General features: G+C 59.3%; 85 protein-coding genes, 3 pseudogenes and 1 riboswitch (1 of these 89 only partly in view). Of the genes and pseudogenes, 29 read left to right on the top strand and 59 right to left on the bottom strand.

The features are described 5' to 3' along the window. The coding region (gene groL, locus BN1800_RS07895) for a chaperonin GroEL (RefSeq protein ID WP_086996259.1) at window positions 1-1,063 on the bottom strand (1,063 nt) is incomplete at its 3' end. 55 nt (window positions 1,064-1,118) lie between these two features. Beyond that, entirely contained in the window at window positions 1,119-1,433 is a 315-nt protein-coding gene (groES, locus tag BN1800_RS07890; RefSeq protein WP_086996293.1) for a co-chaperone GroES, read from the bottom strand. 349 nt (window positions 1,434-1,782) lie between these two features. Between groES and BN1800_RS07885 the strand changes: the two genes are divergently transcribed. Continuing rightward, window positions 1,783-2,289 (top strand): Hsp20/alpha crystallin family protein, encoded by a 507-nt coding sequence (locus BN1800_RS07885; RefSeq protein ID WP_086996256.1) that lies wholly within the window; start codon window positions 1,783-1,785, stop codon window positions 2,287-2,289. A gap of 101 nt (window positions 2,290-2,390) precedes the next feature. Here the strand turns inward: BN1800_RS07885 and BN1800_RS07880 are convergent, their stop codons facing one another. After that, entirely contained in the window at window positions 2,391-2,597 is a 207-nt protein-coding gene (locus BN1800_RS07880; RefSeq protein WP_027511671.1) for a hypothetical protein, read from the bottom strand. A 215-nt stretch (window positions 2,598-2,812) separates the two neighbouring features. Here BN1800_RS07880 and BN1800_RS07875 point away from each other — a divergent pair, with 215 nt between their 5' ends. From BN1800_RS07875 to BN1800_RS07820, 12 genes and pseudogenes are all read left to right on the top strand, one after another. Beyond that, complete coding sequence (locus BN1800_RS07875) at window positions 2,813-3,004, top strand: hypothetical protein (RefSeq protein ID WP_037142778.1); 192 nt, start codon at window positions 2,813-2,815, stop codon at window positions 3,002-3,004. Between the two features lie 126 nt (window positions 3,005-3,130). Next, window positions 3,131-4,162: a hydroxyacid dehydrogenase gene (locus BN1800_RS07870; protein ID WP_086996253.1), complete on the top strand. Its 1,032-nt coding sequence runs from the start codon at window positions 3,131-3,133 to the stop codon at window positions 4,160-4,162. Between the two features lie 264 nt (window positions 4,163-4,426). Then, on the top strand, window positions 4,427-5,590 hold the full coding sequence (locus BN1800_RS07865; protein WP_086996250.1) for an isovaleryl-CoA dehydrogenase: 1,164 nt from the start codon (window positions 4,427-4,429) through the stop codon (window positions 5,588-5,590). Next, window positions 5,587-7,194, top strand: coding sequence for a carboxyl transferase domain-containing protein (locus BN1800_RS07860; protein ID WP_086996248.1), 1,608 nt, complete (start codon window positions 5,587-5,589; stop codon window positions 7,192-7,194). Before BN1800_RS07865 ends, BN1800_RS07860 begins: the two co-directional genes overlap by 4 nt. A gap of 7 nt (window positions 7,195-7,201) precedes the next feature. Further along, a complete protein-coding gene (locus BN1800_RS07855; RefSeq protein WP_086996245.1) occupies window positions 7,202-9,181 on the top strand; it encodes an acetyl/propionyl/methylcrotonyl-CoA carboxylase subunit alpha in 1,980 nt (659 codons plus the stop codon). Then, window positions 9,181-10,050, top strand: a complete 870-nt coding sequence (locus BN1800_RS07850) for a hydroxymethylglutaryl-CoA lyase (protein ID WP_086996242.1) — start codon at window positions 9,181-9,183, stop codon at window positions 10,048-10,050. Before BN1800_RS07855 ends, BN1800_RS07850 begins: the two co-directional genes overlap by 1 nt. Beyond that, a complete protein-coding gene (locus BN1800_RS07845) occupies window positions 10,050-10,838 on the top strand; it encodes a crotonase/enoyl-CoA hydratase family protein (RefSeq protein WP_027511664.1) in 789 nt (262 codons plus the stop codon). The genes BN1800_RS07850 and BN1800_RS07845 overlap by 1 nt, the downstream gene beginning before the upstream one ends. A gap of 62 nt (window positions 10,839-10,900) precedes the next feature. Beyond that, complete coding sequence (locus BN1800_RS07840) at window positions 10,901-11,272, top strand: DUF2384 domain-containing protein (RefSeq protein ID WP_027511663.1); 372 nt, start codon at window positions 10,901-10,903, stop codon at window positions 11,270-11,272. Beyond that, window positions 11,265-11,783, top strand: a complete 519-nt coding sequence (locus BN1800_RS07835) for an RES family NAD+ phosphorylase (RefSeq protein ID WP_086996236.1) — start codon at window positions 11,265-11,267, stop codon at window positions 11,781-11,783. The genes BN1800_RS07840 and BN1800_RS07835 overlap by 8 nt, the downstream gene beginning before the upstream one ends. A 37-nt stretch (window positions 11,784-11,820) precedes the next feature. Then, a complete protein-coding gene (locus BN1800_RS41970; protein ID WP_210191274.1) occupies window positions 11,821-11,979 on the top strand; it encodes a hypothetical protein in 159 nt (52 codons plus the stop codon). A 249-nt stretch (window positions 11,980-12,228) separates the two neighbouring features. Further along, window positions 12,229-12,505: pseudogene (locus BN1800_RS07825) on the top strand (CopG family ribbon-helix-helix protein). Continuing rightward, window positions 12,506-12,778: pseudogene (locus BN1800_RS07820) on the top strand (type II toxin-antitoxin system RelE/ParE family toxin). Window positions 12,779-12,852: 74 nt separating this feature from the next. Here BN1800_RS07820 and BN1800_RS07815 read toward each other — a convergent pair. The 6 genes from BN1800_RS07815 to BN1800_RS07790 all read right to left on the bottom strand — a co-directional run bounded on the left by BN1800_RS07815 (window position 12,853) and on the right by BN1800_RS07790 (window position 20,921). Continuing rightward, window positions 12,853-14,349 (bottom strand): DegQ family serine endoprotease, encoded by a 1,497-nt coding sequence (locus tag BN1800_RS07815; protein ID WP_086996290.1) that lies wholly within the window; start codon window positions 14,347-14,349, stop codon window positions 12,853-12,855. Window positions 14,350-14,650: 301 nt separating this feature from the next. After that, the gene (locus BN1800_RS40200) at window positions 14,651-14,836 is read right to left on the bottom strand and encodes a hypothetical protein (RefSeq protein ID WP_143533911.1); all 186 of its coding nucleotides are present in this window, start codon (window positions 14,834-14,836) and stop codon (window positions 14,651-14,653) included. A 690-nt stretch (window positions 14,837-15,526) separates the two neighbouring features. Beyond that, window positions 15,527-16,942, bottom strand: coding sequence for an FAD/NAD(P)-binding protein (locus BN1800_RS07805; RefSeq protein WP_244564465.1), 1,416 nt, complete (start codon window positions 16,940-16,942; stop codon window positions 15,527-15,529). 250 nt (window positions 16,943-17,192) lie between these two features. Further along, window positions 17,193-18,791, bottom strand: a complete 1,599-nt coding sequence (locus BN1800_RS07800; protein ID WP_179213764.1) for an FAD-dependent oxidoreductase — start codon at window positions 18,789-18,791, stop codon at window positions 17,193-17,195. Between the two features lie 532 nt (window positions 18,792-19,323). Continuing rightward, entirely contained in the window at window positions 19,324-20,472 is a 1,149-nt protein-coding gene (locus BN1800_RS07795; RefSeq protein ID WP_086996227.1) for an NAD(P)/FAD-dependent oxidoreductase, read from the bottom strand. 215 nt (window positions 20,473-20,687) lie between these two features. Continuing rightward, window positions 20,688-20,921, bottom strand: coding sequence for an exopolysaccharide production repressor protein (locus BN1800_RS07790; protein WP_086996285.1), 234 nt, complete (start codon window positions 20,919-20,921; stop codon window positions 20,688-20,690). Window positions 20,922-21,356: 435 nt separating this feature from the next. On the opposite strand from BN1800_RS07790, the gene BN1800_RS07785 reads away from it, so the two are divergent. After that, a complete protein-coding gene (locus BN1800_RS07785) occupies window positions 21,357-22,058 on the top strand; it encodes a sugar transferase (protein WP_086996223.1) in 702 nt (233 codons plus the stop codon). 72 nt (window positions 22,059-22,130) lie between these two features. On the opposite strand, the gene BN1800_RS07780 is transcribed toward BN1800_RS07785, so the two are convergent. The 19 genes from BN1800_RS07780 to BN1800_RS07695 form a co-directional block, all read right to left on the bottom strand. Beyond that, window positions 22,131-23,060, bottom strand: coding sequence for a hypothetical protein (locus BN1800_RS07780; RefSeq protein ID WP_143533909.1), 930 nt, complete (start codon window positions 23,058-23,060; stop codon window positions 22,131-22,133). A 271-nt stretch (window positions 23,061-23,331) separates the two neighbouring features. Further along, window positions 23,332-24,783: an oligosaccharide flippase family protein gene (locus BN1800_RS07775; protein ID WP_179213763.1), complete on the bottom strand. Its 1,452-nt coding sequence runs from the start codon at window positions 24,781-24,783 to the stop codon at window positions 23,332-23,334. 90 nt (window positions 24,784-24,873) lie between these two features. After that, a complete protein-coding gene (locus tag BN1800_RS07770) occupies window positions 24,874-25,941 on the bottom strand; it encodes a glycosyltransferase family 8 protein (protein WP_179213762.1) in 1,068 nt (355 codons plus the stop codon). 57 nt (window positions 25,942-25,998) lie between these two features. Then, entirely contained in the window at window positions 25,999-26,961 is a 963-nt protein-coding gene (locus BN1800_RS07765) for a glycosyltransferase family A protein (protein ID WP_086996212.1), read from the bottom strand. 247 nt (window positions 26,962-27,208) lie between these two features. After that, window positions 27,209-28,507 (bottom strand): O-antigen ligase family protein, encoded by a 1,299-nt coding sequence (locus tag BN1800_RS07760; protein WP_086996209.1) that lies wholly within the window; start codon window positions 28,505-28,507, stop codon window positions 27,209-27,211. Window positions 28,508-28,529: 22 nt separating this feature from the next. Then, the gene (locus BN1800_RS07755) at window positions 28,530-29,819 is read right to left on the bottom strand and encodes a polysaccharide biosynthesis/export family protein (protein WP_027511655.1); all 1,290 of its coding nucleotides are present in this window, start codon (window positions 29,817-29,819) and stop codon (window positions 28,530-28,532) included. Window positions 29,820-29,859: 40 nt separating this feature from the next. Further along, complete coding sequence (locus BN1800_RS07750) at window positions 29,860-30,546, bottom strand: sugar transferase (protein WP_425298971.1); 687 nt, start codon at window positions 30,544-30,546, stop codon at window positions 29,860-29,862. 245 nt (window positions 30,547-30,791) lie between these two features. Then, on the bottom strand, window positions 30,792-31,568 hold the full coding sequence (gene rfbF / locus BN1800_RS07745) for a glucose-1-phosphate cytidylyltransferase (RefSeq protein WP_086996205.1): 777 nt from the start codon (window positions 31,566-31,568) through the stop codon (window positions 30,792-30,794). A gap of 71 nt (window positions 31,569-31,639) precedes the next feature. Beyond that, entirely contained in the window at window positions 31,640-32,752 is a 1,113-nt protein-coding gene (locus tag BN1800_RS07740; protein WP_086996201.1) for an NAD-dependent epimerase/dehydratase family protein, read from the bottom strand. 110 nt (window positions 32,753-32,862) lie between these two features. After that, entirely contained in the window at window positions 32,863-35,253 is a 2,391-nt protein-coding gene (locus BN1800_RS07735; protein WP_244564464.1) for a GNVR domain-containing protein, read from the bottom strand. After that, a complete protein-coding gene (locus BN1800_RS07730; RefSeq protein WP_037142769.1) occupies window positions 35,250-36,221 on the bottom strand; it encodes a glycosyltransferase family 2 protein in 972 nt (323 codons plus the stop codon). Before BN1800_RS07730 ends, BN1800_RS07735 begins: the two co-directional genes overlap by 4 nt. Next, the gene (locus BN1800_RS07725; RefSeq protein ID WP_086996198.1) at window positions 36,211-37,155 is read right to left on the bottom strand and encodes a glycosyltransferase family 2 protein; all 945 of its coding nucleotides are present in this window, start codon (window positions 37,153-37,155) and stop codon (window positions 36,211-36,213) included. The genes BN1800_RS07730 and BN1800_RS07725 overlap by 11 nt, the downstream gene beginning before the upstream one ends. Next, window positions 37,152-38,150 carry a glycosyltransferase family 2 protein gene (locus BN1800_RS41315; RefSeq protein ID WP_179213761.1) on the bottom strand — a complete coding sequence of 333 codons (999 nt, stop codon included), beginning with the start codon at window positions 38,148-38,150 and terminating at the stop codon, window positions 37,152-37,154. Before BN1800_RS41315 ends, BN1800_RS07725 begins: the two co-directional genes overlap by 4 nt. 11 nt (window positions 38,151-38,161) lie before the next feature. Continuing rightward, complete coding sequence (locus tag BN1800_RS41310) at window positions 38,162-39,346, bottom strand: glycosyltransferase (RefSeq protein WP_051336694.1); 1,185 nt, start codon at window positions 39,344-39,346, stop codon at window positions 38,162-38,164. Then, window positions 39,346-40,215 (bottom strand): endo-1,3-1,4-beta-glycanase ExoK, encoded by an 870-nt coding sequence (gene exoK, locus BN1800_RS07715; RefSeq protein ID WP_084606553.1) that lies wholly within the window; start codon window positions 40,213-40,215, stop codon window positions 39,346-39,348. The genes BN1800_RS41310 and exoK overlap by 1 nt, the downstream gene beginning before the upstream one ends. Window positions 40,216-40,667: 452 nt before the next feature. After that, on the bottom strand, window positions 40,668-41,399 hold the full coding sequence (locus tag BN1800_RS07710; RefSeq protein ID WP_037142763.1) for an SDR family NAD(P)-dependent oxidoreductase: 732 nt from the start codon (window positions 41,397-41,399) through the stop codon (window positions 40,668-40,670). A gap of 4 nt (window positions 41,400-41,403) precedes the next feature. Then, window positions 41,404-42,669 (bottom strand): DUF4910 domain-containing protein, encoded by a 1,266-nt coding sequence (locus tag BN1800_RS07705; RefSeq protein WP_086996276.1) that lies wholly within the window; start codon window positions 42,667-42,669, stop codon window positions 41,404-41,406. A gap of 41 nt (window positions 42,670-42,710) precedes the next feature. Beyond that, complete coding sequence (locus tag BN1800_RS07700) at window positions 42,711-43,949, bottom strand: class I SAM-dependent methyltransferase (RefSeq protein ID WP_086996196.1); 1,239 nt, start codon at window positions 43,947-43,949, stop codon at window positions 42,711-42,713. A 156-nt stretch (window positions 43,950-44,105) separates the two neighbouring features. Beyond that, window positions 44,106-45,527, bottom strand: coding sequence for a glutamate-1-semialdehyde 2,1-aminomutase (locus tag BN1800_RS07695; RefSeq protein WP_086996193.1), 1,422 nt, complete (start codon window positions 45,525-45,527; stop codon window positions 44,106-44,108). 564 nt (window positions 45,528-46,091) lie between these two features. On the opposite strand from BN1800_RS07695, the gene BN1800_RS07690 reads away from it, so the two are divergent. Both BN1800_RS07690 and BN1800_RS07685 read left to right on the top strand, forming a co-directional pair. Then, on the top strand, window positions 46,092-46,829 hold the full coding sequence (locus BN1800_RS07690; RefSeq protein ID WP_244564463.1) for a metallophosphoesterase: 738 nt from the start codon (window positions 46,092-46,094) through the stop codon (window positions 46,827-46,829). Between the two features lie 419 nt (window positions 46,830-47,248). Then, window positions 47,249-49,153: an acyltransferase family protein gene (locus BN1800_RS07685; protein ID WP_086996188.1), complete on the top strand. Its 1,905-nt coding sequence runs from the start codon at window positions 47,249-47,251 to the stop codon at window positions 49,151-49,153. On the opposite strand, the gene BN1800_RS43850 is transcribed toward BN1800_RS07685, so the two are convergent. The 7 genes and pseudogenes from BN1800_RS43850 to BN1800_RS07650 form a co-directional block, all read right to left on the bottom strand. After that, complete coding sequence (locus BN1800_RS43850) at window positions 49,123-49,671, bottom strand: acyltransferase family protein (RefSeq protein ID WP_086996185.1); 549 nt, start codon at window positions 49,669-49,671, stop codon at window positions 49,123-49,125. The two genes, BN1800_RS07685 and BN1800_RS43850, sit on opposite strands and share 31 nt — an antisense overlap. Then, a complete protein-coding gene (locus BN1800_RS07675; RefSeq protein WP_086996182.1) occupies window positions 49,659-49,967 on the bottom strand; it encodes a hypothetical protein in 309 nt (102 codons plus the stop codon). The genes BN1800_RS43850 and BN1800_RS07675 overlap by 13 nt, the downstream gene beginning before the upstream one ends. Window positions 49,968-50,172: 205 nt before the next feature. Further along, window positions 50,173-50,451: a DUF982 domain-containing protein gene (locus BN1800_RS07670; RefSeq protein WP_027511646.1), complete on the bottom strand. Its 279-nt coding sequence runs from the start codon at window positions 50,449-50,451 to the stop codon at window positions 50,173-50,175. Between the two features lie 156 nt (window positions 50,452-50,607). After that, window positions 50,608-50,745: pseudogene (locus BN1800_RS43845) on the bottom strand (IS630 family transposase); the annotation flags it as partial. A 242-nt stretch (window positions 50,746-50,987) separates the two neighbouring features. Then, the gene (locus BN1800_RS07660; protein WP_027511644.1) at window positions 50,988-52,271 is read right to left on the bottom strand and encodes an NAD(P)H-dependent oxidoreductase; all 1,284 of its coding nucleotides are present in this window, start codon (window positions 52,269-52,271) and stop codon (window positions 50,988-50,990) included. 12 nt (window positions 52,272-52,283) lie between these two features. Then, window positions 52,284-52,847: a dTDP-4-dehydrorhamnose 3,5-epimerase gene (gene rfbC / locus BN1800_RS07655; protein WP_027511643.1), complete on the bottom strand. Its 564-nt coding sequence runs from the start codon at window positions 52,845-52,847 to the stop codon at window positions 52,284-52,286. Between the two features lie 410 nt (window positions 52,848-53,257). Next, window positions 53,258-53,497: a hypothetical protein gene (locus BN1800_RS07650; RefSeq protein ID WP_086996177.1), complete on the bottom strand. Its 240-nt coding sequence runs from the start codon at window positions 53,495-53,497 to the stop codon at window positions 53,258-53,260. Window positions 53,498-53,679: 182 nt separating this feature from the next. Between BN1800_RS07650 and BN1800_RS07645 the strand changes: the two genes are divergently transcribed. Then, window positions 53,680-53,925, top strand: a complete 246-nt coding sequence (locus tag BN1800_RS07645) for a DUF982 domain-containing protein (protein ID WP_086996174.1) — start codon at window positions 53,680-53,682, stop codon at window positions 53,923-53,925. A gap of 10 nt (window positions 53,926-53,935) precedes the next feature. Here the strand turns inward: BN1800_RS07645 and BN1800_RS07640 are convergent, their stop codons facing one another. The 11 genes from BN1800_RS07640 to BN1800_RS07590 form a co-directional block, all read right to left on the bottom strand. Then, window positions 53,936-55,762, bottom strand: coding sequence for an ABC transporter ATP-binding protein (locus tag BN1800_RS07640; RefSeq protein WP_086996171.1), 1,827 nt, complete (start codon window positions 55,760-55,762; stop codon window positions 53,936-53,938). Window positions 55,763-55,783: 21 nt separating this feature from the next. Next, window positions 55,784-57,568: a gamma-glutamyltransferase family protein gene (locus BN1800_RS07635; RefSeq protein WP_086996167.1), complete on the bottom strand. Its 1,785-nt coding sequence runs from the start codon at window positions 57,566-57,568 to the stop codon at window positions 55,784-55,786. 21 nt (window positions 57,569-57,589) lie between these two features. Continuing rightward, window positions 57,590-58,462: an ABC transporter permease gene (locus tag BN1800_RS07630; RefSeq protein WP_086996164.1), complete on the bottom strand. Its 873-nt coding sequence runs from the start codon at window positions 58,460-58,462 to the stop codon at window positions 57,590-57,592. Further along, a complete protein-coding gene (locus BN1800_RS07625) occupies window positions 58,459-59,406 on the bottom strand; it encodes an ABC transporter permease (protein ID WP_086996162.1) in 948 nt (315 codons plus the stop codon). The genes BN1800_RS07630 and BN1800_RS07625 overlap by 4 nt, the downstream gene beginning before the upstream one ends. 63 nt (window positions 59,407-59,469) lie before the next feature. Beyond that, window positions 59,470-60,978, bottom strand: a complete 1,509-nt coding sequence (locus BN1800_RS07620; protein WP_086996159.1) for an ABC transporter substrate-binding protein — start codon at window positions 60,976-60,978, stop codon at window positions 59,470-59,472. A 65-nt stretch (window positions 60,979-61,043) separates the two neighbouring features. Continuing rightward, window positions 61,044-61,772 carry a FadR/GntR family transcriptional regulator gene (locus tag BN1800_RS07615; RefSeq protein ID WP_086996156.1) on the bottom strand — a complete coding sequence of 243 codons (729 nt, stop codon included), beginning with the start codon at window positions 61,770-61,772 and terminating at the stop codon, window positions 61,044-61,046. A gap of 231 nt (window positions 61,773-62,003) precedes the next feature. Then, window positions 62,004-63,404, bottom strand: coding sequence for a CehA/McbA family metallohydrolase (locus BN1800_RS07610; protein WP_086996153.1), 1,401 nt, complete (start codon window positions 63,402-63,404; stop codon window positions 62,004-62,006). 14 nt (window positions 63,405-63,418) lie between these two features. Then, window positions 63,419-64,519 (bottom strand): ABC transporter ATP-binding protein, encoded by a 1,101-nt coding sequence (locus BN1800_RS07605; RefSeq protein WP_086996150.1) that lies wholly within the window; start codon window positions 64,517-64,519, stop codon window positions 63,419-63,421. A gap of 16 nt (window positions 64,520-64,535) precedes the next feature. Continuing rightward, entirely contained in the window at window positions 64,536-65,366 is an 831-nt protein-coding gene (locus BN1800_RS07600) for a carbohydrate ABC transporter permease (RefSeq protein WP_027511634.1), read from the bottom strand. Next, window positions 65,366-66,274 carry a carbohydrate ABC transporter permease gene (locus BN1800_RS07595; RefSeq protein WP_027511633.1) on the bottom strand — a complete coding sequence of 303 codons (909 nt, stop codon included), beginning with the start codon at window positions 66,272-66,274 and terminating at the stop codon, window positions 65,366-65,368. Before BN1800_RS07595 ends, BN1800_RS07600 begins: the two co-directional genes overlap by 1 nt. An 82-nt stretch (window positions 66,275-66,356) precedes the next feature. Then, window positions 66,357-67,718 (bottom strand): extracellular solute-binding protein, encoded by a 1,362-nt coding sequence (locus BN1800_RS07590; protein ID WP_027511632.1) that lies wholly within the window; start codon window positions 67,716-67,718, stop codon window positions 66,357-66,359. Between the two features lie 297 nt (window positions 67,719-68,015). Between BN1800_RS07590 and BN1800_RS07585 the strand changes: the two genes are divergently transcribed. After that, window positions 68,016-69,056, top strand: a complete 1,041-nt coding sequence (locus BN1800_RS07585; protein WP_027511631.1) for a LacI family DNA-binding transcriptional regulator — start codon at window positions 68,016-68,018, stop codon at window positions 69,054-69,056. Window positions 69,057-69,067: 11 nt separating this feature from the next. Then, window positions 69,068-71,002 carry a DUF5054 domain-containing protein gene (locus BN1800_RS07580; protein WP_086996148.1) on the top strand — a complete coding sequence of 645 codons (1,935 nt, stop codon included), beginning with the start codon at window positions 69,068-69,070 and terminating at the stop codon, window positions 71,000-71,002. 94 nt (window positions 71,003-71,096) lie between these two features. On the opposite strand, the gene BN1800_RS07575 is transcribed toward BN1800_RS07580, so the two are convergent. After that, window positions 71,097-71,696, bottom strand: coding sequence for a TetR/AcrR family transcriptional regulator (locus BN1800_RS07575; RefSeq protein ID WP_027511629.1), 600 nt, complete (start codon window positions 71,694-71,696; stop codon window positions 71,097-71,099). A 119-nt stretch (window positions 71,697-71,815) separates the two neighbouring features. Here BN1800_RS07575 and BN1800_RS43610 point away from each other — a divergent pair, with 119 nt between their 5' ends. The 5 genes from BN1800_RS43610 (at window position 71,816) to kduD (ending at window position 74,777) form a co-directional block, all read left to right on the top strand. Beyond that, window positions 71,816-71,977 (top strand): anthrone oxygenase family protein, encoded by a 162-nt coding sequence (locus BN1800_RS43610; RefSeq protein ID WP_342210298.1) that lies wholly within the window; start codon window positions 71,816-71,818, stop codon window positions 71,975-71,977. A 53-nt stretch (window positions 71,978-72,030) separates the two neighbouring features. Further along, complete coding sequence (locus tag BN1800_RS43605; protein WP_342210297.1) at window positions 72,031-72,273, top strand: anthrone oxygenase family protein; 243 nt, start codon at window positions 72,031-72,033, stop codon at window positions 72,271-72,273. A gap of 139 nt (window positions 72,274-72,412) precedes the next feature. Then, window positions 72,413-73,183: a GntR family transcriptional regulator gene (locus BN1800_RS07565; RefSeq protein ID WP_027511627.1), complete on the top strand. Its 771-nt coding sequence runs from the start codon at window positions 72,413-72,415 to the stop codon at window positions 73,181-73,183. Beyond that, entirely contained in the window at window positions 73,180-74,016 is an 837-nt protein-coding gene (gene kduI / locus BN1800_RS07560) for a 5-dehydro-4-deoxy-D-glucuronate isomerase (protein WP_086996145.1), read from the top strand. Before BN1800_RS07565 ends, kduI begins: the two co-directional genes overlap by 4 nt. Window positions 74,017-74,021: 5 nt before the next feature. Then, window positions 74,022-74,777, top strand: coding sequence for a 2-dehydro-3-deoxy-D-gluconate 5-dehydrogenase KduD (kduD, locus tag BN1800_RS07555; RefSeq protein WP_086996143.1), 756 nt, complete (start codon window positions 74,022-74,024; stop codon window positions 74,775-74,777). Between the two features lie 55 nt (window positions 74,778-74,832). Here the strand turns inward: kduD and BN1800_RS07550 are convergent, their stop codons facing one another. The 7 genes from BN1800_RS07550 to BN1800_RS07520 all read right to left on the bottom strand — a co-directional run bounded on the left by BN1800_RS07550 (window position 74,833) and on the right by BN1800_RS07520 (window position 82,650). After that, window positions 74,833-76,521, bottom strand: coding sequence for an ABC transporter ATP-binding protein (locus tag BN1800_RS07550; RefSeq protein WP_086996140.1), 1,689 nt, complete (start codon window positions 76,519-76,521; stop codon window positions 74,833-74,835). Then, window positions 76,518-77,462 carry an acetamidase/formamidase family protein gene (locus BN1800_RS07545; protein ID WP_027511623.1) on the bottom strand — a complete coding sequence of 315 codons (945 nt, stop codon included), beginning with the start codon at window positions 77,460-77,462 and terminating at the stop codon, window positions 76,518-76,520. Before BN1800_RS07545 ends, BN1800_RS07550 begins: the two co-directional genes overlap by 4 nt. 66 nt (window positions 77,463-77,528) lie before the next feature. After that, a complete protein-coding gene (locus BN1800_RS07540; protein ID WP_086996138.1) occupies window positions 77,529-79,148 on the bottom strand; it encodes an ABC transporter substrate-binding protein in 1,620 nt (539 codons plus the stop codon). Window positions 79,149-79,173: 25 nt separating this feature from the next. Then, window positions 79,174-80,094: an ABC transporter permease gene (locus tag BN1800_RS07535; protein WP_086996135.1), complete on the bottom strand. Its 921-nt coding sequence runs from the start codon at window positions 80,092-80,094 to the stop codon at window positions 79,174-79,176. Continuing rightward, window positions 80,094-80,942 (bottom strand): ABC transporter permease, encoded by an 849-nt coding sequence (locus tag BN1800_RS07530; protein ID WP_027511620.1) that lies wholly within the window; start codon window positions 80,940-80,942, stop codon window positions 80,094-80,096. Before BN1800_RS07530 ends, BN1800_RS07535 begins: the two co-directional genes overlap by 1 nt. Beyond that, complete coding sequence (locus tag BN1800_RS07525; protein ID WP_027511619.1) at window positions 80,942-81,520, bottom strand: ANTAR domain-containing response regulator; 579 nt, start codon at window positions 81,518-81,520, stop codon at window positions 80,942-80,944. Before BN1800_RS07525 ends, BN1800_RS07530 begins: the two co-directional genes overlap by 1 nt. Continuing rightward, window positions 81,517-82,650, bottom strand: coding sequence for a transporter substrate-binding protein (locus BN1800_RS07520; RefSeq protein WP_086996132.1), 1,134 nt, complete (start codon window positions 82,648-82,650; stop codon window positions 81,517-81,519). Before BN1800_RS07520 ends, BN1800_RS07525 begins: the two co-directional genes overlap by 4 nt. A 334-nt stretch (window positions 82,651-82,984) precedes the next feature. Continuing rightward, window positions 82,985-83,096, top strand: a riboswitch (TPP riboswitch). Between the two features lie 92 nt (window positions 83,097-83,188). On the opposite strand from BN1800_RS07520, the gene thiC reads away from it, so the two are divergent. Genes thiC through BN1800_RS07495 form a run of 5 tightly spaced genes read left to right on the top strand, consistent with a single transcriptional unit; the run spans window position 83,189 to window position 87,564 of the window. Further along, window positions 83,189-85,015, top strand: coding sequence for a phosphomethylpyrimidine synthase ThiC (thiC, locus tag BN1800_RS07515; protein WP_086996129.1), 1,827 nt, complete (start codon window positions 83,189-83,191; stop codon window positions 85,013-85,015). 1 nt (window position 85,016) lies between these two features. Further along, the gene (gene thiO, locus BN1800_RS07510; protein WP_086996126.1) at window positions 85,017-85,988 is read left to right on the top strand and encodes a glycine oxidase ThiO; all 972 of its coding nucleotides are present in this window, start codon (window positions 85,017-85,019) and stop codon (window positions 85,986-85,988) included. Further along, on the top strand, window positions 85,985-86,182 hold the full coding sequence (gene thiS / locus BN1800_RS07505; protein ID WP_027511615.1) for a sulfur carrier protein ThiS: 198 nt from the start codon (window positions 85,985-85,987) through the stop codon (window positions 86,180-86,182). Before thiO ends, thiS begins: the two co-directional genes overlap by 4 nt. A 3-nt stretch (window positions 86,183-86,185) precedes the next feature. Beyond that, window positions 86,186-86,959 carry a thiazole synthase gene (locus BN1800_RS07500; RefSeq protein WP_086996123.1) on the top strand — a complete coding sequence of 258 codons (774 nt, stop codon included), beginning with the start codon at window positions 86,186-86,188 and terminating at the stop codon, window positions 86,957-86,959. Then, window positions 86,956-87,564, top strand: a complete 609-nt coding sequence (locus BN1800_RS07495) for a thiamine phosphate synthase (RefSeq protein ID WP_086996120.1) — start codon at window positions 86,956-86,958, stop codon at window positions 87,562-87,564. The genes BN1800_RS07500 and BN1800_RS07495 overlap by 4 nt, the downstream gene beginning before the upstream one ends. Window positions 87,565-88,821: 1,257 nt before the next feature. Here BN1800_RS07495 and lpdA read toward each other — a convergent pair. From lpdA to BN1800_RS07465, 5 genes are all read right to left on the bottom strand, one after another. Next, window positions 88,822-90,219 (bottom strand): dihydrolipoyl dehydrogenase, encoded by a 1,398-nt coding sequence (gene lpdA / locus BN1800_RS07485; RefSeq protein WP_086996117.1) that lies wholly within the window; start codon window positions 90,217-90,219, stop codon window positions 88,822-88,824. A gap of 5 nt (window positions 90,220-90,224) precedes the next feature. After that, entirely contained in the window at window positions 90,225-91,481 is a 1,257-nt protein-coding gene (locus BN1800_RS07480; protein ID WP_086996115.1) for a dihydrolipoamide acetyltransferase family protein, read from the bottom strand. Between the two features lie 3 nt (window positions 91,482-91,484). Then, window positions 91,485-92,498, bottom strand: coding sequence for an alpha-ketoacid dehydrogenase subunit beta (locus tag BN1800_RS07475; protein ID WP_086996112.1), 1,014 nt, complete (start codon window positions 92,496-92,498; stop codon window positions 91,485-91,487). 1 nt (window position 92,499) lies between these two features. Further along, entirely contained in the window at window positions 92,500-93,732 is a 1,233-nt protein-coding gene (locus tag BN1800_RS07470) for a 3-methyl-2-oxobutanoate dehydrogenase (2-methylpropanoyl-transferring) subunit alpha (RefSeq protein ID WP_086996110.1), read from the bottom strand. Window positions 93,733-93,797: 65 nt separating this feature from the next. Next, on the bottom strand, window positions 93,798-94,692 hold the 3' portion of the coding sequence (locus BN1800_RS07465; RefSeq protein WP_086996107.1) for an acyl-CoA dehydrogenase family protein. The gene runs 233 nt beyond the window's last position; only the last 895 of its 1,128 coding nucleotides appear in the window; the start codon falls outside the window, past its right edge; the stop codon is at window positions 93,798-93,800.

Here is a 94,692-nt window from a genome sequence, read left to right as displayed (position 1 = left end):
CTTCGATCTGCGCCTTGATCTGGGCAACGCGGCCTTCGATGTCCGACTTGGCGCCGGCGCCGTCGATGATCGTGGTGTTTTCTTTCTCGACGACGATCTTCTTCGCGCGGCCAAGCATGTCGAGGGTAACGGATTCGAGCTTGATGCCGAGGTCTTCGGAGATTACCGTGCCGCCCGTCAGGATGGCGATGTCCTCGAGCATGGCTTTGCGGCGGTCGCCGAAGCCTGGAGCCTTGACGGCAGCGATCTTCAGGCCGCCGCGCAGCTTGTTGACGACGAGTGTTGCAAGCGCTTCGCCTTCGACGTCTTCAGCGATGATGAGCAGCGGCTTGCCGGACTGGACGACAGCTTCGAGAACCGGGAGCATCGACTGCAGGTTCGAGAGCTTCTTCTCATGGATCAGGATATAGGGATCCTCAAGCTCGACCCGCATCTTGTCCTGATTGGTGATGAAGTAGGGGGACAGGTATCCGCGGTCGAACTGCATGCCTTCGACGACTTCGAGTTCGGTTTCGGCAGTCTTGGCTTCCTCGACCGTGATCACGCCTTCGTTGCCGACTTTCTGCATGGCCTCGGCAAGGAAGTTGCCGATTTCGGGATCGCCATTGGCCGAGATGGAGCCGACCTGGGCGATTTCGGCATTATTGGAGATTTTGCGGGCGTTGTTTTTCAGTTCCTTGACGACGGCATCGACGGCAAGGTCGATACCGCGCTTCAGGTCCATCGGGTTCATGCCGGCGGCAACGGCCTTTGCGCCTTCGCGAACGATCGCCTGGGCAAGAACGGTTGCCGTCGTCGTGCCGTCGCCGGCGACGTCGCTGGTCTTCGACGCGACCTCGCGCAGCATCTGGGCGCCCATGTTTTCGAACTTGTCCTCAAGCTCGATTTCCTTGGCGACCGAAACACCGTCCTTGGTGATGCGCGGAGCGCCGAAGGATTTGTCGATCACGACGTTGCGGCCCTTCGGACCGAGCGTCACCTTGACGGCATTGGCGAGAATGTCGACGCCGCGCAGCATGCGATCACGGGCATCGGCGTGGAATTTGACTTCTTTAGCAGCCATGTTCTTCACTCCTCCATAGGCAGCCAGCGTTGAAATGGGGTTAGCCCAAGGCCGACTAGGCGGCCTTCTTGTCGACCGCCGGGGCCTCTATGATGCCCATGACGTCGCTTTCCTTCATGATCAGCAGGTCTTCGCCGTCGATCTTGATCTCGGTGCCAGACCACTTGCCGAACAGGATGCGATCGCCGGCCTTGACGTCGAGCGGCTGGACCTGGCCGGCATCATTGCGCGCGCCCGGACCGACGGCGATGACTTCTCCCTCCTGCGGCTTTTCCTTGGCAGTGTCGGGAATGATGATGCCGCCCTTGGTCTTCTCTTCGGACTCCACACGGCGGACGAGAATGCGATCATGAAGCGGTCGGAACGTCATGTTTTCCTCCATGAACAAACGATGATCCATGTTTCATTGCCGGAGCGAGTGATCGATCCGGCGGCTGCCAGGCTCTTTGCCCGCCCGGCTGAAAAAATCTGCTACCGATTTTTTCGAATTTCAAGAGGGCTGCAGCAAAAAATTAGCACTCTTGCGGGGAGAGTGCTAACGCGCCGTTCCGGAACGGAAACGTCGACATTGGCGTTTACTCTATGCTGATGCGCGAGAAATTCTACGCAGCATCAAGCGTGTTCCAGACGAAGGTGACTCATATATGTCGCCCCATCGACAAAGGTAAAGGCGAGCGCATGAGGTCATCCTTCGACGCCTTGCAAGCATGGAGGTTGAGATGAGTGTTCGTGATCTTATTCCGTGGGGCCGCAGCAACAGTCCGGTCCCGACAGGTTATGCAGGCAGAGACCAGCATCCGTTCCTTGCGCTTCACCGCGAGATGAACAGGCTGTTCGACGACGTCTTCCGCGGCTTCGAGGGCCGCTTTCCCACAGTCGGCTCCGGTTTCATGTTCGAAACCGCCTGGCCGAAGATCGAAGTCGCGGAGACGGATAAGGACATCCGGATCCTCGCCGAAATCCCGGGAATGGAGGAGAAGGATATCGAACTTCTGATCGACAACGGCATCCTGACGATCCGCGGCGAAAAGCGCGCCGACAACGAGGATAAGGACCGGCAGTTCTCCGAGCGGTTCTATGGCCGCTTCGAGCGGCGCCTTTCACTCAACAGCGAGGTGCAGGAAGACAAGATCGACGCGTCCTTCAAGAACGGCGTCCTGACGATCACCCTGCCACGCTCCGAAACGGCGCAATCGAGCGCCAAGCGCATCACGATCAACGGCTAGCGGCCGCCGAACGGCACTCCATCCGTGGCCGAGAAATCGAATGGGATCGCGAGAAGCGATCCTGTTCGTTCGCAACGGCCTTGGATTGCAGCGATCGACGGCTAGTGCGCGGTGTCGAGCTTTGCGGCGAGTTCAAGGATCATGTCGTCGGCAGCATCGGCGATCGCCATGGCAACTTCCGCCGGCTTGAAGCCCCTCTTCTGGCCTTCCTTGATGATTTCCAGAAACATAGGCTCGAAGGATGCCCGGCAATCACGAAGTCGCTCGGCATACTGCGCAGGTTTGGCATTTACGCTGTAAGTATCCATGCTTTAACCCCTCAACCTTAAGGGTCATACCATGGCGACAAACTCTGACGTAAGCAAGAGCATGCTTAAATAAGGGTTAATCCCTCGGCTTATTTTTGGCCATTATTGGACAAGGCCCGATATCGAGAGATCGCTGCACACCGCGCTGCGCCGGTGCATGATTGACTTTACCGCGAAATGAGAACATAAAGGGAACAAACGCAACGGAGATTCTCATGACGCACGCAGAGCTCGTTATACAGAATGCCTTGGCTTTTGTTGCAGCATCCCGCTCGGCTCGCGAGCGCGACCGGAAACGGCGCGAGAAGCTGCTCGAACGGATTCAGCTGATGAGGCCACCGAACCCCTATCTCGTTAAGACGCGGGGCGGCGAGCAGCTCAAGCTCAAGCTTGATCTCGATCACTGACGGGCGTCTGCGATCGGCAGAAGACAGTATTGCCCGCGCCCGATATGCGATATGACCATCATCATCGAAACCGCGTCGCTCTGAAACTGCGTGCCAGCCGAGCGGCAAGCTGCGGGAGGAGGAGAGATGATACATGACGAGCGGCCGCTGGCGATCAGCGCGCCGGAGCCGCGCACGCTCGACCTGATCTTTACGGCCGAGGCGAGAAAGCAGTTGCACGCCAGATATCAGATCGTCGAGGCCGATCCGGAAAATATCGCAGGGCTCGGCGATGACGTTCTGGGCAAGGCGCGCTACATCATCGGTCAGCCGCCGCTGTCGGCCGAAACGCTGGCCCGGATGCCCGCGCTGCGCTGCGTGCTGAACGTCGAAAGCAACCTTATCAACAACATGCCCTATGAAATCCTCTTTCAGCGCGGCATCCATGTCGTGACGACGGGGCAGGTCTTTGCCGAACCGGTGGCGGAAATCGGTCTGGGTTTTGCGCTTTCGCTGGCGCGAGGCATCGTCGACGCGGATGTCGCCTTTCGTGAGGGCAGGGAGCTGTGGGGTGGAGAGGGCAATGCAAGCGCCCGGCTGATCGGAGGCTCCGAAATCGGCATCATCGGCTTCGGCGACCTCGGCAAAGCGCTGCGGCGCGTGCTTTCCGGGTTCCGGGCGAAGGTCCGGGTCTTCGATCCCTGGCTGCCGCGCTCCATCCTGGAGGAGAACGGCGTTGAAGCGGCGAGCCTGGACGAGGTAGTGACGAGAAGCGATTTCGTTTTTGTCGTTGCGGCGGTCACCAGCGAGAACAAGGGGTTCCTCGGTGCCGAGGCGTTTGCCAGCATGCGGCCGGGCGCGGCTTTCATCCTGCTCAGCCGGGCAGATGTCGTCGATTTCGATGCATTGATATCGGCTGTCGCATCCGGCCATATCGTCGCGGCAAGCGATGTCTATCCGCAAGAGCCGCTACCGCTTGATCATCCGGTGCGGAACCTGAAGGGCTTTATCCGTTCCGCGCATCGCGCCGGCGCAATGGACAGCGCCTTCAAGAAGATGGGCGGCATGGTGCTGGAGGACATGGATTTGATGGACCGCGGCTTGCCGCCGATGCGGTGCAAACGGGCCGAGCGCGAGACCGTATCGCGCATGCGTTCGAAGGGCGTGAAGATCAACTGATCAAAATATGTGTCGTGGCCGCGTGCTGCGAGCGCCGTCACGCGTTACGAAAATGTCGCGATCATAGGCTGTTGCTTTAAGATTGATGCGCCGCGGCAGCATTTTTGGTGGGGAAATTCTGCGGATCGGGTGCTATCGTCCTGACATGGACCGATGAAGCGGAAGAGCAATGCTTCCGGTGTCACGGATCAACACTGCGATCTCGGGAGGAGAGCAGATGCTGGCGGCGATACGGCGGGATCGACGGCTAAGGGGAGAGGCCGGATGTATTCAGGTGGTTTGAATTTCGCGCTCGGCGACGAGATCGACGCTCTGCGCGAAAGTGTGAGGCGGTTTGCAAGCGAGCGCATCGGGCCGTTGGCAGCGGAAACCGATCGCAGCAACAATTTTCCAGCGCCGCTCTGGCGCGCGATGGGAGATATGGGCCTGCTCGGCATTACCGCGGATGACGCCTATGGCGGAGCAGGTCTCGGTTATCTCGCCCATTGCGTCGCCATGGAGGAGATCAGCCGCGCCTCGGCCTCGGTCGGCTTGAGCTACGGGGCGCATTCCAATCTCTGCGTCAACCAGATCAACCGCAACGGCAACGACGCGCAAAAGAGCCGCTATTTGCCCAAGCTGATTTCCGGCGAACATGTTGGCGCGCTCGCCATGTCCGAACCGGGTGCCGGTTCCGACGTCGTTTCGATGAAGCTCAAGGCTGAAAAGCGTGGCGACCGATACGTGTTGAACGGCAACAAGATGTGGATCACCAACGGTCCGGACGCCGAGGTACTAGTGGTCTATGCCAAGACCGACCCTGAGGCCGGACCGCGCGGTATCACCGCGTTCCTCGTCGAGAAGACCTTCAAGGGTTTTTCCACCGGCCAGAAACTCGACAAGCTCGGCATGCGCGGTTCAAATACCTGCGAGCTGATCTTTGCAGATTGCGAAGTGCCTGGGGAGAACGTGCTGGGCGCCGTCGGCGGCGGCGTGAAGATACTGATGTCGGGGCTCGACTATGAACGCGTGGTGCTTTCCGCCGGTCCCCTCGGCATCATGGCGGCTTGCGTGGATATCGTTCTGCCCTATCTGCATGAACGCAAGCAGTTCGGCCGCGCGATCGGCGAATTCCAGTTGATGCAGGGCAAGCTTGCCGACATGTATGTGACGCTGAATACGGCGCGCGCCTATGTCTATGCCGTGGCGGCTGCCTGCGACCGCGGCGAGACGACCCGTAAGGATGCTGCCGGCTGCATTCTTTATGCCGCGGAAAAGGCGACAGCCATGGCGCTCGAAGCGATCCAGGCGCTCGGCGGCAACGGCTACACCAATGATTATGCCGCAGGGCGGCTCTTGAGGGACGCCAAGCTCTATGAGATCGGCGCCGGAACCTCCGAAATCCGGCGCATGCTGATCGGACGTGAGCTGTTCGCGGAGACGGCATGACCGTACTCAAATCCCAGATATCGACCAATTCAGAAACCTTCAGGGCCAATCAGGCGGCGATGCAGGAAGCTATCAAGCTTATCGAGGAGGCGGTACGAACGGCTGCGAGTGGCGGCGGGACGGCGGCGCGCGAGCGGCATGTCGGCCGAGGCAAGATGCTGCCGCGCGATCGGGTCATGGGACTGATCGATCCGGCGACGCCGTTTCTGGAAATCGCCGCGACTGCCGCTTATGGCATGTACGGCGGCGAGGCGCCGGCAGCAGGGCTGATCACGGGAATCGGCCGTGTCGCCGGGCGCGAATGCATGATCGTCTGCAACGACGCGACGGTCAAAGGCGGCACCTACTATCCGATGACGGTGAAGAAGCATCTAAGAGCGCAGGAGATCGCAGCGGCCAACAACCTTCCTTGCATCTATCTCGTCGATTCCGGCGGCGCCAATCTGCCGAACCAGGACGAGGTCTTTCCGGATCGCGATCATTTCGGCCGTATCTTCTACAATCAGGCCAACATGTCGGCGGCGGGGATCCCGCAGATTGCCGTGGTGATGGGATCCTGCACGGCGGGCGGTGCCTATGTCCCTGCCATGTCGGACGAAGCCATCATCGTCGAAGGGCAGGGTACGATCTTCCTCGCCGGACCGCCGCTCGTCAAAGCAGCAACCGGCGAGGTCGTTTCAACAGAAGAACTCGGCGGCGGCGACGTGCACACGCGTCTTTCCGGCGTTGCCGACTATCTGGCGCGCGATGATGCCCATGCCCTGGCGCTGACGCGCCGCGCCGTCGCCTCGCTGAACCGGACGAAAGCCCAAACGATCGAGCTTCGCGAAGCCGAGCCGCCACTCTACGATCCGGCAGAGATCGCCGGTATCGTGCCGACCGACCTTCGCACGCCCTATGAGGTCCGCGAGGTGATCGCTCGCATCGTCGACGGTTCGCGCTTCGACGAATTCAAGGCGCGCTACGGCACCACGCTCGTCTGCGGCTTTGCACATGTCCACGGCATCCCTGTCGGGATCATTGCCAATAACGGCGTCCTCTTTTCCGAATCCGCGCTCAAGGGCACGCATTTTGTCGAGCTTTGCTCGCAACGGAAAATCCCGCTGGTCTTCCTGCAGAACATCACCGGCTTCATGGTCGGGCGGAAATATGAGACGGAAGGCATTGCCAAGCACGGCGCCAAACTGGTCACGGCTGTGGCAACCACCAGGGTGCCGAAGATCACCATGCTGATCGGCGGCTCCTTCGGCGCCGGAAATTACGGCATGGCGGGGCGCGCCTTCTCGCCGCGGTTTCTCTGGACCTGGCCGAACAGCAGGATATCCGTGATGGGCGGCGAGCAGGCTGCAGGCGTTCTTGCGACCGTTCGTAGCGAAGCGCTGATCCGCGCCGGGACGCCATGGAATGCAGACGACGAGGCGGCTTTCAAGAAGCCCGTTCTCGATCTCTTCGAAGGCCAGAGCCATCCGCTCTATGCCTCCGCCCGCCTTTGGGACGACGGCGTCATCGATCCGGCAAAGAGCCGCGATGTGCTCGGCCTGTCGCTGTCAGCTGCGCTGAATGCGCCGATCGAAGACACGCGCTTCGGCCTGTTCAGGATGTGAGGCGGCAATGTTTGAAAAGATCCTGATCGCGAACCGTGGTGAAATCGCCTGCCGGATCATCCGCACCGCCCGCCGAATGGGAATCCGCACCGTCGCCGTTTATTCTGATGCCGATAGCGGGGCGCAGCACGCTGGGCTCGCCGACGAAGCGATCCGCATCGGTGGTGCGGCGGCCCATGAAAGCTATCTCTCGATCGAGCGCGTTGTCGCGGCGGCGAAAAGGGCAGGAGCCCAGGCGATCCATCCGGGCTATGGCTTCCTTTCGGAAAATGCCGAGTTCGCCGAGGCTGTCGAGGCGGCAGGAATAGTCTTCATCGGCCCGCAGCCATTGGCGATCCGGGCAATGGGCCGCAAGGATGCCGCCAAGGCCCTGATGGAAAGCGCCGGCGTTCCGATCGTGCCCGGCTATCACGGCGAGAGTCAGGAGCCCGACCTTTTGGCGGGCGAGGCAGCCGGGATCGGCTTCCCCGTCCTCATCAAGGCGCGGGCCGGCGGCGGCGGCAAGGGCATGCGCCGCGTCGACCGGGCGGAAGACTTTTCAGCAGCACTTGATGCAGCCAAGCGCGAGGCGAAGGGGGCTTTCGGCGATGATGCCGTTCTTATCGAGAAGTACCTGCTTCAGCCGCGCCATATCGAGGTCCAGGTTTTCGGCGACCGGCACGGCAATGTCGTCCATCTTTTCGAGCGCGATTGTTCACTGCAGCGGCGCCACCAGAAGGTCATCGAGGAAGCGCCAGCCCCGGGTATGACGGCCGAGATGCGCCGCGCCATGGGCGAGGCGGCTGTCCGCGCGGCCCGGGCGATCGATTATCGCGGCGCCGGTACAGTGGAGTTCATCGCCGATGTCTCGAACGGGCTGTGGCCGGACCGCTTCTTCTTCATGGAGATGAACACGCGCCTGCAGGTCGAGCACCCTGTAACGGAGGCGATTACGGGCGTTGATCTCGTCGAATGGCAATTGCGCGTGGCAGCGGGTGAGCCGCTTCCGAAGAAGCAATCCGAGCTGAAGATCGACGGCTGGGCGTTCGAGGCGCGCATTTACGCAGAGGATGCAGAAAGGGGCTTTTTGCCTGCGACAGGCGTGATCGATGAGATGTGTTTTCCGGAGGACGGCGTGCGGATCGATGCGGGCGTCAGGGCAGGTGACCGGATTTCTGCCCATTACGATCCGCTGATCGCAAAGATGATCGTGCATGGTCCGAACCGCCGCGCGGCACTGGCGGCGTTGACCCGGGCACTGCAGGCCTCGCACATCGGCGGGACGGTGAGCAATATCGGCTTTCTCGCCAATCTGAGCCGTCAGGAGGACTTCGTCTCCGGCCATCCAGACACTGATTTGATCGAGCGCAATCTTGAAACGCTGACGGCAATTCCGACTGCTCAAGACACCGTGATTGCGCTTGCGGCGGTGCTGTCGTTGGAAGGAAAAAGGCCAGGCTCTGATCCTTGGGATACGCTCGGCCATTGGCAGCTTTGGAGCGAGATGCAGCGCGTTGTGACGTTGGACCATGCAGGCGGTCTTGCAAATCTGCGGGTCGTTGCGCGGGGCTTTGACATGTTCGCCGTTCATGACGGCCATCGCGTGATCCCCATCAGGATCATCAGCCGCCATGCCGACCGGTTGCAGGTGGAAGCCGATGGCAGGCAGGTGTCGGTCGGGATCGAGCGCGGTCCGCATCGGCTGTGTTTGAGGCTTGATGGCAACTTGCATCTCTTTGCGCTTGCCGATCCGCTGGACGGTACTGCCTTGGAAGCGGAGGCTGGCGATCGTCTCATTGCTCCGATGCCGGGCTTCATCAAGATCGTGCGGACAAGCGAAGGTGCCGTCGTCTCGAAGGGCGAACCGCTGATCGTCATGGAGGCCATGAAAATGGAGCTGACGCTGACGGCCGTGCGGGACGGCATCGTGGAAAGCGTTCAGGCGGGCGAGGGCCAGCAGGTTTCCGAGGGCGCCGTCCTTGTGACACTGAAGGCCGGGGAGGCATGATGACTACTTCCCATCAGGAACATGTCTCGATCGTCGAGATGGCGCCGCGTGATGGTCTGCAAAACGAGAAGCAGTTCATTGCGACAGCGGACAAGATTGCGCTTGTCGATATGCTGTCCGATTGCGGTTACGAGCGCATCGAGGTGACGAGTTTCGTGAGCGAAAAATGGGTACCGCAGCTTGCAGACGCTGCTGACGTGATGGCCGGTATTCGCCGCAAACCCGGCGTGCGCTATGCCGTGCTCACCCCCAACATGAAGGGTTTTGAGGCGGCGCTTACGGCGAAGGCGGATGAGATCGCGATCTTTGCCGCAGCTTCCGAAAGCTTTTCCCAGCATAATATCAATTGCTCGATCGCCGAAAGCATCGACCGTTTCCGCCCAGTCGCGCAGGCAAGCCGCGAGCACGGCATTCCGATGCGCGGCTATGTCAGCTGCGTCGTCGAATGCCCTTATGAAGGCACCGTACCGCCCGCCAATGCCGCGAAGGCCACGGCATGGCTGAGGGAACTGGGGTGCTATGAGATCAGCCTTGGCGATACGATCGGCCGCGGAACACCGGAAGCCGTAGCGGGGATGCTCGCGGCCGTGCTTGATGAGGCGCCGGCTGCGATGCTCGCCGGCCATTTTCACGATACCTCAGGCCGCGCGCTCGAAAATATCGACGTTGCGCTCGACCTTGGGCTTCGCGTCGTCGATGCCTCGATCGGCGGGCTCGGGGGCTGTCCTTATGCGCCGGGCGCAAAGGGCAATGTCGACACGATGGCCGTTGCACGGCATCTGGCGGCAAGGGGTTTTTCGACAGGGCTGGCGGAAGATAAGCTGCGGCAGGCAGCGGCCTTTGCCCGCGCGTTAAGGAGTGAGCGGTGATGCCAAAAGCGCTTCGCATCGACATCGACGCCCGCGGCGTCGCACGGCTGACGCTTGCGCGGCCCGAAAAGCATAACGCGATCTCGGCCGAGATGATGGATGAACTGATCGCGGCAGCAACGGCGCTGGGTACCGACCGCGGCGTTCGGGTTATCGTGCTTGCCGGCGAGGGCGCAAGTTTTTGCGCGGGCGGTGATCTTGGCTGGATGCGCGCGCAATTTAATGCCGGACGCGCCGAGCGGATTTCCGAAGCAAGGCGGCTTGCCACGATGTTCCGAGCGCTGAACGATCTTCCGAAGCCGATGATCGCCCGTGCCCAGGGCAACGCCTTTGGCGGCGGTGTCGGCCTTCTCAGCATCTGCGATCTGGTGATCGCCGCCGAAAGCGCGCGTTTCGGCCTGACCGAGGTTCGTTTGGGTATCATCCCGGCGACGATCAGCCCCTTCGTCATCGCCCGGATCGGCGAAGGTGCCGCCCGGCCGCTCTTCATGTCCGGTAAACTGATCAGCGCATCGGAGGCAAAGGCTGCCGGGTTGGTTGAGCATGTTGTACACGCCGAGGATCTCGATGCGGCAGTCGAAGCCGAAGTCGCGCATTTCCTGAAAGCATCGCCCGAGGCAGCGGCAAGAGCCAAAATGCTTGGACGTTCGCTTGGAATGCCGATCACGGACACGGTCGTCGAAAGCGTTATTAAGCAATTGGCGGACACCTGGGAAACGGAAGAGGCGCGCGAAGGCATCGCCGCCTTCTTCGAACGCCGGAGTCCATCCTGGCGTCGCGATGCTTGAATTGAGCGTATTTTGCGCCTATTTTGATTTAGGTGAGGTCAAACTATGTGAGGATGCTTATCATGGCAGCCACGGGTTTCAGTAATGTCGCTGCCCGGTTCGGTGATGAACATTCGTCGTTTCTGTCCGCCCGACGGGTCGCCGAGCAACTTGGCGTGACGCTTTCCGAGCTCGCTCGGCTGATCGGGGTGGCGCGCAATACGCTGACGGCGAAGTCGAGCGCCCGCAAGGTGGATGGCGCGCTGAGCAACGTCGTTCGCATTCTTGCGATGGCAAGCGAAATGACCGGCGATGAAAGCCGCGCGGTCATCTGGTTCAAGCATCAACCAATTCCCGGCTGGGGCGGCAAGACGGCGTTTGATCTTGTCGGTGAAGGCAAGCCTGACCGCGTTCTCGCCTATCTCGAAGCAGTCCGCTCCGGCGTCTATGCCTGAGGTGCAATCGGGCGCCATCGTGCATCTCTGGCGCGCCTTTGTTCCCAGATGGGCCTACGCGCCGCTTTCCGGCGAGGGCGGCAGCCGTTTCGGTGGCCGGTGGAATCCGGTCGGCGCCCCGACGATCTATGCGGCCTGCGAGTTGTCGACGGCCTGGGCCGAGTACAACCAGGGCTTCGTCCAGCATCCGGCGATGATCGTGCAGTTGGAGCTTAGAGGCGCTTGCCTTGCGGACACGACAGATCCAGGGCTTCTTCGCGAATTTGAGGTTCCGGCGGACATCCATCGTTGTGAATGGCGGATGCTGATGGATCAGGGCAAGGTGCCGGAGACCCACCGGTTGCGCGAACGCCTGCTTGAATCGGGATATCACGGCGTGATCTATCCGTCCTTCATGTCGCATGGCGGCACATGCGTCGCGCTGTGGGGATGGAATATGCCCGGAGCACCAGAACTTCGCGCAATCGATCCAGAGGGCAGACTGCCAAAATCATCGGCCTCCTGGCTGTAGCCTGCGGACGCGTTGGAGGATCGAGACGTAATTACGCATGGAACTCAATGCATTAGCCGCTCGGCAGGAATTCCATGAGATTAACGCGCGTAGTTCGCGTTGGGTCATGCGCGAAGCCATCGCGCAGTGCGTCGAGCGCGAGGAAAAGCGAGATGCATTCAAGGAAGACGCCATGCGTACTTGGGAGGACCATTAGCGAGCACATCTGCTTCAGTCGTTCGAGGACGCAGATGCCTGGCTGGCGAAGCTAGAGTCGGGTGAGGATGCGGAGATTCCTAAGTGCCGCGGCTGATCTGGGCGCAAAATCTTGAGAAAACCATTGAAGTTCATCGTTTCTGATCGTGTATGTCGATAAGTGCTGCGCCTCGACATTGGCCTATGTGCGACAACAGCAGCCTGCAAACGGATGGACATAATCAGAATTAATCGCTGTGATTAACGGCGCTTGACGAGGAGTTTTCGATGGAAAACTAAAGTGCTGACCGCGCATGTGCCGCTTCCGCTTGCGCAAAAGGTTGATCAACTCGCGGCGCGGCTTGAACGTTCGCGTGGCTGGATCGTCTAGCAAGCCCTGACCGCATGGATTGACCAGGATGAGGAGCGTCGGCGTTTGACGCTGGAGGCGCTGACCGACGTCGACAACGGCAACGCCATCGACCATCAGTCCGTCCAGGCCTGGGCTGATAGCCTCGACAGCGACGCCGATTTCGTTGCCTCGGTGAATGGAGCTCAAGTGGACGAGCAAAGCGGTCTCAGATCTCGCCCGCCTCTAGGACTTTCTCGCCCCGGTCAATCGACAAGCGGCGGCCCGGACCGTGCAATCACCAACCGCTACACCGACACGCCTGCTCGAACAGCCGCGCCTTGGTGAGCGGCTCGAGGCGTTCGATCCGCGGGGCCGCCGCATTCTCGTTGGCCACTACGAGCTCCGCTATGAAATCCAACTGCCGGTCATCTATGTCTTGCGGTTTTGGCATCCGCGTGAGAATCGATAGAAGCGCACACCACCAAGCGGCAACGCCCCCGCATCCGGTGGAAGCGGGGGCGATAGTGGCCCGGGCGTCCCGCGTCAGGCAGCCGCGAATGGCACGGCAACGAAGATCTTGTTGCCGCCGCGTTCGACAAGCAGAAGCACCGACTTGCGGCCGGATCTTGCAGCGTTGGTAACGGCGTTCTTCACATCGCCTGCATTTTGCACGGTCTTGTCGTTGACCGAAACGATGACATCGCCCGTTTGAATGCCTGCTTCGGCTGCCGGTTTGCCTGGGTTGACGCTGGCGACAACCGCGCCCGTGACGCTTCTCGGCAGGTTCAATTCCTCGCGGGTATGTGGCGTCAGATCGGCAAGAGCAATCCCGATGCCCGGACCGGCTTGTGTTCTGCCGCTGCTTTCCCCAGTGGTTGCCTCCTTCTCGCCTGTGTCGTTGCCGCCGATCGTGACGGTGAGCTCGGTGCTCTGGCCGTCGCGCCAGACGGTGAGCGTCTCTCTGGCGCCTGGCGACATGTCGGCGACAAGACGCGAGAGATCCTTCGGCGTTTTCACGGTTTCGCGTCCGACAGCGGTGATGATATCGCCCGTCTTGACAGCGGCGCGTGCGGCCGGAGTTGCGCCGCTTACGGCTGTGACGAGGGCACCCTGCGCGGCGCTGAGCCCAACGGCATCGGCAACATCCTTGGTGACTGCCTGGATCTGCACGCCGAGATAGCCATGCGCGATCGAACCGTCCTTCTGAAGCTTTGCGACGATCGCCCTGGCTTCGTCGGACGGGATGGCAAAACCGACGCCCACGCTGCCGCCATTCGGCGAATAGATGGCCGTATTCATGCCGACGACGTTGCCATCGCGATCAACCAACGGACCGCCGGAATTGCCGCGGTTGATCGGCGCGTCGATCTGGATGAAATCGTCATAAGGACCGCTGTGCAGATCGCGGCCGCGCGCCGATACGATACCGGCCGTCACCGTCGTGCCGATGCCGAAGGGATTGCCGATAGCCAGGATTTGGTCGCCGAGCTTCAACTGGTCGGAATCGCCCCAGGCGATCGTTGCAAGCGGTTTCGGAGCCTCGATCTTCAAAACGGCGACATCGGACTTCGCATCGGTACCGACCAGCTTGGCCGGAAGCTCCGTGCCGTCATCCAGTGTCACCTTTATGTCCAAAGCATTGTCGATCACGTGATTGTTGGTAACGATGACGCCATCTGGACTGATGATGAAGCCGGAGCCAAGCGCCATGGCGCGCTCGCCCTGCTGGTGCTGTGGCACCTGCTTCGGAAACGGTATGCCTTGCTGCTCGAAGAACTGCCGGAATTGCTCGTCCATCGGAGATTGGTCGTCGCCGGCGCTGGCGTCGGCTTTCACCGTCGTGGTGATGGTAACGACAGCAGGCTTGTCGGCATCGACGACTGAGGCGAAAGAGCCGCTGGAGGCAAGCGCCCCATTGATTCCGGCCGGACCGGCGACGGCGTTGGATGCGTTGATGGCAAACGGCAGGGCGACTGTGACTGCGATAAAAGCTGCGCCGATCAGCGCTGCGGTGCGATGCTTGGAGAGGATCGTTGACATGGCGAAAAGTCCCTTGCGGAAATGCTGCATGGCGGCGTCTTAGTTCCATGCGGGGAACGCGGGCGTCGGGCGAAACATGGCGCCAGTTCTTTCGTCTTCTTAGGAAAACCATCAAGACATCCGGTGCATATCGCCGGCCTCAAGAATTGGCGTCTTGGAGAGATATGCTCCGACCGGGCCGTGTTTACAAATTAAATGTCCTTACGGTTTCATTTCAAAAATGTAATAATTACAGAGATTTAATGTCGCAAGCGCAAGCGCAACATGAGTGTTCGAGGTGACTGCTACTTTGCAATCGAGCCTAACGTCCGAGAAACGTACGTCGCTGCGGCAAAGACTTGCGCAATTCGGCAGCAATTGCCACCAGTTCGTCTTTGACGTCATGGGTTACGTCGTATCCCAATGGCTTGACCATGGTGAAGATGTCGATCCGGTACGACGTGCTTGACAAGGCCCAAATGATCTTTGAGCCGCCGAACTTCGGCATCGCCGGGTCGGCTGATGCCGCCCGTTCGCCTCTCCGAAAGCGCCGAACGCTGCTTTCTGACGAAAGTTGCAGAGCCGGCAGAGGCCAGTTCCAGCGGGCGGACGCCTTATCGACCGACTTGAAAGACAGAAAGCCCTTCTCTCGTCGTTTCCGCGGACGACCCAGGAAAGGCATTTTGGAAGGAACACGGAAGGTGAGCATGCCACCTTTGATTCTCACAATCCCCGAGCGGGATGGCGATCATCGAAATCGCGGCAATCGGACAGACGCGGCAGACGGATGCATTTGCGCCGTCCACATATGGGACATCGATCATGAAGACGTGATGAAGGGACATATGATGGCGAGGTGAAGCCACAGCTCTGATCGGAACGATCAGCCAATCTGGCGGCAGTTGCATAACCAGGCGCTCGCCGGTGTTGAAGACAACGCTTTGAAAGCTCTTCTATGATAAGCGTGATTCCGCTCCATGAACACGCCAGACGGCCCAGGCGGCGAGCATGGCATATAAAGGGGCCTCCCTAGTCGGCGGACTAGGAAAGCCCTTAACCTGTCGCGCGGCATACCGAACAGTGCGCTTCAGGTCACGCGGAACATGCATCATATTTTCCGGAGAGGAAATCGGACTGAAGCCTGAGGAGCGGCCAGACTTTGGTCCTAGTCAATCATCGAATTCCCAGCAAAAGTGAGCTACCTGAACATGTTAAGTTTTCTTACAAGTTCGGCAGCAACGAAGACTGCATGGTCCGTCACCTGCGGTAGACCCATCAGTTCACCGAACGTGCCGCGCGCAAGCGGACCCGAAATCAATAGGGACGCGTTCGATAGACCGTCCTTGCCGACTGCTTCCGAACTCTCATTGCAGGCGATGCCAAGGCCGGTCGGATCGAGCTGAACACAACCGCTCTGATTGAGCGTATGCAGCCATTGCTGGCTTTCGAGAATACCGCCATGACTGGGACCTGTGGTCACGACCACAGCGTCGAAGCGTTTTTCGACATGCTCGCCGGTTCGCCGGCGAAGCAACACATCGATCGCCTCGCCGTCGACTTTGACGCTTGCAACGGAAGCGGCAAGAACCTCGAGCCGCCCTTCGGCAATGGCGCTTTCAAGAACGGCCTCAACCTGCGGCGCAACGCGGAAGCGATGGACATCCCAGTAAGGCCGCAAGTGGCGGACGATGCGGCACCGTTCGGCGACCGGCAGATTGCGCCAGATCTCATGGCCGTCGCTGCGCACCTGATCGATGACCGCGTGCCAGCTTTCGCCGATTTCGGCTGCCTGATCGATCGCTTTACGAACGTTCCGGAGGAGTGCAGCAGCACTTGCGGCCGGAGCGGAAAGGAAATCGCCGAACGGTTCCTGCGGGCAGGGTGGGTGGCCGCGCGAACGAAGGCCGCGGCGGGAAATCGAGGTAATCGGTCCATGATGCCCGCTGCGCGTCAGCGATGCGGTGATATCGGCAGATGTCAGCCCGTTGCCGACGATGAGGACCCGGTCGTCCGGGCGAATGATATCGAGTGCGCCGGGTCGCGTCGAATCGGCAACAAAGCGCGGGTGACCGGCCAATGCGGCGGAAAGGCTGCGCGGTGCTGAGGGCGCGGGATGGCTTGTCGCGATCACAAGAAAATCGGCGCGCGTGTCCTCGTCATTGCTATCCGTTATCAACCAGCCGTCCGAACCGGACGAGACCTTTGTTACGATCGCTTTTTTGTGCTGCACCGCACCGCTTAAGACAATTGGGCGCAGCCGCGCGGCGACATATGCGCCGAAGAGGTGCCGCTGCGGGAAGAGATTGCCATTCAGCCACAACGCTTCCCGGTCGTCGGCAACGGCGTCATTTTCCACCACCCAATCGAGAAAATCTTCCGGCAGATCGGGCAGCAGGCTCATGCGCGCAGCAGGGACGTTGATGCGGTGGGCCGGATCTTGCGTATCATAGGCAAGTCCGCGGCCGATTTCCCAGCGTGGTTCGAAGACGATGATCCGCGGCAACGTGTCCGGCATGGCTTTTACCAGGTGATAGGCGACACCCGCACCGGAAAAGCCGCCGCCGACAATGGCAACGGCGGGTCTTTTGACGCTATCCGTTTCGTTTTTCGTCACTGCTGCTGATCCAACTGGGTTCGAGATTTGGGAGGAGCTTGACGCATCTTTGTGGCTCGGCCTAGCCGATATTTTGGCGCCGTCGCAGTAAAATAATCTATAAGATTTATGGAGATCAATCGGAACCTTAAGCTGCCCCACCTTAAGCTGCCCCACCGAGGCTAGTTGAAACTCCTCTCGGCAATCGACAAAGTCGAAGTTCGCAAATGAAACCCCTTTAGGCTTCGGAGGTATGCACCAGAAGGGAAACCTAGGGCGCCGGCTGGATGATGTGCTGCGCGAGGCGAATTGCAAGGGCGATTGCTGTCAATGTTGGGTTGGCCTGGCTCGACGTCGGAAAGACAGAAGAACTCGCAATATATGCGTTAGCAAGATCGAAGATCTTCAAGTTCGCGTCGACGACGGCGTCGTTGCGGTTCGTTCCCATGCGCGTCAGCCCAATCTGATGCGTGCCGTGGCGGATGCGCGTAGCGATGGCGCTTGCAAGCGTATCGTCACTACGATTCAGATCGAGTTGACCCAGGTCATTTTTTTCGAGCCAGTCATTCAGGACTCGATGGGTCCGAACGAGTGCACGGATATTCTCGTCAGGCACGCGCATGTCGATCGTCAGCCGCGGCACGAAGAAAGCATCGACACTGTCAGACAAACGCACGTGGCTTTGCCTGTCTGGGAAATGTTCGGCATGGAAAGCGAGCCTGTACGTCCGACGGCTGTTATTGATGAAGAAGCCAGGCTTCCTGGCGCTTCGCCCGTAGCGATTGCGCAGATAGCCTGGTAGCTGCCTGACAATCTCGGTCGGGTTAGCGGCGAGGTTCTTGAGATGGCCGGCGATTGCATCAAGACGGCTTGCATGATGCCGGCGGATGACTTCAGGCGTGAGGAACCGTCCGAGTGGACGAAAGCTCAAGGCAAGGTAAGCGGCGGACAAAAAGGCACTTTCATGCTGCGGATCTGAAAGGGTCGGCACGTCGGGCCAGAACGCCACATTTGGTAAATGATGCTGGTTGATGAGCATATCGCTCGGCACGATGCGTCTGCGCACATATGCGCCTGTTTCGTCCCGGTGGAAGTCGAAAAGTGCCTCGGCCGGTCTGTTCGAAAATCTGAGCGCAGCAATATGCCCGAAAAGATGGCCCATGTAGTAACGGCCGAGCGCTCCATGAGGCCCCCCAAACATCAGCGGGTGACGCCGCTGGATGTTGAGCAGAAGTCTCGCCGCTTCCAGCCCACCTGAGGCAAGAACCACGAGTTTGCATGAAATGCGATAGGCAAGACCGTTTTTGTGACGGGCCACGACATGGCTGACGCTGCTGTTTTCCGTCAGGACCAGATCCACGACAGTGGTGTTCAGGAGGATTGTCAGTCCCCTATCCTTGCTGAATTGCTGAAGGCTCGCGCGAAACAGTTTCGGATCACGACTGTAACGTTCAAGGTGCGTTAGTTCGAAACGGGCGTCTACCGACGCAAGTGGTGCTTTATCGACGAACCCCTGGCCGCAGTTGGCGTATTCAACAGCACGGTCGTAGAACGGTCGTATCTCGTCATAGGAAATGGGCCACCGCCCATCGGGAAATCGATCTTCAAAGTCGATCGGATCAAAGGGAAGGCATCGCCCGGTCCAAAGGTTGCTTGTTCCGCCGAATTGGCGCGAGACGCAGATGCGGACGTCGTCGTGGGTGGCGGGCTCCAGGATTAAAGCGCCCGCGAGTTCATTCGAAGCCGCAGATGGGTCTAACCCGCCCGACTCAACAACGAGCACGCGCTTGTCGGCCTGCCGAAGCTCTTTGGCAAGGGTGAGGCCGACGGGTCCGGATCCGACGATGAGGACATCGATGTCACCTGGCATGTCATCAATACGTCCTGAAATCATTGCGGCCCCGTCACAATGTTAGCTATGGTGCGATATGTTGCAATGCATTTAATGCAAAAGAGCATGCTGGTGTGGAGTCACGAAGATTTCGGATTAAAAATCCCAATGACTCTCACGAAAGATGCGGTAGCTTGGTTTTGAAGTTCTTGCGGTATTTATTTACTATCATAAGTTTGAAATAGTATTCAATCACGTTATGTATATCTAAAAATGCACCATTTTAGTATGATTGAAACGGGGAATTTAATCAATATTGGCTACGATCATTGCGTGTAAAGATAGTTACATTACTAGTATGAAGTTAATAATACTTGCGACGGTGTACTCGGAAATTTTCGATATGACGCGTCGGAAGGATCGGAATTCCGATAATGATCATTTCCGGCATTTATCGCCAAGGCACCTACAGTGGGTCTTCGGGTGGAAGAGATACCGCTCCCTCCGCGCGCTAAACACGGCCGCGTGTAAACTTCTTTCAGGCAAATAGAGCACGAGAACCGCTTAGCGATCAAAGTTGCGAAGGGGTCGGCGCTTCTTTGTTGCTTGCAACTCCAAGCGCGACCGCAACCATATCCGCGATCGCAAGCGATCCCGTCAGGCCGGGGCTTTCGATCCCGAACAGGTTGACCAAGCCTTTGACACCATGCAGGTGCGGCACGTCAATGCGGAAGTCCGGCATCGGCATGGTTGCGTTGTGAAGCTTCGGCCTTATCCCGGCATAATCCGGCTGCAGGGCGCCGTCGCGCAAACCTGGCCAATAGCGGCGGATCGCACCGTAAAACTGTTCCGCGCGGGAGGCAGAAACATCGAGCGAATGGTTCTCATCGACCCATTCGACATCGGGTCCGAAACGGCAGCGCCCGTTGAGGTCGACCGTTGCGTGGACCCCAAGGCCGGCATGGTCGGGCATTGGGTAGACGAGGTGCGCAAAGGGCTGACGCCCGGAAAGCGAAAAGTAGTTGCCCTTGGCGTACCATTGTGACGGCACCATCTTGCGGGAAAGCCCTGCCGTCCTCGCTGCAAGGCCGGGGGCGCCGTGGCCGGCGGCATTGACCACGAAGCTCGCCTCAATTTCGGCCGGCTCTGCTCCGCCCGTGGTCAGGCCGATCTTCGCGCCACCGCACGTGATTGCCGCAGCCGGCGTGTTGAAGGCGAGCATGCCGCCGGCGGTTTCGAAATCGTCGCGCAGCGCCTGCATGTAACCGTGACTGTCGATGATGCCCGTCGATGGCGAAAACAGCGCGCCAGCGCAATGCAGCTCCGGTTCAAGGTTGGCGACGTCGCTCGGTGAGAGTGGAACGAGATCCAAAACGCCATTGCGCTTGGCCGCAGCGGCGATCGCTTCAAGCTTGGGCAATTCCTCGGGGCTTGCTGCAAGTAGGATCTTGCCTACGCGTCGCGCTTCCACGCCGCGACGGGCACAGTAGTCGTAAAGCGCCGCCCGGCCCTCGACGCAGGCCGTCGCCTTAAGCGAACCCTGCGGGTAATAAAGACCAGCGTGGATAACTTCGGAGTTCCTGGACGAGGTTTCTGTGCCGATTGCGTTCGAGCGCTCGAGAATGATGGTTTCAAGGCCGCAAAGCGCGAGCTTGCGGGCAACCGCCAGGCCGATGACGCCTGCGCCTACGACAATGGCGTCGACAAAAAATCTGCTCATCCGGCTTTCATCTCACGCCAACCGTGTACGCTGGGCCTTGCCCGCCACCACGCATGAACCATTCTCCTTCATCTTACCGGTGAGCAACGGAGTCAATTGTGCAGCGTGCAAAGCGCAGCAGATTTTCGTCACGGTAAAGCGGATAACACATCACCCCTCGACCGATCTGGACAATCACACACCTTGAGCTGCTCGGAGACAATGAGGGTCCCGCATCAGGATCGGGGGCCGACCGCTTTGCCCGGAATATCAAGGGCGCGAGCAGGCCTGGACATGTCCTCGTGCCAGACCAGAAACAGGACACCGAGAAAATAGCCCATCTGGATCAGGACAGCGCATAAAAGGCTATCGGCAAACGCGCTGAGGACGGAGTCTTGCGTCCATAACATCGCGCAAAAGAAGGCGATGAGCACGGCGGCCATCGAAACAAACACCTTGGGTGCGTACATGAACTCCCCCATCCCGCCTCACGATGCGCATTTTGAACCCTGGCCGTTTTCTATCGTCGCGCAATACTGCGCACGGTCGGAGATAACTTGGTTCCTCGATGCAGTGTTGTCATGCTTAATGCGCCCCTTGGAACTTCAACAGACAAGATGTCAAAAAGATGTCGTCGTTAAAAAGTCGTTAAAAGCGATATTTCGTGGTGTCTTATGCCGAAAATGTCGAAAACTTGTCAGTAATCCGAAAGAATAAAGTTTACAAATGATAGGCTAATGAATCTTCGTGAAGAGTAGAAGTCTATGTGCGCGATAAAATGTGACCATGCAAATCGAGGTTGACGCAACGCTACGTACGGTAGCGTACGCATCCCCGGACGTAGTTCATCATTTCGGGGGTATACATCAGATTGTTCTTGAAAAATACTAATCAGTGCGATTTAAATGGCCAGTACTGTGGGGACATCAGAAATGAAGTACGATGCCGAATTTGCCGATGCTTCGCGTAATCACAGGGATCGACACGTCCCGCAGCCTGCGGGCGGTGCACAGAAACGGATTTTTGACGCCGTTCTGGCGTGTGTTGCTATCCTTTGCCTTTTGCCACTGATGATTGCAATCGCTTTGCTTGTTCGCTTGACCGATGGCGGTCCAATGCTTTCCGCGGAAAAACGGCGATCAGTCGGGGGAGAGGGTTTTGAATGCTACAGCTTCCGGAAATTGCCGGTCGACTGGCGCCTCCGGCTTGGCCAGCATCTGTCGCGCCATCCAGACGAGCTTGCAAGCTGGATCATGACGGCAACGTTGAAGGACGATGTTTTGGTGACGCCGGTTGGACGGATTCTTGATCGAACGGGGCTTGATGATCTGCCGCAACTTCTCAATGTGCTTCTCGGTGACATGAGCTTTGTTGGTCCGCCATCGCTGCCCGTTGATCGCAGCGACGTCAAAAGGGGCAACGTGTCGGCACAGTTTTGCAGACCGGGCATGATCAGCGATTGCCGCACCAGTGCGGACGGCGCCAGGAACTGGGAAGCGGCGGCTGCTTCCTATGCGGCCCAGTGGAGTTTTGTGGGTGATCTGAAGATTCTGGTTCGCGCGATTAGCGGTCTGTTCCAGGCCGAAAGATTTCAGCTCAATCATTGAGGAGATCGCTCATGGCGGCACGGTTCAGCACCGTGCTTGCGCGTAAGCGAGTGACCTGTTTGTGTTGAGCCCTCACTGGCGAATGACGAGCTGTACGCGCGTAGTATTGGTCTGGCTATCACGCTGAAGCGAAAGCCGCGCGCCAAGGCCATTGACGGCGAGCCTCAGGATGGCCGCGTCACGGCCGCTCATGAATGGCGACAGCAGTGCGGCGCTTTTCTGGATGAAAGTCACCGATGTGTCTGCTGCCCCGGCTGCGATTTCGACGCTGACGGCCTCGGACTCTTTTGCGCTCGCTGCCATGGTCGACAGCGCGATGATCAGGATCAGCAGTCGCTCTCGATGGCCTTCAATGCCGTCGAAACTACGCAATGAAGATACCCGCAGATCAAAAAGGATGGTCAGCGCGTCAAGGGCTCGATGTAAGACAAGCCCGGGCAGCGCGTCGTATTGCGGTACATTGCTTGCGATCTCGGTGAACGTTTTGAGCAACTGGCCGATCAGGAAGCTTGCGGCGGTCAGCCTTTCCACGATAAGCGCGTCGCTGCGTCGCGCAGAACGCCTTGCGATCCCGACCGCACCATTTGCCAAGCCCTCTGCCGGAGAAATTGCGGATGTCTGATAAAGCCCGAGTTCGCTGGATCTGACTTCGAGCACAGCCCCGGCAAAATCGCGGAAGTAATTGTCGGCGGTCGCCCCGGTTTTTTCCTCAAAGTCTTCAATGATTTCGCACCTTGCCGGTGCGCCCGGTGTGCAAATGATAAGGACGAAGCGCGTCTTATGGTGAAAGTACAAAAATGACAGCTCAGCGCTCTCGCAGACCAAAATCCTGTCGAGAATGCGAGACGATGCTGCCTGAACGGCGGGAAATATTGCATCATTGAGTAACATCACTATAACACCATTGGAGGCGCCAACAGTATCGAGATATATCCAACTAAAATCCAGATAAAAACTTCGATTGTAGGGTCGGGATGTTACGCTCTTTGGATAATGAGACATAAATGCCTCAAGATTAATCTCGCAGTTGATCTGCCGATCTCTATCCCGCGATTGAAAGCGAGTCGGGAGCAGCTTTTGGCCCCGATCCTGCCTGTTTGTACTAGCGAAGCAGACAGATGACCGCGAGCAGGATAAGAAGCCAGAGGAGCATCGACACCCCGGTGGCGTTCAGCAACGTTGCTTTCTTCATGCCGCTCTCCCGCTTTCGAATGAGAAGAAGGATAGGCGGTGAAGCTTGCGTCGGGTTATCGCCTGTCTGCGACGAGACGTGTCATCTGCCCCGCCCGAGCAGGAGCTGGATACGTTCGATCATCCATCTCCTGCTGAAGCAGGTGAGCCAGCCGAAATAGATGACCATGCCGAGACTCGCGGAGATTGCGAGGCGGAAGGGAGGGTGCATCCCAGCCAATGTTGTTGCTTGCACGTAGTATGTGACGACGCCCATGGCGAGGGCCGCCGCCGCGGCCGGCGCGAGCCCCATGTAATGCGCCTTTGCCTTCAGGTTCAGCCGACGCAGTAACAAGACATTACCGATCACGCCATAGACGAGCGCCGGCGACGACATCACCAAAATCGCAGCGCCTGCCGTGCTTGTCGGTATGACGACGAGCGCACCGATACAAGTCAAGGCAACGGCGATAGAATATTGCAGCGACATGCGGTTCAGGCCAAGTGCGTTCATTGCAATGGGGTTGAACCAGACAAGCGGGATCATCAGCGAGGTGATCGACACGGCGCGAAGAATGGGCGCAACCCCGGCATAGGACGAAGGCAACAGCAACGCCACCGCATCATCGGCGACGACGATCAGTCCGGTAAAGGCCGGCAGCGCCACGAAGGCAGCGGTTCGGATGATGGCCGTAAACACTTCGCCTTCCGCCGCAAGGTTGCCGCGCACCTTGCTCATCAACGGAAACCACAGCGCAAAGAGCGGGCTGACCAGGGGATTTTGCAGCGACTCGCTGATCCTGTCGGCAGCCCGGAACAAGCCCACGGTCGCGCCATCGAAGCGGATGCCGAACACCAACATGGCAGCGCGCTGCATGGAGATGTTAATGGCAGCGACCATCCACAGGGGCAGGAAGCGGCGAAGAACTTCACGGCACGCGCCTTTTTCGGTATGGCGCCCGGGAAACCAACCGGTATGACGAAACTCAAAGAGAACAACCGCCATTGTCGAAATAATGCGCTGAGCAGGCAGCGCCCAAATCGCCAGCGGTGAGAACGCCAATGTGATACCGGTGATTCCGCCCGCAAGGGTCGAAATCATATTGCGCTGAGCAAACGTCTTGAAGCCCAGCTCACGCATTATGAGGGCATCCATCACCGACAGCCAAGGCGTAAAGAACAAAAGAAGGCCAAAAATCGGCATGTAGTAAGCAACCAGCGGCGCGTTCTCAAAGTCAGCGAACAAAGGCCCAGCCATGAACAGAAGGAGTGCAAAGGGTGTGGCCACCAAAGACAAGGAAATGAACGCTGCGTTCAAGCTCTTCTTGTCGAAATTACCACGCTGCAGGATCGCGTCCATGCCGGCATAGCGGCCGTCATTGGCGATGAAGTCGGCCACAACAGCAGAGAGCGCGACTGCCCCGAAGACGGCAGGTTCCAGCATGCGCGCAAGGATCAGAAAGATGATAAACCCGGCGCTCTGCGAAAAGATCGCGTTGATGGTATTCCAGGCAATGCCATTTCGAAGTGCCGTTGCCAGCGACGTTTCAGACATGGACCATCCCATCTGTGCAAGGCGCAACCGACGCAGTCGCACCGCCACGGATCATAGTCAAGCATGGGCGGCTGGAAAAGCAGGCGCCCCTCACGCCTGCAACCGGTACCAGTTGAAGATGGTCTTGATGCGCCGACGCAGGTCCTTGATAAAATGGACCTCGCCAAGCTTGAGGACCTGCGCCCGATACGGGGTCTTTTTCAGATAGCGGTAATAGGTCCAGATCAACGGATGCCATCCGTCCGTCGACCACGGTTTGTTGTGCTCCGTGAAGTGGATGATCTTTGGCCTGCGCCCTTTTCTCATTTCGGCTGCGGTTGCATAGCAGGGCTTGCCTTCCTGCGGCATCAGCATTCGGCGTTGGACGTTCCACAAAATATCAAGCCGCTTCCATCGGCTCCAGAAGACAACGTTGAGCGCGCACTGATCGCCATACTCCATATCGCCGATGCGCGTTTCCAAGACAGTGATGACTTTGGAAAGATCGTCACTGGCGCGCAGCTTAGTGAGATCCATCAACAGCACGCCGGAATTGAAGTAGCCAAGGCGCCTGGGCTGCAGCTGAAAACGCCCGGCGAACGCCTCGCCGTCCATGCCGACGTCGCAGACCGCACCGATTGCATGCTCGCCCAGATCGGTGGCGTAGAGTTCCCTAATATCACCCATGACGACGAGGTCGGCATCGAGATAAAGGACTCGATCGATATCCGGCGGGGCAAGCTCGGAAAGCATCAGGCGATAGTAGCCGGCGCGGCTGATATGGCGTTGGCCGGGCATTGCAAGGACGCTCGAGCTTTTGATCTCGAGCCAATCGAACTTGTGTCCTTCAGCACAGCGTTCGAAGGTCGAACGGGCTTGGGGTGAAATTCCATCATGGACGACCAGAAAGCGGAATTTTGCGCCCGGCGCGTTAGCGAGAAGCGACGCCAGCACAACACCTGCATGCGGCAGGTAAGCGGTATCGAGTCCAAAGGCGATTACCACCTCCGGGGCGGGCGGGCGCGGGCGGCTGTATCGCTGCATCGCTGCCTCAAGCAGAGGCTCGGCAAGGGCACGGCCGTTCAAGCCTTCGGCGATTGACCGGAAATTGGCGGTCTTCATCGGCAAGGCGCCTATGGCACGAGATGCCAGATTGCCTTCAAATGCGGGATCACTCATTACCCCTCCAAGCCGGAGCCTCATGCTCCGGTCTCATTTCATCGAAACGTGTGCTGCCTATTGCCAGCCCGGATATCCGCTCCATGCGCGGCGCATGCCAAGCTTGACGTAAATCCAGTCCAGCACGGCATCGACGACAAGCATGCCGTTGACACCAAAGCCGGCCCTTGCCAGTGCATCAAAATGGGGTTGCAGATGGTCGCGGCCGCGATCTTCGCGCCACCAGGTCAGAATGCGGCGTACATAATAGCGGCGAAACGCAAGAAGCTGACGGCGGTAGTCGGTCCCGAAGGCGATCGGGCCGTGGCGCATGATGAGATCAAGGCCATCGCGCGTCCAGGCGCGGGTTTTGCCGGCATAATGTAAGGCGGTTACCGTATTCTCGTGTACACGGGTAAAGCCAAGCGCCTCGTGCACGAAACCGAAATCGCTGATCGCCAGCATCCGGAAGACCGTATCGAGGTCCCAACTGCCGTCCATGGCGCTGGCAAAAAGCGGTTCGAGCGCGTCAGTCACGCGCCGGCGCCACATCATCTGGACCGGCATCAAAATGCCCTGGCGCAGCAGCGCCATACGCATGGCGTCCTTCCCGGGAAAAACCGGCTTGCCGGGCGGCCAGAAGAAATCCTGAACGGCACCCGCACACTCATGCAGGCTGCCGATTACCCCGACATTCGGAAAGGTTTCGCCGAGCGCCGCCATCTTCGAGATCGACGTCGGGCTGATCGTGTCATCGTCGCACAGATAGCGCACATAGACAGCGTCCCGAGGCACCAGGCGATAAGCTTTCGTCCAGTTTTCACGCTGATCCAGCGTCTTGTCATTGCGGAAGCAAAGGACAGGGATGCGCTTGTTCAAATAGGCGGAGACGATTTCTTCGGTATTGTCGCTGCTATTGTTGTCGAGAACGATGTGAACAAGATTTGGCCAATCTTGCTGCTGGACGGATTCCATCGTTTCAGCCAAGAACCGGCCGCCATTATACGTCGGGGTCACAACAGCGACAAGTGGCAAGGACATTCTACATTCCCCCACGTGAAGGAAACCCAACTAAGCACTAAGGCTATGTTATAGTTCAGGCGATGCGAGTCAATAATGGTCTGGCAGAGAATCTGATTTATTATTGCGATACTGTCGATTCTCTGTATAGCTGACTATCAAAGACCTTGGAAACATTCCTTTGCAAAGGCTATTTGAGCTTATCTGACGAGGGTTCGGCATCAGCCGTGGTTGACCTTGGACAGGTCATCATCATCATCATCATGGGTCACCCGAGACCGCCGCGGCGAGGCACATGAAAACCTTCGCTGTCGGCGAATTGAGGATAATACTCCACCAAGGCATTGCCTGCCGTTCCCGCGACCGGTTTCGCGAGTGCACCGGCGCAGTAGTAGATGAGGAAGGATCCGATCGTGTATTGATTAAGAAAATCGACTTCGAAGAAGGAGCGACTGACGAACAGTATGATGAGACCGAAGAGCACGACATCCTCGTTTCGCGCGCCTGACGACAGGAGGCGTCTGATATAACCAGCGAGGAGGCCAAGGATGATGGTGCCGAGCAGGACAAGTCCGATATAGCCAAGTTCGACCATGGTCTCGATGTAGGTATTATGAAAGTGAAAGCCCGTACGCGAGGCAATATAGAACTGCTGCCACAAGACCTCCGGTTGAGAAAAACCCTGGACCCAGAAACCCTGGAAACCGATGCCGAAGACAGGTTGTTCATGGGCGATCTCGAGGCCGCGCTGCCAAAGATACGTCCGCCCTGTCAATGTCGCATCCTTGCCGAAGATGCCGAGGATCGCTCCGAACAGCCCGGCACTCAGTGCAATCAACAGGGCGACGGCTGCTGTCGGAACGATCGACAGGAAGAGGACCATCCGATGCCGCGGTGAGAACTGCTTCAAGAAGACCGCAGCGACTGTTGCGGCAATCGTTGCGGCGATCGTGATCGTGGAGGTCGCAGACTGGGCCGCGTGGAGCGAAAAGGCGCCGAAGGCGCCCGACATCAGGGCCAGGATGCGCCACATCGTCTGCACCTGCAGAATGAAGACCAGCGAGAAGGAGGCAAAGACGCCGAGCGCGGCAAACATGCCGAGTTGGTTCTTCGATGCGAACGCGCCGATGAAGCTGTAGACACCATCAAGAGGATCGTAGCTGAAGTGCCCAAACAACAGCGAGTAGAGCAGCACCAGCGACGCGCCGAGGCTCATGCCCAAAATCATCGCCTTGACGGGCACGACCCGTGCGGCAACCAACGCGCAGACAATCGTTGAAAAGTATTGTAGCCCGCCGCGCAGGCTGAGCCCCGGAACCGCAGACCAGAAAAAGGATAGGCAGGCAAAGATGGAAAAGGCAACAATCCAGTAGAGAGGCCGTGGATCGCCGATGACTGCGCGCGGATCCATGGCAAGAAGAGGCAGCCACACCACATAGAACAACAGAATGAAGACGGAGCCAAACACCTGCGCATAGGCGATAAAAAACATCGTCGCGACCATCGCAAAGATCGCAAAGGGCGTGTTCCGTTCAGGCGATAAGAAAGCGTTGATACTGATACGCATGCCAACCTGCCGAGCCCTAGTCCTATGATTTTTCGTTGATGACGCTGACCTTGACCAAGTCTCCCGGCTGCACTGGCGTCGTCTCAGTTGCTGGAATCTCCTGGATCTTGCTTGCGACTGTTCGAACGATCGAATAGCTGACGAGCTTGACAGCGTCACTTCCGGTCAGTTGCGAGGCCGTTGGCGCATTCACCAGCGACTCGGCCATCAGTTGCCGGTACATCTGAAGCTGCAGCGCATTTTCGTCCAGCTGCGACTTGGTTTCCTGCATATCGAGCGCAATCTTCGATTTGCGCTCGTTCTTCAAGTCGATCGTGTCGAGTGCGGCCTTGTTCATTTCCTGCTTGGCGCGCAGTGTGGCAGCGTCGAGGTCGAGCAGGTTGCTCTGGGTATCGGCAAGCGTTGTCTCGAGCCCCAGCGCCCGGGAGCTGACGGCCAGACCCTGATTAACGAGCTTGGCGGTCCTTTCGAGCTCCTTCTTGTAAAGGTCCACCTGCCGGGCCTGGTTGTCGACTTTCTTGCTGAGCGAGGTGATTTCGTTGCCATAAAGGGTTTGCAGCTCATCGAGCCCTTTGAGGCGAAGGTCGAACGCATTGCGGTTCGTTTCCATGATTGCCATTTCATCCTCGACCAGCGTTTGCGATTGCGGGATGGCGGCAAGGTCCTCTGGAATCGCAATCTTCTCCTCACCGGCCTCCTCGGAGGCAAGTCGCGCTTTCTTCGCCATCAGACGGGCGCGCTCGGCAACAAGTACCTCGTAGCTGCCCTTGGCATTGATGAAGTCGCGTTCGAAACGCTGACCTTCGTCCAGCCCGCGACGCATGCCGCCGGCAAGACTGATTGCCTTCAGGACCGTCATTTCCGGATCGTAGGGATATTTGCCGGGCGTGTGGACTTCTCCAGCTACGAAAATCGGCCGGAATTCGAGAATCTCAACCGAAGCTTCCGGCGGATCGGGAAGCCCGAAACGCTCCTGAAGGCTGCGGGCGATCTCGCGCGCCACCTCCGAGGTCGACCGGCCGGCTACTTTCAACTCGCCCGTAAAAGGCAGAGCCAGATCGCCGTTCGGACCCACGATGTATTCGCCGGTAATACTCGGCCACTCGCGAAACTGCCCCTCGGCAGTCTGCCACTCGACCACTCGGACGGACAGCTTGTCCATGATTCCAAGCTTATAGGGATCAGCGTGCGCAGGCGACAGAAACGCCAGATGAACAAGAAAGACGACTGCGGCAAGTGTTGCAAGGCACAGCCGTGGCAGCGCGCAAATGGCGTTACGCGCGGCAGGAGAGAGCTGACGAATTGACCTCATAGTTCTTTCCTTATCCTCGCCTGGCAAAGGCGTCGGCGTGCTAGCAGGCACCCCGCGCGAGCAGGACAACCGGCACGGTCTTCAGAATGATCCAGATATCGCCGACGAAGGACCAGTGCTCAACATACTGGCTGTCGAGTTGGATGCGTTCCTCGTAGGTCGTGTCGCTTCTCCCGCTCACCTGCCACTTGCCGGTGAGACCCGGACGCGAGCGGAGGTAGTGATTGCCGCGATCACCGTAAAGAGCCATTTCTTCGCCCATGATTGGACGAGGGCCAACCAGACTCATATCGCCGCGCAGGACATTGAGCAGTTGTGGTAACTCGTCGAGACTGAGTTTCCGCAGCACCTTTCCGGTGGTGGTTACCCTGATGTCGTGGCGCAGCTTGCGGGTCGTTGCCCATTCGGCAAGGGCGGCGGGATTTTCGGCCAGATAGGCAGCAAGCCGCGCATTGCTGTCGGTGACCATGGTTCGGAATTTCAGGCAACGGAATGACCTTCCGTTATGGCCAATGCGCTGATGACCGAAAAGAACGGGTCCGCGGTCATCAAGCTTTACGGCGATCGCGATCAGCAAGAAGAGTGGGGAAAACAGGACAAGCAGAACGAGGGAGCCGACAACGTCAAACACCCTTTTTCGCAGCCCGCCTATTGGCCTCACGGGTCGCCGCTGGGCGTAGTGCGGGAAAATAGAGGCATCGGTCAAGTCGACATCATGCTTCATCATGAAGCTCTCCGAAAGCATATCGTTAAGAAACTAGTAACAAAAACCTTTAAAAAATCAATAGAAAAGCGCAAGTGGTAGTCGAAATATACTTGATGTATCATTATGATACAGATTGTACCTGTCGCTCGCGCAGTTCCCAGGCGATATTCCACGAATCGCATAGAGGATATTATTCAAGTCTGGTTCGGGTGCGCCAAATCACATAGGCGCTATGCCGCTACTCAGCGGTTCGGTTTACCCCGGTGTCAGGTCCAGAGTTTCCACGGCGCCTTGCCGCTCTCCCAGGCCTTTTCGAGGACCATCTTGTCGCGCAGCGAATCCATGCTTTGCCAGAAGCCCTGGTGCCAGTGCGAGCCAACCTTGCCCATGTGAAGCGCTCTGTCCATCGGGCCCTCTTCCCAGACGGTGTCATCACCGTCGATGAGGTCGAAGACATCAGGCTCGCAGACAAAGAAGCCGCCGTTGATCAGACCGCCATCGCCAATGCGCTTTTCGCGGAAGGCATGGACACGCTGACCGTCGTCCGACAGGCCAAGCGCGCCATAGCGGCCCGGCTGGCTGACGGCGGTCAGCGTGATCCAGTTTCCGTTCGTCTCATGAAGCTCAATGGTCGCGGCGATATCGGTATCGGAGACACCGTCGCCGTAGGTCAGAAGGAAGCGCCTATCGCCAATGACGTCGCGCGCGCGCCTCAACCGTCCGCCCGTCATCGTGTTTAGTCCGGTATCGAGCACGGTGACCTTCCACGGCTCCAACGCGCGGCGCAGCCACTTGAATTCGCCTGTCGCTAGGTCGACCGTGAAGTCGCTGTTTATCATCGCATAGTTGATGAAGTAGTCCTTGATGTAATCCGCCTTGTAACCGGCAAGCACAACGAAGTCGTTGAAGCCGTAATGCGAATAGATTTTCATGATATGCCAGATGATCGGCCGTCCGCCGATCTCGACCATAGGCTTTGGCCGAAGCGTCGTTTCCTCCGAAAGGCGGCTCCCGTAGCCTCCTGCAAATATGACAACTTTCATTGCGTCCCTCGTCATTTTGAATGGTTGCCCGCGCTATGCGGCGCTAAAGTAGCTGTGTCACATGATCCGGTTCAGCCAGGCATGGCTTCGCGCGTCCGAAGCGCGAGGTCCTTGAAGCCGGGACTGAAAGTAGCGGCGGCCGGATTGGCCGTGTAACGCAGGTCGGCACCAAGACTACCGCCGTCGATCGCCCGCGTAAGCACGTTCAGCCGCACGAGTTGCGAAGAGCGGTAATCGGGATCCTTCAAACCCGCCGCATCAAGCCCGGTCTTCAGATCAGCAATAGCGCCTGCAAGTGTTACTTCCGGCTGATGAGCCGGTGCCAAGCTCCGGTAGAGATCGAAATTAACCCGATAGGAACGCCGGTCCGGTGGAGCGTCCTTGTTGATTTCGACCACAGTCCCCGGAATCGAGGCGGCGACGGCCTCCGCGAGTTCGCGGACCTGATAGTTCCAGTCCTCGGAACCGACATTGACGGCCAGAAAATTCCCCCCATCCTGCCTGAGCAGCGCCCATTCGATCGCCCTTGCCATGTCGTTGACATGAATGAGCGGCCGCCAGGGCGTGCCGTCAGAGAGGACCGAAACCCGCCCGGTCTTCAGCGCCGAGGCCACAAAATCGTTGAGCACGAGATCGAGCCGCGTGCGCCCGGAAAAGCCACAGGCGGTCGAAAAGCGCAGAGCGCTGACCGTCATCTGGCTGTGGCGGGCGATCTCGCCAAGCCCGGTCTCGGCGGCGACCTTCGAGCGCGAATAGGCGGTTAGAGGATTGAGCTCATCTGACTCGGTGCGCGCGCCGCCCTCGGCAAATCCGTACATGGAGCAGCTGGAGGCAAAGACAAAGCTCTTTACGCCCATCCCGGCGGCGAGTTCGGCCGTTCTCAGCGTGGCACGATGGTTAATCTCGTCCGTCACCGTCTCAAAGCGGCCGCCCATCGGGTCATTGGAAACGGCCGCCAGATGCACCACTGCATCGACGCCCTCGAATAGCTCGGCAGGCAGGTCGCGGACATCGGCAAAGACCTGACTGTTAAGCAAACGCTCGGGCAGGCTTGCTTGGGTCAGGCAATGCGCGAAAAGGCCAGTATCGACGCCAACAAGCATGCAATCAGGCATCTCACGGCGCAGGTGAGAGACGACAGCGGGCCCGACGTAGCCCATGTTTCCTGTGATTAAGATCTTCATTTCAAACGCTCCGGAACTGGTGACTGTCATTGAAAATGGACATGGTGCAAACTAGGGGGTGTTGCTTCACGACCAACGTTGCATCGGATCAGTGCTTCTTGCGTGTCTAGTTAGAGCTCCTTCGATAGCTGCGCGCGCGCCTTTCGCTGTCGGCGACCTCTCGCCTTCATGATCGGCTCGCCATGCTCGAGGTAGTAACTCGCATATCGGGAAAAGAGCTTTTCGGAACTGCCAAGCCCGCCGTAGGTTGAAAGTTTCTCCTGATCGGCCTTGTTGAGCACAACGCCCAGCACTTTCGCGGCGATCGCTGGTTCCTGTTCAAGTGTTGACTTCAAAAGGGCCCGCGGCGTGCCCCCCCATTCCGACACGAGCAGGAATCCATCGGCCAAGGGCTCAAAAGCCTTGGCATCAAAGACCGGCCCGATCGGTGGAAGATCGACGATTATATAGTCGAACATGGACCGGGCTTCTTCCAACACAGTTGCCATGGAGGGCCCCGAGATCAGCTCGCTCGTGTTGAAGACCTTCGCCTGGCGCGGTGTCGCGAGAAGGCTTGTACCCGTCTGCGGATCGACAACCAGAGTGTCTTGCCATCTGATTGTCCCAGCCAATGCCTCTGTCCAGCCGGTTTCAAACGGGATGCCAAGACCCTGCGTCAGCGAACCGCGTCTGAGATCGGCATCGATCATCAGCACCTTCGCTGGGCTGGATGCCACGAGTGTCGCGAAATTTGCCGCGACCGTCGTCTTGCCTTCGCCTGGCAACACCGAGACGACGCCGATCACTTTGCAGTTCTGGCTGCCAAGCATCGTGTCGGTCACGATCTTTGCATGCCGTATGGTCTCGGTAAATTTGGAGCCGCCCGATTTGACCGCAAACCGCATCGTTTCGACATCGGGATTGGCGATCAGCCTCCTTTCGTCATCGGGAGAGGGACGCGTGGCCCCTGGGATCGGCGGCAGGTAACCCAAGAACTTCAGGCCGAGCGTCGTCAATTGCTCGCCAAGGCGGAATGTACCCTCCCTAACCTCGCGCCACAGGCCAAGACCGATACCGAAGATCGCACCGAGTATCAGCGAGCCGCCAAGCGTCAACGTGCGCTTCGGACTGGATGCATCGACCGGCGGCGAGGCAGGCGAGATGACGCGCGCTTCTGATATCGGGAACGACTGGTTCTGGGCCGTTTCCTGATATTTCGTCAGATAGGTCTTGTAGAGGTCGCTGATGGCTTCGGCGTTGCGTTCCAGATCCTTCAATTGCACGAGCGATTCGTTCGCGGCCGAGGTTTGTCCAGTGATCTTCGACAGACCCTCCTTCAGCGATGCCTCCCGCGAGACCGCGACCTCATATTGATTGCGGTAGCTTTCCGTCATCTGCTTGAGCTCAAGGAATATCTGCCGCCCTACGTCGTCCTGCTCCTTACGCAGCAGGATTGCTTGCGGATGTTCGGGACCGAAACGGCGCTCGATATCCTGGGTCCGCTTGATGACGTTCAGATAGTGCGTTCTGAGTGTCGAAATGACCGTCGAGCCTTCCTGCTCGGAGACGGTTGCGGCATTGTCGACCGCAGTCTGCTGGCCGGCGGCGACGATTGCCTTATACTGGTTGTAGAGCGCAAGCGCCTTGGCGCTGTCCGCTTGGGCCAGGATGTATTGACCACTGATGTCGGAGAGCTGTTCTTCCGACAAGAGCGCACCTTTTGCTGAGGTAAGGCCGTTTTCGGCGCGGTAGCGCTCGACCTTCAGGGCCGCTTCCTGCGACTGCTCCTTCAGATCGGTCAGCCGAGCGCGCAACCAGACCGTTGCCCTTTGCGAAGCGTCGAAATTAGCATCGAGCTTGTCTGACAGGTAGGCCTCGGCATAGGCGTTAGCGATCTGCGCCGACAAGGCCGGGTCGGTCGATGTATAATAGAGGTCGATCACGAAGCTCTGCGGCTGCTGCTCGACCCTCAGATTTTCCATGAGAACTGCCACGGCAGTACCTCTGCGCGCGTCGAGGCTATCGGTATTTGCCATCTCCATGCCCTTGCCGGCAAACAGGTCCATCGTCATTTTGGCAAGGCCCTTGATCTCCTGGGTGACCGAGACCGGAGGATTGATGAATTCGTGCTTTTCGTAAAGCTGCTGTTTGTCGACCACCTTTGCCGCAAGCGAGCTTGACCTCAAGATCGCCACCTGGCTCATGATCTTCTTGTCAGATTCCATGTTTGCAGGCGCCGGCGAAACGTCGCCAGCAAACCGGCTCAGATTGTCATCGATCAGGACGCTGGTGCCTGCCGTATAATAATAGGTTGCAAACACCAGCCGGGTAACACCGAGCAGTAGTCCAATGGCCGCGAAAAGGGCCACGAGCTTTGCCTGGCGCCTGGCGATCTGCATCAGGTGTTCGACGTCGATGAACTTCTCCCCGCCGACCTCAGCGTGCTTGGCCGTGCCCGGCTGACCGAGATAGGGGCGTACTGCCTCCTGCATCATCTTTGCCTTGCCCATGAACTCGTTCATTGCGACACCCGTCTAAAGGCCGAACTCGGTGTCTGCAGCGCCACCATCGCTCGCTTGAGACGTGCCGTGATCGGCATCTTGAGATGACGGGCTGCTGCCGGATTGCGCAGGACGTCCTTCACAGCATCCGCAACAGAACGCTGTTTGATATGATCAACGAGGGTCAGAAAAGCAGCCGCCTCCTCAAGATTCTTAATTCTTCTGAGTTGTGCTGCGCGGGCTGCGGCATCCACCGGGAAGGTAGCCAGAAAATCACGATCCGCCCGAATCATGGCTTCGACGTCGTTCAGGTTCATGACGTGCGAGATCGAGCCCTTGGCGGAATGGTAGAGGTATCCTGCCTCCGGCTCAACGATGCAATATGCGCCGCGCGACAGCGTCCTTGCGAGGAACAGATAGTCCTCGCCGATGCGCAGCTGATCGTCATAAGCAATGCCGTTTGCCCGAATAAAGTCGCGGCGAATGAGTGGCTTCAGGTAGCCAAGATTGAAGCGCCCGGCAAAGAGCATGTTGTGGTCGATGAAATGAGCAAGGCTCAAGTTCCCGAGCCGTGCTAGATCGGCCGTGCGGTGCAGAAGCCGCTCCTTGCCCTCCGACTTGATGACGAGGTTATCGACGACGGCGTCGACGGCCGGGACATCGGCGCACGTGAGGAGCCGTTTCGTCCTTTGAGGCAGGATCTCGTCGTCGGCATCGACAATCCCGATCCATCTGCCTCTCGCATCTGCGATCGCCGCATTGCGGGCGCCGCCAGGTCCGCGATTATCCGGCAGGCTGACGAGCCGCACCTTTTCGCTGCCGTAGGAGCGCACGATGTGAGCCGTCTCATCGACCGAGCAGTCGTCGGCAACAATCACCTCGACATCGACACCCTCCTGGGCAAGCACGCTTTCAATGGCGCGTGCGACCGTGCCTGCGGCGTTGTAGGCAGCAACGATGTAGGAGATGTCCGGGACGTCAGGCAACATGGGGATTGCTCCTTGCGGCTGGAACCGGCCCGCCGTAATGCATCGCTTCACGGACGCCAAGCAGACCGGCAACGACTCCGAGATGCAGAATTCCTCTCAAGACATAGCGCCAACGGTCGACAGGCAGGAACCATAAGAAAAGGCTTACGGCAAAGCAGACCAGCGCCTTCAGTGCGGCAAGCACGATCTGCAGTGCCAAACCAGGTGCGGCTGCCGTCGTGCGCAGGACGCGTGCATGGCTCTGCCCGGAGCGGAACCGGCGCCCGGCGAGCCATCCGATTGAGGCGCGTTCCTCGGCAACCGGTTCGATGACCAGTGCCTTATCCGCAAATGCGATCTTGCCGCCGGTCGCGTGGAGGTCGGCAAGGAATGCCGTGTCCTCGCCGCCGCAGCGACCAAGCGCCAGGTCAAAGCTCCGGTCGCGGAAGGCTTCGGCGTTCCTGTCGAGCAGCAGATTGCAGGTGTATCCCGTCTTGATCTCGCCATTGACGAAAACCGGTTTCGTCGAGTGGAAATCGCCTTCGACCATGAACGCAGGAGCATCCTTGCCGTAGCGCGCCGACACAGGACCGAGCACGGCTGCTGCATTGGTCTGTTTGGCGGTGGCCAGCAGTGCCGTGAGCCAGCCTGGCGTGACTAGCTCGTCGTCGTCGACAAAGGCCAAATAGTCGCCTGTCGCCCGATCGAGGCAGGCATTGCGGGCAATCGATATGTTGCCGGCAGGGCAATGAAGGTAAATCACCTGATGCACAATCTTGGCCCTGATGGCCTCGACTGCATCTCTGGCGCTTTCTTCAACATCGTTGTCGGCGACGATGATGCGAAGGACGGCCTGCTCAGGCACGGCAATCGCCGCAATCGAGGCCAGCGTGTGGCTGAGCGAGCTCCGCCGGTATGTGCAGACGGCAATTTCGACGAGAAGCGGCTGGCTCATGAGACGCTCCTTTTTGGCCGAAGCGACAGCATCTCAAGCCAGAAGCCGGTTGACCACGCCATATGCATGACCATTGCAATCAATCCGGCCAATGGTCCGTGTGGCATCTGCTGACGTACGCGAAGATAAAAGCCATAGCCGACACAGGTGAACGCCCAGACGAAAGCTGGAACGATCGCAGCCCAGTAAAACAGCGCGAGCACGGTGCCAGCAACGGCGGGCGCGACTGTTAGCGGCAGCATTTGGCGTAAAGCCGGCATGGTCTTGTGTTTGCGGATATTGCGCGCCCGCCCGCGGCCGTAATTGAGATATTGACGAAACAGTGCAGCAACGCTTGCGCGCGGATGATAGACCATGCATGTCGTGCCGCTGATCCAGATCTTGTAGCCAGCCTTCCTCAAGCGGAAGTCGAGCTCGGCATCCTCATTGTGGGAAAAGGTCTCGTCATATCCGCCGACGGCGAGAAAGGTCCCGACGTGCATCAATGCGTGGTGGCCATGGTCGACGTAGCCGCCCGTCGACAGGTTGCGATGCGCAGAACCGCCGTTACCGATCTTGGAGTTCTGGGCAATCGCGGCTGCTTTCTGGATCGCGTTGAAACCGGTCGTTTCCAAGGCGACGACGACGGAGGCGGCGCCGGTCATCTCGGCATCGGCAATTAGTCGTTGGCAATAACCCTTCGGATATTCACCATGCGCGTCCATGCGCACAAAATATTCAAAATCACGGCCGTAGCGTGCCACTGCAAGATTGATCGCCGCACTTTGCAGGCGCTTCGGATTGTCAAGGAAGATGATGCGCGGATCGATGGCGGAGGCGGCATTGATGATATCCTGTGAACCGTCCTTGCTGCCGCCATCGGCCACCACGATGCGCCAGTCCGGAGCCTGGAGCTCCATGCTCAGGGCGCTCAGAAGCGCACCAATATAGTTTCGCTCGTCAAGGCATGGAATGACGATCAAGCAGCAATCTTCTGGACATACGTGCTTATTCATCGCGTTCAACCCTATATGGCAAATGACGAATTGATCGGAAGGCGATCTGAAGTTTTGCGAGGCCCGGCAGGCGCCAAGCCGGCGAGCCAGGCGACCAAGTCCTTGCAGTCTGCCTCATCGATCGCCCAGTTGCGCCGATCGCATGCGGCAATCGCGGATTTCAGGCGCTTAAAGCGCTGAACGTCCAGGCCCTCCATCGCCATGCTAAGCGCAAAGGGCGTGGCATCGGACAAGATCAGGCCGATATTGTTGCGCCGAAGTGCCTCAGCCGTCTCGGTGCCTTGAACGGCAATCGGTACTGCTCCGTACAGGCATCCTTCGTAAAGCCGGTTCGGTAACAGCCACTTGGAATTGAGACCCTCCTCGAAAAAATCGGCCGCCCAGGCAAAGTCGACCTCGCCGTAAATTGCACCGAGGTCCTCCGGGTTTCGGTAGGGACCACAAAAACGCATGAAGGGTTCGTTCTCCACGAAGGCGTCGAAGTCGCTAAATTCCCTGTAAGCCGGCCGGCCGCGCAGAACGATCTCGAACCTGCCGTTCGCCATCCTTGAGAAGCGCGCAAGCAGCTTCAACGATTTTCTGCAACGCAGCGCGCCAAACCAGCCTATGCGCCATGGCCGGCCTTCGAGCTTTTGCGGAACGGGAAGAAGGCCCTCCCTTGGAGGCGGGACGACCTTGTTCTCGACGATCACGACCGGGACCTTCAGAAAAGACTGCACATCGAAATAGTTGCTCTTGAAGGCTGGCGAACTGGTGACGATCGCGGTGACGCTTCGGCCAAACCAACGTTCGGCTAATCGCATCGAGCGCCCGACAGGACCCATTCCGATGAGAAGCCTGTGAATATCGAGGCACTCGTAAACGATTGGCACGGACCCGCCGAAATAACGGTTGGCGCGGTTTGCCAGTGCCAGCGTTTCGAGATTGCGGGCGACGATAACGTCCGGTTTGCTGGCGCCTGCAAGAACAGAACGCAGCCTTGCCATCGCTTTGAGAACAGCCCAGGAGCGCTGGACAAAGCGGCCGTCGGCCGTCTTGCCGAGATTGACCGGATTGATGCCTTCGATATCGCCTGGGATCTTCGTCCGCGCAAAGCCTGCAAGGTCAACCGTCGCGCCGCCGCGTGTCAGCATGATCAGGCGCCGGCGAACTGCCGGATCCGACAGGTCATGGACGAGGTAAAGCACGCGCGGCATCAAAGGTTCTCCTGCGTCTTGGCAGGGGCGCTGACGGTGATGGTCCGATCGCAGGTCAGGGAGCCTGCAAACAGGCATCTTTCGCCTGCAGCAGTAAAGCTCACCCAGTCGACCTGCATGATAGTCGGTCCTTTGTAGGCAAAGGGGCCCATCCAGCCTGTAAGCGTATCGGTTCCCCACAGGCTAAAGAAGATCTTCTGCCGTTCCGTCGGAATACGGAGCTTATCGGTGACCTCGTTGACGAGGACGCCGTTGACGAAGAACCGGAGTCTCGAGGGCTCCCAGATGAAGGCGAAGTGGTTGAACGCCTCGTCGGCCGGGCCAGCTAGCGAAACCAGCCTTTCGTTGCCGCCCTTCGCTTTCACATACTGGTTGACTTGGACAGTAGCACTGTCCTTACCCAGCACCTCGAAATCGATCTCGTCGTGCTCCTCATGGTCGGCAGGGCCGATATAGGAGAAAAATGCCGAGTTAAGGCCCGACCCGGTCGCCGACTTTATCCGTGCCTCATAGGTGCCAAAGCCGTAGCGCTGCTTCGTCTGGAGTTCTGCGCAAAGGAGGGTCTTCTGATCGGCCGCGTCCTTTGCGAGCATCAGCGACGCAAAGCCGTCGGCAATCTTGATCATTCGCGCCGACCAGATGCAGTTTTGATGATCACCGTTCGTCCAGCCGTCTGAAATATACCAGAAGTTGGAATCGAGCCGATCAAAGCTCTCGAAGAAGGATGCTCCAGGGCGCCCGTCCGCAGCCTGGACGTTAGGGGCAAGCCAGCACGTCAGCAAGATCAGCGAAAAGACCCGCCGGCAAATGCAACTGAAATCCTGACCGCTAACCGCACGGTTAACATGTGAAGGTTGATCGAAATTCATAATAGCAGCCCGAAGCGAGTACGAGAAACAAATGACACGGCGACGTTGGCACTAAAGATGTCAGGCTATACTTTTTGATTTTCCTTTACAGACAGAATAAACGCGCGGTGCCACCATCGCAGAGTTATCCGGCCAGAAGTCCAACGCCGATGTTGCGTATCTCGACCGCGTTTAATTGGTAGCGGTCGTATATACAGGCATCCCTAGAACGGCGTAGCAGTATTTGTATGGACGTTATTTCAGAATTGGCAAAGAGGCAACCAAAAATTAACGAATCTAGTAGCTAAAAGCTTGATTTAACGCCGCAGATTAACGCTCGGACAAATTTCAGCTTCTGTCGTTTCATAATGATACAGATAGGCATTCCGAACGCTGGAGAGGGCAGGCAGGGCTGTCCGTCAGGAGCACACGTGCTCTATCGCACTGGCTCCGCAGGTGGCGGCAACCAATATCTAGCCGTTGAAGGTCGGTGGTGCCGGTCGTGCCGGCCGCATGAAAATCTCCGTGACTTCGCAGGAGGATGGCATCGACAAGGCTGTGATCAGGTTCGCTGCCACCGATTCCGGCTGCAGTAGCTCGTCCGCTTGGTACGAAAGCGCTCTCGCATCATGGATGGTTTCCTGCATCGCCGTTGCTGTCTTCCCGGGAAAGATGCTGAGGACGCGCACATCCTGGCCATTGATCTCGGCTCTCAGCACGTCGGCAAAGGCCTTCAGGGCATATTTGCTCATCGTGTAAGCAGCGAGCTCCATTCTCGGATTCAGCCACACGCTCGAGTTGATGAATGCGATATAACCCTTCTGTCTGGTCAGCGCCGGGAGCAAAAGCTGCGTCAGAACATATGGCGCACGCAGATTGACGCGCCAGACGTCATCGAGTTCTTCCGCTGGGCTTTGCGCAACCGGGCCCGAACGAAAGACGCCAGCACTGTGCACCAGGTAATCAATGCCGCGATCAGTCACCCGCAAACGGGCGACGAATTCGGCGATCGCCCTGTCATCAGCAAGATCGACATGATGCCAACTGATTGATGCTCCATTGCTGAGCGACGACTGCGGGACGCCGCCGCGGGTTAGAGCATGAACTGTCACGCCGGCTGCACCAAAGGCTGAAACGATCGCTTGCCCGATACCGCTCGCTGCCCCGGTCACCACTGCCACGCGCCCCTGAAGAGGTTTTTCCATGATCTTAGTCCCTCTCCACCGGTGCAAGCAGATCATGGCCGAGCAGAAGATCCGCGGCATCGGCGATCAAATCAAATGCTAGACCCGATTTTCTGGCGATGTCGAGGAGATCATGTTTGCCGTCCGAGTAGTTTAGAACCCAGAGTAGGGCCATCTGACGCGTCTTCGTGTCCGACTTGCCGCCAACGGCATCGTAGAGCCCCCGCTTTCCAAGCTGCGGTTCGCACATCGGCGAAAGGTTCAGGAAAGCTCGGTTGCGGTCCAGTGTGCCGAGCACGCAGACGTAGGTCTCGAACGAGTGGGCAAGCGCTTCCGGCTTGATGAAATCAAGATTGTCGGCCGACGTATGGTATTCGGCAAACTGTCCGTAGGGTGTGCGCGACAGACAGCCGAAGGGAAGGTTGATGCCAGGCGAACTGAACTGCCGTTCGTCATAGCCATAGGGAGAAAAAGCCATAATCGAATGGGCTTGCCCCGCTGCCGTCAGCACATGCTCCACCACCCGATCGATCTCGGCCGTCTCGTGGCGACTTTTCTTATAATGCAGCATGCCAGGGTCACCGAGGTTGACGGCGACGAGACCATGTTTGATGCGCGACAGCCGCTCGCGGTTCATCGAAAGCCAGGCAATTGAACCGATCGTGCCCGGAATGAAGAGCAACCGCACGGAATAGCGCCGCTGTGACGCCATCAAAAGCTTAGCAAGCTCGACACACACGGCGATGCCGGACAGATTGTCGTTGGCAAGCGACGGATGGCAGATGTGCGTCGAGATAATGATTTCGTCGGTTGTGGAGCCGGGGATGAAGCACTCGCCCCACAGGAGTTCGCCGTCTGAAAGTGTTGAGTCTATCAGGACCTCGTAGGATCCTTCGCTCATCGCCTCGAGGGCGTTCTGGGACAGGCAGAAGCCCCAGTCCTCCTTGTAGTAGCTCGTCCGGTAAGGTATCCAAGCGGGATGGCCAGGGTCGGTATGCAGATGAGGCTTCAGCGCCTCAAGCGGCAATGTCGCGCGGATCGGTCGTGAATAGTTGACGACGTGCAGATTGCTTGCCTTGAAGTCGATGACGCGATTGCCCTTCTCGTCCTTCACATAGGCATCGCGGATGCTCCATTCCTGCGGGACCGTCCAGTCGAAGATCTCTGTGCCGCTTGCGATACGATGAATCTTAACCGGAATTTCCTGCCTGATAATCTCCAGTGTCTCGACGATGCCCGGACCGGTGATGCTGCGACAGATCGGATAAAGCCGCTCAATGAGGGCATACATCCGCGCGCCGGCAGGCTCCTTGTCGGGCGCGCTGACGGCGCTCAAGCAACGACCTCGACATTAGGAAGCGGAACGACAAACCGGCTGCGCAAGTCTTTGACCGCCGACATCTGGCTGATGATCTCATCCTTGATGTTCCAGGGAAGGATCAGGACGTAATCGGGCTTGGTTTCCTCAATCTTTTGTGGTGCGTGGATCGGGATGCGGGTCCCCGGAAGCAAGTGGTTTTGCTTATGAGGGCTGACATCGACAGTATATTCGATGAGATCCGTGCCAACGCCGCAGAAATTCAAAAGCGTGTTGCCCTTTGCCGGAGCGCCATAGGCGACAACGGTCTTTTTGCTCTCTTTCGCATCGATCAGAAAGCGCAACAGATCGCGCTTGGTGCGGTGAACCTGCTCGGAAAATTTGGCGTAGCGTTGGATAGAATTGACGCCGCCTTCAATTTCGCGCGCGCGCAGTTCACCGACACGCACCGACACTGGCTGGCTTTGATCTTCGGCGTGACGGGCATAAATGCGCAACGATCCCCCTTGTGGACGGATCTCATCGACGTCGAAGATCGTCAAGCCGTGATGGGCAAAGATTTTCTCGACACTGTAGAGCGACAGGTACGAATAGTGCTCATGATAGATCGTATCGTAGTAATTGAGCTCCAGCATCTTCATGAGATGCGGAAATTCGATTGTTACGATGCCGGTTGCCGATAACACGATTTTGATGCCGGCAACGAAATCGTTGATGTTGGGGACATGCGCCAGCACGTTGTTGCCAATCAGAAGGTCAGCCGTGAGGCCGTCGCCAACCAGCTGCCGTGCCGTCTCGACACCGAAAAACTGCACCCTGCTCGGGATGCCGGCCTCTAACGCGACGGCCGCGACATTGGCACAGGGCTCGATGCCGAGCACCGGAACGCCGCGTTCCTTGAAGTTCTTTAAAAGGTAGCCGTCGTTGCTGGCAATTTCGATCACCTGATGGCCGGTGTCGAAATGAAACCGCTCGACCATCTGGTCAACATATTCGCGGGCATGGCTCAGTACCGAGGCCGAGTAGGAGGAGAAATAGGCATATTCGCTGTCGAAAATGTCTTCCCGCGGCGCCATGGGAGGCACCTGGACCAAGAAGCATTCGTCGCAGACGAAAGCATGGAGTGAAAAGAACGGTTCGGGATCCTGCGTTTTGTCGATGGCGATATAGGAGTTTGCAAGCGGTGACGCGCCAAGGTCGACGACTGTCTGAGTGAGTGTGGTGTTGCAGAACCGGCAGTTGAAGGAAGTCATGATTTTCGCCCCCTAGACGAAACGATGTGGTGAAGAGTACGTGGTCTGAAACATATGGTTGACGTTTGCAGATCTGTTCGCAGCACAACAACGAGCACCAAACATGACCGCGACTTCGAGGCTCCTCGATAAGTGGTGAAGCACCGTTAAACCTCCCTACCGGCCGGCAGTGGCAAAGCTCGTCTCGCGCCGTTTGACGCGACGATTTAATTCAGGAACCAGCGCGGGAGCACCGTCAGGCAGGGTTGTCAGGCGGTTCGTGGCGCGGAACACCACGTCGGATGGCCGGCCGACCAGATAATTGGACACACCGTCCTCAAGGGCCTTGCGATAAATGCAAAGCGCACCGTCAACAGCATCGAGCGTCTTGGCAATCTCGGGGTCGCCGTGCGTGTAACTGACAACGAAGGATGGAGCGAGAACGCCGCGCTTGATCAATTCCTGCAGGAACAGCGTGCGGAAGGCTTGGGAGGGACGGCCGTCCTCATCAAGCGTTGCGTAAACGAGGTTACTTGCCAGTCCGAAGACACTGAAATGATTGCCAATCCCATGGCTGCCGGCGAGCTGCGTAATACCTTCTCGAAGCGCCTCGCCCTTTTCAAAAAGATGCTCGATCACCGGCTCTTCACGATAAATCTTCATCGTTGCAATTGCCGCCGCCATGGCGTGCGTTTCAGCTCCATGGGTGGTCGACAGCAGGAAAACGCGTGGCTTCTCGCGCTGATCGATACCTCCAAGCTCCATGAATTCGCGCTTTCCCGCAAGCGCGGAGATCGCAAAGCCATTGCCCATCGCTTTGCCGAAGCAGGATAGATCTGGTTGGATATCGTAAAGAGCCTGGGCTCCGTTCCGGTGCCACCGGAATCCGGTTATCATCTCGTCAAGGATGAAAAGTGCTCCATTGGCATGACAAAGATCACGAAGGCGGTGCAGGAAATTATCCCTTGGCGACTCGCCTTTCGATGGCTCAAGGATGAGAGCCGCGATCTTTCCGGGATGTTGCTCAAACAGTGCTTTGGCACTGTCAATTTCATTGTAGTTAAACGATAGCGTCATATCCCGTACAGCTTTCGGGATGCCGGCGTTCATGGGCGTTGTGCCGATGAACCAGTCGTCGGTCGAAAAAAATGGGTGATCGGCGCATCGGGCAACAAGGTCACGGCCGGTGATGGCTCTCGCCAGCCGGATGGCGCCAGAGGTTGCATGTGAGCCATCCTTACAGAATTTGACCATTTCGGCGCCTTGGATCGTCTCAAGGAAGCTCGATGCGCAATCTACCTCGATGACTGCCGGCCGGGTGAAGTTCGCACCATTCTTCAACTCCCGCTCGACAGCGCGCAAGACCTTCGGGTAGGCATGGCCAAGGGAGACTGCGCGGTTTCCCATGCCAAACTCGATGTATTTGTTGCCGTCAACGTCAAAGACATAAGCGCCGTGCCCCCGGGCGATGAAGCCCGGCGATAAGACCGGATACTGATCGTCGCCCTTTGCGTAAGTATGGGCGCCTCCTGGAATCAACCTTCTGGCGAGCTGACGCAACTCTTTCGAGTTCTCGAAGTTGCTAATGAGGCTGGTCACTGTTCTTTCCCCCTCCGAAAACACGTCGTATGCCGTTGCAAGGGGCGGACGTGTTTAACGACGCTTTGAAATGGCTGAGCGGGAGGGGTGACCGTGGGATGTCCCAAGCGCGGGAAGACAAAACCTTGAGAGATCAAAGTCGCTGAAGTCTTCTCTGAAAAACTGTTGAGCCAGCCGCATATATTGCAACGGGCGCAAAATCGAAATCGTGCAGAGATTGCTGGATTTCAAGTTTGTCGGGTACGCACAGGATACACGCAAGTACACTATACTCCACTGCTACTGTTACTAGAGTTATCATTAAAGAAACAGCATGTAAATAAGAATTAATGAGGTGTTAATATCAGATTTAATCTGGTGTATTTTGTGCATTTGGTACTTGGTGATCCGGTGCATTGCGCCAGACGAGCATGCAGTCGCAGCCAGATTCCTTCGAGATGAACCATAACGGGATTCGAGAGCCTTCCTCTTTGAACTTCAGTTAAGATATTTCCTGTACAAGATTTGGGTCCTTGTCATTTTGGTGGATCAATGTTTCACGTCCCGATGCGTTGGCGCCGCAAAATGATCCCGCAGTCGACCGGCAGGCAAAGGCTCTTGTGGCCCGATATCGACTTCGACGCGATCTATGCCATTAGCGATGTGCACGGTTGTGCGGATGAACTGGCAGAAGCCCAACGGCGCATAGCCGATGACGCCAGGGCCCATCTCGGCCCCAAGCTCATCGTTTTTCTCGGCGACTATGTTGATCGCGGTCCCGCCAGCAGCAAGGTGCTCCACATGCTTGCGGCGGAGCCGCGTGAGAGCTTCGTGCAGGTCGCGCTTGCGGGCAATCACGATGATGAATTTGCCCGCATGTTCCGCAAACCTTCCATCATTGCCGATTGGCTTGACTTCGCCGGGACCGAGACGCTTGCGTCCTACGGTATCGACGTTGCGCATGTCATCAAGACGAAGGGGGTTCGCGGTCTCCAAGCTCTTGTCGCGGAACTGGTGCCAGAAGAGCACATCGCCATGATCGAAGCGATGCCAGTCTCGCTTCAGATCGGCAAATTGCTGTTCGTACATGCCGGCGTAAAGCCTGGCGTCGACATGTCAAAACAAACGGATATGGATCTCATGTGGATCCGCGAGCCATTTTTAAGCGAAGGCCCGCGTCTGCCGCTCTTCGTGATCCACGGGCATACACCTGTCCTGCAGCCGACCTTCGGACCGCAGCGGGTTGCAATCGACACGGCGGCAACGGCCACTGGCCACCTGACGGTGCTGAAGATCGCCGAGGCAAGCTTCAATTTCATCTGACACAAGCCCGGCCTTTGAGCTTACAGGCAAACGCGACGGCCGCTGCACTGCAGTCCCGATTTCCGCAGCGGACGTTAAGGTAGATGCCGTCGCCGCAGTGCCGTCAAAACGCAGCGATCCCTGCGTTACCCTTGCGCCTGCTACTCATGCGAATGCCGAAACCAGTTCGAGGCTGCGGGGTATGGCTCTAAGTAAATCAACCCTGCTCTCCAGCTGGGGCGCCGACCGCTTCGGCTGGTGAAGTAAGCAATCGACGTAAAGCGAAGATAGTTATCCAGAAAACCGACGATCAAAAAGAATACATGTTACACAGTACAGACTAGAAGTTTATCCAGTTTCACTGTTCTATTGACTTAGGCCTCGAAGCTGGCTACGCGTGATTAACACACCTGAAAATCCTTCAACAAACTAGGATCTTCATGAAATATCGGCCGGAGATTGACGGATTACGGACGATTGCAGTATTGCCGGTGCTGTTTTTCCATGCCGGTGTCACTGGATTTTCTGGCGGTTTCGTTGGCGTCGACATTTTTTTTGTCATTTCAGGCTTCCTGATAACAAGAATTCTGGATGATGATCTCAGGAATGGCCGCTTTTCCATACTGACTTTCTACGAGCGGCGTTTTCGCAGGATCATTCCGGCACTGGTTTTCTATGTTTTACTGACGGCGATCGCCGCCTACGTGCTTTTCCTGCCACCGTTCTTCGAAGACTTTGCCCGAAGCCTGCTGGCAGTCGGGACATTCACCTCAAATGTCTATTTCTGGAAGTTCTCAGGTTATTTCGAAAACAGCGCGCTTCTACGCCCGCTCTTGCATACCTGGTCGCTTGCGGTCGAAGAGCAGTTCTACATCTTCATGCCGATCGCCATGTGGCTGCTCTATAAAGTGACGTTCCGCGTGCGGTTGGCGGCATTCGCACTCGCCTTGATCCTGTCCCTGGCACTTAGCATCTATGCAATCGACGTCGCTCCGACAGCAAACTTCTTCCTCTTGCCGACACGAAGCTGGGAGCTCTTGATTGGAAGCTTGCTGGCGCTTTGGGGCGGTCAAAGCACGCTGTCTTACCGGGCAAACAGTGCCGTTGCGATCGGTGCCGCGATCTTGATCCTCTTTTCTGTATTTGCCTATACGGATGCGACACCATTCCCTGGGCTCGCCGCCGTTTTGCCATGCGCAGGTGCAGCTCTCGTCATCTATACAGGCGGACCGACCCGTTCGGTGGTTGGTAAAATCCTTGCGAGCGCGCCGTTCGTATTCATCGGCAAGATTTCCTATTCGCTCTATCTGGCGCATTGGCCAATTACCGTCTTCGTCCGATACGTGACCCTTGAGGAGCCCAACGGGCTCCATGCCATGGGCATTATCGCCGCCAGCGTTTTGCTTGCCATTTGCTCCTGGCGCTTTGTCGAAACGCCATTCCGTCTGCAGACCGTGCGCTGGCCTCGGCGCGCCCTCATCGGCTCGGCCCTTGCCAGCATGTCGATCGTCTCGCTGTTCGGTTACGCGGGCATCGCCGCTCATGGCTTCCCTCAACGTTTTCCCGGCTATGCAACCGAGGTCGAAGCGCGCATGGTTGACGTCTCTACAGTTGTAGCGAGCGCGGATACGACAGTGCGCGTCGGCCAGACGTGGCGGAACGGCATCTGCTTTTTCGAAGACGACGACGGCTTTAAAAAATGGCGCCCCGAAGATTGCGCTTTGACGACAAACACCGGTGATGTTGCGCTTCTGTGGGGAGATTCCTACGCCGCCCACTATGCCCCCGGGATCGTCGCGAATGCCGCGTCCATTCATGGCCGCGTCTATGAGTATACATTTGCCGGATGCCCTCCGGTCCTTGCTTACTACTCCTACGCCAGACCGAACTGCCAGGCATTCAATCAGAAGGCGCTGGACATCATCCGGTCGCTTGACGTTAAGACTGCCGTGCTTTCAGGCCGATGGGTTGATTTGCAACGCCGGGGCCTGGACATGCTCGAGGACACCGTCAGACAACTCCAGGAGGAGGGCGTCCGGGTCATCGTGATCGGACAATCGCCGATGTTTGTAACCAATGTCGACGTCATTGCTTTTAAGAAAGCCGCCGCTGGCCAAAAGGTAGCTTCCTGGTCAACCGTGATCGACAGCGAATTTAACCAGCGGCTGCGAGCTGCTGCGGGCGGTGCCGATTTCGTTGATCCGATTGCGATGGATTGCGCAGCAGGCGAGTGCCCTTACATTGACGACGGAAGGATGCTTTATTTCGATTCCGGTCACCTGTCGAATTTTGGCAGCGCCCGCGTTGTCGAACGCTATTTCCCGCTCGTATCTCGCGTCAATTGAAGTCTGCGCTGGTCATTTTGCGGTCGTTCCCCCCGCAAAAGCCCTTGCCAGCTCCGCCTTTTTTTCAGATGCGCGGCGCGGTCTCCTTCGGCCAAGCCTCGGGCATTTTCGTCAGGCATTTGATGTCGCCAGGGGGCGCGACGACTGGACTGAAGTCGCCGATTGATCAGCCTGCCCAACGGTTTCTCGATTGAAACATAGGCAATCAGCAACAGGCCGAGCGCCGCCCCGACTTCGATCGGAGGGAAGGCCCAATGCGGGATCCCGCTTCGCAGGAGAAGCGCGACGATCGCCACGCCGAATAACGCATGCCAAAGATAGATCGAGTACGACGCGTTCCCGAGGAAGAGCAGCACGTTGGATGGCTGGACATTCCTTCGCCGCTCCCACATCACGGCGGCAAAGACAAAAAGCGCCGAAGGAACACCCCATTTTACGGCGCGCGGCAGGTCTGCATCAAAGGCCGAGGCCGCTGCCAGGCAGATCAGCGCGACGGCAGCAAGTCCTATGCAAGCCAAGTGGGGCAATTCGGTCCACGGACGAAGACACGGCCAATCAAGAGGCCCGCGGCGAATTCCAGGATGACGGGGCTCGTCAAAGCCCGCAGGTAAGGCCAATCCAACAGGAGCGACGAAAGGCAGATGATGCAGAGTGAGCCGATTGCGACTGAAAAGCCGAGATCATGTCGTTCGCTGACATGGAAAAAGAGAACTGCGACTGCTGCGATCCCTCGCAGATACTGAACAGTATAGATCTGCTGCACGGCACGCCTCACATGTGCAAGAAAGCGCAGAATGCAAACCAGAATATTCATTGTAATGACGCCTAGTCAATGCAGTAAAAATCGCGGGCAAACGCTATTCTGACATTGGCTGACGGAAAATAGAAGTATTTTACTACTTGAATGCCGCTAAGGAGAATAGTGTCTTCCGTCTTGATAGCGAAATTCTCGCAGCTCCGGCGATGGACCGTGGCGCGGGTCAAGGTTCGCTCCGACTGCCGCGTCGAGGTAATCAGTGTCAATTGCACTCACAAGCAGGCTTCACCAATTCGATCACCATGACATTCGCTTCATGAGCGGCTTTGATGAATGCTGCTCGAACATCCTCGGGAGGCACGCGGTTGTGCAGGCCCTCCAGGCACGCCATCACTGCCTCGGAAAAATCCTCGCCGTCATCGATCGGCCATCGCTGCAGAAGCGTTTCGGCGGCGCGCCTGACAGAGTTAACGACTCGGTACTCTCCGATGCAATGCATTGCCAGACCGACGGGCCGAAAGGCCAAACTGTTCCCTTTCATGACACCTTGCTCTCTGTTTCTCCAAGTAGCTATAGCTGTAGCAAAATCCATGCCGGGCGGCTGAAGCGGCACGAAGAGAGAAGTTGTCTGCGGGAGAGGCGTCGAAAAGTCGTTAACGAAGACTGCTTCGGTAGGTCTGATGCGATCGGGCGCCGATCATGACCAATACGCCCATTCGCGAGACCCGATGGACATGATCTTCCACGGCTGGTCGACGAGCCTGTTCCATGTGGCGCAGCAATGGGTGACGATGTCGTTGCAGTCCCTGAAGATACGATTGGAGAGCCAGTTGTCGCCTATGAGCTTTGATATTCATTGTAAGCAGTCTTCGCAGCTTTCGGCGTTCTCCTACTGGCATAGGGGATCCGGTTTATTTGAGGCGGCGTACGGCTGGAGACAGAGTTTTGAAAATGACGGTTGAGCAGACTCTGCTGCGCGCATTGAATACCGCATTCCATATGTTTCGCCTTGGGCTGCGTCGATCTGCCAGTGGGGCGTTAGTTTAAGATTATCGGCCACAAGCCCCGTCTCCGGCACTACGCAGCAAACATTGCCGCCTGTTCGCGGCGCAGGAGATCGATGATGCGGCCGGCCGGCAGCACCACATCTGCATAGGTAAGGACTTGATCCTTCGCCACGGCATGTTTCAAGATGCATCCCTCTGCAACACCCATGGGCAGCAAGTCCTGAACGCCGACGACATCGACGCGCTCGCACTGACCATAGCTCATGTAGCCGCCCAGACCGTCGATCGTTTCGCCGGCATTAAGGCCGCGCTTTGCAGTCGCAACAACCTCCACCCTAGGCCCGTCCAGTGGTTGAAGCACGGGATCGCGCAAGAGTGCAACGCGAGCCACGGAAAGGGGGACTTCGAAATGGCAAAGATGGTAAGGTGTGTAAAAGCTATAAAGCGGGCCGGTTCCGAGCTTGTAAAGGTTCAGGTAATGCTGCTGCTTCGGATCGTCGTGGTATGCGAGAATAAAGACGCCCGGACCTGGGGTTGCTCCCACGACATAGTCGACGGCTCCACCGACGGCTTTCAGCGCCTCAATGTCATACGCGTTGACAAGTTCATCGACATGGCCACGATGCTCGACACCTGTCATGCCGCGCTTCAAAATGGACATGCCAGTGCCGTTCGCGACAATAGCTTGCTCAAAGCTAATCTTCGTGCCGTCAGCGAAGCTGGTGACCATATGCGGGTCCTGCCCCCATTTCGCAGCGAATTCGGCCTGCGTTGTCGGTGTGCGATAGGGATCCTGCAGGCCTTTGATATTGCCGCACATGAGCGGAGTAAGGCCGATCGATTTGACGAAGCGCCACAAGTTCATCTGTACGCCAGGCTGGTCTCCATCGCAGGCCGTGAAGATAACCCCCGCCGCATCGGCTTTTTTCTTGAGAAGCGGACCAACCGTACCGTCCAGTTCGGCATTCATGGTCACCATGTCGCGACCGTGCGCGATTGCGCCTAAGCTGACGTTGGCGCCATATTCGATCGCACCCGTCGCATCAATCAAGCAATCCAGATCACCCGACTCATACAGCAATGCTGGATCGTCGGTGACAGCCGCCGTGCCTTCGGCGATCAGGCGGGAGAGACTGCTGCCATCGCTGGCGTAGGAGGCCTCAAGGCCAGCAGCGCGGTAGGCTAATATAGCCTTCTCCACGTTTCGGTTGCAGATCACGCAAAGGATCATTCCCGGTACGGAATTTGAGATCTGGTTGACGATGCCCTTCGCCATGAAGCCCGCGCCGTACATCCCGACCCTAATGGGACGGCCATCCTCTTCCCGCTTCTTCAGGAGCGTATCAATCACCATCAAAACCTCCTGTTAGATGCCGCGTAGGCGTTCCACGCCATGAAAATCCTCATCGAAGTCGGGCCATTTCGCGTCTTTCTCCGAAATCACAGCCCCTTCAACCGGCCAGGCGATGCCGAACTTCGGATCATTCCAACGCACACCGCACTCCGACTTTGGATCGTAGAATTCGCTGGAAAGATACAACGTCTCAGTGTTGGGCCTCAGTGTCACAAACCCGTGGGCAAAGCCGCGGGGCACATAAAAGGCCAGACGGTTCTCACCCGTTAACTCAACCGCGTGCCAACCGAGGTACGTCGGGGAATCGGGTCGCAGATCGATGATGCAGTCCCACAGCGCGCCGGAGAGGCACCGGACGATCTTAACTTCTGGCGAGGGCGGAAGTTGATAGTGCAGCCCACGCAGGGTGCCTGCTTCGGCGTTGAACGAATTATTGACTTGAACGAAACGGCCTTCCACGCCGGCGTCGGCCATTTCCCGCTCGCAGAAGACGCGCTGAAACCATCCACGTTCGTCCCCGCGCGGCTCTGGCTCGATGACGTATGCACCATCCAAGGGCGTTTTGTGAAACTTCATGCTGCTCGGCTCGCATCCTCTATTTGGCAGTCAGCTGCGACGCAGCCCTGAACTTAGAACAATGTCTCTTTGAGCGCCTTCAAAGGCCTCGAAAAGATTAATTTTAATCATATGCCCTTCACACTACGACCCGAATTTAGTGTTACCTGAACGATGAATGTCAAAGCTCCAAAAACCAACTAAGCGCATGCCTTATACAAAATAGCAACGCCGCTGCAACGGGCTCCGTTAAGAGAATGTCGAACCGCTCCTTTTGCACTAAGAAAAGGCATTAAAACGGGAATGTTGGCTAAAATACGTACACTCATCAACAGAGATACTTGCTCATATCGATAAAGCGATATCCTCGCGAACATATTCCTTCATATATATGCTACCTTTCGCAATTGCGTAATGTCAACTCTTAAGACTTACTCGTTCGGAAGAAATAACTTCGGCCGGAAAACGCCGAGACTGAAGGTGTCGGACAGCGTCATCTTGATGTTCCTGCCGCCGCGCTCACCCGAACTGAACTGAACGCAAAACGTTTGGCAGTTCATGGGCGACAACTGGCTCCCCAACCGTATCGTCATGGGCTGCGACGACGTCGTCACCCATTGCTGCGCCGCACGAAACATGCTCGTCGACCGGCCGTAGAAGATCATGTCCATCGGGTTCCCCGAACGGGCTCACTGGTCATGATCATCGCTCGTTGGTATGACCTCACCTGGATCTCTCATCAGGCCGGTGCATAGGCGGGAAACGCTCCGTTAACCAACGGCGCTTGAAATGAAGCGTGGGCCCGGAACCGTTGCGACTCGCAGACCGTTTATGCTGCGGGAGGTGCTGCATCATGAAACGGGCCATTTGGGACACTCCAATCACTGTTGAAGATCCGGCGACGGGAACGGTGCGAACGGTCAAGACCGTGCGACAGGCCAAAACTATGCTTGGCCGTTTCTGGCCTGCATACCATGGCAGCCAATACCGGCGGGCTGAGCGGGTTTGCGACGATGCCTTGCAGGGAGACTGTGACGCCAACAAAGCTCGGCAAGCCTTCATTGCGGCTGCGGTCGAAGCTCATTTCCATTTGAGCTGAGAAACGCTGCTCATGCCGCCGGCTCCAACTGAACGAGATGGCCGGCGCCGATCTCGCGGTAACTGCGCTTCGGCACGACATAACCCAGCGGCCGGACCGGACTTTTTAGCTCGTCGGCCGATAGCTCGCGCTTGATGCCGCGACGATCCGGATCGGGTACCGGAACCGCCGCCAGCAGCTTCTTCGTATAGGGATGCTGCGGATTGCCGAAGACGGCGTCGCGGGGACCAATCTCGACGATCTCGCCGAGATACATGACGGCGACCCGGTGGCTGACGCGTTCAACCACGGCCATGTCGTGAGAAATGAAAAGGAAGGCAAGGTTCAGGCTTTGCTGCAGATCCATCAGCAGATTGCAGACCTGTGCTTTGATCGAAACGTCGAGGGCGGAGACGCTTTCATCGGCGACGATCACTTTCGGATCAAGCGCCAGCGCCCTCGCAATGCAGATGCGCTGACGCTGGCCACCGGAGAACTCGTGCGGGTAACGCGTCATCATATCCGCTTTCAAGCCGACGCGTTCCAACAGGTGGGCGGCCTTGTCGCGCGCGTCGGCGCGTGTGCCGAGGTGGTGCTCGACAATCGGCTCGGCAACCGCAGCCCCCACCGTCATCCGCGGATTGAGGCTTGCAAACGGATCCTGAAAGACCATCTGGATGCTGCGGCGCATGCGGCGAAGGCTCGATGAATCCAATGCCGTCACGTCATAGCCGTCGAGGCTGACCTTGCCGGCGTCCGGCTCGATAAGCCGGGTGATCGAGCGGCCGGTCGTCGATTTGCCGCAACCGGATTCGCCGACGAGGGACAGCGTCTCTCCTTGAAAGAGATCGAAGGAGATATTCTCGACTGCATGGATGGCGCCGGTCTTGGCGCCGAAAAGTCCGCCTCGGACAGGAAAACGCGTGGTGAGGTTCTTCACTTCGAGGATCGGCGTCTTGCGGCGATCGACAGTATCGGCCACTGCCACGGGCTCGCTGCGGGTGCCGGTGGCGGTATCGACGACGGGGAAGCGCAGCGGCCATTTTTGTCCGGCCATCGAACCCAGACGCGGCACTGCGGCAAGCAACGCGCGGGTGTATGGGTGCTTGCCGTGATGAAAGATGTCGCCGGTCGTTCCGTCCTCGACCGCTTCGCCACGATACATGACGATTGTGCGATCGGAAACTTCAGCGACGACGCCCATGTCATGGGTGATAAAGAGAACCGACATGCCTTCCTCTTCCTGCAGCAATTTGATGAGGTCGAGAATCTGGCCCTGGATCGTGACGTCGAGTGCTGTCGTCGGCTCGTCCGCAATCAGAAGCTTCGGCCTCGAGGCGAGCGCCATGGCGATCATCACACGCTGCCGCATGCCGCCGGAGAACTGATGTGGAAATTCTTCGAAACGTGAGGCGGCATTCGGAATGCGCACCTTCTCGAGCAGTCGGATCGTCTCCTTGCGCGCGTCCGGCTTGGGCATGTCCCCATGGCAGGTCAGCGCTTCGGAGATCTGCCGGCCGATCGAAAAGATCGGGTTGAGGCTGGTCATCGGCTCCTGGAAGATCATTGCGGCGTCATGGCCGCGCACCTGGCGCATCTCCTTGCCGGAAAGCGAAAGGACGTCCTTGCCGTTCAGGCTGATCTTGCCCTCGATGCGGCTCTGGTTCTTGGCAAGCAGACGCATGATCGAGAGCGAGGTGACGCTCTTGCCGGAGCCGCTTTCGCCGACAAGCGCGACCGTTTCACCCGACATCACATCGAAGGAGACGTTGCGGACCACCGGCTTCCATTCACCATCGACGAGGAACGACGTCGTCAGCTCCTTGACCGAGAGCACCGGGGTTTTAACACCCGCCATAGCCTTTCCTTGCGTCACGGCCTACCTCCCGACTGCATAAGCCTGCATCAGGCGCGGCGTTGCGGCAGCCCGCATCAAGCCATCGGCGTCGCGGCGTGCAGCGGTCAGACGGCCAACCGTCCACGGGTCGGCGACGGTCAGGTTGTGGCCCTTTCTGCGCAGCGCATCAAGTACTTCGGCGCCGAAATTCGCCTCTGCCATCAGGCTGCCGGGCTCGCGGGTGCGCGGATAAAAGGAGCCGGGAAAATGCGATGTGTGGAAGAGCGGCTGATCAATTGCCGCCTGCAGGTTCATCTTGTGATGGACATAGCGCAGGAAGAAGGAGAGCTGCCATTGCTCCTGCTGGTCGCCGCCAGGTGTGCCGAAAGCGAGTGTGGGCCGGCCTTCGTGAAGGGCGAGTGTGGGCGTCAGCGTCGTGCGCGGACGTTTGCCGGGCGCAAGCGACGTTGGCAGGCCGGGCTTCAACCAGAACATCTGCGCGCGCGAATTCAGACAGAAGCCGAGGCCCGGCACGACCGGTGAGGACTGCAGCCAGCCGCCTGACGGCGTAACGGAAACCATGTTGCCCTCGCGGTCGATCACGTCGATGTGGACGGTGTCGCCGCGCTTTTCAGAAAGATGCGCCATGGTCGGCTCGTAGACGGCGCCAGTTTTCGAGGTGGCGCCGAGCATTTCCATGGTCAAGTCATACTGGGCTTCGAAGCCGGGGACGAGCCCCGGACGCAGCTCGAGTGAGGCATCGGAGGTTATCAATTTCCGGCGCGGGGCCGCATAAGCATCAGAGAGCAAATGCTCGACCGGGACTTTCGCGAATTCCGGATCGCCATAGTAGATTTCACGGTCGGCGAAGGCGAGTTTCATGGCTTCGGTGACGGTGTGGACGAAATCGGCGCCAGCCGGGTCCATTCCGGCGATGTCGATTTCCTTCAGAAGTGAAAGCGTCTGCAGGAAGACCGGACCCTGGCCCCATGGGCCGGTCTTCGCAATCGTCCAGCCGTGGTAATCATAGGTCAGCGGCTCTTCGATCGTCGCCGACCAGTTCGCCATGTCATCTGCATTGATAACGCCCAGGTGCCGGGTGCCGCTCGCATCCATCACCTCGGTCGAGCCGGCGTATCTGTCGATCGCCTCGGCAACGAAGCCGCGATAGAACGCATCGCGGGCGGCCTCGACCTGCGCCTCGCGCCCACTCTTTGCTTCGGCCTCAATGAGGATCCGCTTCCAGGTTTCGGCAAGGACCGGATTCTTGAAGTTCGAATGCGGCGCTGGAGCCGAACCGCCGGGCAGCCAGGTCTTGTGTGACGTCGGCCATTCTTTTTCGAAGAAAGCGGCAAGGCCGGAGATCGTCGCCGAAACGCGTGGTAGAACCGGATGGCCATGCTCGGCATAATGGATTGCCGGTTCAAGGATGTCACGGACCGTCAGCCTTCCATAGTCCCGCAGCATCAGCATCCAGCCGTCGAAAGAGCCGGGAATGACGGTCGCAAGCAGGCCGTCGCCGGGAATTAGCTTGAGACCTTCGGACGTATAGTGCTCGATCGTCGCCCCGGCCGGTGCGGAACCCTGGGCACAAATGACTTCGACCTTGTCCTTCGTCTTCGAATAGAGGATCGCCGGCATATCGCCGCCAGGCCCGCAAAGATGCGGCTCGACGATCTGCAGCACGAAACCGGTGGCGACTGCCGCATCGAAGGCATTGCCGCCTTTTTCGAGGATGCTCATGCCGACGGCGGACGCGATCCAGTGGGTCGATGTGACGACGCCGAAGGTGCCCAAGATCTCCGGACGGGTCGTGAATGCGGTCATTTCAAAAGTCCTTTCGATAAATCATGCTTCGCGCGGGTCGAGCGCATCGCGCAGGCCGTCGCCGAGAAGGTTAAAACCGATCACCACGAGGAAGATCGCTGCACCCGGCCACATCGCCATCCATGGCGCCTGAGACAGGAAGTTCTTGGCAACGTTCAGCATCGAACCCCAGCTTGGAGCAGGCGGCTGCTGGCCGAGGCCGAGGAAGGATAGGCTGGCTTCGGCGATGATTGCGGTGGCGATCGTCAGCGTCGCCTGCACCAGGATCGGCGCAAAGACGTTCGGCAGGATGTAACGGGTGATGATGCTGAGGTGCCGGAGCCCGATAGAGCGCGCCCCTTCGACATATTCCTCCGTCTTGACGGCAAGCACCTGGCCGCGCGTCAGCCGGACAAAGACCGGCATGGCCGAAAGACCGATCGCAATCATCGCATTCGTCAGGCTCGGGCCGAGGAAGGCGGCAAGCGCGATCGCAGTGATCAGGAACGGCATGGCAAGAAAGGCTTCGGTGATGCGCGAGATGATCAGGTCCGTCCATCCGCCGAAATAGCCGGAGATGAGGCCGAAGGGCACGCCGATAACAAGCGCGATCGCCACCGAGAAGACCCCCGCCATCAGCGAGGCCTGTGCCCCCCAGATCATCCGGGAGAGAATGTCGCGGCCGATATCATCGGTGCCGAGCCAGTGGGCGGCCGACGGCGCCTTGCGGATCGCCGACCAGCTCGTCGCGTTAGGATCCGGGATCGGCAGCAGTGGGGCTGCGATCGCGAGAATGGTGAAGAAGGCGATGATGCCAAGGCCTACGAGCGCACCCTTGTTCGCTTTCAGCTTTCGCCACGCCCGGCTCGGCGGGCGCTGTTCGGTTGCAATGGTGATCTGGTCGAGAGCAGTCACAGGGCAGCCCTTATGCGCGGGTTGAGGAGGACATAAACGATGTCGGCCAAAAGGTTCATCAGGATGAAGCCGATCGCCGTGCAAAGCACGACGCCCTGGACGACAGCATAGTCCCGGTTGAAGACGGCATCGACGATGAGTTTGCCGAAGCCGGGGATAGTGAAGATCTGTTCGGTCAAGACTGCACCTGCCAGCAGTTCGCCGAAGAGCAGCGCGCTCAAGGTCACGATCGGCAGCACGGCGTTTCGGAAGCTGTGCTCGAGCACGACGGAGCGCTCGGAAAGGCCCTTCGCGCGCGCTGTGCGGATATAGTCGGCGCTGAGCACACTGAGCATCGCGGAGCGGGTGTGGCGCATCAGCGTGGCGGCGAGGGCATTGCCGAGTACGAAGGAGGGCATCAGCATCGTTTCGATCGAGCGCAGCGGATTGCTGAAAAAGGGTTCGTAACCGGAAGCGGGCAGCCAGCCGAGCTTCACCGAAACCAATAAGATCAGCATGATGCCGAGCCAGAAATTCGGAATCGAAAGGCCGGAAAGCGCGATCAGGTTGGCAAAATAATCAAAGACAGTGTTCTTCTTGACCGCGGCTAAAATTCCCATCGGCACACCGATGACGAAGGCGAAGATCATCGACATGATCGCAAGCTGGATGGTGACCGGCAGCTTTTCCGCCACGAGTTCCAGAACCGGCTGGTTGGTGCGCAGCGATATGCCGAGATCACCCTTCAGAACCGAGCCGAGCCAGGACACATACTGATACGGCACCGGGTCGTTCAGCCGGTATTTTTCGCGCAAGTATTCGATCACCTCAGGATCGCGCTCCTCGCCTGCCATGGCGAGGATGGGATCGCCCGGCAACAGCTTCTGCAGCGAGAAGACGAAGACCGAGATGATCAGCAGGGTCGGAATGGCGACCAGAAGCCGCTTGGCGATATAGGTGTACATGAGCGTCCTGACAGGGCAAGAGGCTGCGGCGGCAGGTTGGTCTGCCGCCGCGATCTGCTCGGATCAGCCGGCCTTCTTCACGCCTGCAAGGCGGATCATGCCGTCCGGCGAGGGAATGAAGCCGGTGATGTTCTTGTGGAGCGCCCAGATCCACGACTGATGGCCGAGATAGATGATCGGCATGTCGTCGTTCAGGATCACCGCAGCCGCATCATATTTCTGCTTGCGGACAGCATCGTCGGTCGAGGCGCGGGCCTCGTTCAGCAGCTTGTCGACCTCAGGGTTGCAGTACTTGGTGTCGTTGATGCCGCCCTTGCAGGTGATGAACTGGTGGATATTGCCGTCGGGATCGACGCGGCCGGACCAGTCTGAGCGGCTCAGCTGATAGTTGCCGGCGGTCTGTTCGGATAGCAACGTTGCGAACTCCGTCGATTTCAGGCTGACGTCGAAGCCGGCTTCGGCCACCATCGACTGGACGATCTGCATCATCTGCGCTGCGACCGGGTTGTTCGGAATCTGCATCTCCACGGGCACGCGATCGAAACCTGCTTCCTTCACGAGAGCCTTCGCCTTGTCGAGATCGCGGGCAGGCACCGGGATGTCCTTGCTAAACCACGGGCTGTTCGGCGGGAAGGGCTGGTTGCCGCCGACCGCAGTGCCTTCGTAGACGATCTGGTTCAGCGCGTCGCGGTCGATCGCCAGCGAAAAGGCCTGACGCAAACGCTTGTCCTTGCCGAACGGATTGTCGGCGCGCGGGCCGTTGGCGAGGTTCGCATAGAGCGCCATGTAGCCGATATTGACCACATCCGCGTAGGTGAGACTCGCATCTTCCTTGACCGAAGCGGCGTCGGTCGCGGCCAGCCGCTCGATCATGTCAAGGTCGCCGGAACGCAGGTTGGCGAGGCGCACCGTCGTATCCGGGATCGGCAAATAGGTAACCTTGTCGATGAAGATATGGTCCTTGTTCCAGTAATCCCCAAATTTCTCGAGCACGATGCGGTCCTGCTGAACGCGTTCGACGAACTTGAAGGGACCGGCGCAAACCGGGTGGCTGCCGAAATTGGCGCCGAGCTCCTTTGCAGCCTTCGGCGAGACGATCATGCCGGCTCGGTCGGAGAGCTGGGCAAGCAGCGTGACGTCCGGGCTCTTCAGCGTGAACTTCACTTCGTAGGGAGCAGCCGCTTCGACTTTTTCAACGGAGGCGAGCTCGCTCTTGCGGCGCGATTCCGGCAGCGTCATGTTGCGCTCGATCGTGGCCACAACGGCTTCGGCGTTGAGCGGCGTTTCGTCATGGAATTTCACGCCTTCGCGCAGCTTCATGGTCAGCACCTTGCCGTCGCCCGACCAGTTCCACCCGGTCGCAAGCTGCGGCACGATCTTCAGGTCGGGGGTAACGTCGACCAGTTTGTCGCACATCGCCGTGTAGACGATGCGGCCGACGAAGGTGCGCGACTGTGCGGGGTCAAGCACGTCGGCGTCGTCCTGCAAGCCGATTTTCAGTTCGGCGGCGAATGCGGGCAGGGCGATTAAGGCACCTGCAAGAAGGCTCGTCGCGAAGTTGGCGGTCTTCATTCCATTCTCCTCTGTTTGTCTTTGCTTCATGAGCGACGGTATCCGCCTCTCTGCGTCTGGCTCGCTTAGGCGAGTTCTTGTTTGCTCTGCCGTTCGTGGTGGTCGAGTGAGGTAATCCGGATCAGGCTTTCCTGCAGCGTCAGCAGGTGCCGGCGCATGGCTTCGCCCGCCGTGGCGGGGTCTCGGGCAGCAATCGCATCGACGATTGCCGTATGCTGGCCGTAAGTCACCGTGCGTGTCTTGCTGGCGTTGCGGGCGCGCTCGCGGATAGCCTGCCAGGCCTCGTCTTGACGCACTTGGTTGATGACGTCGAAGATCGCCAGGAAGAACTGGTTGCCGGCGCATTGGGCAATCTGCCGGTGCAGGGCGCCGTCCCAGAGTTCACGGCCGTCGGCATCGGTGCTTTCGTAGATCTTCTTGACGAGCTCATACATGCGGGCGACATCGGCGGCCTTGGCGCGCATGGCGGCAAGCTGGGCGAGCTGCGGCTCGATGCGCAAACGCACTTCCATGACTTCCATCAGATCGGTACCGGCGACGATCGAGCCGACATGCTCGCTCCAGCCATCGGGGCGCCTGCCGGCGAAGGTGCCAGACCCTTGACGTCGCCAAATGAGTCCCTCGGCTTCCAGAACCTCCAGTGCCCGGCGCACGGCACGGCGGCTGACACCCAGAGTTTCCGAAAGCGCACGTTCGGTCGGCAGTTTGCCGTCGGCATCCAGACTGCCGGAGCGCAACAGCGTCCGCAGCTTGTCCAGAGCAAAGTTCGAGTTGCCGGCTTCTTCCATTGGCAAATGGTCCGTACCAATTGACTATTGGTTCAGTGCAAACCAAATCAGTTCCTCCGTCAAGCGAATTTTTGTGCAAGTTTTGCGATGCACAAAATTTGAGCTACTCAGGGGAGCAACGGGCATTACGATCCGGACCAACGGAGAAATATGGAGGGACAATGGGAGTACGATCACCCGGTGATGATTTATCTGAACAGTTTCGCAGGCCGTGCCTTTCGGCAAGAGCCGGAGCTATCAGCCTTCGATATAGACGGGATTGCTGAGCGCCCGGCAGATCGGCTGGCCGGCGATGTCGGCGACGCGAAGCTGCCAAGGCAGGCTGCGGCCGGACAGTGCTGCGGTGAATTCCGATAGAAGCCGGTCACGGCTTGCCTTGGCGATGACTTGGGCGCGCAGAAAGGTCTTCGGCTTGCCTGAAAAGCGGCCGATCCACTCATCGCTCTCGATCGGCTCGTCGATCAGCACGCCCGTGGCGTCCAAAAGGACAAGGCGATCGCCTTTCGCACCCCGGACATTGGCCTCGGCGGAAACCGGACCGGAAACTGTTTCGCCCATCGGATGCCCGTTGACAGTAAGGGCCAGATGAGGACCGGACGGGCTTTCGGTAATGTAGCCGCGGCCAGCCTTCATGGCGGCAAGGATTGCGTCTTCCGAGAATTCTTCGAGCCACAGGACGGTGGTCGGGCGGGCAAGCACCAGCGGACCTTCCGGCATCAGGCGTGCGGGCTGGTGGAAATCGCTGCCGCCGATGGCGGCGATCTTCAGACCGGAGGCGAGGCGCGTTTGATAACGGTCAAGCGATATCCAGTTCCAGGCCATCCAGCTCGACTGCCAGACCTCCATGCAATCGATCTGCGGAAGCTCGTAATTCCAGGAGATCGCCGGCTTGTCATGGTTGATGGACAGAAGTCCGCCGCGCTCATGCACCAAGCGGGCGAGCGTATGGGCATCTTCCGGTTTCGTCATGCGGAAATCGATCCAGTCGTCGACGCCGAAGACATTGGCGTGGCCGGCGGCGGTCGTCACTTCCATGGCGCGAACGAAGACGAGGTCGGCTGACGAATGCGGATGGAAATAGCGGCGCTGCGTGATCGTGTTGTGGTCGGCGACCGCCAGAAAGTCGAGGCCTGCCTGCCTCGCTGCTTCGTGCAGCAGTTCCGGGGAGCCTGCGGCATCCGAATGGTAGGTGTGGCAATGAAGGTCGCCGCGATACCAGCCGGCGCCCTTGCGCACCGGATATGTGCGGGCGGGAGGCGGTTCCAATTTGCGCTTCGCCTTGTCGAAATCGATCGTGAAGAAGACATCGGCGCCGTCTGCCGGCACTTTATAAAGCCCGAGCATCACCTGCCAGCGGCCGGCCGGCATATCGCCATGGATGTAGCCGGGCGTCGCGTCGTCTGTCGCAACGAAGAAGCGATCACGCGCCCCGCCGCTCCAGCCCCTGAAACCGGCAGTGGACGGATAGCCGGTCGCGCGGGGATCAAGCAGGCCGAGATCGATGATGCAATCCTCTGCCTTGGCATAGCGCATCGTCACGTCGATGCGCGTCGTCGCCTCGGGAACGTCGAAGGCTATGTAGAAATAAGGGTTGTCAACCTGGTGGGCACGGGTGACATGGATGGTGATTTCGCTCATTTCCGACGCCTGACCTACTCGCCAATCGCCGGAATGCGTGCGCCAGTGCTGTCGAAGAGCGTCACATGCGCTGTATCGAAGGATAACTGCACGATGGTGTCGGCCTTGATTTCGTCGTCCGTGAAGATGCGGGCCGTCACGCGGCCCGAATCCTGGCGCTCCATCGTCACCAGGCTTTCCGGCCCCATGTTTTCATTGGCAAAGAGCATGCCGGAAATGACATTCGTATCACCCGGCCGCGCCATGCGCAGATGTTCCGGGCGGATGCCGAGCGTCATCGTTTTTGCGGCTGCCGCATTTGCGATGGCCTCCGATACCGCAAGCCCCGGAAGCGTCAGCCCTTCGGCGTGAAGTTGCAGCCTGTTTTCGGCGACCGTGGACTCGACCGATACGAGGTTCATCGGTGGGTTGCCGACGAAATTCGCGACAAACGTAGTCGACGGTCGGCGGTAGATTTCGATCGGCGGGGCAAATTGCACGATGCGCCCCTTGTCCATCACCGCGATCCGGGTCGCAAGCGCCATCGCCTCCGCCTGGTCGTGAGTGACGTAGACGGCCGTCATGCCCATGTCGCGCTGCAGATGGTTGAGGAAGCCGCGGGCCTCCAGGCGAAGCTTCGCATCGAGGTTTGAGAGCGGCTCGTCGAAGAGATAGACCTGGCTTGGATAGACGAGAGCACGGGCAAGCGAGGTGCGCTGCTGCTGCCCGCCTGAAATCTGGCTCGGCAGGCGCTTGAGGAGATCGCCGATCTTGAGCACGTCGGCCACGTCCTTGGCGCGGGCATGGCGCTTGTCCTCGGCCTCGCCGCGCACTTTCAAGGGATAGGCGATGTTGTCGGCAAGGTTCATATGCGGGTAGAGCGCATAGTCCTGGAAGACCATCGAAATCTTGCGGTCCTTCGGATGCAGATAGGTGACGTCTTTGCCCCCGATCAGCACTTTGCCGGAGGTCGGGGTTTCCAGGCCGGCGATCATGCGCAGGCTCGTGGTCTTGCCGCAGCCCGAAGGTCCGAGCAGGCAGACGAATTCGCCGTCGGCAATCGAAAAGCTGATATCCGGCACGGCGTTGAAGGCGCCGAAGCTCTTGGAGACGTTCTGGAATTCGACAGAGGCCATGAGACTGATTTTCCGATTAGGACTTGATGCCACCGAAGAACCGGAAACCGAACTTCCAGTTCACGAAGAGATAGAGCACGATGACCGGCAGCGAATAAAGAAGCGAATAGGCGGCGAGCAACGTGACGATCGGCGTGCCGGCTTCGGAATAGAAGGAATAGATCGCAACGGAGGCGGGCATCAGATTGTCGCTTCGCAACAGGATGAAGGGGATGAGAAAGCTGCCCCAGATATTCACGAAGGCCCAGACGACGACCACGACGATGCCGGGCCGGATGACGGGCAAGGCGACATCGAAGAAGGCTTGAAGCGGCGAGGCGCCGGCAACCATGGCGCTTTCTTCATAGGAGCGCGGGATCCCATCGATGAAATCGCGAAGGATGAACATCGCCGTCGGCAGCAGGCCCCCGGCAAAGACCAGGATGACGGCAAGATGCGTATCGATGAGGCCTGCGGCCGACACGATCAGGAAGATCGGCACCATCGCCGCCGAGCCGGAGACCACGGACGAAAAGAGCAGCAGGACGTACGTGACCGCTCCCTTGCCCGGGATTGCGGACCGGGATAGCGCATAGGCGGCAAGCGTTGCGGCAGCGCCGACGAGAATGACGCCGCCGAAAGCCTGGATCAGGCTGTTGAACAGCGCCTGCATGGCGAAGCTGTTTTTGAAGACGGCCGCGAAGTTCGAGAGCGTGAATGGCGCCGGAATGGCAAGACCAAGTTCGGCGCGCGCGTTGAACGGCGCAAAGACAAACCAGATAAGCGGTAACGCGAATATGGCTCCGAGCAGCGCGGCAGCAACCGAAAAGCCGATGCGCCGCATATAGATTGTGCGCGATATCTGCATCACTCGGCCTCCCCCGTTTTCTTGCGGGCGATGCGCAGATAAGCGAGTGCGAATACGAGATTGATGAGCATGATGACCACGCCGACGGCAGCACCTTTGCCGAATTCGAAATCCTTGAAGGCGATCCGGTAGGTATAGATGGAGAGGATCTCCGTGCGGTAGGACGGGCCGCCGTTTGTCAGCAGGAAGGGTGTGAAGACGTTGAAGGTCCACATGGTAATCAGGATCAGGTCCGTCACCACATGTCCGCGGATAAGCGGCAGGGCGATATCGCGCAGCTTCTGCCAGGAGGTTGCGCCGGCCACATCGGCAGCCTGGAAATAGCTCGGCGGGATCGACTGGAAAGCCGAGTTGAAAAGCATCATCGAGAAGGCGGCGCCGCGCCAGGTGTTGAAGAAGATGATGACCCAGAAGGGCTGCTGCAGCAGCCAGTCTCCCGGCGGCAGCCCGAGGCCGCGCATGATCATGTTCAAGGTGCCGTTGTCATAATCGAGGAAGGCGAACCAGGCAAAACCAATCACCACCTCCGGCAGGATCCAGGCTGCAATCACGGCCGTCTGGAGGAAGGATTTGGCGGTTGGCGAAGCCGACTGGCTGAGCCAGGCAAGGATAAGGCCGAGCAGTGCCTGGCCGACGAGCGCTGACAGCAGCACGAACTGGATCGTCAGGATCAATGAAAAGCCGAATTGGCCGCGGGTGAAGAAGGTCGCGGGATTGAAGAGCGCGAGATAATTCTGCAGACCGACGAAATCCGGATCGAGCGCCGTGCGGCCAAGGAGAGTCCGGTTCGTGAAGGAAACGAAGATCACCCAGAAGAAGGGAATGATGACGAATACACCGACCAGTACTGCGGCGGGCGCCAGAAAAACCGCGCCCCCGCGCGTGGAAAGCAGGGAGAACTTCTTCATGCTTGAAAACCCGATGGCGGTTTGCGGCGTCCGCTCAATTGCGGCCCGGCCGGTAAACCGGCCGGGTGCAGCTTTCGATCGTTCAAAGACGGCTGACCGTATTTTCTTCGCCGACGATGGCGATAACGGCGGCCCTGTACTGGGCCATCGCATCTTCCGGCGACATTTCGCCGGAGACGACGCTTTCTGTCATGCGCTGTATCTCGGTGGAGACCTTGTTGTAATTGGCATCGTTAGGACGTGCCGTCGTGATCGGCAGCAGCGATTTTGCCGTGTCCGTCAGGAACGGCGAGTTCGGGATTGCTACGTCGTCACGGATGCGGATTGCCGGCTGAATTTCCTGGAACGCCGTCAATTGCTCCTTACTGTTCATGAAGGAGAGCAGTTCCCAGGACTCCTTCGGCGCATCCGTATGCGGATTGATGACGAAACCGGTGCCGCCGGAGACGGTGACGAAGTCCTGACCGCGCAGGCCCTTGCCGGGCTGGGCTGCCGGCATCTTCTTCCACGTCATGACCTTGTCGCGGTCGGCGACGGCAAATTCGGCTCCCGGCGCCGTCACAGAACGGTAGAACCAGTCGCCTTCCACAAGCATGGCCGTCTTGCCGTCGCGGAAGTTCGCGAAGGTGCGGTTGCGGCCATCAGCCAGAAGCTGGGCGCGCTGGTCGCCGAGCTTGTCGTCGACATAGATGGTCTTGTAGAGCTTCAGCGTATCGAGAATGCCTTGGCTCGCGACGATATACTTGCCGTTTTCGTCGGTGACCTGCTCGCCGGTGCCGAGAAGCGCCATCCAGTAGCCTTGCATGGTCGTCGCTTCGCCCATGGAAACGCCGGCATTCAGTTGCAGCGGGAAGGAATCCGGATTGGCAGCCTTGATCTTGCGCGCAGCCTCAAGCAGCTCGTCCCAGGATTTCGGCTGCCAGCTATCGGCATCGAGGCCGGCCTTCTGGAAGAGGTCCTTGCGCACAAAGATCATGCGGGCGTCGGTGCCGAGCGCGATGCCGTAGGGCTTGCCCTGATAGCTCATCAGCGCTTTGATGCCGTCGCCGATATGGCTCCAGCCTTCCCAGTTGTTCACCTCCGACCCCGCAATGTCTTCAAGCGGTTTCAGAAGCCCGCCTTGAACGAAGCTTGGTATGAGGAAGCCATCGAAAGCCGAGATATCCGGACCGGCGGCGGTCGAGAAATCGAGCGCCAGTTGCTGCGTCAACTGTTCGTCTTCGCCGCCGAACTGGGTGAGTTTGACGGTGACATCCTTGCCCTCAGCCTTCATCTTTTCGGTGAAGGCCGGGATGATCTTGTTTTGGATCCATTCCGCCGTGCCGCTGTTCACGCCGCCGACGACGCAACGGCAGGTGATGGCGAGATCGGTGGCCATGACCGGACCCGACAGCGCGATCACCGCCGAAGCCCCCAGCAATAAAGACTGAATGCTCTTGCGCATTGCAATTCCTCCCAAGAATTGGCCCGGATTCGGCCGGACGCCTTTTCGGTTTCGATACCTCGGGACTGGCTGGAACCTCCTTCAAGCCATACCCGCCTCATCCGCCCTCAAGAATGAACACGCTTTCATTTTTGTCAACACTACGGACGACGAGGACTGGAATATTCGACGAGCGGAGACGCCGATATGATCAAAATCGCGCATTTCTCTGAAAATTGCTGCCAAATACTTGACGCCATACCGTTCGCAAGTCCACGATTGAATGAACACGTTTTCAATTCCGGCCTGAACATTTCAATGAGCGAACGAAACGACAGAAAAGTGACCCGAGCGACCGCCGATCTTGTGGCGCGTGAAGCCAATGTTTCGCGGATTGCCGTTTCGCGCGCGTTCAACCCCAATGCATCTTTGAAGCCTGAAAAGCGCGATCGCATTCTGAAGATTGCCCGGGAGTTGAACTATACGCCGGATATGGCGGCGCGTTCCCTGGTGACAAGACGTTCGCATCTTGTCGGCATGATCGTGCCTGACGTCTGCAGCCCGTGGGAAAGCCAGGAAATCGACGCGCTGACGACTGCCTTGCAAGCGGAGGGTTTTGCGACATTGCTGTTCAAGGTCAAGGCCGACTTCAGCATGGACCAGACCCTGCTCACCTATATGCGCGGATTCAATCCGGATTCGGTGATTGCCTTCACTGAGAATGTGGAACCGGCCGTCCTTAGTGGATTTCTCGATCGCGCCGTGCCGGTCTACATCATTTATGACGATGCGGAAGAGTTTGCCGCGAAGCGATCTACCAGTCTCTACGACCGGCTGGTCGTGCGGCAGAAGGAGGGCATCGAGCAGGCCGTTGCATTGCTGCAAGGTTATGGCGCCCGCCGCGTTGCCTATCTTGGCGGCAAGCGGCAGTCGCTCGCCAATACCGAGCGCGAGCGCATTATCACGCAGGTTCTGGCCGAGCGCGGAATGGCGCCGCCGGTCGTCGTACCTGGCGATTACACATACGACACCGCCTACCGTGCGACGCTCGACCTCTTTCGTGTCGGTGATGGAGCCGACGCAATTTTCGCCTCCAACGACGTCGCTGCGTTCGGTGCAATCGATGCGTTGCGCCACGAACTTTCCCTGTCGGTGCCGGGCGACGTCAAGGTCGTCGGCTTTGACGACATCCCGCAGTCGCATTGGAAAAGCTACAACCTCACCACCGTCCGGATCGATCTTGCAGATCGGGTCCGGGCGCTCGTCCGGCTGATCCTCAGGCGGCTAAAGACACCCGGCGCCGACCCCCTGGTCGAGACGCTGAGCACACGCCTTGTCGTGCGCGGCACGGTGGGCTGAATGGAATGCGAATGACAGAAAAGCGCGTGCATCTGGTCTTCAAGACCCATCTCGACATCGGCTTCACCGACCACGCCGAAAAGGTCCGCCGCCAGTATCATGAGCGCTTCATTCCGCAAGCGATCGAAACCGGCGCGCATTTCTACGCAGAAAATCCCGATGCCCCGAAATTCATCTGGACCACCGGCGCGTGGCTGATCTGGGACCATCTGAATTCGTGCGCGCCGGAAGAGGTGGCAAAACTGGAGCAGGCGATCGAGCGCGGCCTGATCCGCTGGCACGGCCTTCCGTTCACGACCCATACGGAGCTCATGTCGCCGGATCTTTTCCGGGCCGGGCTTTCTTATTCGCAGGAATTGGATCGCCGCTTCGGCAAGAAGACGATTGCTGCCAAGATGACGGATGTGCCAGGGCATACGCTCGGCATGGTGCCGCTGCTGGCCGAGGCCGGGCTCCGTTTCCTGCATCTCGGCGTCAACACCGCCTCGCCGCCGCCGGAGGTGCCCGATATCTTTCGCTGGCGCGCACCCGGCGGCGAAGAAATCGTCGTCATGTATCAGCGCTCCTACGGCGAAACATACTTCCCGGACGAGTTTGCGGATGGTCTCGGCTTTGCGCACACAAGTGACAATATAGGCCCGCAAAGCGTGCCGCAGACAGCCGACGTCTATCGGCAAATGCACCAGCGTGACCCGGACGCCACCATCCGTGCCGCGACACTTGACGATTACGGCGCGCTTCTTTGGGAAGCGCGCGAACGCTTCCCCATCATAGAATTCGAACTCGGCGACAGTTGGATCCACGGCAGTGGCAGCGATCCGCAGAAAACCGCGCAGTTTCTCGCCTTGCAGAGGATCTACGACCGCTTCGCAGCAGAGGGCCTGAATTCCAGCCGCCTCGCATTCGGCCGAAAGCTGACGATGGTTGCAGAACATACCTGTGGCGTCGACATCAAATCCTATCTCCGCGACGATCAGGCCTGGTCCCGCAAGGATTTCGAAACGGCCCGAAAGAGCGATTACCGCTTTGCCTACACCGAGGCGTCCTGGGAAGAACAGCGCGCCTATCTCGATGACGCCGTCCGGCAGTTGGATGGCGCGGATGCAAAGGCCGCGCAGGCCGCCCTTGCCGAGCTTTCTACACCTGCATTGATCTCGGGGATCTCGGGCAGGGAGCAGACGACCCGCCTGACCGTCGACGGCTGGACCATCGATCTCGATCCTGTAACGGGCGACATTTCCGCTCTTGTGGCGCCTGCCGGCAGGAAGATTGCCGGCCGGGGCGGATCGCTGATCGCCTATCGCTACGAGAGCTATGATGCCGGCGATGTCGCCCGGCATATGGATACATACCTCACGCACCGTCAGGAATGGGCGATCCTCGATCACGACAAGCCGGGCCTTGCCCGCTCCGGTGCAGCCTTATCGAGGGCCCATATGCCGACATTGGAGAGGGCCTTTCCGGCAGGCGTGCTGCTTGCGATGCCTGAAGAAGCGGTCAGCCGATCCGGTGCGCCGGCCCGTGTCACGCTGCAATTTTTATCGCGTGGCGATGCGCTCGAGCTTCGGCTGACAATGTATTCAAAAGCGGCAAACCGCATGCCGGAGGCAAGCTTTCTTTCCTTCACGCCGGAGGCGGAGGCCGAATGGAGCCTGCGCAAGATGGGGCTCTGGCACAAGTCGGGGAACATTGCTCGAAGCGGCGGCGCTCAACTCCAGGCCGTCACCGGCGTTCGCGCCAATATGGATGGGGCCTTGCTGTCGATCGAGCCGCTCGATACGCCGCTTGTCGCGCCGCAAAGTTGGGATTTCATGACTTTCTGCAAGGAACGTCCTGATTTCGCAGACGGTGTGCGTTTCAACCTGCACAACAACAAATGGGGGACGAATTTCCCCATGTGGTGGGAGGGCGATTTTTCGGCGCGCTACCGGATCACGGTCACATAGGTGCCCCAGGGCATATTTTAGGTCACGGAAATACAGTAGCCGCCGGATACCAATGTCGTGAGAAATTACATTGGCAGCAGCCGAAGGATCGCTGTTATGTGCGGCAAAGCTTTCTGAATGCGTTAGTCGCGGCCGTTGCTCTTGCGCTGACGTCCCCGTCAGAAGGAACGGGGAGGGTGCCGATGACCCGCCTGATCTGCAGATCGCCGATCAGCAGGCTTATAAACCACTCGGCCGCCAGGCTTGCCGACGGCGCAGCCATCGCGCCGGTCTCTAGGCCGCGCTCGATTAATTTCTCGATCAGCGGAAAGACGGAATCGCGGCCCGCGGCGGCTATCGTCGCACCAAGTTCGCCGCCATCGTCGGCAGCGGCAGCTCTGTTCAGGGAAATCGCTTTCTCCCCAAGAAGCATCGAAAGCAAGATCGGAGCGACCGCCTCAAGGGCCGTCAAAGGATCGGCTCTATCCATAACCGCCGCATCAAGCGCCGCCTTCGTTGCCTTGGCATTGCTTTCGACCATTGTCTTGAACAAGGCATTCTTGTCTGCGTACCAGCGATAGAGCGTTTCGTTTGATGCTTTCGCCTCCTTAGCAATGGCGAGCATGGAAGTGCCGCCATAGCCTCTCTCTCGCAGAAGCTTATAGGCCGCCTTCTCAATTGCGGCGCGACGCTTGGCTTTAATCTCTTCCTGCATTCCAACCTCCGAAATCCCTTGACTGGAACCGTACACATCTATACGCATGGGTAAAGGTGTACAGATATGTACGGATAGGAGGAGGGCAAATGCCCAGGGTGGTTACCGGATTTGCGGTCATGTCGATCGTCTTCTGCGGGGCGATCTTCGGATTCTTTTATGCTTGGGTTTGCTCCACAATGTGGGGCCTCGATCAAGCCGACCCACGCGTGGCGATTGCGGCCATGCAAGCGATGAACGCGTCGGTTCGCAACATGGTTTTCTTTCCGGCGTTTTTCTGACGCCAGCTGTTCTGGGGCTGACCGCCATCCTAACGAATTTCAAGGGTCATAAGGTGTCTGCGTGCTGGTTTGCATCGGCGACGGGCGTCTATCTGATATTCGGCCTCTTTCTCACGCTCACAGTGAACGTACCCATGAACAAAGCGTTGTCTGAGATCGCCCTGCCCGATGACGTCGAGACTGTGCGCAAGATATGGCGTGATTACTCACAAAGATGGCAGTTCTGGAATCAGGCGAGAACTGCCGCCTCAGGTATCGCGCTGGCTTTTGCGGGTTTAGGTCTCGCGAAGTTGTAAGGAAGCGGACTGGACGACCGCATGGATCGGACCTTCTTATCCGTTGTGCCATTCCGGATACTAATATATTACTCCTTGTAAATCTCATGGGGACGGCAATCAATTGCTGTTTCCTGCAGTGTTTTGACGGAGCGATTTGATGGGCGAAACGCGTAAAAAGCGCTCCTTAGCAGGTGTTACGCACTTCTCCCATCAACGCGCCACGGCACCCCGGGCCGCGACCCTCGTCTACAATGCTTTGCGCAACGACATCCTTTCGCTGCGTCGCAAGCCGATGGATCTGCTCAGCGAGAAAGCGCTCGAGGCACAGTTCGGCGTCAGCCGGACGCCGATCCGCGAGGCGATCCTGCGTCTATCCGACGATGGCCTCGTCGATATCTTTCCGCAATCCGGCACGTTTGTTTCACGCATTCCGCGCCATGCGCTCTATGAGGCGATCCTCGTGCGCAAAGCTCTCGAGACGACCACTGTCGGCCTTGCCGTCGAGAAGATGACGCCCGCCGGCATCCGTCTGCTCGATCGCAATGTCGATGATCTTGGCGCCTGCCTTCGCGATGGCGACGTGACAGCATTCCACCTGTTTGACAAGGACTTCCACAAGCTGATCAGCGATATCGCCGGTTTCCCCGGCATCTGGGCAATCATCGAGCAGGTCAAGGTGCACAGCGACCGTTACCGCCTCCTGACGCTGCCACGGGAAGGCCGCCTTGCGCGCGTCATCGAAGAGCATTCGGCGGTCATCGGCTGCATGCGCAACGGCGACAAGAAGGGTGCCGTAGAGGCTATGGAACTCCATCTCGGCAGGCTTCTATATGAGGTCGAAAGGGCCGAAATCTGGGATCAGAATTACTTTATCGAGGATGCGAAAAACCCCTTGGTATCCGCTGAAAAGAAAGGACATTTTCAATGAAAGTCGACGTAAGACACGCTTCGCACCCCGAGGCCGTTCGCGGCTACGACACCGACACGCTCCGCCACCACTTCCTTGTCGAGAGCGTCTTTGAAGGCGGCGAAATCAGGCTTACCTATTCGCATTACGACCGCATGGTGATCGGCGGCGCAATGCCGCTCGGCTCGGCGCTGGAATTGACGGCGCCAAAGGCAATCGGCCAGGACACCTTTCTTGCGGAACGCGAACTCGCCGCGTTGAATATCGGCGGAGCCGGTCGCATGGTGGTCGGCGGCAAGGCCTATGATCTTGCTAAATACGATTGCCTCTATGTCGGCAAGGGTACGATCGATATCTTCTTCGAGAGCGACGACGTCAATAATCCGGCGAAGTTCTACCTCGTTTCGACGCCGGCACATCAATCGCATCCAACGGTGCTTCTGACGCGCGAACAGGCGCGGCATCTGACGTTAGGCGAGGCAACGACTGCCAACAAGCGATCGATCTACCAGTTCATCCATCCCGAGGTCTGCCAGTCCTGCCAGCTCACCATGGGCCTCACCATTCTGGAACCGGGCAGCATCTGGAATACCATGCCGAGCCACATCCATGACCGGCGCATGGAAGCCTACCTCTACTTCGACCTCGATGCCGACCAGCGCGTCTTCCACTTCATGGGCGAGCCGCAGGAAACCCGGCACATGCTGCTCGCAAACGAGCAGGCGATCATCTCGCCGCCCTGGTCGATCCATTCAGGGGCAGGCACCAAGAACTACAGCTTCATCTGGGCAATGGCCGGAGACAACAAGAGCTTCACCGACATGGACCACATCGCGATCGCGGATCTGAGGTAAGTCCAATGGCAAACCCTTTCGATCTTTCCGGCCGCGTTGCCATCGTCACCGGCGCCAATACCGGGATCGGCCAAGGCATTGCCGTGGCGCTCGCGGAAGCGGGCGCCTCGATTGCTGCCGTCGGCCGTTCGTCCATGGATGAAACCGGGTCGATGGTCACGAAGGCCGGCGCGCGCTTTCAGGTCATCAAGGCCGATCTCGGCACGATCGAGCCGGTAAAGCGCATCGTCTCTGAAACGCTCTCGACCTTCGGTGCCCTCGACATCCTCGTCAACAATGCCGGCATCATTCGTCGCGCGGATGCGATCGACTTCACCGAGGAGGACTGGGACGCTGTCATCGACGTCAACCTGAAGACCGCCTTCTTCCTGTCTCAGGCGGCTGGTCGCCACATGATCGAGAAGGGCAGGGGCAAGATCATCAACGTCGCCTCGCTGCTCTCCTTCCAGGGCGGCATCCGTATCCCGTCCTATACGGCCTCAAAAAGCGGCCTTGCGGGCATCACAAGGCTGCTTGCCTGCGAATGGGCGGGCAAAGGCGTCAACGTCAACGCGATCGCGCCTGGCTACTTCGTCACCAACAACACGACGGCGCTGCGGGAAGATCCGGATCGCAATGCCGCCATCCTGGCGCGTATTCCTGCGGCGCGCTGGGGAGCACCTGCCGAGCTTGGGGGTGCTGCCGTGTTTCTGGCGTCGTCGGCATCCGACTACGTCCACGGCACGATCCTGCCCGTCGATGGCGGGTGGCTGGCGCGCTGAACGATTCGCACCCTCCAGACGCAGGCCCTTGGTCAAGCGAAGCTTCGGCGATTCCTCAGACGAGGCCCTGCGCCCGCTTCCGATAGACCCCGGGGTCCGGGATCGGCACGGCGGCGATGAGCGCTTGCGTGTAGTCGTCCTTTGGACTCTCGAAAATCTCCCGCCGCGTTCCCGTTTCGACGATCCGGCCGCCACGCATGACGGCAACGTGGTGCGACATACGCTCGATGACCGCCATGTCGTGCGAGATGAAGAGATAGGCAAGACCGATCGTCTCCTGCAGTTCGAGCATCAGATCGAGTACGCGAGTCCGCACCGATACATCGAGTGCGGCAACGCTCTCGTCGGCGACGATTAGCCTTGGCCCGACAGCGAGCGCACGGGCGATGCAGATACGCTGGCGCTGACCGCCGGAAAATTCGTGCGGGTAGCGCGTAGCGGCATCCGGCGTCAGGCCGACGCGCCGCAGCAGATCGGCGACACGATCCCGCCGCTCACTCTTGCTGCCTATGCCGTGGATAACCATCGGCTCGGCGATCGCTGCACCCACCGCCATGCGGCTGTCGAGCGATGCATAGGGGTCCTGGAAGATCATCTGCGCCGACCGCCGCACCGGCCGCATCGATCGCTGGTCGAGACCCGCGATGTTTTGGCCGTCAATCAGTACGTTGCCGGTGAAAGGAATAAGGCCGAGGACTGCCTTGCCGGTCGTCGACTTGCCGGAACCGCTTTCGCCGACAAGGCCAAGCGTTTTTCCCGGCAGAATATCGAAGGATATGTCGTTGACGACCTGAACAGGCGCCTTGCCCTTGAAAATACGGCCGACGGGGCTGCCGTAACTCACGTTCAGCCCGCGCACATTCATAACCGGCGAGCGGTCGCTGCGCTCCGGTTCGATCGTGATTGGGGTCACCCGCGGCGGGCCGTCGGTTCCGGCGAGCGCGCCGAGGCGCGGCACGGCGGCGAGCAATTGTCTCGTATAGGCTTCCTTCGGCCGACTGAAAATCGCAGGCGACGGACCCTCCTCGACGATGCGGCCGTTCTGCATAATGGCAACGCGATCCGCCATTTGCGCGACCACGCCCATGTCGTGTGTGATCAGGATGATCGAGGTGCCGAATTCTGCCTTGAGTTCCCGCATCAGCTTCAGAATCTGCGCCTGGACTGTTACGTCCAACGCAGTGGTAGGCTCATCAGCGATCAGCACCTTGGGCTGGCAGGAAAGCGCCATGGCGATCATCACGCGCTGACGCATGCCGCCGGAAAGTTCGTGTGGAAACTGCTTGATGCGTCTTGCCGGTTCGGTGATCTGCACGGCGTCGAGCATCCTCAGCACCACGGCTTCGGCATTTTCGCCACCCTGATGCTCCCGGATCGCCTCTGTCAGCTGCGCGCCAATCGACATGACTGGATTCAGTGACGTCATCGGCTCCTGAAACACCATGGCGATATCGCCGCCGCGCACACTGCGCATCGCGCGGTTGGAGAGCGTCAGAAGATCACGCTTGCCAAGCAGGATGCTACCGGAGGTGACGCGCAGCGAGGTCTTCGGCAAAAGCCCCATGACGGCAAGTGACGCCACCGATTTTCCGGAGCCGGATTCCCCTGCGATGCAAAGCGTCTCACCGCTTGTAAGATCAAAGCCGACGTCCCTAAGCACCGGCGTCAGGCCTTCGGGCGTCAGGGCATCGACGCTGAGGTTTCGAACGGAAAGAATAGGCGCCCCAATCGAAGACAAGATCACGCGAATACGATCCTCGGGAAGTAGAAGGAAACCACCCAGTTCGGCTGATCGACGATTTCGCTGATGCGAAGATCCCCGCAGACCGAGCAGAGCAGGTAGGCATCGATGGCGTTCATCCCATGTTCGGCGCTGAGCAGGTCGATCATGCGCATGACGCTTTCGCGTGCGCCCGTCATCAGGTCAGGACCGATGCCGGTCGTGACTTCATAGCCTGCCCCATCGAGATGCCGGGTAACCGGCTCGGTTGTCGTAAAGCGCGGCGTCTGGAGCCTCGCGTCCTTGACGAGTTCGATCGTCGCCTCGACGTTCATCTGGCTTTCGATCGCCGTGCCGCAGACTTCGCCGTCGCCCTGCGCGGCATGGGTGTCGCCGATCGAAAAGAGTGCGCCTTCGACCTCGACCGGAAGGTAGAGCGTCACGCCGGCCGTCAGATCGCGAATATCCATGTTGCCGCCGACTCGGCGAGGCGGCACCACCGAATGCGTGCCGGCCTCGGCCGGAGCAAGGCCGATCGTGCCGGCGAACGGCTTCAGCGGTACACGGCCGCCGGGGCCATAAAGTGCCGGCACCATGCTGTTGGCGTCATAGGACCAAACATGCAACGCCGGGTCCTTGAACTGATCGGCAAGCAGACCAAAACCCGGAATATTGGCGGTCCAGCCGACGCCCGACGGGACGAATTTGCGGAGCGTCACCTTCAGCGCATCGCCGGGCTTGGCGCTTTCGACGTAAACCGGACCGGAAACCGGGTTGATCTTGCCGAAATCGAGATTATTCAGGGTCTCGAGCGTCGCATCGTGGCCAAGCTGGCCCCCGGAGGAATCCAGGCATTCGAAGTGGATCGTCTCGCCGGGCTTGGCGATCACGGCCGGTGCGAAGTTCTTGTTCCAGCCGAAATTGTGCTGGGCGCGGTGAATGGTGTGAGTGCAGGCGATGCACATGGGGTGTCTCCCTCGCTTTATGGTCGCCTTCCCGTGGGCCGGGAAGGCGTTCGATCCGTTCAGGGTCTACTGATTGACGTAGATCGCGTCGTAGTTGATGACGCGCGTCGGATCGATGTAGATGTTGTCGGCGCCGCCCATGCGCAGCGACTTTGCAACGACGCGGCGCTCGTTGATCACCGGGACCCACGGCGCATCAGCCATGATGTCGGTGAAGATCTTGCCCCAGGCAGCGGTGCGCTCTGCGACCTTTGCCGGGTCGGACATGGAGTCGGCCGCAACCGCCCGCTTGTCGAGGTCGGCGTTGCAATACCAGGACCAGTTCCAGCCGCCCGGAACCGCGCCGGCGCAGCCGAGGATCGGGCCGTAGAAGTTCGACGGATCCGGGAAGTCAGCGATCCAGGCCATGCCGCCCGACCAGATCATCGGCGCTTCGCCTTCCGTGCCGCCGGCCGAAATGACGTTGGCCTGGGCAAGCGCGCGGATTTCGGCCTTAATGCCGACGGCTGCCAGATCCTGTTGCAGCGCCTGCGCGATGCGTGGCTGCGGGTCTGTGTTGGTCGAGTAGAGCGTGGTTTCAAAGCCGTCCGGGAAGCCTGCTTCGGACAGCAGCGCCTTTGCCTTCTCAACATCGTAGGAGTAACCGGCAAACGACTTGTCATAGCCGGGCATCAGCGGCGGCAGCGGCTGGGTGGCGGGTGTGGCGCGGCCGTTGAGGATGCGCGTGATACGCTCCTTGTTGATCGCCAAGTTGACGGCCTGGCGAACCTTGACGTTGTCGAGGGGTTTCACTTTGGTGTTCAGCGTCACATAGCCGGTATGCAGCTGTTCGCCGTCGACGATCATCTGCGGGCCCTCGGCCGAATTCTTGATTTCAAGGAACTTTGCCGGCGGAATGCCGTCGCCGGCGATATCGACCTCGCCCTTCTGAAGGCGAAGCAGCGCCACCAGCGGCTCCTGGCCGACTTCGACGGTGAAGCTGTCGATATGCGGCGTGTCCTTGACGTAATAATCCTTGTTGCGCTCGAAGATGAGCTTCTGACCGATCGTCCAATCCTTCAGGACGAAGGTGCCGGAGCCGACCGGCTTCTTGCCGAAATCACTGGCTGCTGCCTCGACCGCCTCCTTCGGCACGACCGAGGCGAAGTTGATTGCGAGAACATGCAGGAATGTGGCGTCGGGGCGGGAGAGATTGAAGACGACCGTGCCGTCGTCGGGTGCCTCGATGCCGGAAAGTGTGGCCGCCTTGCCGCCCGTCACATCTTCAAAGCCCTTGATGGCGCCAAAGAAGCCGGCGCCGGGCCCCTGCGTCTTCGGATCGACGGCCCGTTCGATGGAATATTTGACGTCGGAGGCGACGACTTCGCGGCCGTTCGAGAATTTCACGCCCTTGCGGAGCTTGAAGGTATAGGTGAGGCCATCCGGCGAAACGGCATTGCTTTCGGCGAGCGAGGGCACCAGGTTCGGCGTGCCGGGCTCATAATCCATCAGCCGGGAATAAAGGCTCTTGATCATCGACCAGTTGACCCAGTCGTAGCCGATTGCCGGGTCAAGCGTGGTGATGTCGTCCTTATAGGTGACGATGATATCGCCGCCCTGCTTGGGCGTTTCCTGCGCCATGACCGAGAGCGGAGCGAGCGCCATCATCGTTGCCGCGGTTGTGTGTTGAAGCCAGTGTTTGAACATCGTGGTTCCCCTTCTTTGGTTGCTGTCAACGTGTGCGGATGCGCGGATCGATGACCGGCGCGATGAGGTCGGCAAACAAATTGCCGATGACGATGGCGAGCGCCGAAACCAGCGTGACGCCCATGATGATCGGGATATCCACCTGCTGGATCGCCTGCCATGCGAGCTGGCCGATGCCCGGCCAGCCGTAGACGGCTTCGACGACAACCGCGCCGCCCATGAACTGGCCGATGTCGATGCCGATCATGGCGATGATTGGCAGGACGGCGTTGGGAAGTGCATGGCGGAAGATGATGCGGCGGGACGAGAGCCCCTTGGCACGTGCGGTGCGGACATAATCCTGGTTGAGCACGTCGATCATGGCCGAGCGCACCATGCGCGCATACCAGCCGGCGCCGAGAATACCGAGGGTGGAGGCTGGCAGTACCACATGGGCGAGCGTGCCGTAGCCGCTCATCGGAAACCAGCCAAGCATCACGGCAAAAACGTAGAGCAGGAGAAGTGCCACGACGAATTGCGGCGCTGAGACACCGACGAAGGAGGCCATCATCACCAGCCGGTCGACGAAGCCGCCGCGGCGCACGGCTGCGATCGTGCCGAGGATCAGACCGAGCGTCACTTCGACCAGGATACCTGCGAGCATCAAGGTTAGCGTAGCGGGCAGGCGTGCGGCAATCAGCGTTAAGACCCCGGTCTTCTGCGCATAGGAGCGGCCGAGATTGCCGGAAAGCAGATTGACGAGATAGGTCCAGAACTGCACGAGCAGCGGCTGGTCGAGGCCGAGCTGGGCGCGGATATTGGCAACCGTCTGTGCCGTGGCACTTCGGCCAGCGATCATGCGGGCCGGATCGGCCGGCAATGCATAGAGCAGCAAGAAAGTGATGGCGGCAACGCCGAGGAGGATCAAAGCGGCCTGCATGAGACGGCGGAGAACGAGAAAAGCCATCAGCCTCTCCCCCGCTGCGTCGGATCGAGGATATCGCGGAGCGCATCACCGACGAGATTGAAGGAAAGGGCCGTCAAGAGAATGATCGCGCCGGGAAAGAAGACGAGCCAGGGAGCCGCCTGGAAATAGCTCTGGCTTTCGAAGATGATATTGCCCCAGGAGGGCTGCGGCGGCTGAACGCCGATGCCGAGAAAGGAAAGTGTGGCTTCGAGAAGCACGGTCGTGGCGATTCCGAGCGTTCCCCAGACGATGGCCGTCGGGATCAGGTGCGGCAGGATATGCATGAAGAGAACGCGTAGATGCCCTGCACCGAGCGAGCGTTCGGCCATGATGAAGTCGCGCTCGGCAAGGCTACGGGTTTCCGTGTACACAATGCGCGCCACCTGCACCCAGTTGACGAGCGCGATCACCATCGCAACGATCCAGAGGCTTGGCCTCAGGAGAGCCGCGAGCATGATGGCGAGAAGCAGCGCCGGAAAGGCCGTCATCAGATCGGTGAAGCGCATCAGCACGTTACTGGCGAAGCCTCGAAGATAGCCGGCGACAATGCCGACGAAGAGACCGATTGCCACTGCGATCCCGTTTGCCACCAGACCGATGACCAGAGAGGTGCGGGCGCCGAAGAGCAGGCGCGAGAAAAGATCGCGGCCGAGCGTGTCCGTTCCGAGCAGGAATTGGCCCCCCGGTGGCAGCGGCGCTCCATCGAGCGACAGGCCGTCGAACATTTGGTCGCCGGGGTTAAAAGGAGCAAACCAGGGCGCACCGAGTGCAAGGACGATGACAAAAGCAACGACGACGAGGCCGAAGAGTGCCGATGGCTGACGCATGATGGCTTTGAGAACACGCATCACCCGGCCTCCGGCAAGGGCTCGGCACCACCGAGAATGAAGGCGGCGATCTGCTCCATCGGCAGGCGGCGGCGCATCGCACAATCGCGAAGGATCGCGTAGGCGCGTTCTTCGTCAATGGCGCGAACGCTCATCAGCTTTTCGACGGCGGCATGAACGAGCGGGCGCAGCCGCACGCGTTCTTCCAGATATCGCAGCTGCGCGGCAGCTTGCTTGCGCTCCTCGTGGATCGAGACCGCCATGACCAGAGCGGGATAGACGGCGGAGGTGGCAATCGGCTTGGCGATGATCGCGCCCGCACCCTGTTGCAGTGCCCAGGCGATGCGACCCGGCGCTTCAGAACCGAGCAGCGCGACCACGGGGCAGGGCACCGCTCCGTTCCACGGCAAGAGATCGTCCCAGCCCTGATCCGCATCGACGATCACCAGATCTGGCAATTCGGCGGCCGAAAGCGGCGCCCATTGCTGTGTCGAGCGAATACCGAGCAGGCGCAGTTGGCGCATCAGCCTTTCGGTGTTGCCATCCTCGCGGTGGATGACCGCAACATGCCAGCCTGTGAAATTCGGCGTGTCTCTCATGACACCACCCGCAGTCTCGGCGCTGCCTGCCTGCTACGTCCAGTAAGATAGGGGTCGGCGGCGAGCGGCGGACGGGAGGTGACGATATCGAAGCCGTTTTCCGAATTGATGCGGCCGAGGTGAAACGGCAGCGCTGCATGGTTTGTCTCTGGATCGATCGAAAGGTTGCCAAAGACCGTCGGCCACGCATTGCCATAGAGCTCGCGGCGGACAGCTGCCGGCTCGTCGCCGCCTGCAGCGAGGATGGAGTCGGTGCAGAGCCTGACGGCCGTATAGGCGCTGGCAAAGACGCCGGAAACGCGGCGCCCCGCGCCATGTTGCGCAGCAACGCGAGCCTTGAATGCGGCGTTTTCCCGCGTGCCGAGATTGTCGAAATAGGATGCGGCGCAAAGCTGGCCTATGGCGGCCCCCGCCGTGATGTCATCCAGCTCGCATTCCATCAGGTCGCAGCTGACGACCGGGCAGTTTTCGGCACTAAAGGTCGGATCGCGGTCGCCGAGCTTCTTGATTGCCTCAAGGAATGCATAGCTCGAAGGGCCGATAAGATTGTTGAGGATGAAGCTCGGACGGCGCTGCTCGATATCGGCAACGATACGGTCGACCGCGGTTTCTTCGAGTGGCAGATAGCGTTCGCCGAGAATTTCGCCGCCGGTATTGGTGATAAGCTCGCGGGCAAGCCGGTTCATCTCCCAGCCCCAGACGTAGTTTGCGCCGACGAGATAGGGGCGGGCGCCGAAGCGCGGGATCAGGTGTTCGAAGAGCGGGATCAGGTGCTGGTTTGGGCAGCCGCCGAGATAGATGACGTTCTCGTTTGCCTCGAAACCCTCATAGGGGCACATGTACCAGAGAAGTCCGTCATGTTTTTCCACAAGCGGAATGACTTCCTTGCGCGCGGCGGACGTGATCGTCCCGACGATATGGCGGCATCCGGTGCGCAACAGGTGGCGGGCACCTGCGAGATAGGCGGCAAGATCCGCATGCGGATCAAAGAAGACCGGCTCGATCATCCGCCCGGCTGCTTCTGCAAACTCCTCCATCGCAAACTCTGCGCCGGCGCGCGCATCGCGGCCCATCGATCCGTAGGGTCCGGTCGTCGAAAAGAGAATGCCGACCTTCAGCGCTTCATTCATGCGGAATCCCAAAAACCAAAAGCCCCACGACGCGGTCCCATCGGCGATGGGGCGTCATGGGGCGAAACTGCCCGGCGACTATCGAAGTCATGTGATCGCGGCCAGCAATTTGCCTAATCCGCAGGCTTGAATAAAATACAGGCAGTTCGGCTTGTCAAGGGCGCCAGACATGCAGGCTCTGCTTTTGTTGAGAGGGGATCCCATTCCATCAGGACCACCTTGAAGTCATTGACATTGGGTCTTGAACCGGTCTGGAGAAGGCCGCCGATCAAGGCGAAGGCCGAGCAGCCATTCCCTTCGTCTTGACACCAGCAACACTCGACTCTAACCTTTCCTCATTCACCAGGGGGGTCCCGGCAAGGGGCTGAGATACTGCTGACGTGCGCAGTGACCCGTTGAACCTGATCCAGTTCATACTGGCGTAGGGACGGTGCGAGCGCGTAAAAGGCTTTGGATTCACGCGTGGAATCCGGGCCGGCGTCTTTCCATCATTCCGGCTGAGGACTGGGTCTCCAATTGCAACTTGGAGCCTCAAACCATGAACATTGCCGCAAAGAACCTCACCCCGACCGTTACCACCGGCCCCCTGCCGGCATCCCGGAAGATCTACATTCCAGGAGAGATTCATCCTGACGTCCGGGTGCCGATGCGCGAAATCAGCGTCCATCCGACTTCGGGCGAACCGCCGGTCAGCGTCTACGATTCCTCCGGCCCCTATACGATCGAGGGCGCTGACATCCGTATCGAGGAAGGCTTGCCTCAGCTCCGGCGCGACTGGGTGCTCGCCCGCGGCGATGTCGAGGCTTATGACGGCCGCCATGTGCGCCCGGAAGACAACGGCTTTGCCAGTGGAGAGCGGCTAACGCCCGAATTTCCAGGCCAGCGTCAGCCGCTGCGGGCCAAAGGTGGCAAGGCTGTCACGCAGCTTGCCTATGCGCGCGCTGGCATCATCACGCCGGAGATGGAATTTATCGCCCTTCGCGAAAACCTCGGCCGTAAAGCGCAGGGCGAGCCCACGGTCCGCGACGGCGAAAGCTTCGGCGCCCATATCCCCGACCACGTCACACCGGAATTCGTCCGGCAGGAAGTGGCAGCGGGCAGGGCGATCATCCCTGCCAACATCAATCATCCGGAAGCCGAACCGATGATCATCGGCCGGAACTTCCTGGTTAAGATCAACGCCAATATCGGCAATTCCGCCGTCACTTCGTCGATGGCCGAAGAGGTAGAAAAGATGGTCTGGGCGGCGCGCTGGGGCGCCGATACCGTCATGGATCTTTCGACGGGGCGCAACATCCACAACATCCGCGAATGGATCATCCGTAACTCGCCGCTGCCGATCGGCACCGTGCCGCTCTACCAGGCGCTGGAGAAGGTCGAAGGCATTGCCGAGAACCTCACCTGGGAGGTCTATCGCGACACGCTGATCGAGCAGGCCGAGCAGGGGGTCGACTATTTCACGATCCATGCCGGCGTACGCCTCCATTACATTCCGCTGACCGTCAACCGTGTGACCGGCATCGTCTCGCGCGGCGGGTCGATCATGGCGAAGTGGTGTCTGCATCATCACCGCGAGAGTTTCCTCTACGAGCACTTCGAAGAGATCTGCGACATCTGCCGGGCCTATGACGTCTCCTTCTCGCTCGGCGACGGCCTGCGCCCCGGTTCGATTGCCGACGCCAACGATGCGGCGCAATTCGCCGAACTCGAAACCCTTGGCGAATTGACGAAGATCGCCTGGGCGAAGGACTGCCAGGTGATGATCGAAGGGCCCGGGCACGTCCCGATGCACAAGATCAAGGAAAACATGGACAAGCAGCTTGCCGTCTGCGGCGAGGCGCCCTTCTATACACTCGGGCCGCTGACGACCGATATCGCACCTGGCTACGATCACATCACCTCAGGTATTGGGGCTGCGATGATCGGCTGGTTCGGAACGGCGATGCTCTGCTATGTCACGCCGAAGGAGCATCTGGGTCTTCCCGATCGCAACGACGTGAAGACCGGCGTCATCACCTACAAGATCGCAGCCCACGCCGCCGATCTCGCCAAGGGACACCCGGCCGCCCGTCTGCGGGACGATGCGCTGTCGCGCGCCCGCTTCGAGTTTCGCTGGGAGGACCAGTTCAATTTGTCGCTGGACCCCGAAACAGCGCGTTCCTTCCACGATGAGACCCTGCCGAAGGAGGCCCATAAGGTCGCGCATTTCTGCTCGATGTGCGGCCCGAAATTCTGCTCCATGCGAATTTCGCATGACATCCGCGCTGAAGCGCAGAAGGAGGGGCTGGACGCGATGGCGGCAAAATACCGCGAGGGCGGCGATCTCTACATGCCGGTCGAAGCCCTTCAGCATTCGGACGACTGAGATGCGCGTGCTTGTCAAAGGGGCCGGCGTCGCCGGCCTCACCGTTGCGCATGAGCTCTGCAGCCGCGGCGCCCACGTGACAGTCGTGGATCCGAATGAAGGTCTAGATCGCGCCGCATCCTGGCTCGCCGGCGGGATGCTGGCGCCCTGGTGCGAGCGGGAAAGTGCTGGCGAGGCAGTGCTACTGCGCGGCCTCGATGCCGCCGATCGATGGGATGTGATGGTGCCGGGAGAGGTGCGACGGAACGGTACGCTCGTGGTCGCGCCAGCCCGCGATCTTGGTGAACTGGAGCGCTTTTCCGGCCGCACGACAGGTTATAAATGGCTGGATGAAGAGGCTATTGCCGGGCTGGAACCGGCCCTTGCCGGTCGCTTCAGGCAAGGCCTGTTCTTCTCCCGTGAAGTCCATCTCGATCCGCGCCGGGCGCTCACGAGGCTGCGGGAGAGGCTTGCGACGCAGGGGGTTTCGTTCCTTGGTGACCCCGGCGAGCGCGACTTCGATGATTGCGTCGATTGTACGGGCGCGGCGCAGATCGGCAAGGCCGACGGCCTGCGCGGCGTTCGTGGCGAGATGCTCTATTTGAAGACCCACGAGGTCGACCTCGCCCGCCCGGTTCGCCTGCTGCATCCCCGCATCCCCGTCTATGTCGTTCCGCGCGGCGACGGACTTTTCATGGTCGGCGCTACGATGATCGAGAGTGACTTCGATGGGCCGGTTTCGGCGCGCTCGTTGATGGAACTGCTGAATGCCGCTTACGCGCTCCATCCGGCCTTTGCGGACGCAACCGTCGTTGAGACCGGAGCCGGAATCCGCCCTGCTTTTCCCGACAATTTTCCCCGCGCGTTCCGTCACGGAAACACGGTTTTCCTCAATGGTTTCTATCGCCACGGTTTTTTGCTGGCGCCGGCGATGGCGGCCGAGGCGGCCGACCTTGTCTTCAGCAGACCCGAACAGGAAGGAATGTACCCATGAGACTGATCGTCAATGGCGAACCTCAGGATATCACCGCCAAGACGCTCTCCGAGCTGCTGACGCTGATGGAATACGAGGGTGAGTGGCTCGCGACCGCCGTCAATGGTGAACTCGTCCACCGGGAGGATCGTGTCGGCCATGCTCTTCATGAGAACGACCGGATAGAAGTCCTGACCCCGATGCAGGGAGGTTGACCTATGCTGAACCTCTATGGAACCGAAATCGCGTCCCGTCTTCTGCTCGGCACGGCCCGCTATCCTTCACCGGCGATCCTGACTGAGGCCGTCAAGCGATCGGGAACCGAGATCGTGACTGTCTCTCTACGCCGCGAGACCGCCGGCGGCCGGAACGGCGGCGCGTTTTTCGAGATGATCCGAGCGCTCGGCGTGCGCGTGCTGCCCAATACCGCCGGCTGCCACGGCGTTTCCGAAGCGGTGCTGACCGCCAAGATGGCGCGCGAGGTGTTTCAGACCAACTGGATCAAGCTGGAGGTGATCGGCAATCACGATACGCTGCAACCCGACGTCTTCGGACTGGTCGAAGCCGCGCATGTTCTCGCCGGTGAGGGTTTCGAAGTCTTCCCTTATACCACCGACGATCTTGTGGTGGCGGAACGGTTGATAGACGCGGGCTGCAAGGTGCTCATGCCCTGGTGCGCGCCCATCGGAAGTGCCGCAGGACCTCTCAATCTCTCGGCCCTTCGGGCGATGCGCGCGCATTTCCCTGATGTGCCGCTGATCGTCGACGCAGGCATCGGAAGGCCATCGCATGCGGCAACGGTCATGGAACTCGGCTTCGACGCCGTGCTCCTCAACACGGCTGTTGCCATCGCCGGTGACCCCGTCGCCATGGCCGATGCATTCGCCAAGGCGATCGAGGCGGGCAGGCAGGCATTTGGCGCCGGCGTGCTGGAACCGCGCGACTTGGCGGTGCCTTCGACACCGGTTATCGGAAAGGCGGTCTTCGCATGAGGCTCGATCCTTTCTATCTGATCGTCGATAGCGCCGAATGGATCGCCCGACTGGTGCCGCTCGGCGTCAAGCTCGTGCAGCTCCGCATCAAGGACGGGACTGAGGCCGAGATCCGTGGCGATATCCGCAAAGCAAAGACAGTCTGCTGCGCGCATGGATGCCAGCTGATCGTCAACGACTACTGGCAGCTGGCGATCGAGGAGGGATGCGATTTCCTCCATCTCGGCCAGGAGGATCTGGCTGGTGCCGACCTTCGTGCGATCCGCGCGGCCGGTTTGAAGCTGGGGCTCTCGACCCACGATGATGTCGAGCTGGAGACAGCGCTCGCAGCAGAACCGGACTACATCGCGCTTGGTCCTGTCTATCCGACGATCTTGAAGCAGATGAAATGGGCGCCGCAAGGGCTGGGACGGCTTAGTGAATGGAAGGCGCGGATGGGCAATCTGCCGCTTGTCGCCATCGGCGGGCTCAATGTCGACCGCATCGACGGTGTCTTTGCCCATGGCGCAGACAGCGCTGCGGTGGTGACCGACATCACGCTGAACAGCGATCCGGAGGGGAGAACCGGGCAGTGGCTGGAAGCCACTGCGAGATGGAGACGCTGATGGTCTTCATGGTCGCATCTCGCACGTGAAGAGAGCTAACTTATAAACGAGGACGTCCAGGGAGCAGGTCAACCGGGCGTCTGATCGCGGGAGGTCGGCGTGGAGGCTTTCGCGGCCTGGGTGCGCGCCCATGGCGACCGGCTCTAACTTTCGACGATCACCATCGCCGAGATCGAAGCGGGCATTGCCCGTGCAGTCAGGACCGCCGCGACAACGAAGGCGGAGAACCTGCGCCGCTGGTTGTCGGCGGTCGAACATTTCTATACCGGGCGCATTCTGCCGTTCGGCATAAAGGAGGCCCGCCATGCCGGCTTGATCCTCGATCAGGCGCGAGCCAACGATCCCCGCTTCTAGGATATTGCTATTGCGTGCACCCCTCCGCGCACGGCCTTACTGTTCTGACAGCCAATGAGCGTCATTTCGAGCCGCTCGGCGCTTCCTGACCGGCTTTCATTCGCTCATTGGGCGGAATAGTGAGCGTCATCAGCTCTTGGCGCGTGAGACGCCTAGCGACCCTTCGCCATCGGAGAATTCGAGCACCCGGAATTCGGGGAGTGGCAGTATTACAGGTCCCATACCGGCGCAAAACAACCCTTGGGAGGATGCCGAAGGCGGGCGCTCGCAACTGTCGATATGATGTCGGCAGATGCAGCGGCACTCAAGATGATTGCAACACCATTTATGATCCGGCGTCAATAAACTCCGGGAGAAGAAAGAGTTGACGCGACTAGATTCTTGCGACCGCGATCAGAAGTCCTGCCCAGAACAGCGCGGCCATCTCAGCCGCAACCAGAAAACCGAAAACTGTGTCGTTCATCGCGTCCTCCCGCCATCGACACTTGCTTATTAGCAGAGCGAGATAATGGCGAGTATCGCAAAATTTAACGATGAAGTGGGTTTGAATCGATGGGCACAATACCGCACGAGGCTGCCGCTTTGTATCCGCCTGCCCGCGGAGCTTAGTGATCGCGAAACGGCAACGGGCGACCGGAATATGGTTCGAGAGTATACTCTTCCAAGTTCTTCCCGCAACAAGACCCGCGCGGGCCAGGGCGAGCTCGCGGAATAGGGCGGCGGTTGCTGCTTTGTCCTTTCGCGGCATATAGCCCATCCCGGTCTGAATGGCATATCGCCACGCCGGCAAGATCGTCGAGACGGCTTGCAGCGCCGAGCGATTCGAAGATCAAGACAGCTTGCCTAGAGTCCTTCTCGCGCTCTGCAACTCCAATCTTGTCGACCAGCCGTCGAGTGAAACGCCTATATGTGCAATGCGTGGCCGAGTGCTTTGAGGGCTGCTTCCTGGATCGCTTCGCTGCGCGTTGGGTGGGCATGGATCGTGCCGGCGATATCCTCAAGGCGCGCGCCCATTTCCATCGCATGCGCGAAGGTCGCAGAAAGCTCTGAAACGCCGGCGCCGACGGCCTGCAGGCCTAGGACGAGATTGGTATCGGTGCGCGCAACCACGCGCACGAATCCTTCTTCCGAATACATCGTCATGGCGCGCCCGTTGGCACTGAAGGGAAACTGGCCGACGCGGATGTCATAGCCCTGGGCACGGGCCTCGCCGGGTGAAAGACCCGCTGTGACGATCTCCGGATCGGTGAAGCAGACCGCTGGAATGCAACGCTTGTCCCAGGCCCGTTTCCGGCCGGCAACGATCTCGGCCACCATTTCGGCCTGTGCCATGGCGCGATGGGCAAGCATCGGCTCGCCCGTGACATCGCCGATCGCATAGATGCCGCGCATTGAGGTACGGCAGCGCTCGTCGATCCGCAGGTAAGGCCCTGAACGGTCGAGATCGAGTTCTTCGAGGCCCGATCCCGCGGTTTTCGGTTTGCGTCCGACGGTGACGAGCATGCGGTCAGCCGGCAGCTGCTGTTCGTGCCCGTCCGCCGTTTCGACAAGGAGCGTGTCGCCGTTGCGGGAAGGGCCTTTCGCCTTTGCGCCCGTCAGCACGCGGATGCCAAGTTCGCCGAGCTTGCGTAGCACCGGGCGCACGAGATCGGCATCATATTGCGGCAGGATCTGCGGCATCGCCTCGACGACGGTCACCTCGGAACCCATCTTGGCAAAGGCGGTGCCGAGTTCGAGGCCGATATAGCCGGCGCCGACGACCACGAGCTTCTCTGGCAGATCCCTGAGCGACAGGGCCTCGGTCGAAGATATGACGCGGCCGCCAAACGGAAGGGCTGGGAGTTCGACCGGCTCCGAGCCGGTGGCGATGACCACGGTGTCGGCGCGGATGATCTGGGCGCCGGTCTCGGTCTCAACCTCCACGGTCTTGCCGTCGCGAAAGGCCGCGTGCCCGTGGACGATCTTGACATTCGCCTTGTGGAGCAGCGTCGATACGCCGCTGGTGAGCCGGCCGACGATGCCGTCCTTCCAGCCGATGGTCTTTGCAAGGTCGATGGCAGTGTCGCCGACCCGGATGCCGATCGGGCTCCTGCCGGCGGCCATGCGGCGGACGGCGGCGAACTCCTCTGCCGCATGGATGAGTGCCTTGGAGGGGATACAGCCGACATTCAGACAGGTCCCGCCCGGCTTGCCGGTCTCGACGATGACGGTGTCGATGCCGAGTTGTCCCGCCCGGATGGCGCAGACATAACCGCCGGGACCGGCGCCGATGACGAGGAGCTTGCAGAAGATCTCTTTCATGGATCTCAGCTTTCGATGAAAATGAGTGCCGGCGTTTCGAGAAGAAACCGGATGCGCTGGACGAAGGTGGCCGCGTCCCATCCGTCGACGATGCGATGGTCGAAGCTGGAGGAGAGGTTCATCATCTTTCGCGGCACGAATTGCGTGCCGTCCCACACCGGGCGGACGGCGATCTTGTTGACACCGATGATCGCGACTTCGGGATGATTGATCACCGGCGTCGAGACGATGCCGCCGAGCGCGCCGAGGGAACTGATGGTGATCGTCGAGCCGCCGAGTTCGTCGCGTGTCGCCGAACCGGTGCGTGCTGCCTCCGCCAGTCTGTTCATCTCGCCGGCGCAATCCCAGATACTGCGCGCCTCGGCGTGCCGCACGACAGGCACCATCAGCCCAGCGGGCGTTTGTGCTGCAATGCCGATGTGGACGCCCGCATGACGGGTGAGCATGCCTGCGTGATCGTCGAAGGTGGCGTTGAGGTTCGGCTGTTCGGCAACCGCCTTGACGATCGCCCGCATCAGGAAGGGCAGGACAGTAAGCTTCGGCTGCTCCTTCTTGCGGTCGCGGTTCATGGTAGCCCTCAGTTCCTCCAACGCCGTCATGTCGATTTCCTCGACATAGGTGATGTGCGGAATGCGGGAGGCAGACAACGACATCTTCTCGGCGATGCGGCGCCGCAGGCCGGTAAGCTTGATCTCCTCGGTCGCAGTCTTCCTTGCCGGAGCTTGCGCCGGTGAGGGCACTGCGCCGCGCGCGAGAAACAGGTCGATATCCTCGCGCAGGATACGGCCGGCGGGACCGGTTCCCGTCACCTGCCTGAGATCGACGCCATGCTCCAGGGCAAAGAGCCGGACGGCCGGCGAGGCGAGCGGCTTTTCGGCAGGCATCGCTGCGGCTGTACGAGGCATGATCTCGGGTTTCGGTTCCGTTACCTTTACGGGTTCCACCGCAGGCGGCAACGGCTCAGCCGCCCTTGTGGACGTTATGGCCGCAGGGATTTCCGCCTGCACCTTGCCGCCTTCTCCAGCCGTCTCGATGCGCACCAGCGGCGCCTTGACGGCGACGCGGTCGCCGATCTCGGCGCCGAGCCAGACGACGGTTCCGGTAACGGGAGAGGGTATTTCGACCGTTGCCTTGTCCGTCATAACGGCGGCGATCACCATGTCTTCACGCACCGGGTCGCCGGCCTTCACGTGCCATTCGACGAGCTCGGCCTCGGCAACGCCTTCGCCGACATCGGGCATCTTTATGACAAATTCGCCCATGACTCAGGCCTCCATGACTTCGGCAAGCGCCCGCCCGACACGCGCCGGCCCCGGGAAATAGTCCCATTCCTGCGCGTGCGGATAAGGCGTGTCCCAGCCGGCAACGCGCACGACCGGCGCTTCCAGATGATAAAAGCAATGCTCCTGCAGCAGCGACACGACTTCGGCGCCGAAACCGGACGTAAGGGTTGCCTCATGGACGACGACGCAGCGGCCGGTCTTTGAGACCGACCGGACGATGGTGTCGAGGTCGAGTGGCAAGAGACTGCGCAAGTCGATCACCTCGGCATCGATGCCCGCATCTTCGGCGGCGGCAAGCGCCACATGCACCATCGTGCCATAGGCGACCACCGTCACCGCCGATCCGGTGCGCCGGATCTCTGCCTTGCCGATCGGGATCGTGTAATGGCCTTCCGGCACTTCGCCGAGCTCATGCTTCGACCAGGGGGTGACAGGCCGTTCGTGATGACCGTCGAAGGGTCCATTGTAGAGCCGCTTCGGCTCCAGGAACATCACTGGGTCCGGATCCTCGATGGAAGAGATGAGCAGACCCTTTGCATCAAAAGGGTTAGAAGGCACGACGACCTTCAGGCCGCAGACATGGGTAAAAAGCGCCTCCGGGCTCTGGCTGTGCGTCTGGCCGCCGAATATACCGCCGCCGGTCGGCATGCGCAGCACGATGGGGCAGGTAAAATCGCCATTCGAGCGGTAGCGGATGCGGGCGGCCTCCTGCGTGATCTGGTCGTAGGCCGGATACATGTAATCGGCGAACTGGATCTCGACGCAGGGTTTCAGTCCGTAGGCCGCCATGCCGATCGCCGCGCCGACGATGCCGGATTCGCTGATCGGCGTATCGAAGCAGCGCGTTTTGCCGTATTTCGCCTGAAGTCCCTGCGTGCAGCGGAAAACACCTCCGAAATAGCCAACGTCCTCACCGAAGACCACCACGTCGTCGTCGCGCGCCATCGACACGTCCATGGCGCTGCGCACGGCCTCGATCATCGTCATCCTGGCCATGTCAGTATCCCGCCTTCTGCCGCTGGCGGCGGAGATGTGGCGGCATCTCCGCATAGACACCCTCGAAGATGTCGCGCACCGAAGGCCTGCCGCCGGCATGTAGCGTGCCGTGGTGCTCTGCCTCTTTCTGCGCCTCGATCACCTCGTCCATGATCTCGGCTTCAGCCTGTGTATGGCGTTCTTCGGACCACACGCCCTTGACGATGAGGTGTTTTTTCAGGCGAAGCACCGGATCGCCGAGCGGCCAGGCCTCGGACTCCGTCTTCGGGCGATAGGCACTCGGATCGTCCGACGTCGAATGGGCGCCGACGCGGTAGGTGACGTATTCGATTAGCGTCGGGCCGAGATTCCGCCTGGCGCGCTCGGCCGCCCAGCAGGCGACGGCATAGACGGCCAGGTAGTCGTTGCCGTCGACGCGCAGCGCCGGGATGCCGAAGCCGAGACCGCGGGCAGCGAAGGTGCCCGAACCGCCGCGGGCGATGCCCTGGAAAGTCGAGATTGCCCACTGATTGTTGACGATATTGAGGATCACCGGTGCCTTGTAGGTCGAGGCAAAGACCAGGGCGGAATGAAAATCGGATTCGGCCGTCGAGCCGTCGCCAATCCAGCCGGCAGCGATCTTTTCGTCGTTCTTGATGGCGGAGGCCATCGCCCAGCCGACCGCCTGTACATATTGTGTGGCGAGGTTGCCGGAGACCGTGAAGAAACCGTGCTCCTTCGAGGAATACATGATCGGTAGCTGGCGGCCGTGCAGCGGATCGCGCTCGTTCGAGAAGATCTGGTTCATCATCTCGACCATCGGGTAATCGTCGGCGATCAAAAGCCCTGCCTGGCGATAGGTCGGAAAGTTCATGTCGCCTGCGCGAAGCGCTTTTCGGAAGGCACAGCTGACGGCTTCCTCGCCAAGATGCTGCATGTAGAAGGAGGTCTTGCCTTGGCGCTGTGCCATCAGCATGCGGGCGTCGAAGGCGCGCAGCTTCATCATGTGACGAAGACCGGCGCGCAACTCCTCGTCGGAGAGCATGCCGGACCATGGACCTACCGCCTCGCCGTCGCGATTGAGGACGCGGATGATCGAATAGGCGAGATCGCGGATGTCTTCGGGTGCAACGTCCACCTCAGGGCGCGGTACCGCGCCTGCCTTGGCGATCTTGACGTTGGAAAAATCAGGCTGGCCGCCTGGACGGACGGCGGGTTCGGGGACATGCAGGCTCAGTTGAGCGAATTCCGTCATATGGTCTCATTCCTCCCTTTGCCGCTTGCTCCTCTCCTCCAGGAACGGGACGGCACATGTTTGTGCTACAGATTGCGCGCAATCACCATGCGCTGCACGTCGCTCGTTCCCTCATAGATCTGGCAGATGCGGACATCGCGATAGATGCGCTCGACGGGATAGTCCGCCATATAGCCGTAGCCGCCGTGAATCTGGATCGCGTCGGAGCAGACACGCTCGGCCATCTCGGAGGCAAACAGTTTCGCCATCGACGCTTCCGAAAGACAGGGCAGGCCGTTTTCGCGCAATGCCGCTGCATGGAAGACAAGCTGGCGCGCCGCCTCGATCTGCGTCGCCATGTCGGCAAGGCGGAAGGCGACGGCCTGGTGTTCGATGATCGGCTTGCCGAAGGCGATCCGCTCGCGGGCATAGTCGCGCGCCGCCTCGAAGGCTGCCCGCGCCATGCCGACCGCCTGCGCGCCAATACCGATCCGCCCGCCTTCGAGATTGGCTAGTGCGATCCGGTATCCTTCGCCTTCCTCGCCCAGCCTGAATTCTGCCGGGATGCGCATGCTGTTGAAGGCGATCTGGCAGGTATCGGTCGAATGCAGACCAAGCTTTTCTTCGACGCGGACGACTTCGTAGCCGGGTGTGTCAGTCGGTACGATGAAGGCGGTTATGCCCTTCTTGCCGGCCTTTGGATCGGTGACGGCAAAGACGATGATGATCTGGCCATTCTTGCCCGAGGTGATGAACTGCTTGGCGCCGTCGAGCACATAATGATCGCCGTCGCGGCGGGCGCGGCTGCGCAGGTTGGAAGCATCCGAGCCTGCCTGCGGTTCGGTGAGCGCGAAGCCGCCGATCCATTCGCCGCTCGCAAGCCTCGGCAAGAAGCGCTGCTTTTGCTCCTCGCTGCCGAATTTTAGGATCGGTACGCAGCCAACCGAACTGTGGACGCTCATGATGGTCGAGCACGGCCCG

Origin of the sequence: Rhizobium sullae, from assembly GCF_900169785.1 — a bacterium.
Taxonomy (GTDB): Bacteria; Pseudomonadota; Alphaproteobacteria; order Rhizobiales; family Rhizobiaceae; genus Rhizobium; species Rhizobium sullae.
This window is presented reverse-complemented; position numbering and strand designations above follow the sequence as displayed.

Coding starts and splice junctions, on each gene's coding strand:
- groES (WP_086996293.1), bottom strand. CDS start 1,433: ATGACGTTCCGACCGCTTCATGATCGCATTCTCGTCCGCCGTGTGGAG.
- BN1800_RS07885 (WP_086996256.1), top strand. CDS start 1,783: ATGAGTGTTCGTGATCTTATTCCGTGGGGCCGCAGCAACAGTCCGGTC.
- BN1800_RS07880 (WP_027511671.1), bottom strand. CDS start 2,597: ATGGATACTTACAGCGTAAATGCCAAACCTGCGCAGTATGCCGAGCGA.
- BN1800_RS07875 (WP_037142778.1), top strand. CDS start 2,813: ATGACGCACGCAGAGCTCGTTATACAGAATGCCTTGGCTTTTGTTGCA.
- BN1800_RS07870 (WP_086996253.1), top strand. CDS start 3,131: ATGATACATGACGAGCGGCCGCTGGCGATCAGCGCGCCGGAGCCGCGC.
- BN1800_RS07865 (WP_086996250.1), top strand. CDS start 4,427: ATGTATTCAGGTGGTTTGAATTTCGCGCTCGGCGACGAGATCGACGCT.
- BN1800_RS07860 (WP_086996248.1), top strand. CDS start 5,587: ATGACCGTACTCAAATCCCAGATATCGACCAATTCAGAAACCTTCAGG.
- BN1800_RS07855 (WP_086996245.1), top strand. CDS start 7,202: ATGTTTGAAAAGATCCTGATCGCGAACCGTGGTGAAATCGCCTGCCGG.
- BN1800_RS07850 (WP_086996242.1), top strand. CDS start 9,181: ATGACTACTTCCCATCAGGAACATGTCTCGATCGTCGAGATGGCGCCG.
- BN1800_RS07845 (WP_027511664.1), top strand. CDS start 10,050: ATGCCAAAAGCGCTTCGCATCGACATCGACGCCCGCGGCGTCGCACGG.
- BN1800_RS07840 (WP_027511663.1), top strand. CDS start 10,901: ATGGCAGCCACGGGTTTCAGTAATGTCGCTGCCCGGTTCGGTGATGAA.
- BN1800_RS07835 (WP_086996236.1), top strand. CDS start 11,265: ATGCCTGAGGTGCAATCGGGCGCCATCGTGCATCTCTGGCGCGCCTTT.
- BN1800_RS41970 (WP_210191274.1), top strand. CDS start 11,821: ATGGAACTCAATGCATTAGCCGCTCGGCAGGAATTCCATGAGATTAAC.
- BN1800_RS07815 (WP_086996290.1), bottom strand. CDS start 14,349: ATGTCAACGATCCTCTCCAAGCATCGCACCGCAGCGCTGATCGGCGCA.
- BN1800_RS40200 (WP_143533911.1), bottom strand. CDS start 14,836: ATGCCGAAGTTCGGCGGCTCAAAGATCATTTGGGCCTTGTCAAGCACG.
- BN1800_RS07800 (WP_179213764.1), bottom strand. CDS start 18,791: ATGCCAGGTGACATCGATGTCCTCATCGTCGGATCCGGACCCGTCGGC.
- BN1800_RS07795 (WP_086996227.1), bottom strand. CDS start 20,472: ATGAGCAGATTTTTTGTCGACGCCATTGTCGTAGGCGCAGGCGTCATC.
- BN1800_RS07790 (WP_086996285.1), bottom strand. CDS start 20,921: ATGTACGCACCCAAGGTGTTTGTTTCGATGGCCGCCGTGCTCATCGCC.
- BN1800_RS07785 (WP_086996223.1), top strand. CDS start 21,357: ATGGCCAGTACTGTGGGGACATCAGAAATGAAGTACGATGCCGAATTT.
- BN1800_RS07780 (WP_143533909.1), bottom strand. CDS start 23,060: ATGTCTCATTATCCAAAGAGCGTAACATCCCGACCCTACAATCGAAGT.
- BN1800_RS07775 (WP_179213763.1), bottom strand. CDS start 24,783: ATGTCTGAAACGTCGCTGGCAACGGCACTTCGAAATGGCATTGCCTGG.
- BN1800_RS07770 (WP_179213762.1), bottom strand. CDS start 25,941: ATGAGTGATCCCGCATTTGAAGGCAATCTGGCATCTCGTGCCATAGGC.
- BN1800_RS07765 (WP_086996212.1), bottom strand. CDS start 26,961: ATGTCCTTGCCACTTGTCGCTGTTGTGACCCCGACGTATAATGGCGGC.
- BN1800_RS07760 (WP_086996209.1), bottom strand. CDS start 28,507: ATGCGTATCAGTATCAACGCTTTCTTATCGCCTGAACGGAACACGCCC.
- BN1800_RS07755 (WP_027511655.1), bottom strand. CDS start 29,819: ATGAGGTCAATTCGTCAGCTCTCTCCTGCCGCGCGTAACGCCATTTGC.
- BN1800_RS07750 (WP_425298971.1), bottom strand. CDS start 30,546: ATGATGAAGCATGATGTCGACTTGACCGATGCCTCTATTTTCCCGCAC.
- rfbF (WP_086996205.1), bottom strand. CDS start 31,568: ATGAAAGTTGTCATATTTGCAGGAGGCTACGGGAGCCGCCTTTCGGAG.
- BN1800_RS07740 (WP_086996201.1), bottom strand. CDS start 32,752: ATGAAGATCTTAATCACAGGAAACATGGGCTACGTCGGGCCCGCTGTC.
- BN1800_RS07735 (WP_244564464.1), bottom strand. CDS start 35,253: ATGAACGAGTTCATGGGCAAGGCAAAGATGATGCAGGAGGCAGTACGC.
- BN1800_RS07730 (WP_037142769.1), bottom strand. CDS start 36,221: ATGTTGCCTGACGTCCCGGACATCTCCTACATCGTTGCTGCCTACAAC.
- BN1800_RS07725 (WP_086996198.1), bottom strand. CDS start 37,155: ATGAGCCAGCCGCTTCTCGTCGAAATTGCCGTCTGCACATACCGGCGG.
- BN1800_RS41315 (WP_179213761.1), bottom strand. CDS start 38,150: ATGAATAAGCACGTATGTCCAGAAGATTGCTGCTTGATCGTCATTCCA.
- BN1800_RS41310 (WP_051336694.1), bottom strand. CDS start 39,346: ATGCCGCGCGTGCTTTACCTCGTCCATGACCTGTCGGATCCGGCAGTT.
- exoK (WP_084606553.1), bottom strand. CDS start 40,215: ATGAATTTCGATCAACCTTCACATGTTAACCGTGCGGTTAGCGGTCAG.
- BN1800_RS07710 (WP_037142763.1), bottom strand. CDS start 41,399: ATGGAAAAACCTCTTCAGGGGCGCGTGGCAGTGGTGACCGGGGCAGCG.
- BN1800_RS07705 (WP_086996276.1), bottom strand. CDS start 42,669: ATGTATGCCCTCATTGAGCGGCTTTATCCGATCTGTCGCAGCATCACC.
- BN1800_RS07700 (WP_086996196.1), bottom strand. CDS start 43,949: ATGACTTCCTTCAACTGCCGGTTCTGCAACACCACACTCACTCAGACA.
- BN1800_RS07690 (WP_244564463.1), top strand. CDS start 46,092: ATGATCCCGCAGTCGACCGGCAGGCAAAGGCTCTTGTGGCCCGATATC.
- BN1800_RS07685 (WP_086996188.1), top strand. CDS start 47,249: ATGAAATATCGGCCGGAGATTGACGGATTACGGACGATTGCAGTATTG.
- BN1800_RS07675 (WP_086996182.1), bottom strand. CDS start 49,967: ATGAATATTCTGGTTTGCATTCTGCGCTTTCTTGCACATGTGAGGCGT.
- BN1800_RS07670 (WP_027511646.1), bottom strand. CDS start 50,451: ATGAAAGGGAACAGTTTGGCCTTTCGGCCCGTCGGTCTGGCAATGCAT.
- BN1800_RS07660 (WP_027511644.1), bottom strand. CDS start 52,271: ATGGTGATTGATACGCTCCTGAAGAAGCGGGAAGAGGATGGCCGTCCC.
- rfbC (WP_027511643.1), bottom strand. CDS start 52,847: ATGAAGTTTCACAAAACGCCCTTGGATGGTGCATACGTCATCGAGCCA.
- BN1800_RS07650 (WP_086996177.1), bottom strand. CDS start 53,497: ATGGACATGATCTTCTACGGCCGGTCGACGAGCATGTTTCGTGCGGCG.
- BN1800_RS07645 (WP_086996174.1), top strand. CDS start 53,680: ATGAAACGGGCCATTTGGGACACTCCAATCACTGTTGAAGATCCGGCG.
- BN1800_RS07640 (WP_086996171.1), bottom strand. CDS start 55,762: ATGGCGGGTGTTAAAACCCCGGTGCTCTCGGTCAAGGAGCTGACGACG.
- BN1800_RS07635 (WP_086996167.1), bottom strand. CDS start 57,568: ATGACCGCATTCACGACCCGTCCGGAGATCTTGGGCACCTTCGGCGTC.
- BN1800_RS07625 (WP_086996162.1), bottom strand. CDS start 59,406: ATGTACACCTATATCGCCAAGCGGCTTCTGGTCGCCATTCCGACCCTG.
- BN1800_RS07620 (WP_086996159.1), bottom strand. CDS start 60,978: ATGAAGACCGCCAACTTCGCGACGAGCCTTCTTGCAGGTGCCTTAATC.
- BN1800_RS07610 (WP_086996153.1), bottom strand. CDS start 63,404: ATGAGCGAAATCACCATCCATGTCACCCGTGCCCACCAGGTTGACAAC.
- BN1800_RS07605 (WP_086996150.1), bottom strand. CDS start 64,519: ATGGCCTCTGTCGAATTCCAGAACGTCTCCAAGAGCTTCGGCGCCTTC.
- BN1800_RS07600 (WP_027511634.1), bottom strand. CDS start 65,366: ATGCAGATATCGCGCACAATCTATATGCGGCGCATCGGCTTTTCGGTT.
- BN1800_RS07595 (WP_027511633.1), bottom strand. CDS start 66,274: ATGAAGAAGTTCTCCCTGCTTTCCACGCGCGGGGGCGCGGTTTTTCTG.
- BN1800_RS07590 (WP_027511632.1), bottom strand. CDS start 67,718: ATGCGCAAGAGCATTCAGTCTTTATTGCTGGGGGCTTCGGCGGTGATC.
- BN1800_RS07585 (WP_027511631.1), top strand. CDS start 68,016: ATGAGCGAACGAAACGACAGAAAAGTGACCCGAGCGACCGCCGATCTT.
- BN1800_RS07580 (WP_086996148.1), top strand. CDS start 69,068: ATGACAGAAAAGCGCGTGCATCTGGTCTTCAAGACCCATCTCGACATC.
- BN1800_RS07575 (WP_027511629.1), bottom strand. CDS start 71,696: ATGCAGGAAGAGATTAAAGCCAAGCGTCGCGCCGCAATTGAGAAGGCG.
- BN1800_RS43610 (WP_342210298.1), top strand. CDS start 71,816: ATGTCGATCGTCTTCTGCGGGGCGATCTTCGGATTCTTTTATGCTTGG.
- BN1800_RS07565 (WP_027511627.1), top strand. CDS start 72,413: ATGGGCGAAACGCGTAAAAAGCGCTCCTTAGCAGGTGTTACGCACTTC.
- kduI (WP_086996145.1), top strand. CDS start 73,180: ATGAAAGTCGACGTAAGACACGCTTCGCACCCCGAGGCCGTTCGCGGC.
- kduD (WP_086996143.1), top strand. CDS start 74,022: ATGGCAAACCCTTTCGATCTTTCCGGCCGCGTTGCCATCGTCACCGGC.
- BN1800_RS07545 (WP_027511623.1), bottom strand. CDS start 77,462: ATGTGCATCGCCTGCACTCACACCATTCACCGCGCCCAGCACAATTTC.
- BN1800_RS07540 (WP_086996138.1), bottom strand. CDS start 79,148: ATGTTCAAACACTGGCTTCAACACACAACCGCGGCAACGATGATGGCG.
- BN1800_RS07535 (WP_086996135.1), bottom strand. CDS start 80,094: ATGGCTTTTCTCGTTCTCCGCCGTCTCATGCAGGCCGCTTTGATCCTC.
- BN1800_RS07530 (WP_027511620.1), bottom strand. CDS start 80,942: ATGCGTGTTCTCAAAGCCATCATGCGTCAGCCATCGGCACTCTTCGGC.
- BN1800_RS07525 (WP_027511619.1), bottom strand. CDS start 81,520: ATGAGAGACACGCCGAATTTCACAGGCTGGCATGTTGCGGTCATCCAC.
- BN1800_RS07520 (WP_086996132.1), bottom strand. CDS start 82,650: ATGAATGAAGCGCTGAAGGTCGGCATTCTCTTTTCGACGACCGGACCC.
- thiC (WP_086996129.1), top strand. CDS start 83,189: ATGAACATTGCCGCAAAGAACCTCACCCCGACCGTTACCACCGGCCCC.
- thiO (WP_086996126.1), top strand. CDS start 85,017: ATGCGCGTGCTTGTCAAAGGGGCCGGCGTCGCCGGCCTCACCGTTGCG.
- thiS (WP_027511615.1), top strand. CDS start 85,985: ATGAGACTGATCGTCAATGGCGAACCTCAGGATATCACCGCCAAGACG.
- BN1800_RS07500 (WP_086996123.1), top strand. CDS start 86,186: ATGCTGAACCTCTATGGAACCGAAATCGCGTCCCGTCTTCTGCTCGGC.
- BN1800_RS07495 (WP_086996120.1), top strand. CDS start 86,956: ATGAGGCTCGATCCTTTCTATCTGATCGTCGATAGCGCCGAATGGATC.
- lpdA (WP_086996117.1), bottom strand. CDS start 90,219: ATGAAAGAGATCTTCTGCAAGCTCCTCGTCATCGGCGCCGGTCCCGGC.
- BN1800_RS07480 (WP_086996115.1), bottom strand. CDS start 91,481: ATGGGCGAATTTGTCATAAAGATGCCCGATGTCGGCGAAGGCGTTGCC.
- BN1800_RS07475 (WP_086996112.1), bottom strand. CDS start 92,498: ATGGCCAGGATGACGATGATCGAGGCCGTGCGCAGCGCCATGGACGTG.
- BN1800_RS07470 (WP_086996110.1), bottom strand. CDS start 93,732: ATGACGGAATTCGCTCAACTGAGCCTGCATGTCCCCGAACCCGCCGTC.